This is a genomic window from Mesobacillus subterraneus (assembly GCF_023715485.1).
Classification (GTDB): Bacteria; Bacillota; Bacilli; order Bacillales; family Cytobacillaceae; genus Mesobacillus; species Mesobacillus subterraneus_B.
This window is the reverse complement of record NZ_JAMBOF010000005.1, coordinates 173015-288357: the sequence shown is the minus strand read 5'-3', so window position 1 is coordinate 288357 and position 115343 is coordinate 173015. Positions and strand designations below refer to the sequence as shown.

General features: G+C 45.1%; 109 protein-coding genes (1 of these 109 cut by a window edge). 13 read left to right on the top strand and 96 right to left on the bottom strand.

Annotated features, from left to right (window positions below; translation table 11 throughout):
* Nucleotides 1–526: 526 nt before the first annotated feature.
* From M3204_RS09715 to M3204_RS09705, 3 genes are all read right to left on the bottom strand, one after another.
* Complete coding sequence (locus tag M3204_RS09715) at nucleotides 527–838, bottom strand: hypothetical protein (protein ID WP_251481021.1); 312 nt, start codon at nucleotides 836–838, stop codon at nucleotides 527–529.
* Nucleotides 839–968: 130 nt separating this feature from the next.
* A complete protein-coding gene (locus M3204_RS09710) occupies nucleotides 969–2201 on the bottom strand; it encodes an efflux RND transporter periplasmic adaptor subunit (RefSeq protein ID WP_251481020.1) in 1233 nt (410 codons plus the stop codon).
* A 14-nt stretch (nucleotides 2202–2215) separates the two neighbouring features.
* Entirely contained in the window at nucleotides 2216–2878 is a 663-nt protein-coding gene (locus tag M3204_RS09705; RefSeq protein WP_251481019.1) for a hypothetical protein, read from the bottom strand.
* A 313-nt stretch (nucleotides 2879–3191) separates the two neighbouring features.
* Between M3204_RS09705 and M3204_RS09700 the strand changes: the two genes are divergently transcribed.
* From M3204_RS09700 to M3204_RS09690, 3 genes are all read left to right on the top strand, one after another.
* Nucleotides 3192–4820, top strand: a complete 1629-nt coding sequence (locus M3204_RS09700) for an SWIM zinc finger family protein (RefSeq protein ID WP_251481018.1) — start codon at nucleotides 3192–3194, stop codon at nucleotides 4818–4820.
* An 88-nt stretch (nucleotides 4821–4908) separates the two neighbouring features.
* On the top strand, nucleotides 4909–7737 hold the full coding sequence (locus M3204_RS09695; RefSeq protein WP_251481017.1) for a DEAD/DEAH box helicase: 2829 nt from the start codon (nucleotides 4909–4911) through the stop codon (nucleotides 7735–7737).
* Between the two features lie 61 nt (nucleotides 7738–7798).
* On the top strand, nucleotides 7799–8281 hold the full coding sequence (locus M3204_RS09690) for a hypothetical protein (protein ID WP_251481016.1): 483 nt from the start codon (nucleotides 7799–7801) through the stop codon (nucleotides 8279–8281).
* A 154-nt stretch (nucleotides 8282–8435) separates the two neighbouring features.
* Here M3204_RS09690 and M3204_RS09685 read toward each other — a convergent pair whose 3' ends face one another.
* On the bottom strand, nucleotides 8436–8642 hold the full coding sequence (locus M3204_RS09685; RefSeq protein WP_251481015.1) for a hypothetical protein: 207 nt from the start codon (nucleotides 8640–8642) through the stop codon (nucleotides 8436–8438).
* Nucleotides 8635–9024, bottom strand: a complete 390-nt coding sequence (gene ssb, locus M3204_RS09680; protein ID WP_251481014.1) for a single-stranded DNA-binding protein — start codon at nucleotides 9022–9024, stop codon at nucleotides 8635–8637. Before ssb ends, M3204_RS09685 begins: the two co-directional genes overlap by 8 nt.
* Before the next feature lie 259 nt (nucleotides 9025–9283).
* Here ssb and M3204_RS09675 point away from each other — a divergent pair, with 259 nt between their 5' ends.
* Nucleotides 9284–9718, top strand: a complete 435-nt coding sequence (locus tag M3204_RS09675; RefSeq protein ID WP_251481013.1) for a YwpF-like family protein — start codon at nucleotides 9284–9286, stop codon at nucleotides 9716–9718.
* 75 nt (nucleotides 9719–9793) lie between these two features.
* On the opposite strand, the gene M3204_RS09670 is transcribed toward M3204_RS09675, so the two are convergent.
* The 6 genes from M3204_RS09670 to M3204_RS09645 form a co-directional block, all read right to left on the bottom strand.
* A complete protein-coding gene (locus M3204_RS09670; protein ID WP_251481012.1) occupies nucleotides 9794–10102 on the bottom strand; it encodes a hypothetical protein in 309 nt (102 codons plus the stop codon).
* A 185-nt stretch (nucleotides 10103–10287) separates the two neighbouring features.
* Nucleotides 10288–10710 carry a 3-hydroxyacyl-ACP dehydratase FabZ gene (fabZ, locus tag M3204_RS09665; RefSeq protein ID WP_251481011.1) on the bottom strand — a complete coding sequence of 141 codons (423 nt, stop codon included), beginning with the start codon at nucleotides 10708–10710 and terminating at the stop codon, nucleotides 10288–10290.
* 93 nt (nucleotides 10711–10803) lie between these two features.
* The gene (locus M3204_RS09660) at nucleotides 10804–11064 is read right to left on the bottom strand and encodes a DNA-directed RNA polymerase subunit beta (RefSeq protein WP_251481010.1); all 261 of its coding nucleotides are present in this window, start codon (nucleotides 11062–11064) and stop codon (nucleotides 10804–10806) included.
* A gap of 18 nt (nucleotides 11065–11082) precedes the next feature.
* Entirely contained in the window at nucleotides 11083–11919 is an 837-nt protein-coding gene (locus M3204_RS09655; protein WP_251481009.1) for a flagellar hook-basal body protein, read from the bottom strand.
* A gap of 47 nt (nucleotides 11920–11966) precedes the next feature.
* Entirely contained in the window at nucleotides 11967–12785 is an 819-nt protein-coding gene (locus M3204_RS09650) for a flagellar hook-basal body protein (RefSeq protein ID WP_251481008.1), read from the bottom strand.
* Between the two features lie 201 nt (nucleotides 12786–12986).
* Entirely contained in the window at nucleotides 12987–13991 is a 1005-nt protein-coding gene (locus M3204_RS09645; protein ID WP_251481007.1) for a rod shape-determining protein, read from the bottom strand.
* Nucleotides 13992–14290: 299 nt separating this feature from the next.
* On the opposite strand from M3204_RS09645, the gene M3204_RS09640 reads away from it, so the two are divergent.
* Nucleotides 14291–14467 carry a hypothetical protein gene (locus M3204_RS09640; RefSeq protein WP_251481006.1) on the top strand — a complete coding sequence of 59 codons (177 nt, stop codon included), beginning with the start codon at nucleotides 14291–14293 and terminating at the stop codon, nucleotides 14465–14467.
* A gap of 231 nt (nucleotides 14468–14698) precedes the next feature.
* Here the strand turns inward: M3204_RS09640 and M3204_RS09635 are convergent, their stop codons facing one another.
* The 12 genes from M3204_RS09635 to essC form a co-directional block, all read right to left on the bottom strand.
* Nucleotides 14699–20125 (bottom strand): Ig-like domain-containing protein, encoded by a 5427-nt coding sequence (locus M3204_RS09635; protein WP_251481005.1) that lies wholly within the window; start codon nucleotides 20123–20125, stop codon nucleotides 14699–14701.
* Between the two features lie 93 nt (nucleotides 20126–20218).
* Nucleotides 20219–20887 (bottom strand): hypothetical protein, encoded by a 669-nt coding sequence (locus tag M3204_RS09630; protein WP_251481004.1) that lies wholly within the window; start codon nucleotides 20885–20887, stop codon nucleotides 20219–20221.
* 27 nt (nucleotides 20888–20914) lie between these two features.
* Nucleotides 20915–22855, bottom strand: coding sequence for a serine/threonine-protein kinase (locus M3204_RS09625; protein ID WP_251481003.1), 1941 nt, complete (start codon nucleotides 22853–22855; stop codon nucleotides 20915–20917).
* Between the two features lie 15 nt (nucleotides 22856–22870).
* Nucleotides 22871–23638, bottom strand: a complete 768-nt coding sequence (locus tag M3204_RS09620; RefSeq protein ID WP_251481002.1) for a PP2C family protein-serine/threonine phosphatase — start codon at nucleotides 23636–23638, stop codon at nucleotides 22871–22873.
* Between the two features lie 36 nt (nucleotides 23639–23674).
* Complete coding sequence (locus M3204_RS09615; RefSeq protein WP_251481001.1) at nucleotides 23675–25027, bottom strand: DUF6382 domain-containing protein; 1353 nt, start codon at nucleotides 25025–25027, stop codon at nucleotides 23675–23677.
* A 434-nt stretch (nucleotides 25028–25461) separates the two neighbouring features.
* Complete coding sequence (locus M3204_RS09610) at nucleotides 25462–25764, bottom strand: pore-forming ESAT-6 family protein (RefSeq protein WP_251481000.1); 303 nt, start codon at nucleotides 25762–25764, stop codon at nucleotides 25462–25464.
* A gap of 29 nt (nucleotides 25765–25793) precedes the next feature.
* Nucleotides 25794–26096 (bottom strand): WXG100 family type VII secretion target, encoded by a 303-nt coding sequence (locus M3204_RS09605; RefSeq protein WP_251480999.1) that lies wholly within the window; start codon nucleotides 26094–26096, stop codon nucleotides 25794–25796.
* 46 nt (nucleotides 26097–26142) lie between these two features.
* Nucleotides 26143–26334 (bottom strand): hypothetical protein, encoded by a 192-nt coding sequence (locus tag M3204_RS09600; RefSeq protein WP_251480998.1) that lies wholly within the window; start codon nucleotides 26332–26334, stop codon nucleotides 26143–26145.
* A 3-nt stretch (nucleotides 26335–26337) separates the two neighbouring features.
* Entirely contained in the window at nucleotides 26338–27825 is a 1488-nt protein-coding gene (locus M3204_RS09595) for an Mbeg1-like protein (RefSeq protein ID WP_251480997.1), read from the bottom strand.
* A 4-nt stretch (nucleotides 27826–27829) separates the two neighbouring features.
* Nucleotides 27830–28546, bottom strand: coding sequence for a hypothetical protein (locus tag M3204_RS09590; protein WP_251480996.1), 717 nt, complete (start codon nucleotides 28544–28546; stop codon nucleotides 27830–27832).
* A gap of 182 nt (nucleotides 28547–28728) precedes the next feature.
* Entirely contained in the window at nucleotides 28729–28980 is a 252-nt protein-coding gene (locus tag M3204_RS09585; protein WP_251480995.1) for a methyltransferase, read from the bottom strand.
* Complete coding sequence (gene essC, locus M3204_RS09580) at nucleotides 28973–33592, bottom strand: type VII secretion protein EssC (protein ID WP_251480994.1); 4620 nt, start codon at nucleotides 33590–33592, stop codon at nucleotides 28973–28975. The genes M3204_RS09585 and essC overlap by 8 nt, the downstream gene beginning before the upstream one ends.
* 438 nt (nucleotides 33593–34030) lie before the next feature.
* On the opposite strand from essC, the gene M3204_RS09575 reads away from it, so the two are divergent.
* Nucleotides 34031–34366: a hypothetical protein gene (locus tag M3204_RS09575; protein WP_251480993.1), complete on the top strand. Its 336-nt coding sequence runs from the start codon at nucleotides 34031–34033 to the stop codon at nucleotides 34364–34366.
* 250 nt (nucleotides 34367–34616) lie between these two features.
* Here M3204_RS09575 and spoIIID read toward each other — a convergent pair whose 3' ends face one another.
* A complete protein-coding gene (gene spoIIID, locus M3204_RS09570; protein WP_031307660.1) occupies nucleotides 34617–34889 on the bottom strand; it encodes a sporulation transcriptional regulator SpoIIID in 273 nt (90 codons plus the stop codon).
* 393 nt (nucleotides 34890–35282) lie between these two features.
* Between spoIIID and M3204_RS09565 the strand changes: the two genes are divergently transcribed.
* Nucleotides 35283–36071 carry a LysM peptidoglycan-binding domain-containing protein gene (locus tag M3204_RS09565; protein WP_251480992.1) on the top strand — a complete coding sequence of 263 codons (789 nt, stop codon included), beginning with the start codon at nucleotides 35283–35285 and terminating at the stop codon, nucleotides 36069–36071.
* A 435-nt stretch (nucleotides 36072–36506) separates the two neighbouring features.
* Here M3204_RS09565 and M3204_RS09560 read toward each other — a convergent pair whose 3' ends face one another.
* The 14 genes from M3204_RS09560 to M3204_RS09495 all read right to left on the bottom strand — a co-directional run bounded on the left by M3204_RS09560 (nucleotide 36507) and on the right by M3204_RS09495 (nucleotide 50817).
* The gene (locus M3204_RS09560) at nucleotides 36507–37139 is read right to left on the bottom strand and encodes a type 1 glutamine amidotransferase family protein (RefSeq protein WP_251480991.1); all 633 of its coding nucleotides are present in this window, start codon (nucleotides 37137–37139) and stop codon (nucleotides 36507–36509) included.
* Between the two features lie 75 nt (nucleotides 37140–37214).
* A complete protein-coding gene (locus tag M3204_RS09555; protein ID WP_251480990.1) occupies nucleotides 37215–38177 on the bottom strand; it encodes a helix-turn-helix transcriptional regulator in 963 nt (320 codons plus the stop codon).
* A gap of 151 nt (nucleotides 38178–38328) precedes the next feature.
* Nucleotides 38329–38625: a hypothetical protein gene (locus tag M3204_RS09550; protein WP_251480989.1), complete on the bottom strand. Its 297-nt coding sequence runs from the start codon at nucleotides 38623–38625 to the stop codon at nucleotides 38329–38331.
* A gap of 144 nt (nucleotides 38626–38769) precedes the next feature.
* Nucleotides 38770–39006: a hypothetical protein gene (locus M3204_RS09545; RefSeq protein ID WP_251480988.1), complete on the bottom strand. Its 237-nt coding sequence runs from the start codon at nucleotides 39004–39006 to the stop codon at nucleotides 38770–38772.
* 93 nt (nucleotides 39007–39099) lie between these two features.
* Nucleotides 39100–39606, bottom strand: coding sequence for a hypothetical protein (locus M3204_RS09540; protein ID WP_251480987.1), 507 nt, complete (start codon nucleotides 39604–39606; stop codon nucleotides 39100–39102).
* 125 nt (nucleotides 39607–39731) lie between these two features.
* Nucleotides 39732–40217, bottom strand: a complete 486-nt coding sequence (locus M3204_RS09535) for a GNAT family N-acetyltransferase (RefSeq protein ID WP_251480986.1) — start codon at nucleotides 40215–40217, stop codon at nucleotides 39732–39734.
* Between the two features lie 376 nt (nucleotides 40218–40593).
* Nucleotides 40594–41259: a 3'-5' exonuclease gene (locus M3204_RS09530; protein ID WP_251480985.1), complete on the bottom strand. Its 666-nt coding sequence runs from the start codon at nucleotides 41257–41259 to the stop codon at nucleotides 40594–40596.
* A 205-nt stretch (nucleotides 41260–41464) separates the two neighbouring features.
* Entirely contained in the window at nucleotides 41465–43351 is a 1887-nt protein-coding gene (locus M3204_RS09525) for a DUF294 nucleotidyltransferase-like domain-containing protein (protein WP_251480984.1), read from the bottom strand.
* The gene (locus tag M3204_RS09520; RefSeq protein WP_251480983.1) at nucleotides 43332–45002 is read right to left on the bottom strand and encodes a sodium:solute symporter family protein; all 1671 of its coding nucleotides are present in this window, start codon (nucleotides 45000–45002) and stop codon (nucleotides 43332–43334) included. The genes M3204_RS09525 and M3204_RS09520 overlap by 20 nt, the downstream gene beginning before the upstream one ends.
* Nucleotides 45003–45045: 43 nt before the next feature.
* The gene (locus M3204_RS09515; protein WP_251480982.1) at nucleotides 45046–45348 is read right to left on the bottom strand and encodes a DUF4212 domain-containing protein; all 303 of its coding nucleotides are present in this window, start codon (nucleotides 45346–45348) and stop codon (nucleotides 45046–45048) included.
* Nucleotides 45349–45521: 173 nt separating this feature from the next.
* Entirely contained in the window at nucleotides 45522–45704 is a 183-nt protein-coding gene (locus tag M3204_RS09510) for a hypothetical protein (RefSeq protein ID WP_251480981.1), read from the bottom strand.
* 337 nt (nucleotides 45705–46041) lie between these two features.
* A complete protein-coding gene (gene ggt, locus M3204_RS09505) occupies nucleotides 46042–47646 on the bottom strand; it encodes a gamma-glutamyltransferase (RefSeq protein WP_251480980.1) in 1605 nt (534 codons plus the stop codon).
* 111 nt (nucleotides 47647–47757) lie between these two features.
* Nucleotides 47758–49758 carry a penicillin-binding transpeptidase domain-containing protein gene (locus M3204_RS09500; RefSeq protein WP_251480979.1) on the bottom strand — a complete coding sequence of 667 codons (2001 nt, stop codon included), beginning with the start codon at nucleotides 49756–49758 and terminating at the stop codon, nucleotides 47758–47760.
* A 126-nt stretch (nucleotides 49759–49884) separates the two neighbouring features.
* Nucleotides 49885–50817 carry a M23 family metallopeptidase gene (locus M3204_RS09495; protein WP_251480978.1) on the bottom strand — a complete coding sequence of 311 codons (933 nt, stop codon included), beginning with the start codon at nucleotides 50815–50817 and terminating at the stop codon, nucleotides 49885–49887.
* 348 nt (nucleotides 50818–51165) lie between these two features.
* Between M3204_RS09495 and M3204_RS09490 the strand changes: the two genes are divergently transcribed.
* Nucleotides 51166–51603 (top strand): VanZ family protein, encoded by a 438-nt coding sequence (locus tag M3204_RS09490; RefSeq protein ID WP_251480977.1) that lies wholly within the window; start codon nucleotides 51166–51168, stop codon nucleotides 51601–51603.
* 372 nt (nucleotides 51604–51975) lie between these two features.
* Complete coding sequence (locus tag M3204_RS09485; protein ID WP_251480976.1) at nucleotides 51976–52911, top strand: nuclease-related domain-containing protein; 936 nt, start codon at nucleotides 51976–51978, stop codon at nucleotides 52909–52911.
* A gap of 147 nt (nucleotides 52912–53058) precedes the next feature.
* Here M3204_RS09485 and spoIID read toward each other — a convergent pair whose 3' ends face one another.
* From spoIID to M3204_RS09325, 32 genes are all read right to left on the bottom strand, one after another.
* Nucleotides 53059–54087, bottom strand: coding sequence for a stage II sporulation protein D (spoIID, locus tag M3204_RS09480; RefSeq protein WP_251480975.1), 1029 nt, complete (start codon nucleotides 54085–54087; stop codon nucleotides 53059–53061).
* Between the two features lie 307 nt (nucleotides 54088–54394).
* Nucleotides 54395–55702: a UDP-N-acetylglucosamine 1-carboxyvinyltransferase gene (murA, locus tag M3204_RS09475; protein ID WP_251480974.1), complete on the bottom strand. Its 1308-nt coding sequence runs from the start codon at nucleotides 55700–55702 to the stop codon at nucleotides 54395–54397.
* 32 nt (nucleotides 55703–55734) lie between these two features.
* Nucleotides 55735–56466 (bottom strand): YwmB family TATA-box binding protein, encoded by a 732-nt coding sequence (locus M3204_RS09470; RefSeq protein ID WP_251480973.1) that lies wholly within the window; start codon nucleotides 56464–56466, stop codon nucleotides 55735–55737.
* A gap of 272 nt (nucleotides 56467–56738) precedes the next feature.
* The gene (locus M3204_RS09465) at nucleotides 56739–56975 is read right to left on the bottom strand and encodes a DUF1146 family protein (RefSeq protein ID WP_251480972.1); all 237 of its coding nucleotides are present in this window, start codon (nucleotides 56973–56975) and stop codon (nucleotides 56739–56741) included.
* A gap of 714 nt (nucleotides 56976–57689) precedes the next feature.
* Complete coding sequence (gene nuoN / locus M3204_RS09460) at nucleotides 57690–59210, bottom strand: NADH-quinone oxidoreductase subunit NuoN (RefSeq protein WP_251480971.1); 1521 nt, start codon at nucleotides 59208–59210, stop codon at nucleotides 57690–57692.
* A 6-nt stretch (nucleotides 59211–59216) separates the two neighbouring features.
* A complete protein-coding gene (locus M3204_RS09455) occupies nucleotides 59217–60737 on the bottom strand; it encodes an NADH-quinone oxidoreductase subunit M (protein WP_251480970.1) in 1521 nt (506 codons plus the stop codon).
* Complete coding sequence (gene nuoL, locus M3204_RS09450) at nucleotides 60737–62599, bottom strand: NADH-quinone oxidoreductase subunit L (RefSeq protein ID WP_251480969.1); 1863 nt, start codon at nucleotides 62597–62599, stop codon at nucleotides 60737–60739. The genes M3204_RS09455 and nuoL overlap by 1 nt, the downstream gene beginning before the upstream one ends.
* 150 nt (nucleotides 62600–62749) lie before the next feature.
* Nucleotides 62750–63064 (bottom strand): NADH-quinone oxidoreductase subunit NuoK, encoded by a 315-nt coding sequence (gene nuoK, locus M3204_RS09445; RefSeq protein ID WP_251480968.1) that lies wholly within the window; start codon nucleotides 63062–63064, stop codon nucleotides 62750–62752.
* A complete protein-coding gene (locus M3204_RS09440) occupies nucleotides 63061–63585 on the bottom strand; it encodes an NADH-quinone oxidoreductase subunit J (protein WP_251480967.1) in 525 nt (174 codons plus the stop codon). Before M3204_RS09440 ends, nuoK begins: the two co-directional genes overlap by 4 nt.
* Nucleotides 63582–64001, bottom strand: a complete 420-nt coding sequence (nuoI, locus tag M3204_RS09435; RefSeq protein WP_251480966.1) for an NADH-quinone oxidoreductase subunit NuoI — start codon at nucleotides 63999–64001, stop codon at nucleotides 63582–63584. The genes M3204_RS09440 and nuoI overlap by 4 nt, the downstream gene beginning before the upstream one ends.
* A 42-nt stretch (nucleotides 64002–64043) precedes the next feature.
* Nucleotides 64044–65051, bottom strand: a complete 1008-nt coding sequence (gene nuoH, locus M3204_RS09430; RefSeq protein ID WP_251480965.1) for an NADH-quinone oxidoreductase subunit NuoH — start codon at nucleotides 65049–65051, stop codon at nucleotides 64044–64046.
* The gene (locus M3204_RS09425) at nucleotides 65051–66151 is read right to left on the bottom strand and encodes an NADH-quinone oxidoreductase subunit D (protein ID WP_251480964.1); all 1101 of its coding nucleotides are present in this window, start codon (nucleotides 66149–66151) and stop codon (nucleotides 65051–65053) included. The genes nuoH and M3204_RS09425 overlap by 1 nt, the downstream gene beginning before the upstream one ends.
* A 3-nt stretch (nucleotides 66152–66154) precedes the next feature.
* Entirely contained in the window at nucleotides 66155–67429 is a 1275-nt protein-coding gene (locus M3204_RS09420) for an NADH-quinone oxidoreductase subunit C (protein ID WP_251480963.1), read from the bottom strand.
* A 3-nt stretch (nucleotides 67430–67432) separates the two neighbouring features.
* A complete protein-coding gene (locus M3204_RS09415) occupies nucleotides 67433–67945 on the bottom strand; it encodes a NuoB/complex I 20 kDa subunit family protein (RefSeq protein WP_251480962.1) in 513 nt (170 codons plus the stop codon).
* Complete coding sequence (locus M3204_RS09410) at nucleotides 67936–68313, bottom strand: NADH-quinone oxidoreductase subunit A (RefSeq protein ID WP_251480961.1); 378 nt, start codon at nucleotides 68311–68313, stop codon at nucleotides 67936–67938. The genes M3204_RS09415 and M3204_RS09410 overlap by 10 nt, the downstream gene beginning before the upstream one ends.
* Before the next feature lie 808 nt (nucleotides 68314–69121).
* On the bottom strand, nucleotides 69122–69529 hold the full coding sequence (locus tag M3204_RS09405; RefSeq protein ID WP_251480960.1) for a F0F1 ATP synthase subunit epsilon: 408 nt from the start codon (nucleotides 69527–69529) through the stop codon (nucleotides 69122–69124).
* A gap of 22 nt (nucleotides 69530–69551) precedes the next feature.
* Nucleotides 69552–70964, bottom strand: a complete 1413-nt coding sequence (atpD, locus tag M3204_RS09400; protein WP_251480959.1) for a F0F1 ATP synthase subunit beta — start codon at nucleotides 70962–70964, stop codon at nucleotides 69552–69554.
* Nucleotides 70965–71082: 118 nt separating this feature from the next.
* Entirely contained in the window at nucleotides 71083–71940 is an 858-nt protein-coding gene (locus tag M3204_RS09395; protein WP_251480958.1) for a F0F1 ATP synthase subunit gamma, read from the bottom strand.
* 118 nt (nucleotides 71941–72058) lie between these two features.
* Nucleotides 72059–73567, bottom strand: a complete 1509-nt coding sequence (atpA, locus tag M3204_RS09390) for a F0F1 ATP synthase subunit alpha (protein WP_251480957.1) — start codon at nucleotides 73565–73567, stop codon at nucleotides 72059–72061.
* Nucleotides 73568–73591: 24 nt separating this feature from the next.
* Nucleotides 73592–74128, bottom strand: coding sequence for a F0F1 ATP synthase subunit delta (locus M3204_RS09385; protein WP_251480956.1), 537 nt, complete (start codon nucleotides 74126–74128; stop codon nucleotides 73592–73594).
* Nucleotides 74125–74652 carry a F0F1 ATP synthase subunit B gene (locus tag M3204_RS09380; protein WP_251480955.1) on the bottom strand — a complete coding sequence of 176 codons (528 nt, stop codon included), beginning with the start codon at nucleotides 74650–74652 and terminating at the stop codon, nucleotides 74125–74127. The genes M3204_RS09385 and M3204_RS09380 overlap by 4 nt, the downstream gene beginning before the upstream one ends.
* Nucleotides 74653–74848: 196 nt before the next feature.
* Complete coding sequence (gene atpE / locus M3204_RS09375) at nucleotides 74849–75064, bottom strand: F0F1 ATP synthase subunit C (RefSeq protein WP_079506318.1); 216 nt, start codon at nucleotides 75062–75064, stop codon at nucleotides 74849–74851.
* Nucleotides 75065–75138: 74 nt separating this feature from the next.
* Nucleotides 75139–75849: a F0F1 ATP synthase subunit A gene (atpB, locus tag M3204_RS09370; RefSeq protein ID WP_251480954.1), complete on the bottom strand. Its 711-nt coding sequence runs from the start codon at nucleotides 75847–75849 to the stop codon at nucleotides 75139–75141.
* A gap of 22 nt (nucleotides 75850–75871) precedes the next feature.
* Nucleotides 75872–76243, bottom strand: a complete 372-nt coding sequence (locus M3204_RS09365) for an ATP synthase subunit I (RefSeq protein ID WP_251480953.1) — start codon at nucleotides 76241–76243, stop codon at nucleotides 75872–75874.
* 7 nt (nucleotides 76244–76250) lie between these two features.
* The gene (locus tag M3204_RS09360; RefSeq protein WP_125480125.1) at nucleotides 76251–76472 is read right to left on the bottom strand and encodes an AtpZ/AtpI family protein; all 222 of its coding nucleotides are present in this window, start codon (nucleotides 76470–76472) and stop codon (nucleotides 76251–76253) included.
* Between the two features lie 256 nt (nucleotides 76473–76728).
* Nucleotides 76729–79038 (bottom strand): S8 family serine peptidase, encoded by a 2310-nt coding sequence (locus M3204_RS09355; protein WP_251480952.1) that lies wholly within the window; start codon nucleotides 79036–79038, stop codon nucleotides 76729–76731.
* Nucleotides 79039–79330: 292 nt separating this feature from the next.
* A complete protein-coding gene (gene upp, locus M3204_RS09350; RefSeq protein WP_207501354.1) occupies nucleotides 79331–79960 on the bottom strand; it encodes a uracil phosphoribosyltransferase in 630 nt (209 codons plus the stop codon).
* Nucleotides 79961–80158: 198 nt separating this feature from the next.
* Complete coding sequence (glyA, locus tag M3204_RS09345; protein WP_251480951.1) at nucleotides 80159–81400, bottom strand: serine hydroxymethyltransferase; 1242 nt, start codon at nucleotides 81398–81400, stop codon at nucleotides 80159–80161.
* 192 nt (nucleotides 81401–81592) lie between these two features.
* Complete coding sequence (locus M3204_RS09340) at nucleotides 81593–82165, bottom strand: TIGR01440 family protein (RefSeq protein ID WP_251480950.1); 573 nt, start codon at nucleotides 82163–82165, stop codon at nucleotides 81593–81595.
* Between the two features lie 120 nt (nucleotides 82166–82285).
* Nucleotides 82286–82726: a ribose 5-phosphate isomerase B gene (gene rpiB / locus M3204_RS09335; RefSeq protein ID WP_251480949.1), complete on the bottom strand. Its 441-nt coding sequence runs from the start codon at nucleotides 82724–82726 to the stop codon at nucleotides 82286–82288.
* A gap of 339 nt (nucleotides 82727–83065) precedes the next feature.
* Nucleotides 83066–84361: a methyl-accepting chemotaxis protein gene (locus tag M3204_RS09330; protein ID WP_251480948.1), complete on the bottom strand. Its 1296-nt coding sequence runs from the start codon at nucleotides 84359–84361 to the stop codon at nucleotides 83066–83068.
* A gap of 186 nt (nucleotides 84362–84547) precedes the next feature.
* The gene (locus M3204_RS09325; protein WP_251480947.1) at nucleotides 84548–84985 is read right to left on the bottom strand and encodes a low molecular weight protein arginine phosphatase; all 438 of its coding nucleotides are present in this window, start codon (nucleotides 84983–84985) and stop codon (nucleotides 84548–84550) included.
* Nucleotides 84986–85116: 131 nt separating this feature from the next.
* Between M3204_RS09325 and M3204_RS09320 the strand changes: the two genes are divergently transcribed.
* Nucleotides 85117–85257 carry a hypothetical protein gene (locus M3204_RS09320; RefSeq protein ID WP_251480946.1) on the top strand — a complete coding sequence of 47 codons (141 nt, stop codon included), beginning with the start codon at nucleotides 85117–85119 and terminating at the stop codon, nucleotides 85255–85257.
* Between the two features lie 60 nt (nucleotides 85258–85317).
* Here the strand turns inward: M3204_RS09320 and M3204_RS09315 are convergent, their stop codons facing one another.
* The 4 genes from M3204_RS09315 to M3204_RS09300 all read right to left on the bottom strand — a co-directional run bounded on the left by M3204_RS09315 (nucleotide 85318) and on the right by M3204_RS09300 (nucleotide 88309).
* Nucleotides 85318–85872, bottom strand: coding sequence for a manganese efflux pump MntP (locus M3204_RS09315; RefSeq protein WP_251480945.1), 555 nt, complete (start codon nucleotides 85870–85872; stop codon nucleotides 85318–85320).
* Nucleotides 85873–86064: 192 nt separating this feature from the next.
* Nucleotides 86065–87108: an L-threonylcarbamoyladenylate synthase gene (locus M3204_RS09310; RefSeq protein ID WP_251480944.1), complete on the bottom strand. Its 1044-nt coding sequence runs from the start codon at nucleotides 87106–87108 to the stop codon at nucleotides 86065–86067.
* Nucleotides 87109–87285: 177 nt separating this feature from the next.
* Nucleotides 87286–87729 (bottom strand): GNAT family N-acetyltransferase, encoded by a 444-nt coding sequence (locus tag M3204_RS09305; protein WP_251480943.1) that lies wholly within the window; start codon nucleotides 87727–87729, stop codon nucleotides 87286–87288.
* 175 nt (nucleotides 87730–87904) lie between these two features.
* Nucleotides 87905–88309, bottom strand: a complete 405-nt coding sequence (locus M3204_RS09300; RefSeq protein ID WP_251480942.1) for a KGG domain-containing protein — start codon at nucleotides 88307–88309, stop codon at nucleotides 87905–87907.
* 304 nt (nucleotides 88310–88613) lie between these two features.
* Between M3204_RS09300 and M3204_RS09295 the strand changes: the two genes are divergently transcribed.
* Both M3204_RS09295 and M3204_RS09290 read left to right on the top strand, forming a co-directional pair.
* On the top strand, nucleotides 88614–88994 hold the full coding sequence (locus M3204_RS09295) for a globin (RefSeq protein ID WP_251480941.1): 381 nt from the start codon (nucleotides 88614–88616) through the stop codon (nucleotides 88992–88994).
* A gap of 25 nt (nucleotides 88995–89019) precedes the next feature.
* Complete coding sequence (locus M3204_RS09290; protein WP_251480940.1) at nucleotides 89020–89361, top strand: cupin domain-containing protein; 342 nt, start codon at nucleotides 89020–89022, stop codon at nucleotides 89359–89361.
* 182 nt (nucleotides 89362–89543) lie between these two features.
* Here the strand turns inward: M3204_RS09290 and spoIIR are convergent, their stop codons facing one another.
* From spoIIR to M3204_RS09230, 12 genes are all read right to left on the bottom strand, one after another.
* Complete coding sequence (gene spoIIR / locus M3204_RS09285; protein WP_251481048.1) at nucleotides 89544–90266, bottom strand: stage II sporulation protein R; 723 nt, start codon at nucleotides 90264–90266, stop codon at nucleotides 89544–89546.
* 103 nt (nucleotides 90267–90369) lie between these two features.
* The gene (prmC, locus tag M3204_RS09280) at nucleotides 90370–91233 is read right to left on the bottom strand and encodes a peptide chain release factor N(5)-glutamine methyltransferase (RefSeq protein ID WP_251480939.1); all 864 of its coding nucleotides are present in this window, start codon (nucleotides 91231–91233) and stop codon (nucleotides 90370–90372) included.
* Nucleotides 91226–92299: a peptide chain release factor 1 gene (gene prfA, locus M3204_RS09275; RefSeq protein WP_251480938.1), complete on the bottom strand. Its 1074-nt coding sequence runs from the start codon at nucleotides 92297–92299 to the stop codon at nucleotides 91226–91228. Before prfA ends, prmC begins: the two co-directional genes overlap by 8 nt.
* Before the next feature lie 213 nt (nucleotides 92300–92512).
* Nucleotides 92513–92962, bottom strand: a complete 450-nt coding sequence (locus tag M3204_RS09270; RefSeq protein WP_251480937.1) for a hypothetical protein — start codon at nucleotides 92960–92962, stop codon at nucleotides 92513–92515.
* 152 nt (nucleotides 92963–93114) lie between these two features.
* Complete coding sequence (locus M3204_RS09265; protein WP_251480936.1) at nucleotides 93115–93735, bottom strand: thymidine kinase; 621 nt, start codon at nucleotides 93733–93735, stop codon at nucleotides 93115–93117.
* Nucleotides 93736–94180: 445 nt separating this feature from the next.
* Nucleotides 94181–94399, bottom strand: a complete 219-nt coding sequence (rpmE, locus tag M3204_RS09260) for a 50S ribosomal protein L31 (protein WP_251480935.1) — start codon at nucleotides 94397–94399, stop codon at nucleotides 94181–94183.
* Between the two features lie 154 nt (nucleotides 94400–94553).
* Complete coding sequence (rho, locus tag M3204_RS09255; protein ID WP_251480934.1) at nucleotides 94554–95825, bottom strand: transcription termination factor Rho; 1272 nt, start codon at nucleotides 95823–95825, stop codon at nucleotides 94554–94556.
* A gap of 285 nt (nucleotides 95826–96110) precedes the next feature.
* On the bottom strand, nucleotides 96111–97073 hold the full coding sequence (glpX, locus tag M3204_RS09250) for a class II fructose-bisphosphatase (protein WP_251480933.1): 963 nt from the start codon (nucleotides 97071–97073) through the stop codon (nucleotides 96111–96113).
* 252 nt (nucleotides 97074–97325) lie between these two features.
* Nucleotides 97326–98612, bottom strand: coding sequence for a UDP-N-acetylglucosamine 1-carboxyvinyltransferase (locus M3204_RS09245; protein ID WP_251480932.1), 1287 nt, complete (start codon nucleotides 98610–98612; stop codon nucleotides 97326–97328).
* A 377-nt stretch (nucleotides 98613–98989) separates the two neighbouring features.
* Nucleotides 98990–99637: a fructose-6-phosphate aldolase gene (fsa, locus tag M3204_RS09240; RefSeq protein WP_251480931.1), complete on the bottom strand. Its 648-nt coding sequence runs from the start codon at nucleotides 99635–99637 to the stop codon at nucleotides 98990–98992.
* A 99-nt stretch (nucleotides 99638–99736) separates the two neighbouring features.
* Entirely contained in the window at nucleotides 99737–100594 is an 858-nt protein-coding gene (locus M3204_RS09235; protein ID WP_251480930.1) for a class II fructose-bisphosphate aldolase, read from the bottom strand.
* A gap of 376 nt (nucleotides 100595–100970) precedes the next feature.
* Entirely contained in the window at nucleotides 100971–101339 is a 369-nt protein-coding gene (locus M3204_RS09230; RefSeq protein WP_251480929.1) for a response regulator, read from the bottom strand.
* 200 nt (nucleotides 101340–101539) lie between these two features.
* Between M3204_RS09230 and M3204_RS09225 the strand changes: the two genes are divergently transcribed.
* A complete protein-coding gene (locus M3204_RS09225; protein ID WP_251480928.1) occupies nucleotides 101540–102061 on the top strand; it encodes a DUF2529 family protein in 522 nt (173 codons plus the stop codon).
* A 232-nt stretch (nucleotides 102062–102293) separates the two neighbouring features.
* Here the strand turns inward: M3204_RS09225 and M3204_RS09220 are convergent, their stop codons facing one another.
* The 10 genes from M3204_RS09220 to M3204_RS09175 all read right to left on the bottom strand — a co-directional run.
* Nucleotides 102294–103895, bottom strand: coding sequence for a CTP synthase (locus M3204_RS09220; RefSeq protein ID WP_251480927.1), 1602 nt, complete (start codon nucleotides 103893–103895; stop codon nucleotides 102294–102296).
* Between the two features lie 275 nt (nucleotides 103896–104170).
* Nucleotides 104171–104749 (bottom strand): DNA-directed RNA polymerase subunit delta, encoded by a 579-nt coding sequence (rpoE, locus tag M3204_RS09215; RefSeq protein ID WP_353057606.1) that lies wholly within the window; start codon nucleotides 104747–104749, stop codon nucleotides 104171–104173.
* A 108-nt stretch (nucleotides 104750–104857) separates the two neighbouring features.
* The gene (locus tag M3204_RS09210) at nucleotides 104858–105055 is read right to left on the bottom strand and encodes a hypothetical protein (protein WP_251481047.1); all 198 of its coding nucleotides are present in this window, start codon (nucleotides 105053–105055) and stop codon (nucleotides 104858–104860) included.
* Nucleotides 105056–105386: 331 nt separating this feature from the next.
* Entirely contained in the window at nucleotides 105387–108647 is a 3261-nt protein-coding gene (icmF, locus tag M3204_RS09205) for a fused isobutyryl-CoA mutase/GTPase IcmF (protein WP_251481046.1), read from the bottom strand.
* Nucleotides 108648–108649: 2 nt separating this feature from the next.
* Nucleotides 108650–109303 (bottom strand): TetR/AcrR family transcriptional regulator, encoded by a 654-nt coding sequence (locus tag M3204_RS09200; protein WP_251480925.1) that lies wholly within the window; start codon nucleotides 109301–109303, stop codon nucleotides 108650–108652.
* 33 nt (nucleotides 109304–109336) lie between these two features.
* Nucleotides 109337–110476 (bottom strand): acyl-CoA dehydrogenase, encoded by a 1140-nt coding sequence (locus M3204_RS09195; RefSeq protein ID WP_251480924.1) that lies wholly within the window; start codon nucleotides 110474–110476, stop codon nucleotides 109337–109339.
* A gap of 399 nt (nucleotides 110477–110875) precedes the next feature.
* Nucleotides 110876–112006 (bottom strand): acyl-CoA dehydrogenase, encoded by a 1131-nt coding sequence (locus tag M3204_RS09190; RefSeq protein ID WP_251480923.1) that lies wholly within the window; start codon nucleotides 112004–112006, stop codon nucleotides 110876–110878.
* A gap of 74 nt (nucleotides 112007–112080) precedes the next feature.
* A complete protein-coding gene (locus tag M3204_RS09185) occupies nucleotides 112081–112932 on the bottom strand; it encodes a 3-hydroxybutyryl-CoA dehydrogenase (RefSeq protein WP_251480922.1) in 852 nt (283 codons plus the stop codon).
* A gap of 121 nt (nucleotides 112933–113053) precedes the next feature.
* A complete protein-coding gene (locus tag M3204_RS09180; RefSeq protein ID WP_251480921.1) occupies nucleotides 113054–114241 on the bottom strand; it encodes an acetyl-CoA C-acetyltransferase in 1188 nt (395 codons plus the stop codon).
* A 295-nt stretch (nucleotides 114242–114536) separates the two neighbouring features.
* A protein-coding gene (locus M3204_RS09175; protein ID WP_251480920.1) for a heterodisulfide reductase-related iron-sulfur binding cluster crosses the window boundary here: on the bottom strand, nucleotides 114537–115343 show its final stretch. 1305 nt of this gene lie beyond the right edge of the window; the window shows 807 of its 2112 coding nt (coding positions 1306–2112); its start codon lies off the right edge, out of view — the gene reads right to left on this strand; the stop codon is at nucleotides 114537–114539.

Below are 115343 nucleotides of genomic sequence, written 5' to 3'. Positions count from 1 at the left end.
AGTATTATTGCGACGCCACTTAAAAAGTAACAGCTGCTTATATAGTCTTGGATAGCCGGAAAATAATCATCACGTATTGGTAAACTGAAAGAACAGATTAACACAGCAACGGACAATGATAATAGAAGCCAACCCCAAAAAATAAACCTTTTCATCCAACACCTAATCTGCCTATGGCCATTCTATACAACTTCATCAGCCTCGATTCAAAAATATAAAAAACCTCTTATTAAGGCTTCCTTGTTATCTCATCAATACTGAGTTGTACTTATGATTGCCAGTAAAGCCACCACAAAAATACCTATGCCAACGAAAAATCGCTTTGCAACTCCCGTCATTTCCTTAGCCCCCGTGTCTTATTTAACTAACTGCACATAATTAGTCGGAGGCTGCTTAGCTTTCGTTTCGCCCATTTTGTCGAGAAAGTATGGCGCTGGGCTAAGTCCACAAGTGACCTTCACAAACAGAAAACCAATTTAAAGGAGCAATCTATTTTTTTGACAAAACTCTGTGGTGACAGTGGCATTTAAACGATTCCCGAGTCGCGTTTAACTTTGCTTAATATTGAGTCCCAAATCTTAGTGATGATTCCTAAAATAATCAGCATCCATACTATTTGAAATGTGAATTTAAGTGCTCCGTTATTTATAAAGCCTCCTATCCAATTTCCTGCGTAATAGATTGCCAATGCAGAAAATAATAGAAGGGCTGCCAATGCCCCGACTACAATCAGCCTATTTCTTATGTTTACTTTCTTGATCTCTTCCTTGTTTTTAACTAATAAATAGATCACTACAGCAATAAACAAAAACACAGCAAACGCAATCGCTCCATCCATCCTGACCCCACTCCAATTTTGGATAATTTTACAATATACTATTCTTTGTGCATCGCTTAAATTCCTTCTAAGGGTAAAGTGAATTCCAAATAAAAAGGACCAAATGAACTGAACTTGGTCCCCCTTAACGTTATTTAAAAAATCCAACCATTATATGCTTAAAAATAGTACGATTGCCTTCTTCGCTGAATGTCTTTTTCTTTAACGAGTCTATGTTTAGCCTACTGAAGAATGGGCTGTTTTCTTGCTGGACTTTTTCTGGTTTACGGACTAAGAGTTCGCCTGGTTTGGCGCCCTTTGTGACTTCGACTTTCCCGTTAAGGTCCATGCCCTTTTTGATTTTGCGTTTCTCGACTACTCCCGCTTCATTCAATATATATATGTAGCTGTTCTTCTTGCCTTTTTCCACTGATTTCCCAGGAACGGTTGAAGCGTTGAGTACCTGATTTGTGACGATGCTAACTTCCACATGCGTACCTTTGATGATGTTTTCCAGATCTTGTTCAAGTTCAATTTCAAATGGGTAGTGGCTTTCCTTTTTCACAGACGGGTCTGTTTCCGGATAGTCGGCGATTTTCGTCAGTGTCCCGCCAACAGTCCCTTTGAATAAGTCTGATCTTACGTAGACTTCCATGCCTTCTTCGACATTTTTCAAGTCTCTTTCTGTAAACGTGCCTTCTACCTTAGGTGTGTCGGAAATGATCGTGACTATTGGATTCTTCAGTTCATAATTGATTTTTTTCACCGTGCCGTCGACTTCACTGGTCCTGCCAATTTGATCGCTGCCATCATAGGAATCAATCATATCATCATACTTGTCGATTTCGGACTTTACACGGCTTTTCTCTAGCTGCTTGTCGTAGATTTCTTTTTCAATCGACACTTGCACGAGGTCATTCGAGGAACTATTGCCGGTTGAGCCATCACCTAAAACCGGTGTGCTGTTATCCGATGCCGATGCGGATACAGACTGGAGATAAAGCAGCTGCTGAATTTGTTCATCAATCAGCGTCGCCTCCCTTACCAGCTGGTTTTTTTCCCTCTCAAGCTCAGCCAGATCCTCATCTATATTGTCGGAGGAATATTCGTAAAGTGAAGTACCGCTGTCGACTCGATCCCCTTCTTTTACAAGAAAGCTCTTAAATACTCCGGGCTTATCATTATAGTAAATGTGATGCTCTTCCTCAGGGGTGACAACACCTGACGCTTGCAATGTCTGCGTCAAACTCTCCTTCCCCACTTCTGTCCAATTATTGATATAGGAGGAGCGCACCGCTTTGCTGTCATCCTTCAATGCCAAATACAGGTTTGCTGAAACAAATAGTATGCCTGCAGACAGCAGGATTGTCGTCTTCTTTTTCATATGGTGCACCTCCCTTATAGGATCTTCTCAAATTGGATGAACGAAAAGAGTGCTGTAAACAGCCAGAAAACAAGATTTATGCCGATGACCATCAAAAGGACGATTCTGGGATTCTTTCCGGTCAGCATTTTCAAATACTTGTATTCTATGAAAATAGCCCACACTTTGAATATGGATATAGACGCGAGGAAATAGATGATAAAATCATTTCCTGTTATGTACTGGGCGATGATACCTAGCGAGAACGGTGAAGATACTTTTGTCAGTCCAAGAGCGATTGCCAGCGGGATGATGATCGCTTTTTCCAGCAGAAGGATCGGCATGACGAAAAATTGGACAGTCAGCAGTTTCTTCAACTCAATGTCGGACAGCGTCCAGAAAAACAACGCCGGCAAAAAAATCATCGTCGCTCCGAAAAACAATCCAAGTATTGTCTGGCCAGCCATGTACAGAATTTTATGCATTTCATACTCTTCCCTGGAAATGCTGGTCAACTTTTTCGAAAGATATTCGGAACCTATTCCAAAATAGGCACTTATTCCAAAAATCAAGCCGCTGAGCAATATCAGCAGAGCGGTATTTTTCCAAACGCCGGGAACATGCTCTGAATCCCTCAGCTTATATGTATAATAATTATAGTTAAAAAGTCCTCGAAGCACTTCTACTCGGTTATTCATCGTTTGTCCCCCAGGTTATGGTTATATCTATCTTTATTTTATATGAAAAAATTCCAATATTAAAATAATAACTTAATTATTTTTCGGATGTTTCTTTTCTCTTTTTTTGAAATCGCATATTCCCCTCCTCGAATAGCTCATTTTTGGGTATAATAGAAGAATATGTTTTTTTCCGTATTTTAAAAATTTATCTTATATAAGATTTTAACATTGCTTCTCCTATCGTCTTGTCGAAATATGGCTAAATTAATTAAAAACATGAATTTCACTTGGTGAATGAACGAGAGTTGCTGTGGGAACGGGAGGAATGGTTGTGGCTGTCATACCTGAGAATCAGGCTCCGATTTTAAAAGAAGCCGCCGCAAAACTGAATACGATGCTCAAGGCCGAGGTCGAAGAGGATGCGCGCCTTGTCCAGAAGGGTCTGATGCTGTATCGCCAGGGAACGGTCCACCACCTGAAGTATATGGTGAAGTCAATTTGGGCGACGGTCCAGGATGTGACACCGGTTCGTGTGTACATAAATGTGACCAACCTTCTTGAAAGTAGCTGCACCTGCCCTGCTGATTCATTTTGCCGGCATCGCCTGGCTGCGTTTTTTCAAGCCTATGGTGATGTGGCGAGCGTTTCCGACTGGGTTGAAGCCTGGCGCAAGCCTGCCAGGGAGCAGATCGACGCGGAAAAATGGGGACTGCAGAGGGCGAAGGATCTGGTTAAGAAGGACAGTCGCTCGGGCCATGATTATGAGCAGTGGATTGCTTCCTTTAAGGAAGGCTTCGATGAGATCATGAAGGGTCAGGGTGAGCCGAAGCCTTATGTTGTTCCAGGATTATTTCGGACTTATATCCGCCGTGTTGAAGTTTCTGCCCCGCTCGAGACGGTTTGGAAAAACCTCTATATGATAGCGGGTGCGGTTTATTCGTTTAATTTGCTTTCCGAAATGGCGCGAGAGCTCGGTCATGACGAGGACGTTACGATGGACCGGTACTACCGGCCGTTGTTTGAGGACCTTTTCAATGATGCCGAGGAATACGTTGACCGGCTTGCTTTTAACACGATGCCGTTTTCGTTCGACGCTTTTTTAGAGAAAATCAAGAATGAGTCGATTGGTTTGACTGTTCCGGTTTCTGCCGCTGGCTATGAGCGGATTGATTTATATCGTTTGTTATGGGAAAAGCTTTTTAAAAATGGCGGATGGCGTGATGAGGAACGGGGGCGTCTTGAAAGGTTCGGGGATGAAAAACGGGATATTATTGAAGAAATCGCGCTGATCCACCAGCTGATTTTAGCCAAGCAGGATGGCGAAGCGTTGAAGCGGTTTGCTGCTCTGTCAGTTGATTCGCTTCCTTATATGTTCTACTGGCTTGATGGCTTTAGGGCGCAGCGTGAATGGAGCAGGATGGGGCCGTTCATCGACTACCTTGTCCAGCAGCTGCGCAATTACCTGAAACATCTCGGTGAATACTACACCTGCAAAAAGTTCACCCGATATGCATTGAAGCTGATTGGCGCCTATACCCGGGAAATCGGCCGCGGCGAGCTGTATGACCGCGCGCTCGCACAGGCAATGCCTTACAGCTTTTACGAATATGAAGATTCCTTATTTGAAAAAGGCCAATACGAACAGTGGGGCGAATTGCAGTCGTATTTTGGGTTTGAATACAATTCAATCTCAAACGATCGTCTTAAAGTGTTACAAAAGGAAGCGCCGGAGGTTTTGATTCCGTTGTATCACCAGATGATCGGCGACCTCGTTGATATGAAGAACCGCAGCAGCTACAAGCAGGCCGCGCGAGTGCTGAAAAAACTGCGCACCGTCTATAAAAAGCTAAAGAGAACGCCCGAGTGGGAAGCCTTTTTTGACAAGCTGCTGGTGCGGACGAAGCGACTGCGCGCTTTCCATGAGGAATGCACGCGGAGCAAGTTGATTGAGGTTGAGTGATGAAGTGGTGTTGACGGTTATACGGCACCATCAAAACTGATAGAGGCAATACTGAAAATAAAACCCTCGACTAAAGGAGGTGCATTCGATGCTTGAGATTAAGCAGATCAGAATAAATGTAATGCCGATTGCTGGCGGGCGTTATTTTTTGAGTGCTGAGGATTTTAACGGCTTTGGCCTTAATATAGCTGAGTGGAAGAAGCTGCTTTTCTTCCGCCATAAGGAAAGTTATTACGGTACGATGATTGATAGTGACAAATGGGGCAGCACTGAGGGTGTGACGTTGAGTGCTTGGCAGCTTGTCACCCTCTTTGGCGAGGAGAGCTTCAACCGTCTTGTTGAGTGGGAATGGGATGAGCTTGGCGACATTTGCCTTTCTACGGCCCATTCTGTCTATGATGCGATTTTGGCGAAGGAATGGCATCCCGATTTTTCGCAGCTTGACGGCGAGGATTTTCGCTGGAAGCTTCCTGTGAGTGTGCTTGATGAGTTCCATGAGCCTTTTTGGGATGAAAAAATTAACGGTAAGGATGAAGATGTGGAGGTTCGTGAGTTTGTTGCGGATCTATTCCACAATGCTTTGGAATCCTACTTCCATGAAAATGAGACGATGAAGTATTTGCTTGGCGATAAGCTTGACGTGCTGCGCAATAAGCAGCTCTCAGGTTCGCAGCTGGCTGGGTATTTTGATGAGGACCGCTGGCTTGAGTGGATCGGCTTGAAGGAGAATCCGGCGCCGTTTTCGATTGGGATGCGCCTGGAGGAGCCGATTGATGATCTTGGCGATTGGAAGCTGGGGTTATTTTTGCGCGGGAAAGATGAGCCGATGATGATCGAGGCGCGGGATTACGAAAGTTACCCGGCTGGCTGGGATGATTTTAGCGAGAAGGTTGAAGATGAAGAAAAACGGCTCGCCAACATTTTTCCATGGATTGAGGAAGACGGGCGCCTGAAATCCACTCTTACTGAAGATGAAGCGTGGATGTTTTTAACGGAAGCGAGCGAGACATTGATTGCGCTTGGTATCGAGATTCTCCTCCCTTCCTGGTGGGAAGCGGTCAAAAATGCGAGCCTCAAGGTGAAGGCTCGCCTGAAGGGTCAGACTGGTTACCGCCGCTCGTTTGTCGGCTTGAATGCGATGCTCGATTATGACTGGCGTTTTTCTATGAATGGCGTTGACCTGAGCGAGGACGAGTTCCAGCGCCTTGTGAATGAAAAGCGACGACTTGTCTATTTGAAGGGTCGCTGGATCAAGCTTGATCACGGATTCATCCGCCAGATCCAGGATTTGATGAAGAAAGCGGATAAGGAAGGCTTGCACATTCGCGACCTTTTGCAGCAGGAGCTGTCTGAGGAGGATGGCGAGGCTGGAGACGGACTCGATGATCCGCGAGCATTCGCGAAAATCCAGATTGAACTGAACCGCCACTGGAAGCAGATGATGAAGCAGTTGTCTGAAACGAAGGAAATTCCGGATACGCCAGTGCCTGCGGGATTGCACGGCGAATTGCGGCCTTACCAGAAACTCGGGATGAACTGGCTATTATTCCTGCGTAAGTATGGCTTTGGCGCTTTGCTTGCTGATGACATGGGACTTGGGAAAACGATCCAGCTGATTTCGTATTTGCTGTCAGTGAAGGAGCAGGAAAACGACGGCCATCCGGCGTTGATCATCTGCCCTACTTCCGTGCTCGGCAACTGGCAAAAGGAAGTGGAGCGGTTTGCTCCGGATTTGCGAGTCCACCTCCATTACGGGCCGAATCGCCTGAAGGGCGCTCTTTTTAACGAAGAAGCGATGGAATCGGATATTGTCCTGACATCTTATGGCCTGACGCATCTGGACTTCGAGGAACTTGAAGGCGTCGAATGGAGCAGCATTGCGATTGACGAGGCGCAGAATATCAAGAATGCCGATACGAAGCAGTCGCGTGCAGTTAGGAAGCTTAAGGGCAAGCATCACATCGCCCTGACCGGTACGCCAATGGAGAACCGTTTGTCAGAGTTATGGTCGATCTTCGACTTCACGAATCGCAGCTATCTCGGCAGCGCTGGGCAGTTCCAGAAGCAATTCATTTTGCCAATTGAAAAGGAAGACAAGAAGGAAAAAATCACTCAGCTACAGTCATTGATCAAGCCGTTTTTGCTGAGACGGACGAAGAAGGATGAAGATGTAGCGTTGAATCTGCCAGACAAGGTCGAGCAGAAGGAATACTGCCCGCTGTCCGCTGAACAGGCTTCATTATATGAGCAGCTGGTTAAGGATACTTTTGCGCAAATCGAACAGTTATCAAGCTTCGAGCGCAAGGGGTTGATCTTACAGCTATTGAGCAGGCTGAAGCAGCTGTGCAACCACCCTGCCCTTTATTTGAAAGAGGAAAATCCGAAGCAGCTGATTGACCGTTCCGCGAAAATGGAGAAGATGATCGAGCTTATCCGTGCCGTGCTTGATCAGGAAGAAAGCTGCATCATTTTTACCCAGTACATCGGAATGGGCGAAATGATCCAGTCTGCTTTGAAGAAGGAATTCGGCATCGAGGTACCGTTCCTGAACGGCAGCCTTCCTAAGGCGAAGCGCGATGAGCTGATTACCAGGTTCCAGAACCGCGAGTTCCCTGTATTCCTGCTTTCATTGAAGGCTGGCGGTACCGGACTCAACCTGACAGCAGCAAATCACGTTGTCCACTACGACCGCTGGTGGAATCCGGCTGTTGAGAACCAGGCAACGGACCGCGCTTACCGTATCGGTCAGAACCGCTTCGTCCACGTGCACAAGCTGATCAGCACCGGAACACTCGAGGAAAAAATCGACGCCATGCTCGAGAAAAAGCAGTCCTTGAACGACCAGATCATCCAGAGCGACAGCTGGATCACCGAGCTATCGACCGATGAACTGCATGATTTGGTGTTTTTGTCATAGATCAAGAAAACCAGTACCTTGAATGGGTACTGGTTCTTGTATGAACTAACAAGATACTGGGGTGATCAAAATTTTATCAAGGAAAATTATTTCGGCATCTGTTTCCGGGTCTCTATTTGCAATTTTGTTGGGGCTAATCCTGCCAAATCCATTTGGCGAAACGATTACTTCAATACCAAATTATTTATTTTATATGGTAACAGTTACGCCTATTTATATGATGTATAGTTTTCCAGTTATTTTAATTTATGGGGTTTTCACCTCTATTATTAGTGATAAAGTCAGTGAATTTATTTCAACTAAAATAAAAAATGAAAAATCCGAAATAATGATCTCTGGTCTTTTGCACTTAGTTTTTGGCCTAGTATTTCACTTGTACAGTTTAGGTGCCTCTATATTGTTTTTTATTACAGATAGATTTTTACAAAAGAATAATAAAAATTATAATTGGTTGCAAGCTATTAAAAGTTTGGCCATGCCATTAACAGTATGGCTTGTTTTTATGGGTATTGTTTGGATAGAGGATCTTTTAAACGACAGTTAAGATTTCAGCCACACTAAGGTTTTTGATATAAAAATAAAAAAACCGGCTAACAAAAAGCCGGCATAAAAATGGAGGGTATATTGGAGATTGGTTATTGAATTTCTCTCTTGCAGATTTTTTTTGTGCAGTTTTTTCGAGGAAAATGTCTTCGTGCCTACTGTCTTGCGTATTCTTTCTTGCTTGAGTTTGGTCGTGGAGGTTCGGCTATGAAGGAGTAGACGCGGTTGATTTGCTGTTCTTTGGAGGCCATTTCGAGCTGGCGGACGCGCTTAGAAAGTTCGTCGATCTTCTCATTTGATTTTCCAACCATTTTAATCAGGCTGACCAGCAGCTTTTCGAGTGATTCATTTTCGCTATGCAAATGGAAGCTCCTCTCTTTGCAACGGTGGCGCAATGTTTTGCTCGCTTTCCCGTGTGGAATTTTGTTTTGAACTTAAGAATCTTACTCCTTCAGCAACGACTTCCGTTACATAGACTCGTTTGCCTTCCTGGTTCTCGTAATGGCGGGTCTGGATCCGGCCCGTCACTCCTATTACCGAGCCCTTCCTGCAGAATTGGGATGTATTCTCCGCCGTTTTGCCCCAGAGCGTGCAGTGGACAAAATCAGCTTCAATTTCCCCGTTCGCATTTTTGTAATGCCTGTTCACCGCAAGCGTTACGTTGGAAACGCCCTTTCCGTCTGTAGTCCACTTGAGCTCGGGATCCTTGACAAGCCTTCCGACTAGCGTTACTTGATTAATCACCTTTTCATCTCCTTTCTCCGTTATAGCACAATCATATTCCTATTTTTTTTCGGAGTAAAATGTCGAAAACCGTCATTTGTCCTGGTAAAAGGCCTGCCAATGAACCATAGTTCAGCTTATTTCTCATTTTTCACAGCAAGCAATGCGGGCAAAAATGAATTTTACTTATTCGGAAAATTTTCTTTCGACAAATGGCTTCTTTTCGCTTTCTGGTCACACTGTGATATAATTTGGACAAGTATTACGGGAGGTGGTTGACATGAAGACGTTTAAGTTGATTTCAATGCAGCTTGCTGATGATGATGCTTTAGTGGATATCGATATGGAGGACGGCCTTATTATCAACAAAGAGGATGATAAGGGTACTTGGCTCGTCGAGGCTTTTACCGACCATAAATACATTCCGTATTTCCAGGATGCGTGTGACAATGACAAAGAAATCATCGTCCATGTCGTCATTACCAAACGAGAAAATGACCCGGCTGCTTTTGCCACAAAAGTATGCTGCGTGAAAAAGCTTAGGAACCATGCCAGCATACTGCTGACCGGAAAGCTGACAAAACCAAAAACCGATTATCCGGAAAAGCTTTTGGAGTATCTGATGGATAAGGGTTTATCAGGCGAAGAGCTCCTTGCTGAATTCAGGGAAAAAATCATTTCCCGGCCAAAAATTCTGCAGCCTAAAAAAGTATAATATGGCTCCTGCTCTCTGGCTGGAGTTTTTTTATTGCAAAAAAAATAGGCAGGAAATCATTCCTGCCTATTCTCCTTACTCATCCTTATTGTCTTTGTCGTTCATATCCTTTTGGTCTTCAATAACATCTTCACCAGGCTCATTGTTATCTTCCATCATGTCGCCATCTGTATCAGTGTTAGTATCGCCATTGCCGTTGTTGTCATCGATCATGCCATCATCATCGACGTTACCATTATTGTCGTTCATGTCTCCGTTGTTGTCTGCTGGATTTTCGACATCCACATCATCATCCGGAGGAGGATCCTGGTCATTCGCGCAGCCAGCAAGGAACATAGCCGATAGCAATGAGCCACCGATTAGCATTAATAGCTTTTTCTTCATGAGTAAAAGCCCCTTTCATTAGTAGGTTTTTTAAGACCTGTTGCACGGGTCTGCTGTTATATTGCCCACCAATGAAAAAAACTTGCATGATTTTGAGGATTTTTTTGTTAAATTATGTCGTTTAAGTCTTTTGGCAACGCAAAAAGAACCCATACATACTAACGATGGGTTCCTGCAAAAAAGTTTTATTTAATCGCAAACGTAATTTCAGCTTCACACGCTAGCTCGCCATCAACGGTAGCGACGGCTTTGCCTTTTCCAATCGGTCCGCGCAGCTTGATCATTTCTACTTCCAGGCGAAGCTGGTCCCCCGGCTTTACTTGTCTTTTAAAACGGCAGTTATCAATTCCGGCGAAGAAACCGATTTTACCGCGGTTTTCTTCGAGCTTAAGAACGGCTACTGCTCCCACCTGCGCGAGAGCTTCTACAATCAGAACTCCAGGCATTACTGGATAATCAGGAAAGTGACCGTTGAAAAATTCTTCATTGGCAGTTACATTTTTGATGCCTACCGCTCTTTTTCCCTCTTCAATTTCAATGATTTTATCAACGAGCAAAAATGGATAGCGGTGTGGAATGATTTCTTTGATTTGTGTGATATCAAGCATATTTTAGTACCTCCTATTAATATTAGGTGCTTACAATCCATTGTACTAAAAAAAACAAATAAAAAGGAAGGGGAACTTCCCTTCCTTTGAAAATTATTCTTTATTAACCAAGTCCGTAATATGAGTCCAGGTTGATTTTTCAAAAATGTCTTTCGCTTCGCCGCCACCCATGACAGCATAGCCAAACATTGCTCCGAGCACGATGCTCGCAGCTAAAAGGATTACGACAACAATAATCCGAAGCCAGATCGGAATAAGGCGAACCCGGATTCTTTTCCTTTTTTCGCGTGTTTTCTTTTCTTGTTTAACTTGTTCACGCGTTGCCGCTTCTGAATTATTCTTGTTCAAAGCCATTTGATTGTTCTTCCCCTCTTAACGGATTCCGTTTACCAGCCCAAGCATTTGGTCCGCCATGGTAACCGTCTTGGCATGGAACTGGTAACTGCGCTGCACATTGATCAGATCCGTCATTTCTTTACTCATATCTACGTTCGATTGCTCGAGTACACCCTGCTGGATCGACACCTGATTCCTCAAGGCACCGTTCAGATTGGTAAGGATCTCGGCCTCTTCCATGATTAGCTCGCCCTTTTCGTTCCTGGGCAAGGCAAAAAGATTGCCGCCCGCCTGCTCCAAAAACTGTGGTTTTTTCACAAGCGAAACGCCAAGATTGAAGTCCTGGCTTGTTCCATCATATTTTTCAGCAGAAAATTGCCCTGTTTCGTTCACCCTGAAATTTTTCACGTTTCCGACAATCGTGATTGGCCGGTCATTTTCATCAAGTATAGCATGACCATCACTGTTTACAAGCAAAGTCTCATTATCTGACAGCGGCGACAGATAAAAGGCGCCGTTTCTCGTAAATCGGACTTCGCCATCCGCCATCACCCGGTAAAATTGGCCTTCAGCTGTAAAGGCGGTATCAAGGGAGCGATCCGTCGTTTTCAGGCCCCCCTGCGCTAAATGCATTTGTACCTGGCCAAGCTTTGCACCTGTACCCTGGCGGATATCGAAAGATGTCATCCGGTCCTGTGGCTCAAGACGATCATTAGGCTGGTTCCTGAATTCCTGCACAAGCAGGTCAGTGAACTTCGCTTCACGGCGCTTGTAGCCGGCCGTATCGATATTGGCCATGTTATGGCCGATGATGTCCATTTGCTTTTGCAGCTGCGATAGCGTATTTGTCGCGGTAATCATCGTTCTGTTCATATACATACCCCATACGGATGCTTTTATTTTTTTACCTAAGGCCTTACTTAAAGCCTGCCAATCTCATTCGCTGCCTTCTCCATACTGCGATCGTAAGCCTGAAGGATCTTCTGGTTCGCTTCAAATGCACGGTAGGCTGTCATCATATCGGTCATTGTTTTACTGATGTCGACGTTCGATTGTTCGAGGAATCCTTGCTGCAGCTTGAATTGCACCCCTTGTTGGTTAAAAGCGTTCGGAAGCGCGGCGTTGTTTTCAGACTGGAACAATCCGTCTCCCAGCTTGGTCATTCGGTTTGGATTATCCGAAAAGCCAATTCCAAGAACTGCACTCTCACCGTTCTCGCCTGTGAGGACGCCATTTTCACCAATGGTAAAACGGTCGCTGGATAGCTGGATTTTTTGTCCCTCTGCGTCAAGCACATAGTACCCGCTTCCAGTCGTCAAAAAGCCCTCCCCGTCAAGGGTGAAGTTCCCATTGCGAGTATAGCGGACAGGACCGCCATCCTCACTGACCGTAAAAAAGACCGAGCCATTGTTGGGCATATTTACATCAAGCAGTGCCACATCCGTATTCCTCCCAGTGTCGCGCAGATCACCCTGGATGAAATTCGGTACAGCCTCCTGCATGTATACACCAGTATTGATTGTACCGATTTTTTTGCTGAACGGCAGATCCAACCCATGCTCTGTCGGAATCTCTGCCTTGTCAAAGCGCTGGAGTTCCATATCTGGGAAGGCTCTCAACGCGGCCAAATCAGCTTTGAAACCAGGTGTATTGGCATTGGACATATTATTTGTCAGCATCTCCGTCTTGCGCTGCTGCGCAAACATTCCGGACGCTACTGTGTAAAAGCCTTTGAACATGATTCCCACCTCGATTGGAAAACACCTATGGAATAGGAAATTTTCTCACTACTTTCTATTATAAGAAATATATCGGCAAGAAACATTAAAAATTTGCAGGAAAATGTAGGATTTTGGGTTTTATTCCAGAAAAGTTGGGTAAAAAGCAAAAAAATCTGGAATTCCGAGGCCATTTAACCTTAGAAAATCCAGATTTTTTGTTTAAACTATTCTGCGGCGACCGGCTATGCGGTCGATATTATCAAGCATGATGCCAGTTCCAATCGCAACACAATCCATTGGGTTGTCTGCAATTAAAACAGGTACCTTCAATTCTTCCATCAGCAGCTGGTCAATGCCGTGAAGCAATGCGCCGCCACCTGTTAAAATGACGCCGCGGTCAATGATATCTGCGGATAATTCAGGCGGAGTCTTCTCCAGTACAGTTTTTGCAGCCTGTACTATTACGGCAACTGACTCCCTAAGTGCTTTTTCAACTTCTTCCGAACGAACAGTAATTGTCCTTGGAAGGCCGGAAACCATGTCGCGTCCGCGGATTTCCATTTCCTCGCTGCGTCCGCCAGGGAACACTGTACCAATCTGGATTTTGATATTTTCAGCTGTACGCTCACCGATCAACAGCTTATATTCACGTTTGATATAACTTAAAATTTCTGCGTCAAACTTGTCGCCAGCCATTTTTATCGAAGAAGAAGTGACGATATCTCCCATTGAAAGAACAGCAACATCCGTTGTTCCGCCTCCGATGTCGACGACCATATTCCCGCTTGGCTGGAAAATGTCCATGCCTGCGCCAATTGCCGCAACCTTAGGCTCTTCTTCAAGATAAATTTTCTTGCCGCCGCTTTTTTCAGCAGCTTCCTTGATTGCCTTTTGCTCAACGCTTGTGATATTCGTTGGGCAGCAAATCAAGATGCGCGGCTTGGACAAGAATCCTTTTACGTTCAATTTATTGATAAAATGCTTCAGCATGGATTCCGTTACATCGAAATCCGCGATGACTCCATCCTTCAAAGGACGAATCGCTACGATATTGCCAGGTGTACGCCCAACCATTTTGCGCGCCTCTTCCCCGACAGCCAAAACCTTATTCGTGTTCTTATCAATCGCCACTACAGACGGTTCATTCAATACAATTCCTCGGCCTTTTACATGAATTAACACATTGGCAGTACCAAGGTCAATCCCGATATCCCTAGCAAACATTCTGATTTTCCTCCTTGATAAATGGCTGGGCTGGTCGCGGCTGATTAAGCCTCGTTTTCTCCGATGATTCATTGACTTATCTATGTAACTAGATCACGTTGTCCGAGAATGCACAGACGCTGCCGCAATCTGCGAACCATATTCTACCCTAATTGTTTATTTTATCACAATAATAGGAAATAAGTAACTGTATGATGAAAAAATTGAAACAATTTGTTGAACTTTGTCTAATACACTGAAATCCGTGAAACTTTCCTGTAAAATTGGAAATATAGAGAAATTTGTTCGGAGGTAAGAAAATGGAATTCTTAATTGTTGTAGCAGTAATTATCCTCTTCGCTGCATATATGATTATCAAAAATGCCCGCGGCTCTGCCCACAGAAGCGATGGACCAGATATCAGCGACCCATCATCAGCACCTGACAGCATTGGAGATAAAGGCAACGATTCCGGTGACGGAGACAGTGGAGATTAAAGAAGGAGAGTGACCAGTGACTCTTCTTCTTTTTTCGTTTCGGATAAGGCAACTGCTATGCGTTTACCTTTTTGCCTGACTCTACTTCATTTCGGGGAATGCAGCACGCCTGCTCTACCATTTTCCCTCTTCCCACTACATTTTGGGCAATGCAACAGCTTCAAGACCCAAAAACAAACAAAAATAGGACCCGGGCTTCCCGGGTCCATCAACAAAACCTCATCCTTAATCCTATTCTTCTTCAACCTTCAACTTACGTCTGCGGACGAAAACAGTTGCTGCTGCTGCGAGCAGACCAAACGCTCCTGCAAGTGTTCCGCCCAACAGCGGCTTGTTTTCATAGAACTTTACGAGCGCTCCCTTTTTGACGATTTCGAATGGGAGGACTGCTACTTTTTCGTTGCCGGCATCGTCAATGGCTGTTACTTCGATTTTGTAAGACTTGATTTCTGCCAGCGTTGTCTTGATGACTTGGATGCCATTTTCTTCGATGACATCCCCTTCGAACAACTCTCCATTGATCAGCACTGATTTCAGGTCGTCGTTCGGGTTGTCGAGTCGGATGGAGATTTCGACTGGATCGTAGTATTTCTCCTTTTCTTTTACCCCTTCGAAAATGACTTTTGGCGCAGTCTTATCGATGATGAATTCGACGCTGAGCTGCTGGATGTTGCCTGCCTTATCTTTTACCTCGAAGAACATGACGTGCTTTCCTTCTTCCTTGATCGGATCGCCGGCTTCATATGGCTTTCCGTCAAGCATCATCGCGATGATGTCGTAGGCGCTCATGTCCTCGATCAGCAGCTGGGGCAGCAGGTCGGTGTTGAAGTACTGATTCGAGATTGGCTCCTTGAACTTGATGACAGGGGACGTTTTATCGATCGTAAACACGATTGTCCTTGTTGAAACGTTTTTCGCCAGGTCGGTTACGACAGCTTTTAAAATATAATCCTGTTCGTATTCAAGCTTTGTGCCGTTTTTAAATGGCTTTCCGTTAAGTGTTACCGATGTTTTGCTGCGATCAAGGTGGACATCCGAGTAAGTTACTTTTGGCGCGATGTCCTTATTGAAAAAGCCATCAAGCACTCCGGAAATGTTCAGCAGCGGCTTGGTTGTATCAAGCGTGAAGCTGATTTCAAGAGTAGATTCATTTCCCGCTTTATCACGTGCCAGTACTTTGTAGGTGTACGACATTTCCCTTGCTGCTACAGGGATGTTATTTCCCAGGTTCCCTCCATTGTTCAATGTCGCCGAAACGATCATGTCCTCTCGTTCATCCAAAGCAAACTCCGGTGTGAATACCTCATTAATGTATTCACCATTTTTAATCACACGGTTCTGGCCTTTGAATTTCGGCGTGATGACCGGCTTTGTCTTATCAATCGTGAATTTCATCGTCGAGCTAAAGCTGTTACCTGCCTTGTCGATTGCTTCAACCAGAATTGAATAGTCGCCTTCCTTGCTGAAATTATGGCTTAAGGACGCCACGCCATTTTTAACAGAGAAGCCGCCAATACCATACGCAGCACCGCTCCTTGTTACACTAACCCTGTTGATATCAAGGTTCACGTCCCTGATGGCAATGCTTACAGGCTTATCTACTTTGTAGTAGGCGTTATTCTCGACACCTTTAATCTCAATCGCAGGCTTTACTTTGTCGACTGTGAATGTCATCTTTTGCGAGATCGGACCGTTTCCGGCCTTATCCTTTGCGGTTGCAAGAATGGTATATAAGCCATCCTTGTTGAAATTATATCCAAGCTTAGAAAGCTTGCTGCCATTATTCCACTTGCCAATGTTGAAGTCGGCTCCGTCTTTTGTCGCTGAGATGTCAACATTGTTTGTTGTGAAATTCAGTTCGTCAACGGAGATGATGACACTTTTAGCAGCAGGGTTGAATGAATTGTTTTCCACTCCGTCGATTTTCACCACTGGATTTGTTTTATCAATGATGAACGCAATGGTGTCATGTACTTTCTTGTTCCCTGCCTTATCGACCGTGTTCAGATCGATTTTGAAGCTGCCCTCTTCAGAGAATGTAAAGCTCTTGCCAGCAGCTGTCTTGCTTGTTAGCGCCGGTTCGCCAATGCTATATACCTTGCCGTTTTTCTCTACCTTCAATTCGGTTCTTGAAAGGTCGATGTTGCGGTCAGTAATTTTTACGGTGACCGGTTTGTCTGTGCGGTAATTGTTGTTATCCTCGACACCAGTTATGCTCAGTTCAGGATCGATTTTATCCACGGTAAAATGGATCGTTTCTGTGTCGCCTTGATTGCCTGCTGCATCCTTTGCATTTACGGTAATTTCGTATTCGCCGTCTTGATCAAATTCATGGCTCAAGTCTGATACCTGATCAACATTCTTCCATTCGCCAATCGGGAAGCTGACCTTTTTTCCATCCACTTCAATCATTCGGGTGACGGCAATATTTACGTTGTTGTTCTTGAAGTTTCGTTCTTCTACCGCGATTTTTACGTTAGTGCCCTTATTGTAATAAGCATCTTCCAATGGACCGGAAATTTTAATCACCGGTTTTTTATTATCCACGGTAAAAGTAAGCTTCTTTGCTGCTCCGTTGTTTGCTGCTTTATCTTTAGCTTCAACAAGAATTTCGTAATCCCCATCCTCATCGAAGGTATAGCTTAATATTGATTCCTCAGCAGTATTTTTCCATACACCAATGTTATACTGCTTTTTCGGCCCCTCGAGTTCTTCCTTTCTTGAAACAGAAATTTTTACATCATTTTGTTCAAAATTGTGTTCCTTCACTTTAATCGTGACAGATTTACCTTTTTGTACAAATGCACCCTCGTCAATTCCGCTAATGTCAATAAGAGGGTTTATGCTGTCGATGGTGAATTTTACAGGGCCAATCTTATTTTCGTTGCCAACCCGGTCTGAGTTTATCAGGCTGATTTCATAATCTCCATCCTCAGTAAAGCTCAGCTTGCGAATCGCCTTTTTATATCCACCTTTTAATGGTGACTCATCCCATTTGCCTTCGCCTACTTCGAAAGGTTTGCCATCCTTGAGCACCTCGATCGCTGTCTTGTTCAGCAGGAATGTGAGATCTTCTATCGATAATTCAAGGTTTTCCAGCTTTTGATAATGCTCTCCATCCTCTACTCCAGAAATCTTCAATTCTGGTTTTGTATTATCGACTGTAAAAGTGATAGGCCCGAGGACGCTTCTATTTCCGGCTTTATCAGTCGCTTCCATTTCGATTGTATAAATGCCGTCTTCAGTGAAATCTTTCGGTTCAAACACTTTTTCTCCATTTTCCTTGAGATATTCATGGCCGTTTCTAGTGACATTCAAGTAGGTATTAGCCCAGTCAACATTTTTATCCACCAGGGTAGCCGTCACCTCGAGAGCCTCTTTCACTTCCTGGCCATTGGATATGTTTTTGATTTCCAGTACAGGTGCTGAATTATCAATCGTAAATTTGACAGGACCTAGCTTATTTTCATTCCCGAACAAGTCTGTTGTTTTCAAGCTGATTTCATAATTTCCATCTTCATAGAAACTCAGCTTTCGGAACGCCTTTTTCAGTCCGCCGTTGGACATTATTTCATCCCATTTGCCTTCTCCAAGATCGTATGGCTGGCCGTCCTTCAGCACTTCTATCGTCGTTTTGTTCAGCAAGAACGTTAAATCCTCAATTGATAGCTCAAGATTTTCTAGCTTTTGATAATACTCTCCATCTGTCACTCCATCAATCTTCAATTCAGGCTGTGTATTATCGATCGTGAAATTGATCGGATCATGGATGGTTTTGTTGCCCGCTTTATCTGCAGCTTCCAGTTCGATCTTATAATTTCCGTCATCCTGGAAAGAATGCGTTTTCGAAACTTCCTCACCAGTGATACCGGCGAGTTTTATTCCATTTTTTGTTACTGTTAAACTTGTATTCTTCCAATCGATATTCTTGTCGCTAATTGCCACAATTACATCTTTTACCTTCTTAGATTCATTTTCTTTCTCCACTACTTCACCCTTGATCACAGGTGGAGTTTTATCAATTGTAAAAATGACAGGCTCAATTGTATTTGAACGATTTTTGCCATCCTTTGAACTTAAGTTGATTTCATATGTTCCCTCTTCGGTAAAATTGTGCCTTACCTCTGCTTTGAACAGATTAAGCAATAGAGTGCCGATATTGTAAGTCTCTGCCCCTTTTTTCACCTCAAGAACTGTCTTGGCAAGGTCTAATGTAATGTCTTCAACTGCAATTGTCAGTTCCTTGTCTTCTTTAAAGTGCTTCCCGTTTACATCCTCTGAAATAGAAAGGACCGGTTTCTCTTTATCGATTTTAAAAGTGACTGTCTGGGGTTCTGCCTTATTGCCGGCATTGTCCTCAGCTGCCAATATTACTGTATATTGGCCTTCTCCTGCGGTTGTATATTTTGCCTGGCCGTCTTTTACCGCCACAGATACTGGCGTTGTTTTGCCAGTGATGTCTGTCTTCGTTACATTAAATTCTGCTGTACCGTAGTGTAGATCTTCCACTGTTACCTTAACTTCCTGATCCGATTCGTACGTTTCACCTTCAGCAACGCCATTGACTGCTAATTTCGGCGGCGTCTGGTCTGCAGTAAATTGGAATGGTTCAAGGTTGTATTCCTGGCCATTTTTATGGCTTTCCTTCGCCCATACGCGGAATTCATATTCTCCGTCTCCGCTGACCGGATATTTCAGGCTCGCTTCCCAGCCTGAAACCGTCATGTCCTGCGTTTCCACTTGTTTTCCGTCTTTAAAAATCGTTACCGTCGCGGTTCCAAGTGAAATTCCGCTTGTTACTTTAAGGTCAAGCTCTTTCGAGTTGGTCACTCCTGCCCTGGAAAGCTCTGTTCCATTGCCGGAAATGCTTAAAACCGGACCTTTTGTCCTGATGGAAAATGCTATTGTTTTTTCAGGGCTTGAGTTGCCGACCTCATCCTTAGCATTTACCGTTAGCGTGTATTCACCTTCCTGGGTGAAGGAATATGGATTTTTCGAAGTTTCGGCTGTATTTTTCCAGGCTGGCAAACTGGTATAACTCTTGCCGTTCCTGGTTGCGGTGACAGTTACCGTATTGCTGGCGAAATGCTTTTCGATTACTTCAACATCGACCGTGACGCCTAAAGTTGACAATGCTCCGTCCGTGATTCCAGTCAGATTGACTTCGGGGGCAGTCGCGTCCCTTGTGATACTGAAGGCATGCGTGCTTGCCTTTATGCTCCATGCATCGTTTTCGAGCATTTCGACTGTGAGGTCTAAACGGCCGTCTTCATTGAAAGGGACGTTTACAGTATATTTGCCGGCAAATTGGTCGCCACCCACTTCCTGGTATGTAACACCGCCAACCTGGTTCCGCTCATGGGCAGCGATCACGTTGAATGGCCTTACCGCCGGAGGAGTCAGCGCCGCGTTCTCAAAATCATCGGTAAGATCGACTGTAAAAGTGATGACATCGCTATTAGTCTTCCAATCTTTATTGAATGACCCCGAAAGCATATCCCACGCCTGGCCATTGAACTCGATATTCCTGCTGACGCCCCAAAGGTTTGACAGCACCCGTCCGTTGAACACCAGAATGGATGAAATCAATACAAGGACGACTGGAATGGCGATGGCCCACTTCATACTCGTTTTTTTCTTGCGTCTCGATTCAATCATTTTTGCTCTCCTTTTTATTAGTGATGTTTTCGTACAGATTGTTGCTTTTCGATTAAGCCAAATAGCCAGTTGCAGCAAAATTTACGATAGAGGCTAAATAATGGTATTGGAGTGGACAATCATGATATCCACCTGTTTCCTGAAGCGCGGTTCCTCCTCAGTCAGCAAGGTCGTTTCGTCCATGTCGTCCAGCAGCGTTGTTTCATCTGGGTCGGCTGTCAGGACGGTCGTTTCCTCCCAATCTGATAGAATCGTAGTTTCGGTTGGGGCATCAGCCAACAGGGTCGTGTCGGAACGCCCGGAGGCGGAGAGCAGCGCGGCAGCCGCTCCACCTGCTTTTTGCTGGGCGCCCGTGGCCAACAATGCGGTTGGCTCGAAGCTCTCGCGGTGGAGGAGGTCTGTCTGTTCCACTTTGCCATCCTGATTCAGGAGCGCAGTCTGTTCCAAGCCCTTCTGATTGAGCAATGCGGTCGGGTCGACTGAGGCGGTCGCCATATTCTCGGTAGGTTCCACATACTCGCCTGCCGCCACTTCCTTCTCAACATTCTTGCGGACATTGATTTCTTTGGTAATCGGCTTTGTGCTCGTGTTGGTATTTTCCTTGGATTTTTCCCGCGCCTTCCTGCCCGCCCCCGGGAAATTTCGTCCCGTCAGGTCCGTGATCACCTGAGCAATATTGAGTTTTACATAGACAAGGATGGCAATCACCAGCGCTACCGCTGCGCCCGCCATACCCCCGTAGAACATAATTTGGTATGCCAATCTTTTCACTGCCTTCCTGGAACGTCCTTAAAGAATATTTAGGTTTTCCATGCGTCTGGTGAGTTTTTTGAATGCTTCATCTTCTTTGGCACCTTGTAGGGTACTGGCTTTTTCGTAGGTTTTTTTCGCCTCTGTGTAGTTTCTTTTTCCTTCCTCTTTGTTCTGTTCGATGTCGAGGAGAAGGTTGCCTAGTTTTACGTGAGCAGAGATGCTGTCTGGGAATTTTTTCAGTGTTGTCTGGAAGTGCTCAGCGGATCTTGAGAACTCTCCCATTTCCTGATAGATGACGCCGATTTTGACGAAAATGTCCTCCTGGTCTGGCGCATTGAGAACGAGTAAGTTGTTATAGTGCTCAATCGCCAGTTCAAAATCGCTGCGGGCACTCGCTTTGTCCTCGGAATTCACGCCGCGGCTGTAGTAGGCTTGAGCAAGCTTCTGTTCAAATTCCATTTCGTATTTGAATTGCAGCTGCTCGTTCTCAAGCTTCGCCAGAAGGTTCTTCGCCTTCTGGACAATCTCGATTGCCTGGGTGTTCGCGTCAGGAATCTGGCTCTTATAGGAAATATAAATATTTGCAAGAGAGTTGTAGTTATCGATTTTCTTGCTGTCGTTTGCCAGGCCGTCATTGTATTGTTGAAACTCCTGAAGATCACCGGCGAATTTGTTGTAATCGATGTTCAGGCTGCTCAGCGTCGTCGCCAGCGCCTTGTAATACTGAGCGTCCGGCAGTTCTTTTTCATCGATCTGCTGGAAGTATTTCAACGCATTATTGTAGTCTCTTTTGACATCGAAATAGGTCATCCCCATCTTGAAAAGAACTTCATTATTCTCATGGACCGCCCCGTATTTATCCTGTATGTATGATTCCATCTTGGCGAGCCCTTCATCTGTCTGGTTTCTATTAATATATAAATCAAGCAGATTGATGTATGCTTCAGGGCGCTCCTTGTCAACCCGTGTGGCACTCTCAAGCAGCTTGATTGCTTCGGTTTGTTCGCCGTCCATCAAAGCAATGCTCGCCTGGTTTACAAGGTTCATATAGTCCTGGAACTGCTCGTTCTTCATGCCTTTGTAGCCGAGTGCTGAAGTCGTTGAGAACGCCAGGAAAAGTACAGCTGGGATTAGGAACATGGACAGCTTTTTGATCAGCATGTTCTTGTAGCCCTTTGTCAGCCGATTGATATGTTCGAGATCGTAGCTGAGCTCCTCGCAGTTCTGATAACGGTTGGCCGGTTCGGCCTGGGTGCATTTTTTGATGATATGCTCAAGGCCTTCCGGCAGCGACGGGTCCCATTCACGGATCGGCCTGATTTCAAACGGCGGCTCGCTCAGGCTCTTTCCGGTGACGAGGTGGTAAAGCGTGATACCCAGGCTATAGATATCGGTTTTCGCATCCGTCTGCCGGCCAGAAATCTGCTCGGGAGCGGCGTACCCTTTCGTTCCAAGATTCGTAGTATCAGAGAGATTCTCAGTTTTGAACTCACGGGCGATCCCGAAGTCAATCAGCTTTATTTTACCTTCAGGCGTGAGCATGACGTTATCAGGTTTCATGTCGCGGTAGATGATCGGATATGGCTTCCTTGAATGCAGATAGCCAAGAACTTCACTCAGCTGCTTCGCCCATTCAATCACCTCTCTGGCCGGGATTTTCCCGTCCCGCTTAAGCCGTTCCTTGAGTGACTCGCCTTCGATGTAGTCCATCACCACGTAAATGTCGCCTTCGGATTCGATGATGTCGTAGATTTTCGGCAGTGAACCGTGGTCAAGCTTTTTCAGCATGTTCGCTTCGACCACTAGGCTGTTGATCAGGAGCTCATTGTTGCCGTAACTGCGCTTGCGGATATCCTTGACCACGAGCGACTTGTTAAGCCGATTGTCCATCGCCAGGTAGACAACGCTCATTCCGCCGCGCCCGATCTCCTTCAATATTTCGTATCTGTCATCAATAATCGTGCCAATTTGTATCAAGGTAATTCCCCCAAGTTAAATCACTTTCGTCAGCAGGACCGAGATATTGTCCGTTTCCTGGCGTTCCTTCGCAAGCTCGACCAGCTCTACAATTTTGTCTTTCATTTTCGCTTCCTCGGTAAAATTCAATGGGTTAAGATTGGTAAGCATCTCGCTATCATTGATTTCATGGTAAAATCCGTCCGTGCACAGCATAAACATCGTGCCTTGTTTTACTTCACCAGAGGTAATCACGACGTTTATGTCCTTTGTTGCGCCAACGCACTGGAGCAGCACATTCCGTCGTGGGTCGATCCTCGCCTGTTCCGCGGTAATGTTCCCACGCTGCAGTTCGCGTTCAACAAGTGTCTGGTCTTCGGTCAATTTTAAAAGCTGGTCATCGATGCTGTACGCCCTGCTGTCACCGATCTGGATGATAAAGTATTGCGAGTAGAGGATGAAGAGCGCAGTGATTGTCGTCCCAAGCTTGATGCTTGAAGCTTCCCCGTATTCAAGGATTTTTGCATTCAGCTCGCGAACGCGCTTCTCAAGCATGACCGGGATTTCTTTTTCCATCATCGCCGACTCCAGCAGTTCAGGCAGATCATGATCGAACCAGTCGGACATTCCCCTGATCACCGTTGCGCTCGCCAGCTCCCCGTGGGAAAGTCCCCCCATGCCGTCACAGATGACAAACAGGCCGACTTCGCCCTGGGGAGTTTTCGCCGTCTTTAATAACAGGCCATCCTGATTCGTTTTCTTCTTGATTCCAATGTCGGTATGGTATGCCACTTGAAATGCCATCTTTGTTACCCCCAATTGATCAGGCTGAATTGATTTTTAATAAAGCCTGAAGATGAACTCCTCGTTCGCGAGCTTTATTTTATCTTCATGTTTGATTTTTACTTTTTCCTTGGGCGACACCTTCACGCCGTTAACGTAACTGCCATTGGTCGAGTGATTGTCCTCGAAGAAATATTCGCCGTTTGCGCTGATCACATGTGCATGCACACGCCCAATCACCTTATTATCTGCAGCAAAATCAGCCCTCATCGGATCGCGGCCGATTTTGAAATAGTCTTTCGCAATCGTGATTTTTTCGTTTTTGGACACCGCCAGTAAGAATGGCCTGCGAGTTGCGTGCCCGAGCGTCGTCGTACCTTCATCTTCCTCATCTGCAACGACCCCCAGCACGGTGGTTCCTTCGTATTCCGGCTCAAGGTTCGCCAGCGCCGGCTGGATGTTGATTGAGGTCCCGCCGCCGAGTGCGGTTGCTTCTTTTAACAGGGAGTTGTTCTCCCCGAGCTCGGCCCTGGTAATCCGCTTGTAATTGACTTCTTCCTCGATCTCCAGCTTACGGCCAGTTTTTACATCCCTCTTCTGGCTCGTGTACTCAGAGGTCAGCACGCCATTATCGACGCTAGTTTTTACCGTGTGGACCTCGCTGCCCGGGCTGTAAAAGTTAGGATTGAATGACGGGGTTTCGAGTTCAGGTGATTCTGGCTCGCTTTTCTCGGTTGTTGTTGCTGTTGCTGCTGTTGTTGTTGCTGTTGCTGGTGCTGGCGCTGGTGCTTTAACTTCATGCTGTAATTTTTCCGGCATCTGATAAGGCTTGCGCTCGATCGTTTCGTCTCCCGCCAGCTCATTCATTTTTTCTAGAAGGTTTTCCGGCGTGACGTTCTCTGTCTCAATCAAATAGTTATGGAGTTTTATGAAAAAAGCTGCATCTTCATTTTCATCGTAAGGAGCCGAAAGCATCAATTCACGGAGAAATTCTTTAAGTGATACCTTTTCAAAAATATTATTTTTTACAGGCATATAGATAAAAACTAATCTGTTTGAAAAATTATCAATAAAGATGTCGCGCTGGCTGAAGACGATGTTCTCGATATCCAGGCCGCTTTGCTGCGCATCCACCAGCGTTTCCGCAACATTAAGGAAGCTGTTGTACAGCTGCTCCTTCGTGGCTGGCATCGAATTCAGCATTTCAAGTGTATTATCCGAGATCATGTCATAGCGAAGGAAGCAATTGTCGCCCTCTAAAATCGCTGAGCACGGCAGGATTCCCGGAATACGGCTTGTTTTTAATAGTTCGACCTGCCCGCCATCGATGTCCGCCTTGCTGCCCGCATGAAAATACAGGAATTTTGAGATTCCGTAGCATTCTAATTTAAACTCCACATGTTTGATCATCGCATTTCGACTCCAATTTTGAATTTATGTATGATTTTAATCTCATAAAGCTCGTATATGAGGGTCAAATTTGTTCAATTTACTATTTAGGATTTTTTATGTACGGTTAGGACCATTTTTTATACGGTTGAAGAACTTTTATCTACGGTTGGGACCATTTTTTATACGGTTGAAGAACTTTTTTCAACGGTTGGCCTCATTTCACTCCCGGTTACCCGCATTGTTGAGGCAATACTGCCAGCAGGAGCATGGTTATTCCCCGTTGGAGGGCTTTTAATCCCCGTTGAACCACGGATAATCCCCGTTGGGTGCGAGATAATCCCCGTTGACTGCTGAATAATCCCCGTAGCGGCATTTCCTCGGCTGCAAGGAGTAAATTTTACAGAAGGGCAAACTGCACCAGCGGCTTGCCCCTTACCCTCTGTTAAAAGTGATTACTTAAAAGAGCTTGCGTTGTTGTTGATTGCTGTTTCTGCGGTGTTGTAGTTTGTGACAGTGTTATCCAAGAATTTGGCATAGCTGTCGACGACCTGGCGATATTCTTCAAATCGTGGTGCCAGTGAGTTGAAGTTGCCGCGGATTGTGTTGGAAGCGTCAGAGTTCCATGTTGACGCAAGTGCGTTCATGTCCTTCTTGATTTCTTCTAATCTAGTGGATAATTGCTGGTTCAGGGTGCGGATTTGGCCCGCCGTTTTGCTAACCTCGCCAAGCGAGATTTTGATTCCATCTCCTGCCAATGTATTTCACCTCCTGCTTATGTTAAGGATTAGTTGCTTAATCTCTTAGCCTGGTTAATGACTTCAGATTGAGTGTCGCGGTATGTCTTCGCGCTCATTTTCAAGAACTCAGAGTACTGTCTCATTAACTGAGTCATCTTCTGGAAGTCATCCATGAAGCCTTTGATTTGAGCCGTGTATGCCTGGTTGTCAGCACCCTGCCATGCAGCGGCCATTCCTTCAACCTCGCTGAAAAGAGCTTTATAGTTTCTTTCGTAATCAGCTGCCTGCTGTTCAATCTTGTTTGCAGTCGCATCAAGCTTAGCTGGTTCAACTGTGATTGATCTCGCCATTATTTTCACCTCCTTTAACGTCATGATTATATGAACTCTGATAGAGTCATATTCTTCTTAACTTGGAGCTTACATAGCGGTACTTTTCCGCGGAGCGGCGCAAGCCTGAAGCCGCCTTTGTAGAGCCGATTCCCTTGAATTCATGGCTGAGGCCATTCGAGATCTCCTCAAGCTCGCGGGCAATCGCAGTCGCTTCAGCTGCAATTCTGTTAATCTTGCTTCTCACTTTCGGATCCATAGTCTACCCCCTGATTGAACCGGCTTTTCCGGCAAGATACCTTTCACTCTGCTGTAAAAGTTCCGCCGTGCGGTTCAGGTAATTGATGCTTTCTGGAATACGGATATCGAAAGATGAGGCGATATCCGCAGCAAGAACATTATCAAGTCCCATGACACCCGCTTCCCAGTACAGATCGTCGATCATGTCGTTAAGCTGGGCGACACGCCTCTGTATTGCCTGGAGCCTGTTGGCGTAATAAAACAGCCTTGGGATGTCGACTTTGATAAAAGGCTCGACAGGGAAGCTGCCTCCTGAGAAAAAATCCATCGCTTTCGAGAAAAGGCTCCTGGCCCTGTTCGCGACTGTATCCAAAAACCTGCCAACATTCGAGGCCAGCTGCCGGCCGATATTAGCGAATCTCGAAACGAAGCGGACTGCTTGCTCCCTTACATAATTGGCGGCGTCAACCATCCCTTTCCAGGTCGTGTAGACGATGCCGACCGCTGCCGAGGCAGTCGCCATCGCCAATTCCCTGGCCTGCTGCATAGCCGCTGCCGCTGCTTCCCTGACCTCGCCGACTACTGCTGAAGCGGTTTCCCGTACTTTGTCAACCGCCCCATCCACCAGACTGACCGCCGCGCTTCCAAAGGAGTAGTAAAGGTCACGGGCAACATCCCTGATCATCCATTTATCCGGGTCGCGGGCATCAGCCAGGCTGCCATCCTCGTTAAAATTGACACTCGTTTCATAATGCGGGTAAAAAGGATCCCCATACGTTCCATGCTCTTTATTCAAGGCAACAATTTTATCCACATAAGGGCCATATCCAAGATGGGACACGAAGTCGCCTTCATATGTGATAAAAGTGAACCGGTCCCCTTTCAATGCTGCTTTTTGGTCGTCACTAAGATTGAACCACCATAATGGCGCGCCATTGACGATATAGGCGTTCACATTGTCCCTCAGGTCGTTCACATACACATGCGAGCCAAGGTTGCCGCCTTTTGAGTGGCCATAAATCGTGATGCCGCCTTCCATCATTGCGACATTTTTTTCATAAAACTCCAGTGCTTCTCTATGCTGCTGGGTTTCAATGCTGACACCCGCTTCTACATTGCCCTTCCAATCTGTCCTTAGATGGTCCCAATTCCCAAGGCTTTCACTGCCGCGGAATAATACCGCTCCATTGCCGTCCCCGTCCTTGATGGCATAGCCGACAAAACCGGATTCCGAGGTCCCGTTTGTGTTATTCGCCTCATTCGGGTTGTGGTTCTGGTAGCCAGTCAGGCGGACACTGTTGAGGGGAGAATTCTGGTGATTCTCCAAATAACTTTGAAGATTGGCGAGCCGGTCCTCATCAACAGGCGTGTTATTTTGTTCAATCTTGGTGATGATTTCCTGTAATGTGTAGGTGTTCTTATCATCAATTTTCAAGTTTGCCGGAAGGTCGATATACGATAATTGCAACAGAAGATTCTTTTCTTTATCGGTCAGTTGATCAAGAGCCATCTTCTCACTCCCCAAGTGGTTCGTAATGCTCTACAACAGTCTCTGGACTTTCCAAAATGAGTGAAGGGTCAACTCCCCCGCTAGGATTCTCAGGGTCATGGCGTTCATCGATCGTGACATTTCCATAGACCTTCGCATCGAGGTTCGACCAGGAAATATTGTTGATAAAAGATGTCCTGACATAATCCGAGATATCCTCTGATTCATCCACAAAGCCAATGGTCACTGAATAACCCGTTGTACCAAGCCCTTTCATCAGCTGATAAAGGTTATAGATATTTTCTTTATACTTCTCCACCTGAGGCTCGCCCGCTGTCTTAATGCCAGCAAGCAAAACGACCGAGACATTCTGGTTCACATTCTTCAAATAATCCTCGACAGGCATATCCAGCATCGATTTTTCAATATCATTGTTGGATACAAAAAGCTGAATTTTGTATGGAGTCCCTTCTGGCAGTTCCTTTTCGATGTCTGCAGAAAGCTGCTGCTTCAGCTCCTCCGCCCATTTCGCCTGGATAAAATTATCCTTGAAATCTCCTTCTGCCGCCTTCACTTCCTGGGCAAGGAAGACGAGTTCTTTGTTCCCTTCAGGATGCACAGTCAGCCGATCCTTCCCGTACATTTGGGCAAAAGCCTTGCTGCCTTCCTTGACGCCCTCTATTGAGAACTTTTGGTTATACTTTTCTTCTAATTTAGCTAGGACCTTACTCTCCGAACTCATACATCCCGCTCCTCCTATAACCACGAATAAAACTACCGCAGCCAGCATGATCCATTTCTTCAATTTCTCCACACCTTCCGTTTTAAAAACAGGGACGGCCCGGTTTTGATAACCGCCCCATGATCTTATGTTCAAATCCTGCGAGACACGAGAACCGTCCCTGCGCGCCGCTGTGTCGCGCTCTAAATCAACATCAACTTCGCACCGTTCAGCAACCCGATTTCTTCAACGGTCTGGTTGATGTTGAGAATGGTGCCGGTTTTGCGGTCACAGAGGATGGTGTCGTGTGTTGCTGAGAAGTATCCTTGTGACAGTTCGGTCATGGTTCCGGCTAGCAGGTAGACGACTTCGTGCAGTTTGCTTTCGAGCGGCAGGAAGACGTCGTATGATTTTTCAGAGGCGGGGATGAAGACCTCTACGAGCACCTTATCCATGGTACGCTACCTCCTCTTGCTTGCTTTCGACTGAGGATAACAGCTTCACGAGCGTTGGTTTTCCTTTCGTCACGACATAGCCGAAGCCTGGCGGGATTTCCTGGTACATATCGTTTGTCACCTTGCCGAGCTTCATGACGTACTGGTCGGTGATGCCGTTGCCTGCCCAGATGAAATCGCTTAGCGATACATGCTGCTTGAACCAGCTTTCGAATGAGACCGAGCTCAGTTTGTCGGCACTGTCGGCGATGATCAGGTTGACGTTGAGGCCATTGCCTTTTTCAAGAAAGACCTTGAGCTTATCCTGGCCATCTGGCGACAGATACATCATCAAATCGGTGAAGGAGTCGATGATGCAGGTGATGTTGCCGAACACCGGCGGCTGTTCTCCTGTTTCGATCGCGTCCTTCGTCGTATTGTTTCGGTGAACGAGAGTGTTGAACAGGTAGACAATGGCGTCTTCAAGTCCAGACGACTCGCAAATATACTTATAATCCTGCGTGCGGCCCGCCGCAAAGTGCTCGTTGGGATCGATGACAATCAGCTCCCTGCCTTCTGATGCGGTGAATATTTCAGTGACACCCTGCAAAAAGCCTGAGCACTGGTCATTCTGGAGCGCAGTAACCACGTTTACATAGTTGCCAAGGAAATCGAAGTGTGCGGTCTTCAGCGAGTTTTTCTCAATGCCGACCGGCACTCTATTGCTGTTCATATTTCTTGCTTCATCACGCAGATAGTTCAGATCGACTTTTTCAGGAAGAATCGGTACCCGCATTGCGGCCGGCTGCGTCCATGATTCACGCAGGTCCTTGCAATACTCGGTGATGAAGCTGTACATATTGTCTATATCGCTTGTGATATGGGCCGTCTGGAATTCATATGTTGTATCGCTCTTGAAAATGCCGCGGCCCTTTGATTTGGACGGATACACTCCGTCGGTATTGCCAAGCACTCCAGAGTATTCAGATTGGTCATTCAGCTGAAGCACATACATCTGCTTGAAGTTCTGCAGCAGCCTGTAGCGTATCGCTCCCGTATTGATTGCGGTGACGATGAAGTATATACCATACTTCAAGCCCTCGCGCGTCAGGAATGAAACACCTTCCTCCAGCTCCTCGAACATCTCGGAGAACGCTGCGTAATTGTGGATTGCCACCATGATTGACGGCAGGCTTTCACCGGACATCTGGTTATATGTGATAAAATCGCCGCCGTAATTCGAAAGCAGCTTCTTTCTCCGTTCAATCTCACTTGTGAGCATCTTGAACAGGTTATGGATCTTCTCGCTTTCGTGAGACAGCATGACATCGCCGACATGCGGCGCACCGCGGAACCAGGTCAGCGTCTCTGAGCCGAAGTCAAGCAGGTAAAAATTCACCTCGTTCGGCGTGTGCTCCTCCATCAACGAGTAAAGCATCGTCGTCAGGAATGTCGTTTTACCGCTGCCGGCGATTCCGTAAATGACCGCATTGCCATCATGGCTGATCGGCATCCGCATCACCATCTGCCTCTGGTTTGCCGGATCGTCGTATTCGCCGATGATCGGGTTCAGCTCGAATCCTTGCTGGCCGACACCGTATTTCTTCTTCAGCTTATCAACGTAAATGAGCTCAGGAATCGGCTCAAGCCACAGCTGGCGGACCTTGATGTTTTCCTGCTGCGCCATTTTCGAAAGGTATTCCGTGATTTCATCGATTTGCTTCGGCGGATTTTTCACCATCGACTTGCGCTTGTCGATGCGGGCATTCTTGATGACGCGGCCAAGATCATCGATGACCACTACGCTATCATCTTTGTGTTTTTCAACCCTGTCTGACGGATAGTATGGTGCGCCAGCCCATGCCGACTGCCCCAGCTCGAACAATTCGTTGAAGCCGACCTGGAGATAGAATCGTCCCGTCTGCTTCAGCTCCGCCGCATCAGGGCGTTTGATGACCTCCATACTGTCCGCTTTTTCCTGCACCTTCAAGCTGATGCGGAATTTACTGTTGCTCCAAATCTGGTCATCCACGACACCGGACGGCTTTTGCGTCGCCAGGATCAAGTGGACGCCAAGGCTTCGGCCGATACGGGCGGCACTGACAAGCTGATCCATGAATTCAGGCTGCTGTGCCTTCAGCTCGGCAAACTCATCGGAAATGATGAACAGATGCTGCAGCGGCTCTGTTACCAGGCCTTCGCGGTATAGTTTCTGATATTTATAGATATCGATATTGCTCTGGTCAACGACTCTACTCGTTTCGCTAAAAATAGCCTGACGGCGCTTCAATTCACTCTGGATTGAAATCAAAGATCGGTTGACGGCAGCTCCGTCAAGGTTCGTGATCGTCCCGGCAAGGTGCGGCAGGTCTTCGAAAGCATTCGCCATGCCGCCGCCCTTGTAGTCGATCAGGATGAATGCAACCTCATCAGGATGGTAATTGACCGCCAGCGACAGAATGAACGTCATGATGAATTCACTTTTACCAGAACCGGTCATCCCGGCAATCAAGCCGTGCGGCCCGTGGTATTTTTCATGCAAGTCAATCATGAAAGACTCACCCGTCGTATCGACGCCGATTTGCGTCTCGATTGAATGGACAGGATTGTTTTCCTTCCATCTTGTCAAGGCATTAAGGTGCTCGATTTTGCCGACGCCAAACATTTCCAGGAATGTCAGCATATCTGGCAGGGTATAAGCCTTCTGTGAGGTATTCAGCTGAATATTGGCCAATTTCACCGCCAGTTCCTCAGCATCCTCCTCTAGATAACTGTCCGCATTGAATCCTACATACTTGCCTGAAATATCATCCTTGTCATAAATCTTTGAAAAACTCTTGTCGAGCTCAATGACATTCGTACATTCCTTCGGCAGGTTTTTCAGCTCATCATAGAGGGCAATCAAACTGAACTTGATATGCTTCTTTTCTTTTAAAAGGAGATTCATCATCTCTGCCTTCTCTGCAAGACCCTTGTTCATCGAGAAGACGATATAATGCTGGGTGATTTCAGCAAGGTCTTCCTCAGCCAGCGCCTGGCGCGCGCTGATTTCTTTTTCAAAATAAGCGGAAAGCTCCTTGATCTCATTCGCATCCGTAGCAACGAAGCGGATTGTCTTGCCGTCATCCCAAACATGGGGCAGCCATTTCACGAAATTCCATGTATCATGCTCATGCTCATCGTAAATGAACACCAGCTTTAACTCGTCATAACTATGTAAAGCTGTAAGCTGAAAAATCAGCCCCTGAACGAAGCTCTTCACTTCATCCCTTCTGCCGATGATCCCGCTAATTCGTTCCTCCGTCAGGTCAACCGTGACAGGAACTTCCTTCAGGATCTGCGGCTTATCAACAATCTGGTAAAGCTCATCCTGAAGGTTATCGTCCTCGAGCATGAAGCGTTTTTCAGGATACTTGATTTCTGCGTTTAACGGCAGGTCACCGATTCCAAGACGCACTTTCAGAAAATCATTCTGTCCAATCCCGCGTTCCCACAGGTTCCGCTGGCGGCGCTTGATTCTCGTCAGGCAGTTTTCCAGCGTGACATGGTTTTCAAACAGAATTTCACTCTGGTGCTTGCACTCGTCCGCAATTACCTGCTGCATCTCAACAAGGTATTTCGAATATTTCTCCTGGCGGATGCCTTCGAGTTTGATGCGGCGCTTCTTTTCGTATTTTTTGGTCAGGATCGGCCAAAGCACAGTTCCGATCATCATGCTGAGCGACATGACCAGTGTTGGCATCGCCATCATGATGTCTCCGTCGGTACGCATGACGTTCTGCAAAGTCAGGAGTCCAGTGAACAGCGAAGCCATTCCCATCGTGATCGACGGTCCAAGAAGCAGCATCAGCGGTGTTTCATCCAAATTCGGCTGCTGCGGCGGCGGGTCAATTTTAATCGTTGTATTTTCGATATCCCGCTTGAAGCGCGGCGAGCGGTAAAAGAGCTGGTCGTTTTCTTCTTCAATATGTATTTCATCGAGGTTGAGTTCTTTCTCCACCACCGGTTTTTCAGCAATGAAGGAGTTGAAGGCATTCCGGTCCAGGAACACGGATTTATGCGGATTGTTAAGCGACAGCAGGCGGCCGTTAAAAATGATTTTAAGGCCCATGATGAAAATGACATCACCGACTGCCAGCACCCTTTCCTTGATTCTTTCTCCATTTACGTATGTACCATTTGAACTGTTGAAGTCCTTGATCATCGCATCGCCATTTTTGTCATACTCGATGACGCAGTGCGAACCAGATACCAATTTGTTCGAAAAACAAATCTGGCTGTCCTGGGAGCGTCCTATTTTAATAACATTTGTGTTTGCGATATGTTTTGTGAATTCATTTCGGTCGGCAGTTTGCGGCTCAACATACAGTAGCGCGGATTGATTGTCATTTCGATGGATCGTGTAGGTTTTGAATGGTTCTATGAGGACCTTTGATTCTATTTTGTTAGCAGAATTTTTTAGAAATGCATGTTTGTTAGACTTTAAGTACCAGTGTCCGTCATCACCCTCAACGGCCAGCATATCCGTCGGATTCTGGTCTTTATCTTCCGTGTTCAGTATGTATCTTCCAGTGACACGTTCAGGCAGCACGAGATCAAATGCCCGATTCCGGTCAAAAAGTGTGAGAATCAATTCGATAACCCCCAACCCTCAATATTTATATTCCAATAGTATGTATAGTGGTAATTACATATTTTTTACCATTTTAATTCAAAAAGTGTAATTTTACATCAATCCTTTGTTGCATTTCGAAGTATATAAATATCTTACAATATTAGTCAGTTTATTCAACTAATTACCCCCAATATTGGTAAAATAGGGATATTAGTCCCATTTCGAATTTGATTAATTATGGGTAAACTGGTTTATAAGTTTAAATCCCCTGTTAAAAAACCAGAAATCTAGTTCCATTTACCCTATTCAAAAGTAAAGTAAACCCAAATTTATCTAAAAGGTTATTTTTCTTCCAATTTATTCGTTTACATTTTTTTAATTTTAACAGGTTTTTGTTGGAAATAATTTCAATAAGCTTTTATAATCAAAGAATCAAAAAAAGAGCAGGTGATCCAAATGAAGATTAATGTCGGCCAGGCATATTCACAGGCTAATAGAATCAGTGATTACGCACAGGATTTGAACGATATTAAAAGCAGGCTGCAGGACTTCAAGGGGAATTTAAACAGCGGGTGGAAGGCTGAGGAAATGTCGTATGTCAACAATGCGATTGACAGCATCAGCAGGGAAATTTCCGAGCTGCAGACACTGCTTTTCACAATTGGGCCCGATATTGTTTCGGCAGCAAACGAAATCAAACGTGAGGAAGAAGCACGTGAAGCAGCTGAGCGGGCTGCGGCGGAAAAGGCGGCCGAAAGAGCAGCAAAAATGAAAGAAGCCGGCATGAAATAAAGATCTGCTATGTAAATTGCAGCATGAACTAAAATAGCGCGGACGGGGCCACCAAATGCCTTGTCCAATTTTCCGCATGATAAAAAGGCGGCAGCCTCCGCTTTTGTATTGAGCAGAATCATACACGCCTTTTGTGGCGATGCCCGGCTCTTCTGATCTAAGCTGGGCATTTTTCATTGTTATGTCGGCTATTATTACACAGCTGAATTACATTCCCTCCAATCTGCTGGTTTCATATTTCCGATTTTTTTCATTTTACCGGCTCTTCTTCCCTTTCCTCTTTGCGGTACTTCATTTTCGTGGCTTCTCCGCCTCTAAGATGGCGAATTGATTTATGATAATCGAGAATCTCTTTTACTTCATTGGCAAGGTCAGGGTTGATCTCAGGCAATCTTTCCGTCAGGTCTTTATGGACTGTACTTTTGGATACGCCAAACTCCTTCGCTATGACACGAACTGTTTTTCTCGTCTCCACGATATACTTTCCAATCTTGATTGTTCTCTCTTTGATGTAATCGTGCACACCACTCGCCCTCCCTAAATTGGATGTGAGAAGTGTGAAATGAGACTCGCTTTTATCGGCTGCTACTGCTTTCCGCAAAAAAATTCTATTGCGGCAGAAGGATATTCCTTCTGAATATTACTAAGATTAATCATGTCCCCGGCTGAATCCACATATGGTTCTAACGATTCCTCACCTCAAACACTCTCTTTGTCAGGTTTGTAACATTTTATTAGCTTGGTTGAGGATATATGCACGAAAAAAGCAATAGGGACAAGGTATTGTTAAGTTTTTTGAAAAATTCAACAATTTTATGAAAAAAACTTTCCTGTATACCCAGTTTTAAGTACATAAAAACCTATATCGTTGCGAATTTTTGTTAAGGAGTTTATTTTTTCATTGGGGGAGAAAACCTTGGTTACATACAGACAAACAAGAAACCAAAGGATCAGAGAACAAAAACGCAAGGTCGCACTGAAGAGAAGAAGGAAAGTAATCGGCGCAGCAGTCGCCGGTTCAGTTGCAACAGCATTGCTGCTCGGAGTCGGACAAAAGAAAACAGATGCATGCGGAGCGTTATATACCGTAAAGAAAGGCGACACGCTTTTCAGCCTGGCTAGACAGTTCGATACGTCCGTTGAACTGCTGCAGGAGGGAAATGCGCTGTCTTCCGATGTCATCAAAGCAGGACAGCAGCTTGAAGTGCCACCTGTAAACGAAGCCGGTGTATATTTTGTAAAAAAAGGCGACACACTGTTCTCTTTAGCTAAAAAATATGGTGTAACCATAAAGGAATTGATGAAGGAAAATAAATTGGCTGCTGAATCCATTTATATTGGACAAGCCCTTTCTGTTCCGACTCACGTTTATGATTTACATGAAGGAATGTATGTTGTAAACCCAGGTGATACACTATTCAATATCTCACAGCGCTTTGATGTAAGCCTGAAGGAATTGAAAGAAGCCAACGGTTTGAAGCAGGATATGGTGCTGATTGGCCAGAAGCTGATGATTCCGGGAGAAATAGAGTTTATGGAGGCAACTGTAGTTGGGGCAGCAGATAATTTCACCGTTGAGTTCGATATTGATGGAAAAGCGATTCCACTGAAAGTTTCTTATGGGACAGCACAGAAATATCAGCAGTTGTCTGGAAATCCATTGTTTGTTTCTTATAAGAATGGCGCTTTGATTAATATACAGTAATGATAAAGAACCCGTGAATTTCTTAACGGGTTCAGTTACCTGTCACAAATTTAATTATGTAAAGCAAATAGACCATCAATTTGTAATTGAAAATGATGGTCTATTTTTATTGATATACAGGCATTTATACTAATAAATTTTATTTTTTTGTTATAGAATTTGTATATCGATTTGAAGACTAAAAGACATTTTTTCATTCCGTATATTTATTTTTGTTAGCAAAATTTCCGGTTAAAATACACAAACTTCTATCAGGAATCTTACACGTATCTTCAATAAGGGGTAGCGTCAGGAAAATGCGGATTTACAACGATATGGAAATTCCAAATTAAAAAGTTCAACTTCTCTGCAAAACAAAATAGAGAAAGTGAGCTTTTCAGTTACTTCATTATTTTTATTTGAACTAATATAAAACAGCTAATTTGATTTTTTAGCTCAGCTATTTATTGAATTCATTAACTGAAAGTAGTATTCAGATTTAGGAGTCTTATTTAGGTTATACCAGGAATGTAATGTATCTGGTGCAAATACATCTAATTTTTTGAGTACTTCCATCGCAAATTCCAGAGGAGCTATTCCTGATGCAGTAACTAAATTCGTATCAGATACCGCAGATCCCACCTCATAGAACTTTTCTCCTTTATAGTTAGGACATACCATTTTAGTGTATTCTAAATTATTACTTGTATGCTTTCTAGTATCTAAGTATCCCATATTCGCAAGGGCCTCAGTTGCACCACAAATTGCAGCAACAACAGTGCCAAGCTTTAAAGCTTGGCCTATTCTTTCCAAGATAGGTTGATGAATTTCTTCACTCCAAGTAGTCCCTCCTGGTAAGATTAAAAGATCTTTACTCTCAAGAGTACATTCATCAAGGGAAATATCTGGTTTTATGCTCAGTCCTCCCATAGTAGTAATCATTTCCTTATTAGCTCCTACTGTAAGTACTTTTAAAGGTGCTAAATCTCTTTTGAAATATCTTCCTGAGTTTAGTTCAGCAATTAAATATCCATATTCCCAGTCCGACATTGTATTAAATACATATAGAAAAGCTTTTTTTGTTTGCATCCAATAACACTCCAATCACCAATTGATATAGCTAGTATAATAAAACTTCCCTGACAGTTAACGTCAGGGAAGTTATTATATTTGATGAAATTTTATTAATTCCGACAGAACTTCAATAAGTCTTTTCTTAAGACTTATTGGCTCAATAACTTTAATAGATTTATTGTACGGTAAAAGTAAATAAGGTACATATGTATGTATCATATCTTTTTCAAGAAGAAAAACTGCTTGATTTGAAGTCCGTTCTTGTAAATAATGTCCTAAAAACCAATGTTGGCAAATATCAGCCAATACACTTTTATCCCCATTAATAACCAAAGAAATAATCCCTTTCTTATCTTCCATTGTTGGAAGAAGACTTTTTATAAAAAAGTCACGTGCTGAAAAATCTTCTGGCCGGATAAACTTATATTCGGTTAGCATTAGACTTTCAATTCGATCTACTCTAAAACTACGTATATCATTCCTAAGTTGACAAAATCCAATCACATACCACTTATTATTCCAATAGATAATTCTGTACGGATCGACCAATCTATAATTTAATTGCTTTTCGCCACTTTTATGGTAGAGAATTTTTACTGAGTACCCGTCAGCAACGGCCTGCGACAACTCCTTCAAAAAAGGTTCCATAGAGAGTGAACTTAATCGACTTATTACTTCAAGACTAGTTAAATGTTGGTTTATCTTTGTTTCCTGCTCTTGATTTGAGTATTTACTTAGTTTTGAAATGGCCCTATTTAGTGCTTCACCTCCATAATATCCGGCTTCTTCTGCAAAAACAGCAGCGTGAAATAGTGAAGTTTGCTCCTCAAAATCAAAAAAAAGAGGAGCCTCAATAAAATTGTTCAATAAAGTGTATCCACCATTATGTCCTGGTTCTGAAATTATAGGTACGCCACTTGTTGAAATTGTATCAATATAACGATACACAGTCCTTATATTCATCTCTAACTTTTCTGAAATTTGTTTTGCAGTAATTTTTTCACCTGAACGAAGCATCCATAGAATTGCTAACATATTGTCAATCTTAGGCATATAATTCCACCTCAATGGTGCTGTATTCTATTCTTTCCAGCGTTTTTTTCATTTTTCTTTTTAAACCCCGCACCTTTTTAGTCCGCATAGTTTCTCTTTTTAAAGTATTATTTTTGTTCAACCTGCTTCGTTTGTTTAATAAGACTCTTGTTTATTCAAGAAAAATGCCAATTAGGAATAAAAAATATACAGTTGAAATTAATATTGCAAATAAAATTAAAGCACTTCTTTTAACTTTAGAAAGTTCCTTAAATCTTAAAGAAGTGTCATAAATCAAAAACAAATAAACTAGTTGAATCAAAATAGCCATAATTACTCTGTAAACATCCATAGAATCTAAAGCACTGAAGGGTTTATCGAAAACTTTACTTTCTCTGGCAAAAGTATTTGTTAAATCGAATAATCCAAACAATACAAAGAAGTATAAGAACGCTTTTATACTTTTCATTTAAATCCCCACTCATCGTTAATATGTCTTTGGTTATTCAATTTCTTATTAAGCTAAACTGCATCTAGTTAGCTTAATAAGAACTTCAACAAAGGGTGCATTAATCCTTTCTGGAATCAATTCACCCTTTGTTGGAGAGAAAATTTAAATAAATAATATAAAAATAGCTACAGCTTCAATACCTAATCCTAACAAGAATAAGAATATTCTTCTTACTAAAGAAGGAAATAGCTTATAAATTATCAGAAGGAAAAACTCAATTAAATCCGTTGGTAAACCTGGACCAAACTCCTTAAAGTCTTTCTTACTACTGAAAATTGCCATCCACATACAAAATATACCCAGTACAAATAATAAAACTGAAAATAAAACTATTCCCATTTTCTAATCCTCTAATTAAATTTAATTTTTAACTTTATTATCGTCTGTAAAATATCCTTCTTGAACTAAAATGCTCCGTTAGTGGGATAAGCACTATCCACTATGGATTTCAAAACAAAAATAACCAAAAGGTAAATGCTCTTCCTTCAAGTCCATTTCTGATTTTGCAATATCCATCATTTTAAGTAAAAGTTCATTTAAAATATCTTTATATTTTTGAAGGGCATTTTTAAAAGCATCTACATCTTCGTTTTTGCATAAAGGATAAAGGGCCGCCCCTATTCTCAAGTCGCTAAGTGCTCTAGGAGTATCAATAGGATCAACACATTCTAAGATATGCATTTCTTGAATCTTTTCGTCAAACCAATCTCTGCATTCTATAAAAAACATATATTCCTCAAACTCGATTTGTCTATCCAAAACTTCATTTATATAAAATGGTGTGATTCTAATGTATTCAGTCGTTGAGTTAGATTCTATAATTTCGTCTACTATAACCTTTAACCCTGTAATAGTCGGATAGTGTCTATAGTTTCCGTTGTAGTAAGCAGTGTTATTGTAAACTATTTCATTAATTTTTCCTCTATTTTTCTTTAACATGTTACTCACCTGCTTGCTTTTCTGACATTTCCAGTCTTTGTTCAACTGCTCCGTTAGCTCAATAAGGATTTCAACAAAAAAGGCGGTTAATCCTTCCTGGAACAACGCACTTGTTAGCTGAATAATTATACTTTTTTTACCATTCGTACTTGTTTTAAGATATGCCCATCGAACTCTAAATCAGACTCTTTAACTATTTCGAACCCTTTAGCTTCATAAAAGTTAATGCCAATCTTATTATTTTTTTCGACGTTTATATAAATTTCTTTTATACCTTTTAATTCTTTAACCGCTTGTTGTATCAAAGCAGTACCTATCCCTTTACCTTGGAATTCTGGATAAAGATAAATAGCCGCCAATTCGACCTTTCCACCATCCCTTACTGTGGAATAGTTTGCAAAACCGACAACTTTCTCCTCTACTTCTGTAACATAAACAATAGAACGTTCTCTACGTTGTATCATACTTTCATCACTGTAATTTGATTTTAAGAAGTTATTTTGTACTTCTAAGGGAATTATGCCTTCATATGTTGCATTCCAAGTTGTTTTCGCTATGCTTTGAACTTGTTTTGTATCTTCGTAGAGCATCTTACGAATGGTAAAATTCATATAAAGCCCTCCTTTTTAATACGTCTGTTTAAAATAATTAGACTAAAAAGTATAAATTCCTTTTTCAACTCTACTGCTTCTTTAGTTTAATAAGAAATTCAACGAAAGGAGGCTTAAATACTTCAAAGTAAAATGGTTTATAAATGTACACAAAAGAAAAGGACCAATCGCCGGTATAGCAATTTGGTCCACAATACCAATAACATTTTTACATTCAACAAACATTACTTTTCACATTGCAAATTAATTTTTTATGATAGGTATCCGAACCCGTTATGAATTTCTCCGGGTTCTTTTTTCGGATTAAAAAAAATTCTGGAATATAGCAATTCATGTCCGAATTAAACTTTCCGAAATATATCCCCAGCTATCGATATCAAAACTGAATCGAGCGCATCTGGCTGTCCGTTGCCTTTATAAGTTCGCCCCAGGTGGAATGTCCTCTGTCTTTAAATTGCTGGAGAAGTTCGGTAAACAAATAGGCGGTAGTCAGGGCATCGCCAATGGCGCTGTGGCGGTCATAGATCCGTGTGCCGAATGCCATTGCGTATCTTTCCAGGTCGCGCATATCGTATGACGGAGCGATAAAGCCAATCAAGTCGAGCGTATCAATGGTGAACAGCTTTTTCAGCGCGATTTTTTCCCTTTTCAGCTCACTTTTCAAGACGAGTGTATCGAAGCTGACATAGTGTCCTACCAGGCAGACTGCTTCGTGTGATTCAACATAGTCAAAGAAATCGGCGATGGCATCCGTGGCGAGTGGAGCATTTGCTGCCTGTTCATTTGTGATCGATGTAAGCTCAATTATTTCCCGAGAAATTTGTCGCTGTGGATTCACATATGTTTGAAAGTGGTCATTTTCAGTCACCTTCAGTCCCTTTACCGGAACTGCGCCGATTTCAATGAGCCTGTCAGTGGTCGCAATCTGAAATCCTGTCGCTTCCGTGTCGAAAATGATAAACGTTAAGTCATCGATTGGAGTCGATAAAGGAATAATCTCGTACTTAAGCGAGCAGGAAATATTCTTACGTTGAAAGAACATGCCAGCCTCCTTTCCATTCCATTCCGCCGCATTGTATGTGCAAGCTGGAACAAATACATTTGCAGCGCCTGTTTACTGCCACGATTTTGTCGGATGCTAGATTTAAATAATCTTTGCCCTAGTGCCTGTCACAACCTGATTATGTCGGATGCTAAGTTAAAAAATCCTTGCCCCCGTGCCTGTCACAACTCGGTAATGTCAAATACTAGATTGAGAATCTCGTGAATACCATTCCTTGAAGTTCCCGGAGTGTTCGCAGGCTTAGAATCAGCTCATCTTTTTGCCTGGTTGACATGGCGGCAAAGGACAGGACGGAACCCCCGCCTTTATTGCTCCATCTTTGCCTGATATATAGGCTGAGGACATGGCTGAAGGCTTCTTTTAAGTCATGAGTGAACTCCTCTGTGAAGATGCCCTTTTCCTTTAAGGCAGCGATTTTCTCCAGTGGTGTCCCCGGAATTCCTCCATAATATAGTGATAGAATTTGCAGGCTGTGATGGAAAGGAAATAAAATCTCCTTTTTCATGTCGATGCTTTTACGGCCAATTTTAAAGAGTGCCCTGATCGGTTCATCGAGCGTTGGGATTTCCTGCTCCCTTTCTGCCTGGGCCATTCGGTAGAGGAAGATTTTTGACCGGTCAAGCAATTCGGCAAGATTAGCCTCGAATTCCCTGTTGAGCTCATCACTCCCCACGGCAAATCGATAGGAGAAAAAGTTCTGTGCCAGCAAGAGATTCTCATTATTGGACTGCAGCATCCATTTCCTGACCCTGTCCTGCCATTGCAGTAACGTACCTCTCCATTGGGATTCACTCGACATCATCAAGCCTTTGCACCTGGCATACCCTGATTTCTCAAGCATGCTGGTGATTTCTTCTCCAAGCATTTTAAAATAAGCATGATCGCTCGTTTCACGATAGACAAGGAAATGATCCTGGTCGGTCAGCATGAATTGTTCCCCCCGGCCGCTTGATCCCATTAGATAAAACGCAAACGGAACAGGGGGCTCGTGTCCCTTCTTACCGAGCGCTTCGAGCGCTAATTCAACTGCCCGGGAAATCAAGCGGTCATAAAGTTTCGTGACGATATCAAGCAATGACAAAGCTGGAACGCGGTCTCTGAGCAGCGTCTCGGTTATTTCATAGATCGTTGCTTTTATCTCAGGCAAGGTCGCTTCATCCGCCTGCTCGATTTTCTTGATTGTCTTCATCACACTATCATTCTTTTTCCGCAGTAAATCAGTAAGCGTGACGACGCCTGTTATTTCACCTTGATCAACAACTGGCAAATGCTTGATTCCTTTTAAGAGAATCTCAGAAAAGGCATCATAGTAATAGGCAAACCTTGAGATGGTCACCGGATTCCCAGTCATGACCGCACTGGAAGGCTCGCTAAAAGAAAGGCCATTCGCCACAACTCTTCCGACAATGTCACGTTCTGTAATGATTCCCTTCAGCTCTTTCCCTTCGACTATGAGCACGGAACTCGTTCGGTTCTCTGCCATTTTTTGTGCCGCTTCCTGAATGCATGTATCCGGAGAAACAGACACAATATTTTCCGACATGAGGTCCTGCACCCTCGCTAGTATCGTTTCACCCTCACCGATTCCCTTGGCCATTTTCACCTGTTCTGCAAGCGATCCGTATACATCCTTAAGCCGGACGGCCACCTGGCTCAGCAAATAGTCATGGACATCCTGGTCGTCCCACCTTTTTGCAAGTACCGTAAAAGGGATGAGCAGTGCCTTGACTTCCTCTACTGCCCTTACCTCTACTGTTGGCTGCGTTTTCTCTGGTTTGGCAAAGCCAAGGAATTCTGCAAGACTGGAAAAACCGACGATTTCACCTGTTTGAATGACTTCCAGAACCTCTTCCTGTCCTGCGCCGTTTTTCACGAACACTTCGGCAATTCCTTGTAAAATCAGCAAAAGCCCCTGGCGAGGTGTATCTGCCTGGAGCATCATTTCTTTTTTTGCATAGGTTAACGCTTCACATTCCTCGACAAGGGAAAGGGCCGTGCCCTCGTCCACCCCCTGGAATAAAGGGTGGAACTGCACAGCCGTCAATATGTCCTTATAAAGCTTTTGTTCCATCGTCATTCATCCAAACTTCACCGTTCTTATATACCATCTGTTCAGGATAGCGAAGGTCGAGTACTTCCTCCTGAATTTTTTGCGTTGGTGCCGGTGTCGCAAGTGAAACAACAATGTTCGCAATGATCGCAGCAGAAGCTCCAAATACTCCCGCACCTGTGTCGATGATGCCGAGAATCGTGAAGCCGCCGTATTTAGCTGCAAAGATGTAAGCCAGTGTAACACCGAGACCAACGAGCATACCAGCGATTACACCTTGAGCATTCGAACGCTTCCACCATACACCGAGGATCAGCGCAGGGAAGAACGTACCGCTAGCAAGCGCGAATGCCCAGGCCACGATTTGCGTGATCGCTCCAGGAGGGTCAAGGGCAATCAGACCAGCGAACAATGTAGCAACAACGATTGAAATACGCGCCACATTCAAGCGAGTTTTTTCCGTAGCGTTAGGCTTCATGACACGGTAGTAGATATCGTGTGCAAAAGCAGAAGAAATCGCGATCATCAAGCCGCCGGCTGTGGAAAGGGCAGCGGCCATAGCGCCTGCCGCTACAAGGCCGATGACGAATACACCAAGGTTTGCGATTTCAGGCGTGGCCATAACGACGATATCGTTGGAGATGATCAATTCCTTCCATTGAAGGACGCCATCCCCGTTTCCGTCTGCAAGCTGAAGCTTGCCAGTATCCACCCATGTTTTTGTCCAGGCAGGCAGCTCTGTGATCTTGCTGCCAGCAACCTTCGTCATTAAAATGAAGCGTGAGAACGCTGCATAGGCAGGTGCAGAAAGGTAAAGCAAGCCGATGAAAAGAAGTGCCCAGGCGCCTGACCAGCGTGCAGCCTTCATCGTAGAAACCGTATAGAAGCGGACGATAACGTGCGGAAGGCCCGCCGTACCGGCCATCAATGTAAACATAAGGGCAAGGAACTGCCATTTCGTGCCGTTCGTGAATGGAGCGAAGTATTCAGAAATTCCAAGCTCACGGTCGAGCTCACCCATTTTCCCGACAAGCTCCCCGTATGAAAGCCATGGCAGCGGGCTGCTCGTGATTTGCAAGGACATGAAAATGACCGGAATCAAATACGCAATGATCAAAATGATATACTGAGCAACCTGTGTCCAGGTAATCCCCTTCATTCCTCCGAAAGCAGCGTATGTGGCAATCAGCACAACCCCAATCATCGTCCCAAGCTTCGCATCGATTTCGAACAGTCGCCCGATGACCACACCAGAACCGGAAAGCTGGCCGATCGAATACGTAAAGCTGATGATGATTGTCGTAATGGCTGCGATTACACGAGCAGTATGGCTGTTGAAACGGTCACCGATGAATTCAGGAACAGTATAACGTCCGTACTTCCTCAGCTGCGGAGCAAGCAGGAATGTAAGCAGCAAATAGCCGCCCGTCCAGCCCATGATATAGGCAAGGCCGTCATAGCCAAGAAGCATGATCGTACCGGCCATCCCGATGAAGGAAGCAGCACTCATCCAGTCAGCGCCGATTGCCATCCCGTTGAAGATTGGCGGTACGCCGCGTCCAGCAACGTAGAAATCAGATGTCTGCTTCGCAGTATTGAAAACCGCAATCCCAATGTACAAACCAAATGTGGCTAAAATAATAGATAATGAGACCAAGAATTGTGTATCCAAAGTTCTCCCCCTTTTTCATGTACTCTTTTTTATTTCACCAAACTTAGTGGTCCAGGCTCTTTCCCTCGCTCAGGCGAACATTCTTCTCTTCATCAATTCCATACTTCTTATCGATGCCATCGCTGACTTTCGCGTTAACGAACAGCAGGATGATGAAAGTCAAGACAGCTCCCTGTGCTCCCATGAAATAGTGGAACGGGAATCCGCCAATGGAAATCTCGCTTAATGGCTCGGCGATCATGACTGCACCAAACGAAACGAGGAACCAGATTGCGAAATAAATGATCATGTTACGGTTTTTTTCACGGAAATACGCGTCAGCAACTGACTTATCAATTTTCTTCACATTTACACCCCTTTGTGTTTGCTAATCCCCTTTGTAAAATCCTTAAAGAATAACGACAGAGACTTTCGAGAAAATCACGTACGGAAGCTCTCCACTCCTTTATTATGAATTTGGGTTATATGAACTTTGCGCCAGGCAAAGCCGATACCAGTATTCGTTAATCTTTGATGGATTTAGCTGAGGCTGAAGATGAATTTTAACGTTTCAAAAAATGGAGCTGGGACCATGATGATTTGGATGAGGAAATAGAGAAATATACTAAGGAATGGAACGGCAAGGAAAATCACCTTGTTTTTCTTTAAACCCAGGAACAGGCTGATACCGGTAATCACCAGCAGGCCAATTAATATAACCAAGTTAATTCCTCCATTTATACAATTTAACTAAATCTTTAGAAAATTTAATTTAATTATCCATATAATGTCCAGGCAGGTCAAGATACTATTTTTATAAAATGTAATCGCTTACTATGTCGATATTTTAACGGTCGTGGCAATTTCGTCAGTAGTAGTAAGGGTTGCAAGCAATATGATAGGGGAGAGATTGTCGAAAAAATTTTTTCAAGCTGGAAGTAAAAGACTTCCATAGATTTGGCGTGTCTGTAACGATTTTACAGAATAGTAAAAAGGAACACTCCATTATGAGTGTCCCTTCAATTTAAATATAATTTGTGAGCCATCCCACGTAATTAATTTACCAGCAGGCAATTGCTCCGTCTGTTCTCATTTCCGTTCCGCCGGTCAAAACGCCTGTTTCGGGATTGCGGACGATGACCTGGCCGCGTCCGAAGCCGCCGCCATCATATGCCACCTTCATCTGATGCCCTCTGGCAGCAAGCTCTTTGACGATATAGTTCGGGAAGCTGTGTTCAACTTCGATTTGTTTGCCTTCGATCCACTGCCAGCGTGGCGCGTCTAATGCTGACTGCGGGTTCAAACCGAAATCGATCATGTTCATCGCCACCTGGACATGGCCCTGTGGCTGCATATAGCCGCCCATCACGCCGAATGGACCAAATGCCTGGCCGTCTTTTGTGATGAACCCTGGGATGATGGTATGGTATGTTCTCTTGCCCGGAGCAAGTGCGTTCGCGTGGTTAGGGTCAAGCGAGAAGTCGTGTCCGCGGTTTTGCAGGCCGATGCCTGTTCCAGGAACGACAACGCCTGAACCAAAGCCCATATAGTTGCTCTGGATAAAAGAAACCATATTCCCTTCGCCATCAGCAGTCGCCAGATAGACAGTCCCGCCTTTTGGCAGTGATCCCGGTTCTGGCATTCTAGCTTCTTCATTGATTTTGGCACGCGCATCCTCACCGTACTGTTCTGAGAGAAGATCCGCTACTTTCGCTTTCATCGCTGCTGGGTCGGTTACGTATTCCTTGCCATCTGTGAAAGCCTGCTTCATCGCTTCAAGCTGAAGATGGACACCCTCTACATCTTCACGATGAGTAAACTCATAGCCTTTTAAAATATTTAATGCCATCAAGGCCACAATTCCTTGCCCGTTCGGAGGAATCTCCCAGACTTCATGTCCGCGGTACGACACAGAAATCGGCTCTACCCATTCAGGATGATAGTTTTCAAGATCAGACTTCTTGAGGAAGCTCCCCGCTTTTTCAGATGCTTCTGCAATTTTATCTGCGAGAGCACCTCGGTAAAAACTCTCTCCATTCGTTTCCGCTATTTCTTGAAGCGTATTCGCGTGATCTTCCGATTTCCACATCTCACCGACTTCAGGAGCCTTGCCATTCGGAGCGAAAACACGGAACCACTCATCGTATTCTTCACCCTGGAATCGATTCTGGTAAGCTTTGAAAGCACCCTTCCAATATTTTGCGAGAGTCGGAGTCAGCGGGTAACCATTGCGTGCATAGTCGATTGCTGGCTGCAGCACTTCGGTAAGCGGCAGGCGCCCAAATTTTGCGGACAGCTCTGCCCAGGCGGAAGGAGCACCAGGAACGGTAACAGGAATCCAGCCATGCGAAGGCATTTTATCATGTCCCAGCTCTTTCACCTTTTCAATTGAAATCGATTGCGGCGCAGGACCGCTCGCATTCAGGCCATACAGCTTGTCTTTTACCCATACAAGCGCAAACGCGTCGCCGCCAATCCCGTTTGAAGTCGGCTCTACCACTGTAAGGCATGCCGCTGTCGCAATAGCTGCATCAATCGCGTTTCCGCCCTTTTTTAAAATATCAAGCCCAGCCTGGGCAGCAAGCGGCTGAGAAGTAGCAACCATCCCATTGCGCGCAACAGTTGCCATGCGCTGAGAAGGATAAGGATATGTATGCAAAGACATTTCTGATTCCTCCTAATATTTTTCGTCTTACGAAATATTATATCAAAATAGCTGAAAATTCGAAATAGAAAACCACAAGTAAAAAGCCCGGCCTGTTTCGGCCGGACTTCGCTACATTCCACTCTGCAATCTTAACTCATAAAACTCTTTCAGCCTTGTGACGACATCCTTTGACCCCGAATCCTCGATCATCATCGCGACGATCATGTCGGCGGACTGCGGATTGTAGGCGACGAACCATCCTAGCTCTCGGCCTTTCCCGCCTTGCTTCTCCTTAATTTCCGCGGTACCTGTTTTACCGGCGAGCGGATTGTTTGCGATCAGGCCATTATGTGCTGTTCCTTTTGGATCGGTGATGACCTTTGTCAGCATGCCATTAAGAGCCGCAGCATTGTCTGGACTGACCAGACCTTCCTTCCACACCTGTCCCTGCTCATCCTTCATATTCAAAATCGGCTTAATCAGGTTGCCCTTATTTACGACTGGTGAATAAGTGGCTGCTAGATGAAGGATGTTCATTTCAATCTGTCCTTGGCCATAAGCTGAGTCCGCCAGGCTGAGTTCGCTGTCAATCTTGCCAATCTGCGACGGCTCGATTGGATAGAGATATTCCGGCTGATCCTCAAAGCCGAATTTCTTCAGGCCTTCTGTAAAATTATCCTGACCCATTCCCAGCGCTGCCTGTGCGAAGTAAATGTTATCCGAATAGATCAGCGCCTTTTCAAGGTTGATGCTGCCTACTACATTGGAATATCTAGTCACTTTGTAGCCGCCCCATGACGCATCCTTGCTCCACTGTTTCTCGGTTATTTCATAAGCAGTATCCAGCTGGAGTTTGCCGCTCTCAAGGCCAATTGCCGCTGTGATTGGCTTGATTACGGATCCAGGCACATAGGTCCGCTTGAATCTATTAAGGGTTGGCTTGAGCGGATCATCTTCTAGTATTTTGAGTTTGTTCTGCGAGATTCCGAGCGTCATTTCATTCGGATCGAATCCTGGAGCACTGACGAGTGCCAGAGTCTCACCTGTCGCCGGATTGATTGCCGATGCGGTGCCAGCTTTTCCTTTTAGCTGATCGTATAACTGCTGCTGGGCCACGACATCAATTGTCAGCTGGACATCTTCTCCGTTTTTGACAGGCTTTTCAGCAAGAGTCTTGACCGTGCCGTCTTCTTTCACAATTGAAATCTTGATCCCGTTTGTTCCTTTCAATTGTTCTTCGAGAACCTGTTCAAGGCCGCGGCGGCCGATGAGTTCGGTTGCGGTGTAGCCTTTTCCCTCCAGCTTTTCAAGGTCATCGGCATAAATCGGGCCGACATAGCCGATTAAGTGGGACAATGCCTCTCCGTATGGATATTCCCTCGCACCGACCATCTGGCTTTTGACACCATTCATCACAAAAATTTTTTCATGAAGACCTTTATCCGTCTTCGAAATTTTTTTGAGCGGCACGAACAGGTCAGGTTTTACCCAGCCTGCGTCCATTGCCTTGTTGATTTGCTCTTCTGATATATCGAGCAGTTCCGCCAGCTTCGTAATTGTCTGCTCTTTTTGCTCGCCCAGCAAACCAGGGACTACTCCGACCTGGGCAGCTGTCCCGTTGACCGCTAGTCCATTTCCCGAGCGGTCAAGGATGCTGCCTCGTTCAGCCTGGACATTTTTGAAGCTGATTTTATCCCCATCCCCAAGCTCAGGGAAAATATAGGTCGTATTCCAATCAATATACCAATTGGCTTTGTCTTCACGTTCTTCTTTTACTAAGGTGGCTGTGTTATCGAACTCGATCGGTCCTGCAGCGCTTTCCATTTTTGCTGAAAAAGGAAGGTCTGCCTTTTCTTCATATTCTCTTTCTTCCTTAGGCTTGTTATAGCTGACCTTCAGCTGGTCAATCTCTAAATCTTTGTAAATTTTATTATAGCGATTGACGAATTCCTCTTTCGTGATGGAACCCTTCGCTTTCTCTGATAAAAAATCATACATTTCTTCAAACTTCTGTTCGTTCCAAAGCTTTACATACTGTGAAAACCGTTCTTCCGGAGTAGGCTCCTTGCTGCACCCAGAAATGATTGCCGCAATTAAGACCGACATGATCATGAATATTGCTCGTTTCATATGTATCCCTCCTTCTGTCTGATTTTACCATAGATTTACTTTTTAATTAAACTAGAAGGATTTCGTACTATTCCAATAAAAAAACCCGCCTTTAAAGGTAGGCGGGTTCCGGAAATTTTAGATTTATTAAGAGTTGCTAGAAGTGTCAGAGTCGGTTGAAGAGTCTTTGTCTTCGCCTGCGTCCTTATCTTCCCCAGCTTTTTTATCCTGGCCGGCGTCTTTTTTATCTGAGCCGTCTTCAGCAGGCTTGTCTTCTGCTGGAGTTGTTCCGTCAACACCATCTTCTGATGGAGACGTTCCTTCAGCATCTTCTTCTGAAGCTTCTTCAGACTTTCCTGCATCTGCATCAGATGAAGCTTTTTCATCCGTAATCTGTGCTTCCTGCAATGCGCTTAGAGGCTTGTTGAAGTACTCATGCGGATTGACAGGGACATTGTCCTTACGGATTTCAAAGTGTACGTGGTTGCCAGCCTTTTCATTGATCAGGCTTGAACCGGATGTAGCAATGACTTGTCCTTGCTCAACTTGGTCGCCAACCTTAACTTGGTAGTCTTTAACCGACTGATATTGTGTTACAATACCTTTGTCATGCTCGATTTCGATGACATTTCCAAGTAAACTATCTTCCATGACTTTAGTGACAGTACCACTTAGTGACGCGATTACATCGAATTCCTTGCCGTCTTTTGAAGCAATGTCTAATCCAGTGTTCGGATGGTACGTATTATCATAGAACACTAGAGCTGCTTCTTGCTCGGCCGCATCGCTGTCATTATCATAGAATCCCATTTGAACGACAGCATCGTCTTCATTCACCACTGGCATTACGAAGTTCTCCATCGCGCGGTTTACTTCAACTGCTGGCTGTTCATTCATCTTTTTGCCAGGCATGTCAGTCGCTTTGTACTCGGACTGATCAAGTTGGTCGCCTGCGCTGTTTTGATACCATAGGACTCCAGTTAGAATGATTGCGGCACTAGCAATATAAACTGTTGGATACACCCACCGCTTCTTGAAAAAGCTGTTCTTTTTGTCTTGAGAAGATCTTTCCTCTCTCATTTTCATCACCTCAGCAATCAGTCTGAACAGAAGCGAAAAAATATATACATAGAGTTGAAAAAAATTTTACTGCTTATTTTTCGACAAAGATGATTATTTTATGCAAAAAAGTTTTTCGGGGTGGATTTGGGACTCTTTCAGGGTTGTTACTCGGGGATGCGTTTAGCATTCTGTTTCGGTTATTGGTTGGAGATGCGTTGCCATTCTGTTTCGGTTATTGGTTGGAGATGCGTTTGCCATTCTGTTTCAGTTATTGGTTGGAGATGCGTTTGCCATTCTGTTTCGGTTATTTCCTGGGGATGCGTTTGCTACCCTGTTTGAGTTATTACTATAAAGTGAGGTATTAGAATGAAAAAGTTACTTGTATGGTTTTTACGAATTCTTCCGCTCGCCTATATGGCAGCGATTTGGATCATGTCCAGCAATCCGTCTGATGCATTGGTCGAGCTCCCAAACCAGGGCGTGGACCGCTTCCTGAAAGAATCGCTCCATTTGGTTGAGTTCGGGATATTGTATGTGCTGCTCGTTCTGGCCGCATTGACGACCACGCGCTTCACACCTGTGCTGAGCTTTGCATTCATGGGTGTGGCCATCCTTTACGGCCTGCTCGATGAGATTCATCAGAGCTATGTCCCGTACCGATCCGCAACCATCATTGATTTTATAAAAGACGTAATTGGGGTTTTGGCTGCCTCGCATTTCATCCATCACGCGTACTTCAGCGGGAAATTTGTACGATTGGGAAGGGTTTTGCTCGGGATTGAGGAGAGAGTTCGGGGATTATAGCTGGATTTATTTTTAAGATAGTAATTAGTTACGGTTTTTGAGGGGCTGGCCTTGTGATTGAGGCTGGCTTTTTGAATTTAGTAGTGACTTTGGGCACTCATTTAGTCCAACCGTTAAAAAAAGTACTGTAACCGTTAAATTTTTTGTCTCAACCGTTTAATTATTGGCTCTAACCGTTTAATTATTGCTGCCAACCGTGGAATTATAATTCAACTGGTTAATTGGGACACAGAACTTTCATAATAAAACTGGTTTATCGGTAGGTACTTTCAGTGAAAACAAAGAATTTATATAAAAACTAATAAGGAAGTGACCATTTTGATTGAAAAGGAAAGGACATATCCAATTCGCCTACTCATGTATGAGGCACTAATGGAAAGAATCATACCAAATCATCCCAAACTCTCATTTATTAAACAAGATTACAAAGCCTGGCGTGCTGGTTACAAAGGTGAGCTGCAAACGGATTACCGATTAAGTTTTTTACCCGAAAAAGGGTTCCATGTCTTTCGGGATTTACGCCTTCAAGATGAAAAATGGCATTTCCAGATTGATACCCTCATTTTAACTCTTCGTTATATCCTTCTAATTGAAACAAAAGCCTATTCCGGAACCCTTTTCTTCGACAAACATTCCGAACAAATGATTCAAACAAAGGATGGTCAAGAAAAATCATATGATAATCCCATTAACCAGGTTCGTATGCAAGCCTGGCATTTGAAAAGATGGTTGAAGAACCATAGGTTCAGTGTTCCGCCCATATACCAAATAGTTGCTATCAGCAATGCTTCTACTATTATCAAGGTAAGTGACCGATCCCTGAATAACTTGATCGTAAAAGGAGATGTATTACTAAATCGCGTTCTTCAGATCGACGATTCCACTCCAAATCCAAGTTTTACAGACAAAGAAGTAAAAAAGTTATCAAAGTCACTTGTAAAGAATCATTCTCCACACCACCCTGACATTCTGAAACAATATTCCCTCACTCCAGACGACCTTCAAAAAGGAGTCCAATGTCCGTCTTGTTCAGCATATGGCATGTATCGCGAAAAATGGATATGGTGCTGTCCCGTGTGCGGACATAAGTCCAAAACAGCTCACCACAAGACTATAAAAGAGCTTTTCCTCCTAATTAGTCCAACGATTAAGAATCAGATGTTCAGAGAATTTTGCAGCGGTATTTCATCAAAAACAGCAAGTGATCTTTTAATTTCATTGAATCTCCCCTTCACTGGCACCACTAATGGCCGCATCTACCACATGCCACCTGACATCGAGACATTCTTCGACCCCGCGAAAAAATAAAAGTACACATGCCATACTGAACCCGTGAAGAAATAAAAAGTCAACTGCCGCACCGAATCGCGCTAAAAAGCCAGGGCGCTGTTTGCCCTGGCCTTGTCATTATTCTTTTCGTATACAGCCTCATCGAGTGACTGTGCCCTTAACCGGTTACTTCTTCGCCGTCACCTTATTAAGCATACTATCCGCATCACTGATCTCGACGCCTTTGTAATAGTGCTGGACGATGTCTTTGTAGGTCTTCCCTTCGGTGGCCATGCCGTTGGCTCCGTATTGGCTCATGCCGACGCCGTGGCCGAAGCCTTCGGTGGTGATGACGACGCTGCTGCCTTTAAGCTCCCAGGAGAAGTCGCTTGATCGGAGTCCGAGTTTTTCGCGGACTTCTTTCCCAGTGAGAACTTTTCCGCTGATGTCGATTTTCGCGACGCGGTTTCCGGCTGTCCGGGAGATGACTTTGCCGATGGTCGGGGATTTAGGCAGCTTGATGCCAAGCTTAGACTCTACCTGAGCAACCGTCATCACCGTTTGGCTGCGGAACTTGGGCGATTCCAAATCCCATGGACTTTCGACGCTGCGCAGGTACGGCAGCGAATTCGACCAGTATTCCTCTGAATTCTCTGTGAAGCCATTAGAAGTTGAAAAGAATGTTGCATCAATCGGGGCTCCGTCATAGGTGAGCACCTGGCCATCAGTTGCTTTAACAGCCTCCGCGATTTTCTTGATCTTCCATTTGTAGTCGACGCCCCATTGCTTTTTCAATTCTTCCTTATTTTTAAAAACCTGGTGAATCTCGGTATCATTCAGCTGAGCTCCCTCGGGAACGCCTACTTTATTCGGGAGCAGCATTTGTCTTACATAATAGGTCCTTGCAGACAGTGCCTGAGCCTTCAATGCCTCAAGCTCGAATTCAGCAGGCATCTCGGCGGCAACGACGCCAATTAAGTATTCATCAAGCGGAAGCTTCTCTGTCGCCGACAAAGCTGTCCGGTATACAGCCACTTCGACAGCCGAGTCTTCAGTCGGTGCTGCAGCGACATCCTTCGCTTCCCTTTGCAGCTCTTCGCCCAGTTTCCCGCCTGCCTTTTCTTCCATAAAAGGGAGGACGAGAATAGTTGGTATGAGGAGTGTGACAGCGAATAGGATTGCAGCTAGTAGGATGAGTGGTTTGATTTTTAACATAGAAAAAGCCTCCATTATGAAATTATTGCGGTTAATACCGTCTCATTTCATTCTTATGGAGGCGGACAAGCATTTATGACACAATTTGAAAAAGCTCTGGAAAATCCATTCGTATATTCTCGCAGTCAAAACTAATACTAAGAAACTGATTGCATCGTACCAAAACAATTTAAAACACGAAATTGGACAAGATTTTTTTAAAAAACAGTCATAGAACGTATTCCACACGGATAGAGCCTGTAAAAAATCAAAAAACCGCAGAACTATACGTTAAAGCACAATTCTCCGGTTTATTGAGTAAGATTATTTATGCGTTCATGTCTGAGACTAATTTTTCAGTTACTGGCTGCTCTTCGATTTCGCTGACGCGTTCGATGTCTGCACCAAGTCCAGCAAGCTTCAGATGGAAATCAACGTATCCACGGTCAAGGTGGTACAATTCTGTTACTCGAGTCATTCCATCGGCTACCAGGCCAGTCAGGATCAGTGATGCTGCGGCGCGCAGGTCAGTTGCTGCCACTTCTGCTCCCTGAAGGTCAGATGGTCCGTTCATGATGACAGAACGTCCGTCAATCTTGATGTTTGCGTTCATGCGGCGGAATTCTTCCACGTGCATGAAGCGGTTCTCGAATACAGTTTCCGTAATCATGCTTGTTCCCTGAGCACGCAATAGCAGTGCCATCATCTGGGATTGCATATCAGTAGGGAAACCAGGGTGGGGCATCGTCTTGATATCGACTGCTTTAAGCTTTTCAGGTCCGATGACACGAAGGCCTTCTGCTTCTTCAATAATGGTAACGCCCATTTCTTCCATCTTGGCGATTAATGAAGATAAGTGTTCTGGCACAGCGCCTTGTACAAGGACGTCTCCGCCTGTGATTGCAGATGCAACCATGAATGTTCCTGCTTCGATACGGTCTGGAATGATGTTGTGGTCTGCGCCAAACAACACTTCAACACCTTCGATACGAATTGTGCCCGTACCGGCACCAACTACCTTTGCTCCCATTTTGTTCAGGAAGTTTGCAAGGTCGACGATCTCAGGTTCTTTTGCAACGTTTTCCATAATGGTTGTGCCTTTTGCAAGGACTGCAGCCATCATAATGTTTTCCGTAGCGCCAACACTAGGGAAATCAAGATATATTTTAGCTCCATGCAAACCATTGACTGCTTCGGCTTCGATAAAACCGTTGCCTACCTTAACACTCGCACCCATTGCTTCAAAACCTTTAAGGTGCTGGTCGATAGGACGGGAACCGATTGCACAGCCGCCTGGCAACGCTACGCGAGCACGGCCGTTCCTGGCAAGCAGGGATCCCATTACTAATACAGAAGCACGCATTTTACGCACATACTCAAAAGGTGCTTCTATTTTTAACTCTCTGGATGCATCTACTGTAATCGTGTTATTTTCAAACTCCACTACGGCGTTTAAAGAACGTAATACTTCGTTGATGGTATATACATCGGAGAGAGTTGGCACATCACGAATTACGCTTTTTCCGTCACTTGCTAATAATGTTGCAGCGATAACAGGCAAGACGGCATTCTTAGCTCCTTCAACTTTTACAGAACCGCTTAGCCTTTGTCCGCCGCGGACGATGATTTTTTCCAAGTGTATTCCCCTCCGCGTCCAATTTCTCTATATTAATATTCAATCGTTATGATGGGTGTGCCAACTACGATGGTAGTCTTAGCGCCCAATCGTTCAGTTTTCCGTAATCCAAGCTGCATATTCATGTCATGTTCACTGCTCAATGAGTTGTCGAATAAAGGCGAAGAAGCTGAGACAGAAATAAATGAGTCCTCTTCTAACCCTTCTACTTCTTTAGCATTGAATGCCTTTAGCAGTTTACTTTTATAAACAGGTAAAGCCGATTTTATCTTATCATTGATTTCGCCTTCGATACAAGAGAAAGTTGTGGCATTTCCTCGAAAAATGTCAAATATTATGCTTGGTAAATTTTTACTTAAAAAGGCTTCTGTATTTTTATTCCAGAACTGACCTCTGACCTCATACATGACATACGTATGTATCTGGCCGTTTGTGTCGGTCGAAACAATTTTAATTTTCTCCTGAAGCCCTGGGGACTTTGATTCAGCAATGATTTCTCCATGGTTAGATCCATTGCCGCCTGTCCATGTCCAATCCGGAAGCTTAGCTTTCAGATCTTTTACCAGACCATTCACATCGTCTTTTTCCAGTGTTTCCCTTGCATATAAAGACCACCCAGTGATCAAAATATTTTCGTCCTGCAATACTGAGGCCAGAGTTTTGATTTCATGATTCGCGTCAGCTACAGTCGTTTTATTCCCAGCTTGGAGCACAATAAAACCAATAATGCCAAAAATTGATAAAATAAACGATATTTTCTTCATATCCGATTCACTCTCCCCTTACTACCATTCTTACCAGGAGAGCAAAACACATACTTGGGAATTCTCGTCACTTTTTGACACGATTCTGCTAATCAACTTAGCCGGGTGTCCAATGTTTGTGAAAAAATAAACATGTTTGTTCGCAAAAACAAACACAATGCCAATTTTACTTAAAAACTCTCGTTTTGAAAACATGTATGAAGACCTAATTTTTTACCAATTGACTTTAGTCCGATTTTTATGCATAAGCTAATAAAGCCCATGTCCTATAATCAGCTGAAAATCATCGGCAGCTGCTGTGACCATTGGAGATAATCAAGGAAGAAATTGCTTACTGTGGAGCCTAAGGCTATGGAAGCTAAAATATATAAGACACGGGCTTGAACCACATGGTTTGCCCTTAGCAGTTTCTCGAATTGGAATGCCTGTAACGCCCACCAGGAAAGCGCGATGAAAACGAGATGTGTTAGTATGCTGATCAGCGCGAATGGGCCAAAACCAGAAATCATTTGTTGTTCCCCCTTTTCCTCCATTCATTTTAACATAAAGGAGTTGCATACCTGTAATTTAGACGTTTCAGGTTACGGAAAGTTTCAACGTTTTTACTGGAAAAGTCTAATTTACCAGACAACTACACACCTACAACAATTTGCGTTGAAAACTGTTTTTCTAGCGGCAATTTATTTTTTATCCTGCGCATAAACCATTTTATATTGACCGTATCTTGATTCCCTCGCCACCTCGGTAGCATAATCCATTTTATGTGACCGGTATTTTGATTCCCTCGCCACTCCGGGAACATAAACTCCTTTTATGTGACCGGTTTCTCGATTTACTTGCCACTTCGGGAACATAAACCCTTTTTATGTGACCGGTTTCTCGATTTACTCGCCACTTCGGGAACATAAACCCTTTTTATGTGACCGGTTTCTCGATTTCTTCGCTTCTTCGGGAACATAAACCCTTTTTATGTGACCGGTTTCTCGATTTCTTCGCTTCTTCGGGAACATAAACCCTTTTTATGTGACCGGTTTCTCGATTTCTTCGCTTCTTCGGGAACATAAACCCCTTTTATGTGACCATAATCTTGATTCCCACGCCAATCCGATCACATAAACTCGCAACAAATCAAAAAAACTGGCCTGCAATTTTTCGCAGGCCAGTCTTATTTTACCCCTTTGTTTTCGAATAGATTTTCCCCAAAACCTGATTCAATCCGTAAATTACCTCATGAAATCGACGAACTGGTTAAAGTTCGTGTGCAGGAAGTCCAACGCCACGTTTGGCATAATTCCGAACAGGATTGTTGCGATCGCAGTAAATAGGATGACTGCGGTCGTTCCTGCCGGGAGTGAGATTTTCGCTTCGTCAGCTGCCGGACGGAAGAACATCTGCGTCATGATTCCAAAGTAATAGAAATATGAGACTACCGTTGTGGCAATCATGATCGATACAAGAACGTAATGTGCCTGGTCGACCATCAATGCTCCCATGAAGATGTTCAGCTTGCCGATGAAGCCTGCTGTACCAGGGATTCCTGCGAGTGACAGGATGAAGATTCCCATTGCGACTGCTAGAAGCGGCGCGCGGCGGTATAGGCCGGCAAAATGGCTGATGTCTTCTGAGCCTGTTTTCATTGTGATCAATTGAATGATGGCGAAAGCGCCAAGATTCATTAATGCGTATGCCAGCAGATAGAACCAGATCGCATCGAATGTTACGAATGACATTGCTGTCAGCGCAACAAGGATGTAACCTGCGTGCGCGATACTTGAGTATGCGAACAGGCGCTTGATATTGTGCTGTCTTAAGGCAATGACGTTACCGATGATCATTGTTGCTCCCGCAAGGAAAGCAATATAATCCTGGATAGCGAACAGAAGCGGAATTTGCTGTCCATCCTCTTGTGTAACAGGAATATATCCGAATACAGATAAAAGGATACGGAGGATGATCACAAATCCGGCTGTTTTTGAGACAACGCTCAAGAATGCAGTGACTGGAGTTGGAGCTCCTTCGTATACATCCGGCGCCCACATATGGAATGGAGCGGATGCAAGCTTGAATGATAGCCCGACAAAGATCATGAAGAATGCCAGTCCAAGAATGTAAATATGCTGAGCATCGGAAATGCCTCCGAAGACTGTTGCGATTCCCTTCAAGTTCGTTGTGCCAGCGATTCCATAAACATAGCTCATGCCGAACAATGTGATTGCCGATGAAATACCGCCGTTGATGACGTATTTCATCGCTGATTCGTTAGATTTAAGGTTTCTCTTTCTCATACCGGCCAGGATGTAAGAAGGAATTGAAAGCAATTCAAGACCGACGAACAAGGTAATCAAGTCGCCGCTTGATGCCATCATCATTGCACCCAGCAATGCAGCCAGGAACAGATAGAAGAATTCGCCTTTATACAGCTCGAGACCTTCGTTATGATTGAAGTCAATCGCTAAAAGCAATACAAGTGCTCCTCCGACGAGGAGGATCAGCTTGAATGCGATCGCGAATGAATCGAGCCTGAAGGTATCGAATAAAATTGATGTTGTTTCATGTCCAATCAAGGACACGAGTGAAACGAGCGCCAGGATGACACCGACAAAGCCAATCCAGCCAAGAATTTTCCGGTCGACATGCTTTGGCAGGAACAAATCAAGCACTGATAATAATGTCAGGATACCAAGGATGATGAATTCCGGAGTCATCGTCCCCCATTCAAATGATAGAAGTGTATCTAAATCCATCCTTCATCACCCCCCTATTCCCATCAAGATAGTCTCTAATGTTGCCTGTAGCGGTTCACTAAGAACGTTTGGATATACCCCAATTAATACAATCAAGCCTACAAGCACCAAGATCGGCGCCCATTCAAATGAGCGGACATCGGAAATCCCGACGAATTCGCGTTCAGCTTTGCCATATGTGATGGCAAGCACAGCGCGCAACAGGTAAACGGCAGTCATGATGATGCCAAGCGTACCAACCGCTGCAAGGACTGGCATTTCTTTGAATAGACCAAAGAACGCCATGAATTCGCTGACGAATCCGGACATGCCTGGCAAGCCGAGTGAAGCCATTGCGCCGGCAAGCAAGAAGCCTGATGCAATCGGCATGCCCTTCGCAAGGCCGCCAAGGTTCGCAAGTGTCGTTGTATGAGTACGCTCATACATTACACCAACAAGGAAGAACAATAATGCTGAAATCAAGCCGTGAGATACAACCTGGAAAATAGCCCCTTGAATTCCCGCTTCATTATTTGCCCCAAGTCCGATTAATACGATACCCATATGGGAAATAGAAGAGTAAGCAAGGACCATCTTGAAATCTGTCTGTATAAAAGCAAGGAATGCTCCGTATAGCAGATTGATGACCCCAAGTACTGCCAGCAGGACGGTCAAATCGGCAAATTGTTCAGGGAAGATTCCCATCCCGAAGCGGATCAAACCGAAAGCACCGATTTTCAACAGGATCCCTGAGTGGATCATGACGATTGAAGGCGGCGCCTCAACGTGTACGCGCAGCATCCAGCTGTGGAGCGGGAAGATTGGCAGCTTGACGCCAAAGGCAACAAGCAAGGCAATCAATAATCCCATCTTCAGTGACTCTGAAACCGGCGCTACTAAAGGCGCATTTTCAGTGTTTAAAATCATTCTTAGCATTTCAATGTTTGAAGTGCCTGTTCTTGAAAATAACACCATGATGACGATCAACAGGATGGCTGAGCCAAGACCGTTATAGATCAAGAAGCTGTAAGCAGCCTTTTCTTTTTCGTAATAGCCCCATTTCCCAATCAGGAAGAACATTGGAATCAGCGTGATTTCGAAGAAAAGGAAGAACAAAATCAAGTTTTGTGATGTGAATACGCCAAGCATCCCGATTTCAAGAAGCAGGAAAAGCATGTAGTAGCCTTTCCACTCTTTTTTGATATGGAAGGATGCAAGTGCCGCAAGCGTAGCGATCACTGCAGTGAGTACCACCATGACAAGGCCGAATCCGTCGATGCCAAGTTCATAATTGACACTGAACATGCCGGATTGTTCGGCACCCTGGCCGCCGAATTGGATCCAGCGGAATTTTTCCGAAAAATTAGCAAGGTCATTTCCGCCGCGATACGAAAAATATGCAATCAACGCAAGAATCAATGACGGAAGTGTTGCCAATACACCAAGCATTTTAATGCCTGACTCATTTGCTTTTGGCATGAATGCCAGCAGCAGGATACCTAGTAAAGGGGAGAATACCAGCAAGGTAAGAAAATAATTGAAATCCATTACAAATACCCCCCTGTTAACGCAAAGATGACCATCAATACTGCCAGGCCGACAAAGGCGATTGTGCCATATGTCTGTACTTGGCCGCTATGAATTTTCGCACCAGTCTTGCCGAGCGCCTGGACGGCAGCAGTTGTCAGCTTGACGATTCCTTCAACAAGGAAGATCTCGATGAAGCGAAGGAACAAGCTGATCGCTTTCGCACCAAACACGACGGTCTGGTTGTAAATTTCATCAATATAGTACTTATTCTTGACAATGCCATATACAATTGGCGCTCTGCTTGAAAGCCAGTCGCGTGAAATGGATTTCTTGCTGTACATCATCCATGCAAGCAGGATGCCAAGCAAGGAAACAGCTGTTGCAACAATCATGATCCAGCCAGGACCTGCGATATGTCCGTGTCCAAGCGCTTCATTGCCCTCTACAAGCCAGTCGCCAAGGAATGAGCCGAACCACGGTGTATTCACATAACCAGCTACAACAGCCAGTACAGCGAGGACAACCATCGGCAATGTCATCACTGACGGTGATTCATGGACATTCTTCATTTCGCTGCGTGCCTCACCAGAGAACACCATGAAGAACAGGCGGAACATATAGAATGCTGTGAAGAACGCCGCGATCACTGCGAGCCAGAACAGGCCGTAATTGCCATGTGCCCATGCAGCAATCAAAATTTCATCTTTACTGAAAAAGCCTGAGAATAACGGGACACCACTGATCGCCAGTGTTCCTATCAGGAACAAAGGTCCAGTGAAGGTAAGCTTTTTCCAAAGCCCGCCCATTTTTTCAATATCCTGAGTATGTACAGCATGGATGACGCTGCCTGCTGCAAGGAACAATAACGCTTTGAAGAAAGCGTGAGTCATCAAGTGGAATACTCCGGCAACATAACCGGCAGAGCCTAATGCAAGCATCATATAGCCAAGCTGGCTGACCGTCGAGAACGCGAGAACGCGCTTGATGTCAGTCTGCACAAGGCCGATTGTTGCCGCAAAGATCGCTGTGAAGGCACCAATGATCGCCACAGTCAACATAGCTGTCTCACTCGCATTGAACAGCGGGAACATCGATGCGACCAAGTAGACACCGGCCGCAACCATCGTCGCTGCGTGGATTAACGCAGAAACAGGTGTCGGGCCTTCCATGGCGTCAGGAAGCCATGTATGAAGCGGGAACTGACCTGATTTACCAACTGCCCCGATAAAAATCAAGATTGCAGTCAATGTAATCATTGTTCCGGAAACAGCGCCTTCTTCCACTGCGGCAAAAATTTCATCATATTCAAAGCTGCCAGTTTGCCAGAATAATAAGATCATTCCGATCAGCAGCCCGACATCCCCGATACGGGTCATGATGAAAGCTTTTTTCGCCGCCGCTTTGGCGCTTTCTTTGTAAAAATAGAATCCGATCAACAGGAATGAACCTACACCGACCAATTCCCAGAAAATATAGGTCTGCAAAAGATTCGGCGAGATTACGAGACCAAGCATTGCAAAAGTAAATAATCCTAGATAAGCATAGAAAACCGGAATCCGCTCATCACCATGCATATATCCTTTTGAATAGGTATGTACAAGGAAACTGACAAGAGATACGATCACCAGCATCAATGCGTTTAATTGGTTTACTTCAAAGCCCGCAGTCAGTTGTAAGTCCCCTATTGTCAGCCATACGGTTTCAGCTTTGTAGGTCGGCTCCGATAAGCGCTCGAGCAGCACAAGGATGGAGTAAACCAATGAGGCAAGCGTCGCCAGTATTCCAACGAAAGCACTCGCTTCTTTAAGCTTTTTACCGAACAGAAGAAGCAATAGAAAGGATACAAGCGGGAACAGCGGAATGAGCCAAGCATTCTCCATTAATATCACAATCCCCTTTTTTGAACGCGCGTTGTCTATCATGTATACGCCCGTCAGATTGAGGCCCGTCTTACACGGGGCAGTCCAGCTACAAGAAATCTTCTATACGTTTGTCAGCGGGTGCCAAGGCACCGCTGTCTTATGAATCAATTAATTTTTCAGCTGATTCATTTCATCAATATTGACCGTTCTGCGGTTGCGGTAAAGAGCGATCAGAATCGCCAGTCCCACTGCAGCCTCTGCGGCAGCGACCGCGATCGCGAACAACGCGAAAACCTGGCCTGTGATGGATGGGTTCACCCCGTATTTGCTGAATGTTACTAGATTGATATTGACGGCATTGAGCATTAACTCAATCGAAATCAGCACAATCACGGTGTTCCGTTTAGTCAAAGCACCGTACAATCCGATGCAAAAAAGAATAAGTGCAAGTGCGAGAAAGGCTGAAACTGGAACAGAACTCATTCCTTGTCACCCTCCTTTTCGTCATCCTTGCGCGCCAGCACAATTGCTCCAACCAGTGCGACAAGCAGGATCACGGATGTAAGTTCAAACGGGATGATATATTGCGAGTAAAGCGAAATCCCGATTTGTTCTGTGTTGTTTTCATGCAGCGTATTTGGCACTGCTTCGAAATTCAAGTCATAGATTCCTAAGTAGACAGCAGCCCCAAAGCCCAGGACTCCAAGGAACAACAGCAGCTTGCGCAACCCTCCGCCTTTAGGCTCCGCTTCTTCACCGTGATGACGGGTAAGCATGATTCCAAAAAGCATGATGATTGTGATCGCGCCGGAGTAAATCATTACTTGGACAACCGCTACGAATTCAGCGGACAGCAAAACATAAATCCCTGCAATACTGACGAATGTAAAGACGAGCGCTACGACCATGTGGATGACCTTTGTAAGGTTCAATAAAAGCACGCCGCCGATTACCGCCACTAAAGCAAGTGACATAAACGCAAAAAATTCGCCTGTTAACGTCATGCTTTATTCACCTTCCGTATGTTCTCATCATTTTCGTCAAGCCATTCCAGGTTCTTAAATAAATCATCCCGACTGTATTCAGCAAGCTCAAAGTTGTTCGTCATGATGATCGCTTCAGTCGGGCAAACTTCTGTGCATAGGTCACAGAGGATGCAAAGTTCGAAGTTGATATCATACGTATCGATGATCTTCCCTTTTTTCGTTGGATCAGGATGCTTCTTACCAGTCAAGTTAATGCATTCTGTCGGGCAAATATTGGCACACTGGTTGCAGACAATGCATTTTTCGGGATAAAACTTCTGAATTCCGCGGAATCGGTCCGGGAGCGGAATCGGTTGATTTGGATAATCATAAGTAAGCTTTTCGCGAGTCAATTGTTTAAGGGTATAAGCTAATCCTTTAGTCCATCCTAGCACGTTATTCACCCCTTTAATGCAGGAAGCGGCATGCTCCCTTTCCTATTTTAGAAAAATTTCTTTTATCAAAGCAGTCAGGAAGATGTTTCCCAATGCTACCGGCAACAGCACTTTCCAGGCAAACTCCATCAATTGGTCAGCCCGGATACGCGGGAACGTAGCACGGAACCAAATGAGAATGTATACCACAACGCTGAATTTAAGTGCGAACCATACTGCTCCTGGAATGAAGCCCATGAATGGAAGCGGCAGCCAGCCACCCAGGAAAATGACCGTGATCAAGGCAGACATTGCGAACATATACACATATTCAGCAAGCATGAACATTGCCCAGCGGAAGCCAGAGTACTCGGTATGGAAACCGGCAACAAGCTCATTTTCCGCTTCAGCAAGGTCAAATGGCACCCTGTTCAATTCAGCGGTAGCCGCAATGAAGAAAACAATGAAAGCGATAGGCTGCCATAAGATGAACCAGCCGCTTTCCCGCTGTGTTTCAACGATATCATTCAAGCTGAGGCTGCCTGAAAGCAGGATGACCCCAAGCACGCTCATGACAAGCGGGATTTCATAAGAAATCATCTGTGCAGCGGCTCGCATACCGCCTAGCAAAGAATACTTATTGTTTGAAGCCCAGCCAGCCATCAACATTCCGACAATCGTCAATCCTGAAACGGCGACATAATATAGGACACCGACATTCAAGTCCGCAAATTGCAATTTATCGGTCAGCGGAATCGTCGCCATTACCATGAAGGATGGAGCGAACGCGATGACCGGTGCGATAATGAACAGCGGTCTATCCGCTGCTTTTGGAATCAAATCTTCTTTTACAAGAAGCTTTACTACGTCGGCTACAGATTGCAAAAGACCCCATTTACCGCCGACATGTGACGGACCGTAACGGCCCTGCATAAACCCAAGCACTTTTCTCTCTGCCAATATCGCCATCGTAACGAAACCTAGGATTACGAACAGCAGAATGACAGCCAAAATGAAGAAGATTCCAAAGTTGAAAAGGCCTGCGCTTGATTCGAGAAGATCCTGAACCATTAACCGTCTACCTCCCCAAGAACGATATCAACCGCTCCTAAAATTGCAATCAGATTCGAGATACTTTCACCTTCTAGTAGTTTAGGAAGGATTTGCAGATTGTAGAAGGACGGTCTTCTGAACTTAAGACGGTATGGCTCTTTTTTGCCATCGCTGGAAATGTAGCAGCCGATTTCGCCTCTGGATCCTTCGATGCGGACAAACGCTTCCCCTTTTGGAGCCTTGATGATTTTCGGAACCTTGGCCATGATTTCTCCCTCTTTCGGGAATTGTTCCAAAGCCTGTTCAATGATTTTTAGTGATTCTTCGATTTCACCCAGCCTGCAATAGTAGCGGGCAAGTGCGTCACCTTCTTCGCGTGTGACAACGTCGAAGTCGAAACGGTCGTAGATCGAATACGGCTCATCCTTGCGCAAATCCCATTTCACGCCGGTTGAGCGAAGGTTCGCGCCGCTCAATGAGTAATTGATGGCATCTTCTTTTGTATATTTGCCGATGCCTTTTGTACGGTTAAGGAAGATTTCGTTACCAGATACAAGCTGGTGGTATCCTTTCAGCTGCCCTCTTAGGTAAGGAACGAATTCAGCAACCTTTTCAAGCCAGCCTTCCGGAGCATCCCATTTAACGCCGCCTACACGCATGTAGTTAAATGTCAGGCGCGCACCTGAAAGTTCATTCAGGAGGTTCAGGATCATTTCACGGTCACGGAATGCATAGAGCAATGGGCTCGTCGCCCCGAAGTCGAGGATGAAGGTTCCCCACCACAGCAAGTGACTGGCAACCCTGTTCAATTCCATTGCGAGAACCCTTAAGTACTCGGCGCGTTCTGGCACCTGGATGCCCATCATTGTTTCAACTGCATGGACGATTACGTAGTTATTCGTCATTGCTGATACATAGTCCATCCGGTCTGTATAAGGAATGATCTGTGTATACTGCAGATCTTCTGCAAGTTTTTCAGTCCCGCGATGCAAATAACCGATGACCGGTTTTGCTTCAACAATGATCTCACCGTCAATTTTAAGAACGAGGCGGAATACACCGTGTGTACTAGGGTGCTGCGGGCCCACGTTCAAGAGCATTTCTTCTGTGCGTATCACGGGCTACACCTCCACATCATACGGTTCATAGTCTTTTCTTAATGGGTGGCCGACCCAGTCTTCACCAAGCATGATGCGATGGAGGTTAGGATGGCCTTCGAATTTGATGCCAAGCAAGTCGTATGCCTCACACTCAGGCCAATCCGCTCCTGCCCATAGAGGCTGTACCGACTGGGTAACTGGGTCATTGCGGTCAAGCTTGACCTTCAGTGCGACAGACTGCCTGTTTTTGTATGAGTATAAGTGAACATACACTTCCATATGTGTCTGGAAATCAGTGCCGTGAAGCTCTGATAGATAATCGAATCCTAGCAATTCATTGTATTTCAGGAATTCAGCCAGTCGATAATATGATTCTCTCTTGGCGACAAGCGTAGGCACATCCTTTGAAAGAGGATTAATATACGAATCTTCCAAAATGTCAGCACCAAGATTGTCTGTGATTGTTTTTACATATTTATCTAAGTAAGGCTGGTTTGGAGAAGGCTTCTTCTCTTCAACAGGTTCCTCTGCTCCGGCTTTTGCACCGGCTGCTGATTTTGCTTTCGCTGCTGCTGCGGCTTTCGCCTTTGCTGCGGCAATCGCTTTCGCTTTTTCATCGTCAGCGGATCCGCCGCCAGATGCTGCGGCTTTTGCTTTAGCGGCCGCTGCTGCCTTCGCTTTCGCTACAGCTGCTGCTTTCTTCTTCGCAAGATCGTCATCGTCTCCTGATGAAGCGTCTGCTCCTTCGCCTGCCTCGGCCTTTGCTTTCAATTTCGCTTCCGCTGCTGCCTTCGCCTTTGCTACTGCTGCGGCTTTCTTCTTGGCTAGGTCATCGTCATCTGCTGCGTCAGTTGCTGCTTGTGCTTCTGACTCGGCGTTTGCTTCAATCTGGCCGGTTGCTTTCATTTTTGCAAGTGCTGCTGCTTTTGCTTTCGCTGCTGCGGCGGCTTTTTTCTTGGCTAGATCAGCATCTTGTCCTTCGACCGGAGCAGAAACCTCAGCTTTGGCTTCTGATGCCGCTGGAGCTTCTCCCGCCTGCGCATTCGCTTTCATTTTCGCCATTGCGGCTGCTTTCGCTTTCGCTGCTGCGGCGGCCTTCTTCTTCGCCAGATCCGCATCATCAGTTGCTGCTGCTGCCACGCTTTCTTTCACTACAGGTTCAGCGATTTGATCGGCAACCTGTTTCGGGTCGTTTCCTTCTCCCGCTTGTTTCGCGGCTAGGCGCTGTTTTGCCAGCTCCTTTGCTTTTTCAGCTGCTTCTCTCTTTATCTGCTCTAAATCCTTTTCCCCGCTCATCGGTTAGATCACCTTCTTCCCGGTTTTCGCCTCGTAACGGATTTTCTCTTTTAATTTATTAATCCCGTAAATTAAAGCTGCTGGATTTGGCGGACATCCCGGTATGTAAACATCGACTGGTACGATCTGGTCGACACCTTTTACAACTGAGTATGATTTTACATATGGACCGCCTGCTGTAGCGCATGAGCCCATCGCGATTACCCATTTAGGTTCTGCTAATTGGTCATACAGCCTGCGCACTGTCGGTGCCATTTTTTTCGTCACTGTACCGGACACGATCATGACATCGGATTGTCGCGGAGAGTTACGGTAAAAAGTTCCGAAACGATCCAGGTCATAGTGAGCCGAACTGGATGCCATCATTTCAATCGCGCAGCATGCAAGACCGAATGTCATAGGCCACATCGAGTTGCTGCGTGCCCAGCCTTTTACCTGTTCAAGTGTTGTCACAAATACGTTTCTTTGGAGTTCTGCCATTTCTTCAGGTGAAATATCATCCAATCTTAAATCCATTTTAGCACCTTCTTTTTCCATGCATAGATGAGTCCGATAAGAAGCATTACGACGAAGATCAACATTTCGATCAGCGCAAAGATTCCAAGTTTCTCATAGGCGACTGCCCATGGATACAAAAACACTGTTTCTACATCAAAAATAACGAACATAAGGGCAAACACATAATAACGGACGTTAAACTGAACGCGTGCATCGCTGAACGGTTCTATTCCGCTCTCGTAGGTGGTATATTTCCGCTCGTCCTGCTTGTACTTTGGCCGCAGAAGCTTAGCTGCGAACAATGCAACAACAGGAAGCAATACCCCGAGACATAGGAACACAAAGACTATCAAATAGTTATTTTGATATAGATTAAACTGTTCCATGCCCATCCCTCCAATGTTGTAAAATTTTCAAACTTTTTAATCTTGTAACCGATAACAATTATACCATTGTTGCAATAGTGTGTCGACAAGGCTTTGAACAATCTGGCAACCTTCTTCCAAGCCTTTTTGATAGAAAAATAATTTCATTTCAAAGGCAAGGATGGACTGCCTGGAGAGTCGTCCCCTCTCATACATAGTTCTTCAGAAGTCAATTTATTCACATTCTTTTTATCAGGCATTTTGTTGATATTGCAGCGCCGGGTTTTGGAGTGTGCAGCCTCCTTGTTTTGGCTTTGCGCTGCTCCTAAAACAAGACAATCGGTTACATTCTATATTTAACCCATTTGGATTTAGTTGTCAGTGATGTTTGTCAACATTTTTAAGTTCTGTTGCAGCAAAGGATATGGTGAAATTGTGGACTTTTTGATTAGCGAGATTTTTTGGGGATCATTATTAGAGAAAAGAAGGAGCAATCAATCTCTAAACAACCGTTTTTTGATAAAACTGTTGTAACTTGAGGAACAGATGCGACTAAACATGATTTATCAGCATGATTCAATGTCTTAAACACATCCGTTTTTTTAGAAGAAAATGTTTTATAGCGAAAATAAAATTTTTATAGCGAATTTCGATTTTTTATAGCGAAAAAATGATTTTTATAGCGATAATTCATTTTTAATAGCGAAATTTTAGTTTTTATAGCGAAACGGAAGCTGCTCCCAGATATGTAAATCTATTAGGCGGGAGATTTTCCACTCTTGATAATAAAAAACACCCTCCGGCGTCCCGGAGGGTGTTTGTCAAAACATTAGATTTTGCGTTCAGCCACTGAAATACGGTTGATTGCGCGCTGAAGGGCAAGTTCTGCGCGTCTGAAGTCAACGTTTTCCTGCTTTCTTTCATGCAGGCGCTGTTCAGCGCGTTCTTTTGCTCTAAGGGCACGTTCAAGATCGATTTCAGATGATTGTTCAGCGGACTGGGCAAGGATGGTTACCTGCTCAGGACGGACTTCGAGGAAGCCGCCGCTGACCGCAACGAACTCAGTATTGCTGCCATTTTTCAAACGGACAGCGCCAATTTGTAGCGGTGCAACCATTGGGATGTGGCCTGGCAGGATTCCAAGTTCGCCTGTGCGAGCTTTAGTGCTTACCATTTCTACATCCGACTCATACACCGGCCCATCGGGAGTAACAACACTGACTTTAATCGTCTTCATTTTTTACCCTCCTGGTCCGTTATTAGACCTCTACACCCATACGTTTTGCATTCTCGATAACTTCTTCGATACGGCCAACTAGGCGGAATGCATCTTCTGGAAGGTGGTCATATTTGCCGTCAAGGATTTCTGCGAATCCTTTAACTGTTTCTTTAACTGGCACGTAAGAACCTTTCTGACCAGTAAACTGCTCAGCTACGTGGAAGTTTTGAGATAGATAGAACTGGACACGGCGAGCGCGGTGTACGACTAGCTTATCTTCATCAGAAAGTTCGTCCATACCAAGGATCGCGATGATGTCCTGAAGTTCTCTGTAACGCTGTAATGTTTGCTGTACGCGGCGAGCAATTGAATAGTGCTCTTCGCCAACGATTTCAGGTGTCAATGCACGTGAAGTCGAAGCAAGTGGATCCACCGCAGGGTAGATACCCATTTCAGAAAGCTTACGCTCAAGGTTTGTTGTTGCATCCAAGTGAGCGAAAGTTGTAGCCGGAGCCGGGTCAGTATAGTCATCGGCTGGTACATAGATCGCCTGGATTGAAGTAACAGAACCTACGTTAGTAGATGTGATACGTTCCTGTAATTTACCCATTTCTGTTGCAAGAGTCGGCTGGTAACCTACCGCTGATGGCATACGGCCAAGTAGGGCAGAAACCTCAGAACCTGCTTGCGTGAAACGGAAGATGTTATCCATGAAGAAAAGAACGTCCTGGCCTTGCTCGTCACGGAAATATTCAGCCATTGTCAAACCTGTCAGGGCAACACGCATACGTGCTCCTGGCGGCTCGTTCATCTGTCCGAATACCATCGCAGTTTGCTTGATAACGCCAGAATCCGTCATTTCGTGGTAAAGGTCGTTACCTTCACGTGTACGCTCACCAACACCTGCGAATACGGAGATACCGCTATGCTCTTGAGCGATGTTGTTAATCAATTCCTGGATTAATACAGTTTTACCTACACCGGCACCACCGAATAATCCGATTTTTCCACCCTTGATATATGGAGCAAGCAGGTCAACTACCTTAATTCCTGTTTCAAGGATTTCAACCTCAGTAGAAAGCTGCTCAAAAGTTGGAGCTTCCCTGTGGATTGAATCACGGCGTGCATCAGCCGGCAGTGGAGCGTCAAGATCGATTGACTCACCCAAAACGTTGAATACACGGCCAAGTGTTACATCCCCAACTGGTACAGAGATGGCAGCACCTGTATCTGTTACTTCCACTCCACGCTTAAGACCGTCTGTGGAAGACATCGCGATTGTACGAACTGTATCATCACCTAAGTGAAGGGCTACTTCAAGAGTTAGTTCGATGTTAACATCCGCATCGCTACTTACAATTTTCAAAGCGTTATAGATCTCAGGAAGATTGCCGCTATCAAACTTTACGTCAACAACCGGACCCATAACCTGGAGAACGCGTCCTTTGTTCATCTTGTTCCCTCCTAACGTACTTGTTGAAATATATACATCATGATGGGATGTGGACATCATGCCACATCCCCGATAGTTTTAAAAAATATCAACTGGCTGCAAAAGCCAATGATTCCATCTATTCGAGCGCTGCAGCTCCACCGACGATCTCGGTGATTTCCTGGGTAATGGCAGCCTGACGCGCACGGTTATAGCTCAAGCTGAGGGAATTGATCAGCTCTTTCGCGTTATCCGTTGCGTTTCTCATAGCTGTCATACGAGCAGCGTGTTCACTTGCTTTACTGTCAAGCAGTGCACCGTAAATCAAGCTTTCTGCATATTGCGGCAAGAGAACTTCCAGGATCTCCTCAGCGTTTGGTTCGAATTCATAAGAAGTCAGTTTTGTTGAAGCTGTAATGTTCGTTAACGGAAGCAGCTTCTTCTCCTCCACTTCCTGTGAAATCGCGCTGATGTAATGGCTGTAGTAAATATATAGTTCATCAAATGTTCCATCTGAGAACATGCCAACTGTATTGCTGGCGATATCCTGGATCTCAGAGAAGGACGGCTGGTCTGCAATGCCGATGATATCAAGGACAACGTTCATGCCACGGCTTTGGAAAAAGTCCCGGCCAACACGTCCGATCGCGATGATTGCAAACTCATCATTTGATTTATGGCGATTTTTGATCGTCTGGTAGACCTGGCGAAGGACGTTACTGTTGTATGCCCCTGCGAGTCCACGGTCTGATGTTATCACTAGATATCCCGTCTTCTTGATTGGACGGCTTGTCAGCATCGGATGGTTTGCATCCTTGCTGCCCATTGCGATGGAAGCAGTCACTTCCTGGATTTTTTCCATGTATGGTACGAATGCTTTCGCGTTCATTACCCCACGGTTCCATTTAGCTGCTGATACCATTTCCATTGCCTTGGTAATTTGGCTCGTCTTTTTAGTCGAAGTAATACGGGATTTTATATCACGTAAAGATGCCATTTCGGTTCTCACCACCCTTTTTCAAAGATTGTTCCTGTACAAAGTAAAGCCTGGCCGGCATGTCCTCACTCTTTCCATTCAGAATCAGATATGGGCAGTCCGGCTATTGCTTTAAATTTTATTCAGATACTGCAAACGTCTTTTTGAAGTCGTTGATTGCAGCAGACATATCGTCGTCAGAAGGAAGTTCCTTCGTAGTGCGGATATGGTCTAACACTTCTTTGCGGTTGTGGTCTAACCATGTATGGAACTCAGATTCGAAGCGGCGGATATCCTGCAATGGAATTTCGTCAAGGAAGCCGCGAGTAAGTGCATAAAGGATCGCTACTTGCTTTTCAACAGATAGCGGCTTGTTTAGGTCTTGCTTAAGAACTTCTACCGTACGGGCACCGCGGTTCAGCTTCGCTTGAGTTGCTTTATCAAGGTCAGAACCGAACTGTGCGAATGCTTCCAATTCACGGTATGAAGCAAGGTCAAGACGCAGTGTACCAGATACCTTCTTCATCGCCTTGATTTGAGCGGATCCACCTACACGGGATACAGAAAGACCTGCGTTGATCGCTGGACGTACGCCAGAGAAGAATAGGTCAGACTGCAAGAAGATCTGTCCGTCTGTGATTGAGATAACGTTCGTTGGAATGTAAGCAGAAACGTCGCCTGCCTGTGTTTCAATGAACGGAAGTGCTGTGATTGAACCTGCGCCTTTAGCGTCGCTCAGCTTAGCAGCACGCTCCAGTAAGCGGGAGTGCAAGTAGAATACATCCCCTGGATATGCTTCACGGCCCGGAGGACGGCGAAGTAGCAAGGAAAGTTCACGGTATGCAGCCGCTTGTTTAGAAAGGTCATCATATACTACAAGCACGTGCTTGCCTTCGTACATGAATTCTTCCGCCATTGTTACACCAGCGTAAGGAGCAAGGTATAAAAGCGGCGCCGGCTGTGAAGCAGATGCTGTAACAACGATAGAATATTCTAACGCGCCGTGCTTACGGAGAGTTTCAACCGCGTTACGTACAGTTGATTCTTTCTGTCCGATTGCAACGTAGATACAGATCATGTCCTGGCCCTTTTGGTTAAGGATTGTATCGATCGCAACAGATGTTTTACCAGTCTGGCGGTCACCGATGATCAATTCACGCTGTCCGCGTCCGATTGGAACAAGAGCGTCAATCGCTTTGATACCAGTCTGCAATGGCTCATGAACTGATTTACGGTCCATAACGCCTGGTGCATTGTATTCGATCGGACGAGTTTTAGTTGTGCTGATTGGACCCATGCCATCAACTGGCTGTCCAAGAGGGTTTACTACGCGGCCGATAAGCTGTTCCCCAACAGGAACCTCCATGATGCGGCCCGTACGGCGTACCTCGTCACCTTCGCGGATGTCCGTGAAAGGTCCAAGAATGATGATACCGACGTTATTTTCTTCAAGGTTTTGTGCCATACCCATAACGCCGTTTGAAAATTCAACAAGTTCTCCAGCCATGACATTGTCGAGGCCATGAGCACGGGCGATACCGTCACCAACACTGATAACTGTACCCACATCACTCACTTGAATTTCCGACTGATAATTTTCGATTTGCGATTTTATCAGCGCACTGATTTCTTCAGCTTTGATGCTCATGAGTTTCACCCCTATCTACGAATCTTAGCCTAGCAATTTACGTTCTAAACGGTCTAGCTTGCCGCGCAAGCTGCCGTCAAAAATGCGGTTCCCAATGCGAAGCTTTACGCCTCCAAGCAAATTGGAATCTACAATGTTTTCGATTTGAAGTGTCTGTTTGCCAACCTGCGGCGCGAACGCAGCTGAAATAGCTTCAGCCTGTTCTGCAGTAAGCGGCTGGACACTGTAAACTAGCGCTTCAGCCACGCCTTTTGCATCATTTGCAAGGGCGATGAACTGGTCAGCGACTTCTGCGATCTGGTCTTCGCGGTGGCGGTCAACCAGAATCATCAAAGTATTAAGGACATATGTGCTTGCTGATCCAAATGCCTGATTTAAAACCTCTTTCTTTTTCTCATTGGAAAGTTTCGGAGACTTTAAAAAAGCAGTCAGTTCAGGATTGTTTGAAACAACTTCTTTTACAGTGCGAAGCTCTTCCTCAACTTGAGCAAGAACCTGCTTTTCAGAAGCAATTTGAAAAAGAGCCAGGGCATAGCGTTTTGCTACAGTCGAGTTGCTCATCGGGCATTACCCGCCTCTTGAATGTACTCATTGATGAGCTTTTCCTGGTCAGCTGCAGAAATTTCCTTCTCGATTACTTTAGAAGCAATCAATACAGATAGTGAAGCAACTTGTTCGCGGATTGCAGCGACAGCCTGCTCTTTCTGCTGTTCAATTTCAAGCTTTGCAGCTTCTTTGATTCTGTCAGATTCAGTGCGTGCAAGCGCAATGATTTCGTCGCGCTGTACATCGCCTTGTTTCTTTGCGTTTTCAATAAGGCCCTGTGCTTCTGTGCGTGCCTGCTTAAGCATTTCACGCTGTTCTTCCACAAGTTTATGCGCTTCGGTACGGCTCTTTTCAGCCGCTCCGATTTCGCCAGCAATGTGCTCTTCACGTTCCTTCATGATGCCCATCAATGGACCCCAAGCGAACTTTTTAAGCAATGCTAACAAAACGAGGAACATAACCAGCTGGAATAAAATATCTCCTGTGTTCAAGCCACCGTGTGCTCCTTCAGTAGCTGCTCCCAATACTAAAAAATTCATTGTTAACACCCTCGATTCACTCCCTTCAAGAGTTGTTCCGTGATAAAAAGGTCCAACATCGAGACGCTTGCTGCGTCCGGGCTGCCTGTCCCAAGAACAGATCTTGCCCTGCTTTATTTCAACGAAAATTCATTGCCTACATAATAGAATGGCGAAGGTTCGCGCGGAATGATCTTCGCCATTTCAATTTAGTTAATTATTCTGCACCGATAACCATGAACGCGATAACTACAGCGATGATAGGAATCGCTTCAACCAACGCAACCCCGATGAACATTGTAGTTTGAAGCATACCGCGAGCTTCTGGCTGACGAGCGATACCTTCTACTGTACGTGACACGATTAAACCGTTACCAATACCTGCACCAAGTGCTGCTAAACCGATTGCGATTGCTGCTGCTAAAAGACCCATTATAAAGTTCCTCCTTTAATGTATGAAAAAATATAGTTTTAAAAAGTTTTGTCCATTAAATGAACAGGTATATATTAATGGTCATGGCTCACTTTATGAGAGAGATAAACCATTGTTAACATTGTGAAGATAAACGCCTGGATTGCTCCAACGAATAAGGAGAAACCTTGCCATGCAAGCATCGGAACGATTGCGGCCAAGTGTCCGCCCACTCCTGTTGCTAGTCCGGCTGCCAGCAGGGAAAGTAGAATTTCACCCGCGTAGATGTTTCCGTAAAGACGCAGACCAAGAGTAAGCGTGTTTGCGAACTCTTCAATTAGTTTGATCGGGAACATAAACCAGAATGGTTTAAAGAATTCCTTGCCGTATTCAGCAGTCCCTTTAAGCTTGACGCCATAATAATGGGATAGCCCTACGACCATGACTGCAAGAGTCATCGTTACAACAGGGTCGGCTGTAGGTGATTTCCACCAGAGTACTCCGTCATAAGTGACCGAGAATGGAAGACCGAGCATGTTGGCAACAAAGACATACATCATCAAAGTGATGCCAAGCACGTGGAATCTTCCCCCGTCCTTCCAGTCCATCGTACTGTTGATGATCCCTTTTACGAAATCCATAACCCATTCCATGAAGTTCTGCATTCCAGATGGTTTCATCGCAAGCTTACGAGTGGAAAGAACTGCAATGATGAAAACGATAGCAGATGCTATTGTGATCATCAGCATATTTGCTTTGTTAAAAGTTAGCCCAAAAATATCAATTAATGGGGCTCCATGTGCCATAAAAATTCACCTCTCTTCCCCGCTATTTACGTTTCTGAAAAGACTGGACAAAAAAATCTATCATAATGACAATATAGGATGTCATTAATCCCAAAACCGTAAAGATCAGATTGATGCGATCAGGATATTCCATCGCAATGATCACAGCAAGCGCTCCGGTTGCGAGCCTCGATAGCGAACCGAGCGAACGCACCTTCTTCCCCTGCAACACCGAGTCCCCGAAGTTATTCATTTTCCTTGCAAGCAGCCACAAATTAAAAAGGCTTAGGCTTGTACCAATGATCAACCCGGCAAAAACAGATTGATAGCTTGTAAAGCCGTACCCAATTACATAGAGGGACAACAAGGTAAATATGTATTTACGCTGGCGGATGAACATGTCCTTGATTTCCATTGATGGCTTAGTCTCCCGAAAAGAAGTGTTGAACAAGGCGGAGCATGGCATACACACCTGCCGCCAATCCGATCAGCAATCCGAATATTAAGAAAAGTGGCTCTGTACCAAGGGTGCGGTCCAGCCATCTTCCGGAAAATATGCCAATTAAAATGGAGCCTACCAATTGAGATAGTATAGCGGACATGAGTGCCATCGCTTGAAATGGGTGGCGGTTGTTTCGGCGCATAAAAAACGCATCCTCACGTTTGAGAATGGATCATTCAGGGGGTGAAAAATATTTTTTGAAAAAACAATATTTTCACTTAAAAAAGCTTGCAAATCAACATTGAAAACCTTATCATTTTATGCCCTTTGTAAGCATACAATAGGCAATTGTCAATGTCAATCCATTGGGGTGAAAAAATTCACAAAGTTTTCACTGAAAAATTATACCAGTAACCCTATTGTAGAATTATAATTAAAGAACTGGGCCGGGAAGAATTTCACCTTCTTCCAGCCCTGTTTTCTGCTTGTTTTCTATTAATTGTAATAACCGCCTCTATTGTACTTTCTCGCCCAGCTTTCTTCGCAAAAACCTTCGCCAGATAAACACCCTCTTCTGGCAATTCTTCGACAGGAATTTCTTTGCCTGCCATCCCTTTTTTCAGCTTTCTACCCCAATCAAGGAAACCGACAAATCGGTACTGATCCGGATCAAAGAGGGCAATGCCAAACTCATCCGCTCCGCCAGGCAAATAGACTTCATAACGGTAGGCCTCCCCATTGTCAGCAGGCGCGAAGTCGAACCCCATGACGCGAGGGTAATCTGGTTCCTCAAGGACATATAAGTAAGGGATGCGAATTTTATTTCTTCCATCATCTAAAATCAGGCTGCCATCATGGAGTTTCTTTTTTAAAAACTCCGGGCTGACCTTCATCGCGATTTCAACTTTTCTCGTTTCCTCCGGTTCGAGTGCGAATGTCAATGGCAGCTCCCACTCTAAGCCGGGTTCCCTTTTAGGTATCGAGAATGAATAGTTTTTCCGGCTGGTGCTTGTGTTTTTGACTTCGAGCTTTGCGCTGTGACGGTGCATATTATCACTGAGCTGGAACTTTCCAAATTGGAGCGACCCTGGCATGACAATACTTTCTGTTTTGATCGCTGCTTCAGTCTGGATTCTTCCCGCACCTTGTTCAAACGCTTTATAAGCTTTTCCGTCTCTGTCGGCAATCTGTATTGCTGTGTTCATGATCGCCGCCTTGATTTCTTGAGGGCTCCAATCCGGATGCGCCTGTTTAATAAGGGCGGCAGCACCAGCGACATGAGGTGAGGCCATACTCGTTCCCTGTAAGCTAAGGTAGCCTCCTGGAATCGTGCTGTTGATCGCCACTCCCGGCGCGACGATATCCGGCTTGATTTCCCACGTGACCGTCACCGGACCGCGAGAGCTGAAATCCGCAAGTATATCTTTTTCTTCTATTAAATCTATCCTTAGTAGTGATTGTCCACTTTCAATCTGTTTTTTGAGGGCCAGCCCTTCTTCTTTGCTGATCGCCGCAACCGGAATCGGCATGCTTTCTTCAAGATTTCCGAAAAACGTTCCTTTCGTATTGTTATGGATGATGACGCCGATCGATCCCGCTTCAAGGGCATTCTTTGCTTTTTCGGTAAAAGTAAGCTTCCCCCGCTCCACCAAAACGAGCTTATCTCTCACGTTTTTCATTTCTTCCTTTGTGCCAAGACCCGCGAAAACAATCTTCTCGCTCTGGGTAATATTCCACTTGTCTGAACCCTGCAGGAGTTCAAGCCTGATTTTTTTTGCCTGCCCTGAGCCGATCGCATAGGGAACCTGCATAGGCGGTGTCGACGCACCAACGGAAATAGCCTTCGAGGCTGTTCCAGGTGATCCAACTGTCCATCGGTTCGGACCAGAGTTTCCTGAAGAAGTCACAGCTACGATTCCATTGTCCACCGCTTTATTCAACGCCAGGCTGATAGGCAGGTCCGGGCCATTGACATCATTTCCAAGCGAAAGATTCAGGATATCCACCTTATCTTTTATCGCTTCCTCAATAGCGGCAATTACCTGCTCGGTCGTCCCGCTCCCACCAGGACCAAGTGCTCTGTAAGCAATGATTTTCGCCTCAGGAGCCATCCCTCTCATTCTTCCGTTAGCAGCAATTACACCTGCCACATGGGTACCATGAAGCGTACTCCTTAAACCAACACCTTTCGTTTCCATCGGATCATCATCACCATCAACCAAATCATGCCCGCCGGCAAAATTCCTGCGCAAATCCGGATGCTCGTAATCTATCCCTGTATCGATAACTCCAATGGTTACCCCCTTGCCAGTCAGGCGATCCCCATTTTGATCAAAAATACCGCGGACTGCTTCAGAACCTATTAATTCGAAATTGTCGATAAAGCTGGAGCTTGAACGGTAGCGGGTGGGCTGGTGAGAATTAGCTCTCGGTTGTAAAAGCGACGAATTCTCTACCTTGTACGTTTTCACCTCAGAAACAAGTTTTATCTCGTTCGCCACTTCAAGCTGTCTTAGTTCAGAAATCGGTCCCTGAACGGAATAGCCTTCGATTGCATGCCTGAAGATGCGGCGTAATTTAGTGTTTTGCAGTTTTTGAAGCTGCCGGCTGATTTCTTTTTCTGTTACGGGGTGCTCAGTCAGGACAATCGCGATTTTTTCCTCGTGAGGATCTTCAGCTGGAAGCGGCGGATGCTGAAGTTTTGCCGGTTTGAAGGCCGCTAGCAGGAAAAATGATAGGAAAATGATGAGAAAAATACGCTTTTTCATTATGATAGGCCTCCCTTTTATTGCTTAGCGTTTCAAATTTGCTGAATTAGTATGCAAGCAAGGAATATTAGGAGGATCATACTGATGCTTCTGTAAAGCTCATTCACTATAGAATAAGCATGTTTATTTTTACATTCGTTAATGCGGTTTTTTCTTAAAGTTACTGCACTTATTCCTAAAAATCACGAGATTTCCCTATATCATCTCTCTAGAAATCTGTAGTTTTATCTTCATGAACATGGACAGAAAAAAGCACCCCAAAAATGAGGTGCTCCAAATTTGTATAATTCTCTTATTTCGTCCCGAATAAACGGTCCCCTGCATCTCCCAAACCTGGTACGATGTAGCCGTGGTCGTTCAGCTTCTCATCAAGTGCTGCAATATAAATATCAACGTCAGGGTGCGCTTCTTTTACTGCGTCTACCCCTTCTGGAGCTGCAATCAAACACATGAATTTGATGTGCTTGCCGCCGCGCTTTTTAAGTGAGTTGATTGCTTCAATCGCAGATCCGCCTGTTGCGAGCATTGGATCGACAACGATGAAGTCACGCTCCTCGACATCGCTAGGAAGCTTTACATAGTATTCAACCGGCATTAGTGTTTCCGGATCACGGTAAAGTCCGATATGGCCAACCTTTGCAGCCGGAATCAATTTTAGGATGCCGTCGACCATGCCGATTCCTGCACGAAGAATTGGAATGATACCAAGCTTTTTGCCTGAAAGCACTTTGGATTTCGTCTTGTTGACTGGTGTTTCAATTTCAATTTCCTCAAGCGGCATGTCACGCGTGATCTCGAACGCCATCAGCGTTGCGACTTCATCTACAAGCTCGCGGAATTCCTTCGTGCCTGTGCTTTTATCGCGGATATAAGTAAGTTTATGCTGGATCAATGGATGGTCAAATACGTATACTTTTGCCATGTGTATCGCTCCTTTTCAGGTAAATGAGTTGTGAACACCTGTCTGTTATATGTAAGATCTGCTGAATCACACTTCGTCTAATTTTACAGAAAAACCTTCTCACAAGCAACCGGTGCAGCCTAGTGATTTTTCCCAGAAAAAGCGGCCCTCATTCAATGAGGACCGCTGTGGCATTTCTTTGATGAAAAAAACCTGCTCTTAACGCTCTGGATACAATTCGAATTTGCTTGTCAATTCCTCGACACGCTTTCTTGCTTCTTCAAGTTTTTCTTCATCTTCATGATTTTTCAAAGTGAAGGCGATTAATGAAGCTATTTCATCCATTTCTTCATCACCGAAGCCGCGGCTTGTCACTGCTGCAGTACCGATGCGGATACCGCTTGTCACGAACGGGCTTTCAGGGTCGAAAGGAATTGTATTCTTATTTACTGTGATGCCGATATCATCAAGCACCTTTTCGGCTACTTTCCCTGTCAAACCGAGTGAGCGCAGGTCGATCAGCAGAAGATGGTTATCTGTTCCGCCAGAAACAAGGTCGATGCCTTCTTTCTTTAAGCCCTCTGCCAGGCGGTTTGCGTTTGAAATAATATGTTTCGCATATTCTTTAAAAGAATCCTGCAAGGCTTCGCCAAAAGCAACAGCCTTCGCAGCGATCACATGCATAAGCGGGCCGCCCTGGATGCCAGGGAAGATTGACTTATCGATTTTCTTCGCGAATTCTTCTTTGCAAAGGATCATCCCGCCGCGTGGTCCGCGAAGCGTTTTATGAGTAGTGGTTGTGACAAAGTCCGCATATGGAACTGGATTCTGGTGAAGGCCTGCTGCTACTAAACCAGCAATGTGGGCCATATCCACCATCAAATATGCTCCGACTTCATCCGCGATTTCACGGAAACGCTTGAAATCGATCGCTCTTGGATATGCACTCGCACCTGCAACGATCAGCTTTGGCTTGTGCTCGCGCGCTTTCTCAAGAACAACATCGTAGTTGATGACCTGTGTTTCTTCGTCAACACCATACTCAACGAAATTATACTGGATGCCGCTGAAGTTGACCGGGCTTCCGTGTGTCAGGTGTCCGCCGTGCGATAAATTCATTCCCAGGACAGTGTCGCCCTGCTCAAGGATCGTGAAATAAACGGCCATATTCGCCTGGGCACCAGAATGCGGCTGGACGTTAACATGCTCTGCTCCGAAAATTTCCTTCGCGCGGTCGCGGGCGATATTTTCGGCAACATCCACGTGTTCACATCCGCCATAATAGCGGCGGCCTGGATAGCCTTCTGCGTACTTATTCGTAAGCACAGAACCCTGTGCCTCCATCACGGCCTCGCTGACAAAGTTCTCCGATGCAATCAATTCGATTTTCGTGCGCTGGCGCTTCAATTCATCCTGCATTGCTGCAAATAGCTGGCTGTCCTGCTGTGACAAGTGCTTCACTTAAGTTCCCCCTCTTATATGTATTGCGTTGTTCCGTTATTAGAAAATTCATTCTTATTTTAGCCGATATTATAATGAAAGGAAAGGATGAACCGACCGAACTTCTCGTCCATGATTTATTTCTAACTCGGGAATTGGGAATTGTCCTGCATTATCAATCTTCCTAATTTATCTCCAAAAAATCAGCTTGCATCAGCAGGATTCATTTTCCTTCGTCCGCTCATAAACCGCACGCGCTCCACCAATCAGTTTAGGCCTCGTTTTAGCCATAGTAACATGTGCATGCCCTATGCTTTTTTGCGGAACGCGCACTGGCACGGCAACATGTTTCATATGCATGCCGATCAGAGTGTCACCGATATCGATGCCGGCATCGGCTTTTATGAATTCAACGACAACTGCATCCTCCAGGTTTTGATAGGCATGAGCAGCCATTGCGCCGCCAGCGGTCCTTACAGGGATGACCGTTACTTCATCTAAATCCCTCTGTACCGCAGTTGTCCGTTCGACTACAATTGCACGATTTAAATGCTCACAGCATTGGAAGGCGAGCTGGATCCCTGTTTTCACCTGAAAATCGCGGAGCTGCCTGAATACCATTGCCGCTACCTCTTCTGTCCCAGCGGTGCCAATCCGTTGCCCGATGATTTCACTCGTGCTGCAGCCAACAACTAGTACCTGGCCTTTTTTCAGCTGGACCTGATCATTAAAATCAGTGATGATTGAATTCAATTCTGCTTCCCATTGTTCGATTGCCAGTGCCATCGCCCCCATTTGTAGTTTTTAAAGCAGCGGACTGGACAGGAAACAGGAGTTCAAGCCAGCCTTTGCAGTGATCACAGAAACTCGAGGCGTATTCTCCACGCCTGCCGGGTAAATCAACTTTTATTTGTTTTCATAGTCCTTTATTTTGCCTACGCGGTTTTCGTGACGGCCACCTTCGAATTCAGTAGACAGCCATGCTGCCGCAATTTCCCGGGCAAGTCCTGGCCCGATGACACGCTCACCCATCGCGAGGACGTTGCTATCATTGTGCTGGCGTGTGGCCTTTGCACTGAACACATCATGCACCAAAGCGCAGCGGATTCCTTTTACCTTGTTCGCGGCAATGCTCATGCCGATCCCTGTCCCGCAGATCAATATACCTTTATTGAACTCGCCGTTTGCCACTTTTTCAGCAACCGGAAGCGCATAGTCTGGATAATCAACAGATGTACCGCATTCACAGCCAAAATCTTCGTATTGAATGTTCATTTCGTCCATCAAGCTTTTGATTTCCTCGCGGATATTCACTCCGCCATGGTCTGAAGCAATTGCAACTTTCATTGTAAAATCCTCCTATGTATTCCCTGCTTGCGGGGCGATCAATTCTACCGTTATTTTCTCATATTCGCTCGAATTTATAAAGAAATCGGGTCAGAGCGCCAACAAAGCTGGTTAAACCTGAAAACTTCCTGGTAAAATCCAGCTCTTTTCATTGGGTCAAAAATTTTAATAGCGAAATCGACGATTTTATAGCGATAATCAGGATTTAATAGCGAAAAAATCCTTTTTATAGCGAAAAACAATTTTTAATAGCGAAATTCTCGTTTTTATAGCGAACTGGAAATTCCACAGGATTTTTTCCAATTACAAAAAAGCCACAGCATCAGCTGCGGCTTCGTCTTATAAAGAAAACTTCGTAATCGTACCTTTTAATTTTTCCGCCTGGGTCTTCAGTTCGACGGCTAGCTCCTCTACATTTCCCATCACTTCTGCCTGCTGCTCTGCTGCTGAAGCTACACTCAAGGCTCCTGCCGATGTTTCTTCTGCGATCGCAGCCATTTCCTGTGATTGTGTTGAAGTATGCTGGATCGTTTCCATTTGCGTATCAACAAGTCCGGTGATGGTGTGGATGACCTCGGCCATCTCATTGATCGTTTTCGTCATTTCATCAATGACCTGATTTGTTTTTTCACCTTTTTTCGCTTCGCTATTTGCGGTTTCAACCTGTCGGCTGATCTGGCCGACAACACTATGAACCTCAGTTTGAATGTTCTGGATCAATTGAGATATGCCCTGAACGGCGTCCGCACTTTGATCAGCCAGCTTTCTTACTTCCTCGGCCACGACAGCAAAACCCTTGCCATGCTCGCCTGCCCTCGCTGCTTCAATTGAAGCATTCAGCGCAAGCAAGTTTGTCTGGGCTGCGATATCGCCTACGAGCTGGATGATTTGCTCTACTTTTGTCGCGTTATCTTCTAATCTTTTAACAGTACCCAGTGATTCGCGGTTATCGTTTGCAAGTCTTTCGATCCCGGAAATCAAAGAATGGATCGCATTTTTCGATTCCTGCAGGTCTTTTACCATTTCTACGGAAATCGATTCAGATGCCTTTGCTTTTTCCTGGACGTCTTCAGCAATCCTGATGACTTCATCAACTGATTCCGCTGTACTTTGGGTTGATAAAGCTGAAGAGTCAGCGCCTGCTGCAATCTCTTTAATCGTTGTCGAGATAATGGATGCCTGCTGTGAAGCAGCCGCTGACTGGCCGGAAATCCGAATGACTTTTTCATTTGTTTCTTTAAAATTCGTATCAATCTGGGTGACCATTTCCCGCAGGTTTGCCAGCATATTATTGAAGGCTAGTCCAAGCGAACGGATTTCGTCATCCGATTTAGAGACCTCGGCATCCTCGCCAATCTCACCCTGAGCGGCCATCAGCGCTGACTGCTCAAGCTTTTGCAGCGGCTTAATGATCAGTCCCGCTGCCATGTAAGCAAGGAAACCGGACCAAAAGATCCCCATTCCGAGAACCGCCCCCGTATAGACAACAGAATTAATCTCAATAAATTTTTGAACGTAAGGATAAAGAACATAAATAAAGAATGCGCTAGTTGAATAAGTAATGATTGCCAACACGGTTGTCAGCCAGACCATTTTCTTTCTTAGACCGAATTTGTAGCTGCGTTTAGACCCCACTGATAATCCCCCTGAAAAAGTAATAAAATACTGTTTTCGCACAGATTGTTGCTTTCGAACCAAGTATTAATCCCGTGTACTTCTTATAGAGAGGACTTCATACCCGTAAAAATCCAGGTGCCCTCATTTGGTTATAAAGCAACAAAAAATTCACGAAAAGAGCCTAATAGAATCTCCTCAAGGTTATTATCGGATTTTATCTATGATTCTTTCGATACTTTCTTGAATTTCTTTAAAAGCTTCGCGATAAATTTGTTCGTTCCCGCCAAAAGGGTCGGCCACATCAAGGTTGTGCTTCTCTTCAGCAAATTCTTTTAATGTAAAAGTTTTTTCGGAAGCGTGTGGATAATGGCTCAAGATCAGTCCCTTATGGCTTTGCGTCATGGTCAGAATCAATGTAGCCCAATCAAGTTCGCCCTTTGTTAAAGTCGTGGAGCGATGATCATGGCTGATGTCATTTTCCTCGAGTACTATTTTTGCGTTAATTGAAGCTTCTGCTCCATTTGCCGCATAAACTCCCGCTGACTTCACTTCAACCCCTGGAAGCTGCTTGCTTTTTAATATCGCTTCCGCCATCGGGCTTCGGCATGTGTTTCCGGTGCAGACAAATAATATGCGCGCCATGTTCTTCCCTCCTGTAACAGTTCTATTATTCTTTATTATAAAATATTTTTTCACATATATCATTTTCGGCCTGGCTAAAAGAAAAGCGCAAGCGCCTTGGTCAGCCCCGAAAAGCGCTGGAGAGCCGACCGGTGAAGTCGTTCTTTGACTCCACTCGAGCGAACCGAAGCGACTCGAGCTGCTCAAAGCTAACGCTTCTCGCAAGATACTCGAAGAAGCATGTCAGAGATGAAAACTGGCTAGGCGCTGGAGCTGGACATTTCTCAAAGTGAAATTTATACTTTCTTTTCTTATAAAAAAATACACCTGAAAATCAGGTGTAAGTTCCAAACCTATAATGGCAGAAGCAATTTGATCCCAAAAGCGAGTAAAATGCTGCCGCCAAGCGCTTCACTATATGTACCAAGCCATCCCTGCACTCTCCGCCCCACCAATAGTCCAGCCCAAGTGAGGACCATTGCTGCCACGCCGAAGCACACAAGCACAAGCAGCGTTCTTGCTCCGTAAATTCCCAGTGTAAGGCCGACGGAAAAGCTATCGAGGCTGACGCTCAATGCAAAAATAAATAAGCCTTTGCCCACCGGTGTAATGAGACTTGTCTCATCTTCTTTAAAACTTGCCCAGATCATCTGGACTCCAAGCAAAATCAGCAGCCCCCCGCCGATATAGCCAGCAATCGCTCCGAACTGCTCGGATAAGAACCTGCCTGCCGCCATTCCAAGCAACGGCATCCACACATGGAACAAACCGATGGTGACGCCGATTTTAAATATATGCCTTTTCGTCAGCCTGAACATGCCCATTCCGAGACCTACGGAAAATGCATCCATTCCTAACGCGAATGCCATCAAGATTAATGTGAGTAATTCGCCGGCTACTGCTGCCATGTCTTTCTCCCCCTCGGACTTGCTAATTCAGCATATGCACGTCCAAAAGGATTTAGAAGCATGTATTTAAGAGCCTTTTTTGTAACTATTTTTCACTTTGCTTCATAGTGACCGTAACCTGGATTTCCACTCTGCTTCGGTCACACAAATATAAAAGCGCCTCGAAATAATCGAAGCGCTCCAACTGATTGTTTATTTTTCAATAATCGGCAGTCCTGATGCCTTTGTTAATCTGTTCATGATGGCCTGGCCAACGCCTTGCTCAGGGAAAACTTCGCCAAAAATGATATCGAGGTTCTCCTGATTGAAAGCGCGCAGGGTATCATAAAGTGATTCAGCAACGGTTTCAAGCTTTTCTCGTTCCCCAGTGGCGATGACTACATCAGCGTCATAGAAATTCTTATTTTCTTTCGTTGTCATTACTCCCACTTTTAATCGTCCATTACGTTTTTCATTCACCATCTGCTGAATTTGTTCTTTTGTACCTTTTACAAGATAAAAAGGAGCATTCGGCGCATAGTGGCGATATTTCATTCCCGGTGATTTCGGAGTCTGATCCGAATCTTTAAGCGCGGGATCGACGCTTACCTCGCCGACTACTTCTTCGAGCTGTTCCTTCGTTACCCCGCCTGGCCGTAAAATGACCGGAATTTCAACGGTGCAATCCACTACGGTAGATTCGAGGCCTACACCTGTCGCGCCGCCATCGACAATGCCGGCAATCCTTCCCGTTAAATCTTCGGCAACATGCGCAGCTGTCGTCGGGCTGGGCTTCCCTGAAAGGTTTGCGCTTGGGGCAGCCAATGGCAATCCTGACGCTTCAATCAGGGCCAATGCCACCGGATGGTCAGGCATACGCACACCAACTGTCGACAGTCCTGCTGTTGCTTTTTCTGACAGCACACCAGATTTATTCTCCAGAATGATTGTCAAAGGTCCAGGCCAAAAAGCGTCCATCAATAAAATCGCTTTTTCAGGAATTGCTTTTACAAACGATTGAATTTGCTTTCGGTCGGAAATATGAATTATTAACGGGTTATCCCCAGGTCTTCCTTTTGCTTCAAATATTTTTAACACAGCTTCGTCACTTTTAGCGTTGCCGCCTAGGCCATAAACTGTTTCTGTCGGAAAAGCGATCACTTCATTTTTTTTGAGATTTTGTGCAGCTTCTTTGATTTGTGGATATGTTTTTAAATTATCCACATTCTTATCCACTGCCCACATTGTTGTTTCCATGTACATCCACCTTTTACTTCTGGGTCTTCTTTCCCTTATACTAGTTCATTAATCCTTGCTGGATAACAATATTTCTATGAAAGTATAAAAGAAGAAACAGGCGAACACAAGTTTTTATCCACAAATTGTGTATAATTTTAATGAATCGGTGGATAACTTTGTGGATTAATCCACAATTCACAGAATAATTTTCATAATTGCAGAGTTATCCACAGTTAAAACTTGTTTTAAATGATTTTTTTCCAAAAGGGATGGAGGAAGGTCTGATGGGTTCACCATCTCGAAACCCAGGCTGCCGAAAAAGGATACTGCACTCATTTTATTGGTAACAAGGTAGAGCGCTTCTAGTTCTTGATTTTTCGCCGTTAGGAATGCTCTTTTAAATAACAGCATCAAATCAGGCTGTGCGATTTGTGGAGAAACAACAAACGCTCGCAGTAAACCAGCGTTTTCCACAGGCTCGACTCCCAGGCATGCTTTCAATTCACCATCGTTGTTTTCCATAAGCGAGAAGTTTTCGATTGACTCGCTCAGTCCTTCAGGGCTAACCCCCGCTTCTGTCAAAAATGCCTCCAACTTTGGCAGGTCTTCTTTATTTGCACTTCTGATTTTCCATGTCATATCCTTCACCTCAAAAAATAGATTCTACTTAATTGTTATGAGAGATTTAAAAAAGTAGAACCAGGAAGGATAAGGTACATAGAAATGAATAGCTAAAATAAAAACACGGCAGCTCTCACATGGAATGAAAGCTGCCGTGCCTCTTCTTCGGGTCTTGGCCTTTTATGCCTGAATGTTAGTCGTTGTTATTGCCCCGGTTATTGCGGGCATTTCCGCCTTTTTCACCGATTTCTTCATAGAAGCTTCGGTCATGATTTTCAGAAGTCGCTTCGCCGCCTTTGCGGCCGATCTCCTGATAGAAGTCCTTATCGTGGCTTTCAGAAGTTGCTTCGCCACCTTTTTTTCCGATTTCCTGGTAGAATTCGCTGTCATGGCTTTCAGCAGTAGCTTCGCCGCCTTTGCGGCCAATTTCCTGATAGAAGTCTTTGTCGTGATTATTGGAAGTCGCTTCGCCGCCTTTACGGCCGATTTCCTGATAGAATTCGCTGCCGCGGTTCTGGCTTGTAGCTTCGCCGCCCAAGCGTCCTCGTTCTTCACGTGACATCTTACCATTATTATTGTTGTTATTGTTTTTAGCCATTTTACTCATCCTCCTCTGAAATCTTAGTTTTGATGTTACACTCCTTTGAATATCCGGGAACCGCGACTCTAAAACTAGATTCGGAGTAATGTAATGTGCTTGTACAAAAAATGTAATATTATTGGTAATTTAGACTGGGATTTTCCCTCAATTTCCAACTATTTCTTAAGAGAAGCCAACAAAAGATTCCTAGCTTTTCATAGTGAAAAATTCACAAGTGAGTGATTTATGTCACTACACCCTTTTACCAGATGGTTATAATAAAATTAAGTAAATGAAAACCTTTCTCAAAAGGGGGAACGGCATGGAGATTAAAACAATTTATGAGCGTATTGGCGGCGACGAAGCAGTCCGTAAAATCGTTGATACTTTTTATCCTAAGGTTTATGAGAACGAAGAGCTTAGCCCTTTGTTCGAAGGCGATATAAATGAAATCAAGAGGAAGCAATGGATGTTCCTCACTCAATTGACAGGTGGCGGCGCTTTATACAGCGATGAGTTCGGCCCGCCAAATATGAGAGCAAGGCATATGCCGTTTGAGATTACCCCGGTCCGGGCACAGGCATGGTTAAAGCTCATGCACGAAACACTGACCGAAACGGGCCTGATTGAAACAGAGGGCGGCAAAGCCTTATTTGAGCGATTGAGCCAGATTGCCCCGATCATGATTAATCGTCAATTTTAAAATAAATACACTGGAGGTCACAGAAATGGAAAAACTCTCATTAAAAGACTATCAGGAATTCAGCGAAGAACGCTTCACAAAGAGGATTGTTTTCAAAAAGGGTGAAAGCACCGTGTTTCTTTTAAACTTCATGCCAGGCCAGGAATTGCCTAAGCACACACATCCCGGTACTGAAGTCTATATTTTAACGATGCAGGGCGAAGGTACCTTTACAATTGACGGAACAGAAGTGCCAGCATCAGCTACTGAAACTGTCCATGTGACAGGAACGGAAGAGCTATCCTACAAAAATACCGGATCCGAGGCAGTTACACTTTATGTGATGCTCAACAAGATTCCGGATGAGAGATTCGCGCAGAACATATAGGCGGATGGCCTGGAGATGAATTCTCCAGGCCTTTTTACGACGAAAAAAGTGCTAATGGTTAAAAAGTGATCGATATATTTAAAATTAATTTTGGCCGATTCAAATTTTTCAGCAGGATAATTTCAAATAACCCGCTTCAATTACATAAAAAAATCACCCTGCAGCCATCGCAGGGTGAGCTTTTATCCAAATATCCTATTCCATATCTCAACCAGGAAGAAGGCTACCTCAACTTCTTCTTCCTCTCCATCTTCGTAAACTGGCTTCTTGCTTTCTTTCGTATCCTTCTTTGACTTTGTTCCCTCTTTTTTCTTTTCGTCCAGCTTTGCGTCTCCAGCTTGATCCTCGCTGTCTACTTTTACATCGCCTTTGTCATCATTCCCATCGAAGCCTTCGCTTGTTGCTTCTCCGTTTGAAAAATCAAGGAAGCATAATGGCGGATATAGGACGCACCACCAGTTCGCGCCTTCTCCTTCACCTAATGTAATAAGGATTGCTTCGTACTCACCAGCCGGATAAAGGAACTGTCCGTATAATTTAGTAGGAAACTGCACCTTATCAAACTCTGTTTTTACTGTTTGTGCTGAACCTTGCGATGCCACTACTTTTTCAGCGATTGTCTGGATTTCCGGAAGCTTTGACTTGATTACGTTCCTTGCATCGTCAATCGAAGTCAGATCCTGGACCCACTTTGTAATTTCTTTGTTCACTTCATCGCGGACGAGCCGCTTGATTTCCTGGTCTTTTTCCAAATCGCTCTCAGCCAGGATCCTCAGCCTGATGGCCTCGTTTGGAATGACCATTGCTTCCTTTGCTGTCACTTCATTTTTCGGTGTATATAAACTTAAAATTGTACCTGCACATAATAAGAGTATGTAAACAATAGCTGCTGATTTTTTCATCATCATTTCTCGCACCGTCCCTTCACTAGTCACAGTGTGGACAGATTGATAGATTCTTAAACTAGTAAGTTTGAAAAAAAATGGACCCTGCCTCCAGGGTCCATCTTTAAATGATTTCCGCAAACACCATCCGGTCCTTGCCGTTTATATCAAAAACGATTTCAACATTCGCCTTTGGGAACGTATTTTTCAACAATGCCGCAACTGCTTCTCCCTGGCCAGCGCCAATTTCGAAGCCAACCAGCGCCTTGTCTTTTAAAACCAGAGGCAGCTCATCCATGAACCGGCGGTATAGGTCGAGGCCATCTTCACCTGCAAACAAAGCCATATGCGGCTCATGATCGGTCACGATGTCTGACATCCACTCCTGATCTGCAATTGGGATATAGGGAGGATTCGAGATGACGACATCTGCTTTTTTCCCTTGTAAAATGAGCGGCTGCAGCAGGTCTCCATGGATAAACTCGACTTCTGCTCCAAGCTGGCTGGCATTTTCCCGCGCCACCTCGAGGGCATCTTCAGATAGGTCGATAGCCGTCACCTGCAAACCGGGCTTTTCAAGCTTCAACGTGATCGAAATCGCCCCGCTGCCGGTCCCGACATCCACAAGTTCAACTTGATCAACCGCTGGAAAAAGCTTATCGAGCCGCTTAAGCGTGCCATAAACAAGCTCCTCTGTCTCAGGACGCGGGATCAGCACATGCTTATTCACTTCAAACCTGCGGCCGTAAAACTCTTCCGACCCGATGATATATTGAATGGGTTCTCCAGCAGCATGCTTTTGTACCGCAGCCTGGAACTGGGCCCAGACTTCCCCGGCTAGTTCATCGCGCATCATCGCCAGCATCGAAGTCCGGGAGAGTCCGGATAAATGCCTGAGCAAAAGTTCCCCGGCAAACTCCTCGCGATTATGTTCTTTTAAAAAAGAAGAAGCCCAATTGAGGGCTTCATATATCTTTACATTACTCATTGTTTGCACTCTCAAGTCTTTGAGACTGGTCTTCCATAATAAGAGCTTCAATGATTTCATCTAGCTTGCCCTGGAGAATCTGGTCAAGCTTCTGGATTGTCAGGCCGATGCGGTGATCGGTCACACGGTTTTGCGGGAAGTTGTACGTCCGGATCCGTTCAGAACGGTCGCCTGTACCAACGGCAGATTTACGAACCTGGTCGTATTCAGCCTGTGCTTCCTGCTGGAATTTGTCATAGACACGGGCACGAAGTACCTTCATCGCCTTGTCTTTATTTTTGTGCTGTGATTTTTCATCCTGGCACGATACAACGATTCCTGTTGGAATGTGCGTCAGACGTACAGCTGACATTGTCGTGTTAACAGATTGTCCGCCGGCACCACTTGATGCAAATGCGTCAAAGCGGATGTCTTTATCATGCAGCTCGATTTCCACTTCTTCAGCTTCAGGAAGACATGCAACCGTAGCTGTTGAAGTATGGATGCGGCCGCCTGACTCCGTTTCCGGTACACGCTGAACACGGTGTGCGCCGTTTTCGAACTTCATTTTAGAATAAGCGCCGGTTCCGTTGATCATGAAGATGATTTCCTTGAAGCCGCCAACGCCAGTCGTGCTTGCGTCGATGACTTCCGTTTTCCAGCCCTGGGATTCAGCAAAGCGGCTGTACATCCTGTACAGGTCGCCGGCAAAAAGAGCCGCTTCATCGCCACCCGCTGCGCCGCGGATTTCCATAATAACGTTCTTGTCATCATTAGGGTCTTTAGGTATAAGCAGGATCTTGATGCGCTCTTCCAGCTCCTGAACGCGCGGTTCAAGCTCAGAGATTTCTTCTTTGACCATTTCACGCATTTCAGCATCAAGCTTTTCTTCGAGCATTGCTTTAGCATCTGTCAATTGTTCTTTGACTTCCTTATATTCACGGTAAGCCATGACAGTATCCTGGATGTCAGACTGCTCCTTTGAAAACTCGCGGAGCTTCTTCGTATCATTGACAATTTCCGGGTCACTTAATAGCTCATTCAATCTTTCATAACGATCCTCAACTGCTTGAAGACGATCAAACACGGACACTCACCTCTATTTTCATATCCATTACGGACCAATCGAATTTTTATCCTTAAATGCTTTTTATACTATCTTTAAAATGGCTTAAAAAAAGCTCATAACATTTTAATTATAGTATAGGTGATACACTCAGTCAAAGCCAATCTAAGGGAGAATAGTCAATCGGAAGAAGCATGCCCCTTTTTGGGCATGCTTCAGTCATGAAAAATATTTTCACTCAAAATCCACATTGATGTCATAGCGCGGCAATGCTCTTGTCAGCTTGTTCCTTAAAGCCTTCAACGCTGCATCGCGTTCCTTTTTTGTCATGCGTCCCTGCGCTTCGGCTGTCACATTCATTTCTCCGCCGTTAATCCAGATACTGCCGGGGTCGTAGCCTGCGTCAGCAATAACTTCTTTTGCTTTCTGGACATCCTGGGAAAAATTATTGCGATTCTCGTTATCTGTATTTAACAGATTCGGGTTTTGGTCGGTCATCGTCATGCCGTCGTCCTGGTCTCTTGCAAAGTTAGGGCCATCCCCGTGACGGACGCCATCATGGGCCGTATTAAGGTCCTGTCCTGCCCGATCTTGATTTTTTTCATAAGTGGACTCGGCATTGTCCTGAGCACAACCCGACACTATAATCACAGCCAAAATAAACAACAAGATTAATTTTTTCAAATTATGGCACCTCCCGTTGTTAGAATGCCCAGATATAGCAAGTCAATGCATGAGTCAGGGGAGGGAAAAATTTTTACTAACCGAAAATCATTTCCATTTCACCTTTTTCCTCATAGAAAAAATCCACCCGATCACTCGGGTGGACTCATCATTTATGTTAAGCTTTCAGTCGTTTTCTCGATCTTAAGCTCGTTTGGTGATTTTGGTACTTCGTGATGGTGCCTGCAGCGTGGTTCGTATGCTTCCGATGCACCAACGAGAATGATGGGATCGTCATAAGAGGCTGGCTTGTCGTTAATCAAACGCTGTGTACGGCTTGCTGGCGACCCGCAAACGGCACAAACTGCCTGCAATTTAGTGATTAATTCCGCAATGGCCATCAATGCTGGCATTTGGCCAAATGGCTCGCCGCGGAAATCCTGATCAAGGCCGGCTACAATCACTCGATATCCGCTGTCTGCAAGATGCTGGACAACCTGGACGATTTCCTGGTCGAAGAACTGGATTTCGTCGATGGCAATGACATCGATATCTGGGTTGATATGCTGGAAAATATCTGTAGAGTTGGCTATAGGCTTTGCAGTTACTGCAGTTCCGTTGTGTGATACAACTGATTCTTCGCTGTAGCGGTTATCAATTTGCGGCTTGAAAACGGCAATTTTTTGCTTGGCAAATTGAGTTCTGCGTACGCGGCGGATTAATTCCTCCGACTTGCCGGAGAACATACTACCGCAGATCAATTCGATCCAACCGCTTTGTTTCATAACGTACATGGTCGGCCTCTCCTTCCTCGCTGGACATAATTATTAGTAAGATTTGTGTGAGATAGCTGCATAGGTAAAGAAAAGAGCTATTCGACTTTTTTCAGCTTTTTCCATTATAACAAAAAAAGACGCTGAATCCAGACTGAAAAATGATGTTTTAAAAATTAGGTTCTGTTAAAGCTTCATGTTGTTAATTAACCCTGTTGATTGGAGTGGAAGGCGCGCAGACTCCTGCGGGATCAGCTGGACAGGTGAGACCCCGCAGGAGCTTGCGACGAGGAGGCTCACCGCCAGCCCCGCGGAAAGCGAAGCGCATGGAACGGAAATCAACAGTCTAATTTAACAGCACGAAAAATTAAGATTTATATATATGTACCCCAAAGTACAACTATTTATAGACAATAAAAAAACAGGCAAGTCACAAAGCTTCTTGCCTGTTTTTTGAATTCTGCTATTACTGTTGTTCTTGTTCGTTCTTAAGGCCGTATTTTTTGTTGAAGCGGTCAACACGTCCGCCAGCTTCAGCAAACTTTTGACGTCCAGTATAGAAAGGATGGCACTCAGAGCAAGTTTCAACGCGAATCTCGTTCTTTACAGAACCAGTTTCAAATTCGTTTCCGCATGCGCAAGTCACCTTAACTGTTTTGTAGTTTGGATGAATTCCTGATTTCATTCTTTTCATCTCCTTCCGCCCTGAATCATATCCGAAACAGAGTTATAATCAACGGCGAATCTAGTTCATACCGTTTTTGTAAAAACACACTGTACATAGTATAACAAGGACTTTTATATTTTTCAAGCTTGTTTTATATTCCACAATAAGGAAGTTAAGAACGCTTGGTGTTGCCTTTCATTTCCTCGCCAAGGACGGCAAAGAAGTCCTCATTCGATTTTGACTGCCTTAACTTGCGAAGGAATTTTTCCGAGAAGTCCGGTGAATCCGACATCGATTTGCGGATTGCCCAGAGCTTATCAAGGTGGTCCTTTGGAATAAGCAGTTCTTCCTTACGAGTTCCGGATCTGCGGATGTCGATTGCCGGGAAGATCCTTCTTTCGGCAAGTGCACGGTCAAGGTGAAGCTCCATGTTTCCTGTTCCCTTGAATTCCTCATAGATGACATCATCCATACGTGAACCTGTATCAACAAGTGCAGTCGCAAGGATCGTCAAGCTGCCGCCTTCCTCGATGTTACGCGCAGCACCAAAGAAACGCTTCGGACGGTGGAACGCTGCCGGGTCAATACCGCCGGAAAGTGTCCGACCGCTTGGCGGGATGACCAGGTTGTACGCTCGCGCAAGGCGAGTGATGCTGTCCATCAAGATGATGACATCGCGTTTATGTTCAACGAGACGCATTGCCCTTTCAAGCACAAGCTCCGCGACCTTGATGTGGTTTTCCGGCACTTCATCGAATGTTGAGCTGACAACATCGCCTGCTACAGAACGTTCGATATCGGTTACCTCTTCCGGACGCTCATCGATCAGCAGCACGATCAGTTCTGCCTCGGGATGGTTTGTCGTGATGCTGTTGGCGATTTCTTTGATTAGCATCGTTTTACCAGCCTTTGGCGGAGCAACGATCAAGCCGCGCTGTCCAAAGCCTACAGGTGCGAGGACATCCATGATTCTTGTCGAAACCTTACTATGGGTTGTCTCCAATTTCATCTGGCGGTCAGGATATAAAGGAGTTAATCCAGGGAAGTGCACCCTTTCCTTTGCAGATTCTGGGTCGTCGCCATTGACTGCCTCTACCTGAAGCAGGCCGAAATAACGCTCATTTTCCTTTGGCGGACGTACCTTACCGGATACTTTATCACCATTTCGTAAGTCAAAGCGGCGAATCTGTGAGGCTGAGATATAAATGTCCTCAGAGCTAGGCGAATAATTGATTGGACGCAAGAAACCAAAGCCTTCCGATTGGATGATTTCCAGGACACCTTCCATGAAAAAATAACCCTGTTGTTCCGCACGAGCTTTAAGAATGGCAAAAATCAGTTCTTTTTTCGATAATTTGCTGTAGTAAGAGACTTTATATTCCTTTGCCAGCTCATAAAGCTCTTTTAATTTCATATTTTCTAAGCTTGAAATATTTACTTCCATAATGTCACCACGCCTTAAGATATTTCGATTTCCTCCATAAAAAATGTATTAGAATTTTTAAGCGTATGGATGGAAAAAGAAGAAATGAGTTTCCTTTGAAGGATGTAAGAAGGATTTAATGAAGGTTTCATGAGTTTCTCTTTGTAATAATATTTTAAAACAATTTTCATTTTACCCTTAAACAGGAAAAATAATCAATATATTTTTAAATCAGCTCCCTCTATCTACAGAATGCGATAAAGGGAGCTTGTTTGTAAGGGTTTGCAGTTGACTTATAAAAAAATATTATTTCATTACTAAGTGCGGCTTTTTCTTCAAGCTGTGCTGGCCTTCGATAAAGCGGACTGTGCCTGATTTCGCACGCATAACAACTGAATGAGTCGAACCGTAAGAGCCTTTGAACTGAACGCCTTTAAGCAGCTCACCATCGGTTACGCCAGTTGCTGCGAAAATTGCGTCGTCACCACGGACGAAGTCTTCCATAAGGAGGACTTTATTGACATCGATGCCCATCTTTATGCAACGCTCGAGCTCTGCCTCATTTTGCGGAAGCAATTTACCCTGGATTTCGCCGCCGAGGCTTTTCAAAGCTACCGCTGCGATTACACCCTCCGGTGCTCCGCCTGAACCAAACAGGATATCAACGCCTGTAGTATCGAACGCCGTGTTGATTGCGCCTGCAACATCTCCATCGTTGATCAGTTTGATCCTTGCACCTGCTTCACGAAGCTGGGCAATGATGTGCTCATGGCGCGGACGGTTCAAAACTGTTGCAACGACATCTTCAATATCCTTGTTCTTCGCTTTTGCGACTGCTCTAAGGTTATCAAGAACGGAAGCATTGATATCGACCATTCCTACCGCTTCGGGTCCTACCGCAAGTTTATCCATGTACATATCGGGCGCATGCAGCAAATTGCCGTTGTCTGCCACTGCAAGAACCGCAAGCGCATTCCAGCCGCCAGAAGCAACGATGTTCGTTCCTTCCAAAGGATCGACAGCAACATCAAGACGCGGGCCATAGCCTGTCCCAAGCTTTTCACCGATATACAGCATCGGCGCTTCGTCCATTTCCCCTTCGCCGATAACGACCGTGCCTTTCATCGGAATCGTGTCAAAAACATCTCTCATTGCCGAAGTTGCAGCATCATCAGCTTCGTCTTTTTTTCCGCGTCCCATCCAGCGCGCCGAAGCAAGCGCAGCTGCTTCTGTTACCCGGACAAGCTCCATCGTTAAGCTACGTTCCATATGATCATCCCCTAATCATGAAAGGGGCTAATGCTAACCGAAAAGGTATACCATCCATCGCTTCCTATTCAGTCCTTTCCATAAGTCAGCATTCTCCTCGTTGCCGATTATGTCTCTGTAACTGCTTAGGAAGCAAAAATTTGATGCAGCCGCAAATAACGGCTCGATAGTCAAATAGGTTATACTATATTACCATTCGGATAAGCATTAGCTCCACTATTTGTATTGTACAGCTCTATTGTACTATACTTTTTATGATTTTTTTACCTCTTCTTGCTCTTCAGATGTCATATCTTCACGCCAAATTGTGGCACCAAGGCCATTCAGCTTATCAACGATATGGCTGTAGCCGCGGTCGATATGGTCAACACCGGTAATCTCGGTAACGCCTTCCGCCATCAAACCGGCGATGACAAGAGCCGCTCCGGCACGGAGGTCGCTGGCCTTCACCTTAGCTCCCTGTAATTTGACCGGACCACTGATGATTGCCGACCTGCCCTCTACCTTGATATTGGCATTCATTCTTCTTAGCTCGTCGATATGCTTGAAGCGCGCACCGTAAATTGTATCCGTTACAACGCTCGAGCCCTCTGCCCGTGTCAGCAGCGATGTGAATGGCTGCTGCAGGTCGGTAGGAAACCCTGGATAAACCAGAGTTTTAATATCAACGGCCTTATATTTATCCGCCGGACCGACGAAGATTTGTTCATCGCTGGCTTCAATATGAACTCCCATTTCCTTCAGCTTGGCCACAAGTGACTCAATGTGCTGAGGAATGACATTGTCGATCGTTACACCTTCCCCGATCGCAGCACCAAGAATCAAATATGTTCCTGCCTCAATCCGGTCAGGAATGATTGTGTGGCGGCAGCCGTGAAGCTCGTCTACCCCATCGATCCTGATTACGTCAGTACCAGCACCTTTGATTTTCGCTCCCATATTTGTGAGCAATGTAGCGACATCAATGATTTCCGGTTCTTTCGCAGCATTTTCAATGACAGTACGGCCTTTGGCACGAACAGCGGCGAGCATGATATTGATCGTTGCTCCGACACTGACGACATCTAAATAAATACGCGCTCCGCGAAGCTCCTCCGCGCGCAGGTAAATCGCTCCCTGCTCATTCGTCACGCTTGCACCAAGTGCTTCGAACCCTTTTATATGCTGGTCAATTGGCCTTGGCCCTAAGTGGCAGCCGCCAGGAAGTCCGATGACAGCCTTTTTGAAACGTCCAAGCATTGCCCCCATCAGATAGTATGAAGCTCGCAGCTTTTTCACTTTTCCATTCGGCAAAGGCATGGAAATCATGGAAGACGGATCAACCGTCATTTCATTGTTCGAAAATTCAACAGAACCGCCGATTTCCTCCATTAAATCCTTTAGCATGTGAACGTCGGAAATATCTGGCAAACCTTCAATGGTTACAGGCGATTCAGCTAGAATCGTTGCGGGGATCAAGGCAACCGCGCTATTTTTGGCGCCACTGACCCGAACTGTTCCTTTTAATGGATAACCGCCTGCAATCTTAAGCTTTTCCATTTATGACTCCCTTCTAAGCCGTGATGTCTCAAGGTCAAGCTGGAGATGCAAACAATGTATCAGCTAAGACCGGTATAGGCTCTTCTTTGATTAGAATTTAGATTGAATTTCTTCGGAATTTAATAGGAATATTTTTCCATACCATTAAGTCAGATTCCGACAGTTTTCTATTCCTCTAGTTTACACGATATTCCCAATTTCATGTAATAAAATGCAAAAAAGTTGAAATTGGGTAAAAGTTCCTAAACAAAAAGCGGAGGCGACTGTTCAACTCCGACAAGCGCTGGAGGGCCTGACAGTGAAGTCGTTCTTTGACTTCATTGGCAGGACCGAAGCGTCTCGAGGAGTTAGGAGCCACAGCTGGACAATTTTAATAATTACTGCCCGCGAGATTCCCAGTCTTTCAAGAATGCTTCGATTCCTTTGTCTGTCAGCGGGTGGCTGAACATTTGCTGGATGACTTTGTAAGGAACGGTTGCGATGTGAGCACCTCTTAATGCGGAATCTGTCACGTGCTGCGGATGGCGGATGGAAGCTGCGATGATTTCAGTTTCGATGCCATGGATTGTGAAGATATCAGCGATTGTGGAAATCAAATCTAAACCATTGTGACCGATGTCATCCAACCTTCCAAGGAATGGAGAAACGTATGTAGCTCCGGCTCTTGCAGCAAGCAATGCCTGATTTGCACTGAACACAAGTGTTACGTTTGTCTTGATTCCCTCTTTTGAAAAGACAGAAACTGCCTTTAGGCCATCTGGAGTCATTGGAACTTTGATCGTGATATTAGGAGCGATCGCCGCAAGTTCCTTGCCTTCCCTGATCATCCCTTCTGCATCAAGTGCGATGACTTCCGCGCTGACGGATCCAGGAACTAATTCAGTGATTTCCTTCAAGCGGTCTTCAAACTTAACATCCTTTTCTTTTGCTACAAGGGAAGGATTCGTTGTCACCCCTGATAAAATTCCCAGTGCATAGGCTTCGCGAATTTCTTCCATATTGGCAGTATCGATAAAAAACTTCATTTGTAAACGCCTCCAGTCGACAAAATTTTCAATCATATATAAATCGATAAAAACCGCCTTGGTTAAGGCGGTTTTAATTATAACAAAATTTTATTGCTTTTACGCTTTATTAGAAGAACCGAATTCGCGCATTTTGCCAGCTACAGTTTCTCTGATAGCATCACGAGCAGGTCCTAGGTATTTACGTGGATCGTACTCTTCCGGCTTAGCAGCTAGAGTTTCACGAACTGCTTTAGCAGAAGCGATTTGGTTTTCAGTGTTAACATTGATCTTAGCCGTACCGAAAGAGATGGACTTCTGGATATCTTTTGTTGGGATACCAGTTCCGCCATGCAATACTAGTGGTACGCCTGCAGTTTTGTTGATTTCTTCCATTTCCTTGAAACCAAGGTTTGGTTCGCCTTTGTAAGGACCGTGAACAGATCCAAGTGCAGGAGCCAGGCAGTCGATGCCAGTGCGCTGAACAAGTTCTTCACACTCTTTAGGGTCAGCATAGATCACGCCATCAGCAATGACATCATCTTCCTGTCCGCCGACTACTCCCAATTCAGCTTCAACAGAAACACCTTTTGAATGAGCGTATTCTACCACTTTTGAAGTGATTTCAACGTTCTCTTCGAAAGGACCGTGTGAAGCATCGATCATAACAGATGTGAAACCTGCATCGATTGCTTCTTTACACTTATCGAAGCTTGAACCATGGTCAAGGTGGATTGCGACAGGAACTGTAGTTTTATAGTCCTCCATCAAACCTTCTACCATTTTGACAACAGTCTTGAAGCCGCCCATGTAGCGTGCAGCACCTTCAGAAACACCAAGGATTACTGGTGATTTCTCAGCTTCTGCAGCCTGAAGGATTGCTTGAGTGAACTCAAGGTTATTTAGGTTAAATTGCCCAACAGCGTAGCCTTCTGCATTCGCTTTTTTCAGCATTTCAGTCATTGAAACTAAAGGCATTGTTTTTCCTCCTTCGTTATGATCAATATTCTTTTTGACTATGCTACCATTTTAAAGGTTTTCCTTCTCTGCTTTTGATTATGTACCCGAGATGGCAATCATCAAAACGAACTGATCCTGTGGAATTCATAAGTATCATACCAAAAGAAAATTAGAATTGCCATTGTTCAGGCCTTGTTTTTGCAAGTGTCATAAAAATGCTATAAAGCAAGCGCTATCAATAATTTTACTAGTCTGCAAACTCGATGATTCGACGTTTCAAAACCATTGAACGCGGAAAATCCAGACCTCTTTCACAGGAAAAATCCCCCTCAAAAGACTTGAGAGGGAGTAGCTATGTATTTGATTTTTATCGGTCTGCTTTCTGGAAAAATCTTTACGAGACAGGTTGCGAATATTTTTTTACAGCTGCACGTATATCGTCGATATCGAACGGCTTGGCAAAATGAGTGAGTGCTCCCAAATCCATCGCTTCCTGGATCATATCAAGCTCCCCATAAGCAGTCATGATGATGACACGGATATCAGGATCGATGACCTTCATCCTTTTTAAAATTTCAATTCCATCCATACCCGGGATTTTCATGTCCAAAAGAACGAGATCTGGTGGATGCTTCTTCACGATATCCAGGGCCTGGACGCCATTCGCAGCTTGATACGTTTGATAACCTTCTTTTTGCAGCACTTCGTTAAGTAGAATTCTGATGCCAAACTGGTCGTCAACAATTAGTATTTTTTCTTTCATGCCGCCTTTTCCCCCTAAGTAAGTAGTGTCATTTTAAATGTTTTTTGTCCAGGAAACGATCTTCGTTTAATCCCCACTTACATATTTCGTGAAATTCCTTAAAATTCCTGCCATATTTTTAAAGTTATTTTTCGACAGGACCATTTTACCTTCTCATTGTAGTCCTTTATAATCAATATTGGCAAAGACGGAGGTGCTTTATGTTAAAAATGTTTTCGACACAGTTAACTGGATTGTTTAATAGACTTCAGGAAAAAGAAGAATTCTCGATGGAAGACGCGGCCCGGCTGCTGGCTCAGGCTGCTGCTGGAGAGGGTACGATCTATTTTTTCGGAACAAAAGAAATGCAGGCGATTGGCCTTGAAGCAGTTTATGGTGAGGAACCATTGCAAGCTTCCGCTGTATTGACAGATGAAGCCGAGCTGGAGGCTGCAGACCGGGTAATGATTATAAGCCGCTATACAGATGATGAAGAAGCTGTTCATATTGCCCGCAAACTGCAGGAAAAAGGAATACCGTTCGTGGCAATTTCCACAATCCGCGGTGAAAACGATGGAGAAGGATTGCATAATCTGGCAGACGTCCACATCGATTTGCGGATTAAAAAAGGACTTTTGCCGGATGAATCAGGCAACAGAGTCGGCTTCCCTACTTCGATCGCCGCGCTGTATGTCTACTTCGGCTTGAAGTTCACGATTGAGGAAATTTTAGAGGAATACTAGTTTTCAACTACTGGTTAAAACTTCAATTTAGCTTGTGAAACCCTGTCGATTATTTTAAATAAGGCTGTGTGTAGGTTCCTGTTGATTTTAAGCTCTGTTGATTGAGTGGAAAGCGAAGCTGCTGGAAGGGAAATCAACAGTCTAGTTATTAATAGCCACCCCTTATAATAATGCAAAAAAAGCCGGTACATTTTTAAGAAATGTATCGGCTTTTTGCATATTTTCCCGCAAATTACTTGCGTGACTTGATTGATGCTTCAATGAAGTCTCTGAATAATGGCTGCGGACGTGTTGGTCTTGATGTGAATTCCGGGTGGAACTGGGATGCCAGGAACCACGGGTGATCTTTTAATTCGATGATTTCTACCAGGCGGCCGTCTGGGCTTGTTCCTGAGAATAGGAAGCCTTCTTTTTCCATTGCCTGGCGGTATTCATTGTTGAACTCGTATCGATGACGGTGGCGTTCATAAATCAAATCGTCGTTGTAAGCAGCGAATGCTTTTGTGTCTTCAGTAAGCTTACATGGGTACAGGCCAAGGCGTAGCGTTCCGCCAAGGTCTTCGATATCCTTCTGTTCTGGCAGAAGGTCGATGATTGGATAAGGCGTACTTGGCATGATTTCTGCTGAGTGAGCATCCTTAAGCCCAAGAACGTTGCGGGCAAATTCTACTGATGCAAGCTGCATGCCAAGGCAGATTCCGAAGAATGGTACTTTGTTCTCGCGAGCGTATTGAGTAGCAAGGATTTTACCTTCAATTCCACGGTCGCCAAAACCGCCAGGAACAAGGATTCCGTCAGCGTCATCCAGCAATTCAACGACGTTTTCTGTTGTTACTTCCTCAGAGTTTACCCATTTGATTTCGATGTCGCTGTCGAATGCATAGCCAGCGTGCTTCAATGATTCAACAACAGAGATGTACGCGTCTTGAAGCTCTACGTATTTCCCTACAAGAGCGATTCTTGTTTTGCCAGAAAGGTGAGTAACCTTTTCTACAAGCGCATTCCACTCAGTCATATCCGCTTGGCCGCAATCCAGCTTGAAGTGATCGCATACTAACTGGTCCATTTTCTGTTCCTGAAGTGCCAAAGGAATGGAATAAAGTGTATCTGCATCTGCAGCTTCAATTACCGCATCCTTGTCAATGTCACAGAACAGGGCAATCTTGTCCTTCATGTCCTGTGAAATCGGCATTTCTGTACGAAGCACGATGATGTTTGGCTGGATGCCAAGGCTGCGAAGTTCTTTTACACTGTGCTGAGTTGGCTTCGTCTTCATTTCTCCAGCTGCTTTGATATAAGGAACCAATGTACAGTGAACGTACATGACATTGTCGCGGCCGACATCGTTCTTAATCTGGCGGATTGCTTCAAGGAATGGCAGGGATTCGATGTCCCCTACTGTACCGCCGATTTCCGTAATGACAACATCTGCACCAGTTTCTTTTCCGGCACGGAATACACGGTCTTTGATTTCATTCGTGATGTGCGGGATGACCTGCACTGTTCCGCCAAGATAGTCGCCGCGGCGTTCTTTTTTCAAAACTGTTGAGTAAATTTTACCTGTTGTAACGTTAGAGTATTTGTTCAGGTTAATATCAATGAAACGCTCGTAGTGGCCAAGGTCCAAATCCGTTTCAGCACCGTCATCTGTAACGAATACTTCACCATGCTGATATGGGCTCATCGTCCCAGGATCCACGTTGATATAAGGATCGAATTTCTGGATTGTTACGTTCATCCCCCTGTTTTTCAGCAGTCTGCCAAGGGATGCTGCTGTGATTCCTTTTCCTAGTGACGAAACTACGCCGCCAGTAACAAAAATATACTTTGCCATAATGTAATCCCCCTCATCAAACAGTTTGTACAATATGTACCTGTTTAATTGATTTATTAATAAAATTTTTCACTTTTCCATGCGGCCCAATAAGGTAGTTCGGCTTTATATTTGGACCGAGTGCCGGGGGTTAAATTTGTTTTTTTGAAAAAACAAAAAAAACGCCCCACATACAGTGTATGGGGAGCGTTTTGTCGCTGTTTTAAATAATCGTCCTTTTTTAAGGAGCCCAAAAAGTATTCTACATTCGGGCTTATTAAAAGTCAAGCCGTGAATTAAAGATCTTCGTCTTCGTCCAATTCTTCGTCCTCGAGAGGAAGATCTTCTTCTTCTTCTTCCTCATCCAGGAGCTCATCGTCATCGTCGAAGTCTTCAGTGTCTTCGATTTCTTCGTCCTCATCGAGAAGATCCTCATCGTCATCGTCCTCATCGAGAAGATCATCGTCGTCATCTTCATCGAATTCGTCGATATCGTCGTAGTCGAGTTCGTCCTCATCGATTTCATCGAAGTCGATATCGTCCTCATCAACGGCCTTCTTAGATTTCTTCTTCTTAGGCTTGACTGTAGTGACGTTGTCTTCTTCCATTTGGTCAACCGGGTACCAAACGCGAAGCCCCCAGCGTGATTCACTCTGGGACATGAAACGTCCATCTATGTTTAAATCTGTATAGAACTGAACCATTTTTTCAGTTAGATCGGCTTTGTTCAGTCCAAGAATCTTCGTGATTTCATCCGTCAGTTCCTTGAATGTAACTGCCTGCTTCTTTTCTTTTAATAATTCGAATGCAACTTCAATAAATGACATTTCTTGAAGCTCTTCTTTTGAGTAATGTTTTAAACTCAATCTTCGCACTTCCTTTCTCTATTCCAGGCCTTACCCGGCCTTGCGTCCGATAACAAGGAAAATATCCCAGAATGCATATTCTACATTATAAACAAATTCCAAACCTTTATGCTAGTTTTATCTGTCGTTTTCTCCTCTTTTTTCGCTTCTCTTGACTGCCGTCTGCCAGCCAGCCTTTTTCCCTTTCGAAAGCTGGGCATACGCAAGGTAAAAGAAGAAAATCGAAAGAATGAAAAAAGATATGGCACCGAGCTGACGCTGATATAGATAGTATAAGGCCCCAGACAAGGTAACAGCGCCCGCAATAAGCAACACCGATCTCAATATATTCACATCCTGAAGTAGGTCGTATGTAACAAACTCTAGTTGAGTTTACGATTATAGATAATTATATAAGATATTTTTGGAAATTTGTATTTAAAAATATACTATTTCCAAAATGATTTCAGATAAAAGGAAGATGGCTTATAGTTTCCTACAAGCCATCCTGCCGTTTTGCGAATAAAAGATTCAGTGCAAGGTTATCGGTTGCCACGTTCTACTTTTATACACAATCTTCTCTAGTTTTAAACTCAGTTAAACTTGACTGGTGATTTTTAAAATAAATAATCTTCTATAACAAAATCTAGTTTAGACAAATTCCATCTTACATATTCCTGCGGAACTGCCCGCCAACTTCATAGAGTGCCCTGGTGATTTGTCCGAGGCTTGCGTATTTTACAGTTTCCATCAGCTCTGCGAAAATATTGCCGCCGCTGACAGCTGCTTCTTTCAATCGTGTAAGCGCTTCTTCGGATTGCTCCTTATTCTTGCCCTTGAATGATTCAAGATTGCGGATCTGCGTTTCTTTTTCCTCAGTGGTCGCGCGGGCAAGCTCCATATTGTCAACGTCCTCTTCTGATGGAGGGTTCGGATTCAAGTATGTGTTCACGCCGATGATCGGCAGCTCTCCGGAATGCTTCTTCATTTCATAATGCATCGATTCGTCCTGGATTTTCCCGCGCTGGTACTGCGTTTCCATTGCACCAAGCACGCCGCCGCGGTCATTGATCCGTTCAAATTCCTGAAGCACTGCTTCTTCTACGAGGTCTGTAAGCTCTTCAATTATGAACGCACCCTGGAGAGGATTTTCGTTCTTCGTCAAACCATGCTCTTTTGTAATAATCATCTGGATCGCCATCGCGCGGCGGACAGATTCTTCCGTCGGCGTGGTGATGGCCTCGTCATATGCATTCGTATGAAGCGAATTACAGTTGTCATGCAGCGCCATCAAGGCCTGCAGCGTCGTACGGATATCGTTGAAGTCGATTTCCTGCGCATGCAGCGAACGGCCTGAAGTCTGGATATGATACTTCAGTTTCTGGCTTCGTTCGTTTGCACCATACTTATTTTTCATCACTGTTGCCCAGATGCGGCGGGCAACGCGGCCGATCACTGAATACTCAGGGTCAAGGCCGTTGGAGAAGAAGAAGCTCAAGTTTGGCGCAAAGTCATCAATCTTCATGCCTCTGCTCAAATAGTATTCTACATACGTGAAGCCATTCGAAAGTGTGAAGGCAAGCTGGGAAATCGGGTTAGCTCCCGCTTCGGCAATATGGTAGCCGGAAATCGATACTGAATAGTAGTTTCTAACCTTCTCATCGATAAAATACTGCTGGATATCGCCCATCATTCTTAGCGCGAATTCAGTTGAGAAGATACAAGTATTTTGTCCCTGGTCTTCTTTTAAAATATCGGCCTGGACAGTACCGCGGACTGTCTGCAGCGTCATTTCCTTGATTCCTGCAAATTCCTCTTCCGTCAGCTTGCGGCCAAGCTCTGCCTCTTTCTTTTCCAACTGCTGTTCAACTGCCGTGTTCATGAACATCGCCAGGATGATTGGAGCCGGTCCGTTGATCGTCATCGATACGGATGTTGATGGATGGCAAAGGTCAAATCCTGCATACAGCTTTTTCATATCATCAAGTGTACATACGCTTACACCGCTCTCGCCAACCTTACCGTAAATATCAGGCCGGTAATCAGGGTCTTCCCCGTATAGAGTGACGGAGTCGAACGCAGTGCTAAGACGTTTCGCGCTGTCGTCCTTGGACAGGTAATGGAAACGGCGGTTCGTCCGTTCCGGCGTACCTTCACCTGCGAACTGGCGCTTCGGATCCTCGCCTTCACGCTTGAACGGGAATACGCCCGCTGTGTAGGGGAAGCTGCCCGGTACGTTCTCAAGGTATACCCAGCGTAAAATCTCGCCATAATCCTTGTATCTCGGCAATGCTACCTTAGGAATCATCAAGCCAGACAAACTCTTCGTCTTCAATTCAGTAACGATTTCCTTATCACGGATTTTCGTTACAAACTTGTCGGCACTGTACTTTTCTTTTAATGCTTCCCAGTTTTCAAGAATGTATTTTGATTCAGGTGTCAGCTTTTTCTCAAGCTCTGCTTTTAGTACTTCAAGCGAAGAAACTATTTCGTCATTCGCTGTGCTTTCCTTTACAGATTGGATCGTCCCTTCGATCTGGAAAAATCTGCGGGCGAGCTCTGCCTGCTCTGCCGCATGCCTGTGGTATCCGCGAACCGTTTCAGAAATCTCACGCAGGTAATAACGGCGGTCATTTGGAATGATGACATTCTGCTTTTCAACCACAGCACTAGTAGCGAAGGATGTCGTCCAGGTTGTTCCTGCTTTTTCATTGATTTTATTCACGAGGGCAGCAAACAGCGCATTCGTGCCAGGGTCATTGAACTGGCTGGCAATCGTGCCGTACACAGGCATCTCGTCGAGTTCTTTGTCCCAAAGAAGATGGCTGCGCTGGTACTGTTTCTGCACCTGGCGTTTTGCGTCCTCAGAGCCTTTGCGCTCGAATTTATTGATGACGATCAAGTCAGCAAAATCAATCATGTCAATTTTTTCAAGCTGTGATGGCGCGCCAAATTCGCTTGTCATAATGTACATCGATACATCGCAGACATCGGTAATCTCAGCGTCACCCTGGCCGATTCCGCTTGTTTCCACGATTACGAGGTCAAAGCCTGCCGCTTTTACCACGTCAATGGCATCTTTAATCGCCAGTGAAAGCTCAGACTTTGATTTCCTTGTCGCAAGGCTGCGCATATAAACGCGCGGTGAGAAAATCGCATTCATGCGGATTCGGTCTCCAAGCAGCGCGCCGCCTGTTTTTTGCTTAGTAGGATCTACCGACAAAATAGCTACGCGTTTTTCCGGAATCTCATTGATGAATCTTCTGATCAATTCATCCGTCAGTGAACTTTTTCCCGCGCCGCCTGTACCGGTAATCCCGACTACAGGAACCTGCTTTGTCATTGTTTTGACTTTTTCCATCAATGTTTCCACAGCGGCTGCCGTTTCTTTTTCCGAACCTACATGTTGTTCAGCAAGAGTAATGAGCTTTGCAACGGCATTGGGATCACCAGACTCCAGCTTCTCGATTTCCTCCACGCCTTCTGCTGTCACTGTCGGGAAATCGCATTCCTTGATCATTTGCTCGATCATGCCGTCAAGGCCATATTTTCTTCCGTCTTCCGGTGAAAAAATTCGGGCAATCCCGTATTCATGAAGTTCCTTTATTTCCCGCGGAATGATAACACCGCCACCGCCGCCATAAATACGGATGTGAGAAGCACCTTTTTCCTTCAAAAGGTCGTACATATACTTAAAATATTCGACGTGTCCGCCCTGGTATGAAGAAATGGCGATCCCCTGCGCATCTTCCTGGATCGCGGCATTCACAACCTCTTCAACAGAGCGGTTATGGCCAAGGTGGATGACCTCAGCGCCCATTGATTGGAGAATCCTTCTCATAATGTTGATTGAGGCATCGTGGCCGTCAAATAAACTTGAAGCTGTCACAAAGCGAATATGGTTTTTTGGCTTATACGTTTCCGGCATACTCATTTTGTTCCCCCTGTTCTTAATTTCATTTCCGACCCCTTTATCCCCTTAAAAAGCAGTTCGGTCTGAAGCTCTGTATACTCTTCGAGAGTGTACAATTTTTGCAGCGCCCATCGGCGGAATCCCCACATCTGCCCCTGGACGAAAATATCATGGGCAATGATTTTGACGTGCTTCTCATCCAGGTCAAGCTCGCCATTTTCGACGCAGCGCTGGATCACATCCTCAAACATCCCCACCATCTCGATTTCTTTTTTCAGCACGTAAGGAAGAGCATCCTTCGTAAGCGATTTTACTTCCTGGTACATGACAAGTACCTCATCCTGAAGGTCGTCCATGACCTTGAAGTAATTGGCAATCCCAACCTTGAGGCTTTCAAGCGTTCCCTGGTTTGTATCAAGGTTCTCCTGGAGACGTTCGCGGACCTCGTCATAGATGCTGTCACAGACAAGGTATAGCACATCTTCCTTCGTGCGAATATATTCATAAAGGGTACCGATGCTAAAGCCTGAAGCCCGGGCAATCTCTCTGGTCGTCGTGCGGTGGAAGCCCTTCTGCTTGAAAAGGGTAACGGCCCCTTTGATCATCTGGTCGCGCCTTTTTTTCACAAGTCGCTCGTCTTTTACCGACGCCTGCACTTCTCGCTTTTTCATCAACATCTACCCTCCATTTGATTCCATCAGGCCTTATTTCGTCAGCATCCTTGAGATGACAAGGCGCTGGATTTCCTGAGTTCCTTCATAGATTTGGGTGATTTTCGCGTCGCGCATAAAGCGTTCAACTGGGTAATCCTTCGTGTATCCGTAGCCGCCGAACACCTGGACTGCTTCAGTTGTGACCTTCATTGCTGTGTCTCCTGCAAATAATTTGGACATTGCTGATTCCTTGCCATACGGAAGTCCTTCTGACTCTAGCCATGCAGCCTGGTACGTCAACAATCTTGACGCTTCAACTGATGTCGCCATGTCAGCAAGCTTGAAGCCGATTCCCTGATTCGCTGCAATTGGCTTGCCGAATTGCTGGCGTTCCTTTGCATAATCAACCGCTGCATCAAGCGCTCCCTGTGCAATACCTACTGCCTGTGCAGCGATGCCATTGCGGCCGCCATCAAGCGTCATCATTGCAATTTTAAAGCCATCGCCGACTTCACCGAGGATATTTTCCTTTGGAACGCGGCAATCTTCAAAGATGATTTCAGTTGTTGGAGATGAACGGATTCCCAGCTTTTTCTCCTTCTTGCCGACAGAGAATCCTGGGAAATTGCTTTCAACGATGAAAGCAGTCGTTCCTTTATGCTTGCTGGATGGATCTGTCAACGCGAACACCACATAAATGTCTGCAACGCCGCCATTTGTGATGAATATTTTTGAACCATTCAGCACGTAGTGGTCTCCGTCTTCCTTCGCAGTCGTCCTCATTGCGCCAGCATCAGATCCGCTTCCTGGCTCAGTAAGACCGTAAGCGCCGATACTTTTACCTTCAGCCATTGGCCTCAAGTATTTTTGTTTCTGCTCTTCGTTGCCGAATTTGTAGATCGGCCAGCCTGCAAGTGATGTGTGAGCGGACAGCATTACACCTGTGGATGCACAAACACGGGATAATTCTTCAACCGCGATGCAGTATGCTAGATAATCGCTGCCAATGCCGCCGTATTCTTCAGGCCATGGGATACCTGTCAGGCCAAGCTCAGCCATCTTGTCAAAAATCTCGCGGTCGAAACGCTCTTCTTCGTCACGCTCAGCAGCTGTCGGAGCCACTTCGTTCCTGGCAAAGTCACGGACCATTTTTCGGATCATTTCATGTTCTTCGGATAATCGAAAATTCATTTTTGTTTCCTCCGTTACTGTTTGTTTAGATTGGTAGTTTTCAGGATTCCCAGCACAAATGCATGCCAAATCGGAATCATTGATGACCTCTTTTTTTCCATTCAGCCGTTTCGGGAGCCAATACGGCTCGTTGGTGACCTCTTTTTCGCCAATCAACCTTTTTTTGGCGCCAATAACCTCTATTGGTGACCTCTTTTTCGCCGATCAACCTTTTTCGGGCGCCAATAACCTCTATTGGTGACCTCTTTTTTACCATCCAGCCGGTTTCGGGAGCCAATACGCCTCGTTGGTGACCTCTTTTTCGCCGATCAACCTTTTTTGGGCGCCAATAACCTCTATTGGTGACCTTTTTTCGACTGATCTGCGGACTTTGGGACTCAATCCCTATTGATGATGCCTTTATAGCTGCTTGCTAATAACGATCTTCTGAATCTCGCTCGTACCCTCGTAGATTTCGGTTACTTTAGCATCGCGGAAGTAGCGTTCAACTGGGTAATCTTTTGTATAGCCATAGCCGCCGAACACCTGGATTGCTTCTGTCGTCACTTCTACTGCCGTCCTTGAAGCGAAAAGTTTTGCCATTGATGCTTCGAGTCCGCACTTCTGGCCTTCTGACCGAAGCTGGGCAGCTCGATAGATTAATAGTTTTGCAGCTTCAACTGAGGTAGCCATATCGGCAAGCTTGAAGCCGACGCCTTGCTGGGCGGCGATAGGTTTGCCAAACTGTACTCGTTCTTTCGCATAATCTGTTGCTGCCTCTAAAGCCGCTTCCGCAATTCCGAGTGCCTGTGCGGCAATGCCGATCCTACCGGAGTCAAGATTGCTCATTGCGATTTTGAATCCTTCGCCTTCCTGGCCAAGCAGGTTTTCAGCAGGAACCTTCATATCTTCAAAAGTAAGCTGGACTGTCCTGGAACCATATAGGCCCATTTTGTGTTCATCTTTTCCGACGATGAAGCCCGGCGTGTCTTTTTCGACGATAAAAGCCGAAACTCCCTTAGGGCCTGCGTCTGGATTAGTTGACGCAAAGACAATGTATACATCCGCTTCGCCGCCGTTTGTAATGAACACTTTCGAGCCGTTCAATACATAATGGTCATCTTTCTTGACCGCACGCGTTTTCATGCTTGCGGCATCCGACCCTGCGCTAGGTTCCGTTAGGCAGAATGCCCCGAGGTATTCGCCTGCTGCCAGCTTCGGCACATATTTTTGCTTTTGCTCTTCCGTTCCGAAGTAAAGAATCGGATTTGTTCCAACCGAAGTATGAACAGATAGAATGACGCCTACAGTCGCGCTAACCTTCGATATTTCATGGATCGCGATGATATAGGAAATAAAGTCCATCTCAGAACCGCCGTACTCTTCCGGCACCGGAATTCCCATCAGTCCCAGCTCACCCATCTTCTTTAAAATTCCCCTGGGGAACTCGCCTTCCTCCATTTTCTCGACAAACGGCGCAATTTCACTTTGAGCAAAGTCACGGACCATCTTGCGCATCATTTCCTGCTCTTCCGTAAATCTTAGATTCATTTTTAACCCTCCCCGTGTCCATACATAAAGCCACAACTAAAAGGTTTCTATGTATGGACCAACTAAAAAAGTAATTACTCGTAAGTATAGAAGCCGCGGCCTGATTTTTTGCCGAGCCAGCCTGCTTTCACGTATTTCCTTAATAGCGGGCAAGGACGATACTTGTCGTCGCCGAACCCTTCATGCAGTGTTTCCATGATGTAGAGGCAAGTGTCGAGGCCGATAAAATCCGCAAGTGTCAGCGGTCCCATTGGATGGTTCATACCTAGCTTCATGACTTCGTCGATCGCTTCCTTTGTTGCGACCCCCTCGTACAATGTGTAGATCGCTTCATTGATCATCGGCATCAGGATGCGGTTTGAGACAAAGCCTGGAAAATCATTAACTTCAACCGGAACTTTTCCAAGCGTTTTAGTGATGTCCTCGATTGTTTGATACACCTCATCAGCAGTCGCAAGGCCGCGGATGATTTCCACAAGCTTCATCACTGGTACCGGGTTCATGAAGTGCATGCCAATCACTTTTTCCGGACGTTTTGTGGCTGCAGCAATCTCAGTAATCGGCAGAGATGAAGTATTAGAAGCAAGGATGGCGTGTGCTGGCGCAATTTCATCGAGCTGGGCAAAGATTTTCACTTTGATGTCCATATTTTCAACTGCTGCCTCGATGACGAGGTCAACCTTTGCAGCATCCTGCAAGTCACTTGAAGAAGTGATTCTGCCTACAACCTCATCCAGCTGTTCGGAAGTCATCCGCCCTTTGTCTACCTGGCGGTTAAGGTTCTTCCTGATCCCTGCCAGTCCGCGGTCAACGAATTCAGATTTAAGGTCATTCAAAAACACACTGTATCCAGCTTGCGCGCACACCTGGGCAATGCCTGAACCCATTTGTCCCGCACCAATTACCATAATTGTTTTAACACTCATCGTTTCTCCTCCTGTTAAGCTCTTTTTGTTACGCTTGACGTTTTACTTTCTCTAAAAAAATTATTTCATGACGATGGAGGACAACTTGCTGCTGCCCTCCAAAGGTAATTTCAAAAGTTGGTTATTGCTTCGGAACTTCGATCATCACTGCATCTCCCTGGCCGCCGCCTGAACAGATGGCCGCAATGCCGACCCCGCCGCCGCGGCGCTTCAGTTCATGCATAAGTGTCAGGATGATGCGTGCCCCGCTCGCACCAATCGGGTGTCCGAGGGCGACCGCACCACCGTTCACATTCACTTTCTCAGGATCTAGGTTTGCAATGCGTCCGCTTGTCAAAGCGACAGCCGCAAAAGCCTCGTTGATTTCAAAAAGGTCGATTTCCTCGAGTGTCTTGCCTGTTTTCTTTAATAGCTCATTAATTACCAATCCTGGTGTTTTCGGGAAGTCCTTTGCTTCAGTTGCGATTGCCGCATGTGACAGGATTACTGCCTGCGGTGTCCGGCCTTCACGCTGAGCACGTTCTTCGCTCATGAGTACGAGGGCTGCCGCGCCGTCATTGATGCCTGGTGCATTACCGGCAGTGATTGTGCCGTCTGAATTGAAAACGGAGCCCAGCTTCGCAAGCTTTTCAAGCGATGTATCTTTTCTTGGCGATTCGTCGTGCTCCACAAGAATTGGTTCTCCCTTTCGCTGCGGAACTTCTACAGGAACGATTTCTTCAGCAAGCTTTCCTGATTCGATCGCTTCGATGGCGCGCTGATGGCTGCGGTATGCCCAGTCGTCCTGCTCCTCGCGGCTGATTTCGAATTCTTTCGCTACTTCGTTTCCGTACGTGCCCATATGAACACCTTTAAAGCTGCATGTCAGACCGTCGTGGATCATTAAATCCTTCACCTGTCCATCGCCCATCCTCAAGCCCCAGCGAGCCTTCGGCAGCAGGTACGGTGCGTTGCTCATCGATTCCATGCCGCCGGCAACAATCACTTCCCCATCACCTGCACGGATAATCTGGTCGCCGAGCGTCAAGCTGCGCATGCCAGAAGCACACACCTTGTTGATTGTTTCGGTCTGCACTTCCCAAGGAAGGCCCGCTTCTCTCGCTGCCTGGCGAGAAGGTAGCTGCCCCTGGCCACCCTGGAGAACTGAGCCTAGAATGACTTCTCCTACTTCCTCTGGTTTAACCTCTGCACGTGCCAATGCTTCTTTAATTGCGATACCGCCAAGCTGGCTGGCAGTAAAACCGCTAAGCGCTCCGCCAAGCTTGCCAAAAGGTGTTCTTGCCCCTGCTAAAATGACCGTTTTACCCATGTGCCATCTCTCCCTTGTAATCTATTAAATTTGAAAAATAAAAAATAAATTGGCACCCAGTCGTCATTGATTGACTGAACGCTCGCTCGAAACTGATCCAAAAAAATATGCTTGTTGTTGATTCTGAGAGGTTCAAAGGTGGTTTCTTGATGAAGAAAAATGAAAGCGCTTTATCATACTATTCATTTTACTTTAAAAATAGTAGAAATTGAAACACTTTGCTAAAAATTCTGTCTTATGTCGAATTTTTATGGTGAGTCAATTTCTACTATTCAGGTTGGAGTATTATTTTATCTTATGAAACAAGCTGTTTGATTTCACCGAAAACGGATTTTTCAAGCAGTTCTGCAACATCCAGTGTATCGACGTTTTCTTCTACTTCCTTCGCCTTCGTTCCATCTGAAAGCATCGTCAGGCAGTACGGACATCCGGAACTGATGACGGATGGATTTACTGACAACGCCTGCTCTGTACGGGCAACGTTGATTCTGTGTCCTGTTTCTTCTTCCATCCACATCAAGCCGCCGCCGGCTCCGCAGCACATTGCTGTATCGCGGTTGCGTTCCATTTCCTTCAGGTCCACGCCTGGGATCGCCTTGAGGATGTCACGTGGTGCGTCATAAACCTCGTTGTATCTTCCAAGGTAGCAGGAATCATGGAAGGTAATTGTTTCGTTCACTGCATGCTTCGGTACAAGCTTGCCTTCTTTCACCAATTGCGCAAGAAGCTCAGTATGGTGGTAAACTTCACCTTCAAAGCCGAAGTCAGGGTACTCGTTTTTAAAGATATTGTATGCGTGAGGGTCGATCGTTACGATCTTCTTCACTTCATTTTTCTCGAATTCTTCAATATTTTTGGTCGCAAGCTCTTGGAACAAGAACTCGTTGCCAAGACGGCGCGGTGTATCACCGGAATTCTTTTCCTTGTTGCCAAGGATGGCGAACTTGACGCCTGCTTCGTTCAATAGCTTAGCGAACGAAAGGGCAATCTTCTGGCTGCGGTTGTCAAATGAACCCATCGCGCCAACCCAGAATAAGTATTCAAATTCTTCGTCTGCCTTTTTCATTTCTTTTACCGTAGGAATGACAACATCATCGCGAAG

What these genes read in the sequence shown, in the direction of transcription:
- M3204_RS09185 (WP_251480922.1), bottom strand. Translation starts at nt 112,932, where the DNA reads ATGAGTGTTAAAACAATTATGGTAATTGGTGCGGGACAAATGGGTTCA.
- M3204_RS09605 (WP_251480999.1), bottom strand. Translation starts at nt 26,096, where the DNA reads ATGGCGAGATCAATCACAGTTGAACCAGCTAAGCTTGATGCGACTGCA.
- M3204_RS09540 (WP_251480987.1), bottom strand. Translation starts at nt 39,606, where the DNA reads ATGTTAAAGAAAAATAGAGGAAAAATTAATGAAATAGTTTACAATAAC.
- M3204_RS09230 (WP_251480929.1), bottom strand. Translation starts at nt 101,339, where the DNA reads ATGAAAGAAAAAATACTAATTGTTGACGACCAGTTTGGCATCAGAATT.
- atpD (WP_251480959.1), bottom strand. Translation starts at nt 70,964, where the DNA reads ATGAACAAAGGACGCGTTCTCCAGGTTATGGGTCCGGTTGTTGACGTA.
- fsa (WP_251480931.1), bottom strand. Translation starts at nt 99,637, where the DNA reads ATGAAGTTTTTTATCGATACTGCCAATATGGAAGAAATTCGCGAAGCC.
- spoIIR (WP_251481048.1), bottom strand. Translation starts at nt 90,266, where the DNA reads ATGATGAAAAAATCAGCAGCTATTGTTTACATACTCTTATTATGTGCA.
- M3204_RS09220 (WP_251480927.1), bottom strand. Translation starts at nt 103,895, where the DNA reads ATGGCAAAGTATATTTTTGTTACTGGCGGCGTAGTTTCGTCACTAGGA.
- M3204_RS09545 (WP_251480988.1), bottom strand. Translation starts at nt 39,006, where the DNA reads ATGGGAATAGTTTTATTTTCAGTTTTATTATTTGTACTGGGTATATTT.
- prmC (WP_251480939.1), bottom strand. Translation starts at nt 91,233, where the DNA reads ATGAGTAATGTAAAGATATATGAAGCCCTCAATTGGGCTTCTTCTTTT.
- atpB (WP_251480954.1), bottom strand. Translation starts at nt 75,849, where the DNA reads ATGGCACATGGAGCCCCATTAATTGATATTTTTGGGCTAACTTTTAAC.
- nuoL (WP_251480969.1), bottom strand. Translation starts at nt 62,599, where the DNA reads ATGGAGAATGCTTGGCTCATTCCGCTGTTCCCGCTTGTATCCTTTCTA.
- M3204_RS09535 (WP_251480986.1), bottom strand. Translation starts at nt 40,217, where the DNA reads ATGAATTTTACCATTCGTAAGATGCTCTACGAAGATACAAAACAAGTT.
- M3204_RS09675 (WP_251481013.1), top strand. Translation starts at nt 9,284, where the DNA reads ATGAAGACGTTTAAGTTGATTTCAATGCAGCTTGCTGATGATGATGCT.
- M3204_RS09440 (WP_251480967.1), bottom strand. Translation starts at nt 63,585, where the DNA reads ATGACGTTAACAGGCGAATTTTTTGCGTTTATGTCACTTGCTTTAGTG.
- M3204_RS09670 (WP_251481012.1), bottom strand. Translation starts at nt 10,102, where the DNA reads ATGAAGAAAAAGCTATTAATGCTAATCGGTGGCTCATTGCTATCGGCT.
- M3204_RS09295 (WP_251480941.1), top strand. Translation starts at nt 88,614, where the DNA reads ATGGAGATTAAAACAATTTATGAGCGTATTGGCGGCGACGAAGCAGTC.
- M3204_RS09325 (WP_251480947.1), bottom strand. Translation starts at nt 84,985, where the DNA reads ATGGCGCGCATATTATTTGTCTGCACCGGAAACACATGCCGAAGCCCG.
- M3204_RS09405 (WP_251480960.1), bottom strand. Translation starts at nt 69,529, where the DNA reads ATGAAGACGATTAAAGTCAGTGTTGTTACTCCCGATGGGCCGGTGTAT.
- nuoK (WP_251480968.1), bottom strand. Translation starts at nt 63,064, where the DNA reads ATGAGTTCTGTTCCAGTTTCAGCCTTTCTCGCACTTGCACTTATTCTT.
- M3204_RS09655 (WP_251481009.1), bottom strand. Translation starts at nt 11,919, where the DNA reads ATGAACAGAACGATGATTACCGCGACAAATACGCTATCGCAGCTGCAA.
- M3204_RS09615 (WP_251481001.1), bottom strand. Translation starts at nt 25,027, where the DNA reads ATGATCAAACATGTGGAGTTTAAATTAGAATGCTACGGAATCTCAAAA.
- M3204_RS09715 (WP_251481021.1), bottom strand. Translation starts at nt 838, where the DNA reads ATGGATGGAGCGATTGCGTTTGCTGTGTTTTTGTTTATTGCTGTAGTG.
- atpA (WP_251480957.1), bottom strand. Translation starts at nt 73,567, where the DNA reads ATGAGCATCAAAGCTGAAGAAATCAGTGCGCTGATAAAATCGCAAATC.
- rho (WP_251480934.1), bottom strand. Translation starts at nt 95,825, where the DNA reads ATGGAAGTAAATATTTCAAGCTTAGAAAATATGAAATTAAAAGAGCTT.
- M3204_RS09180 (WP_251480921.1), bottom strand. Translation starts at nt 114,241, where the DNA reads ATGGGTAAAACGGTCATTTTAGCAGGGGCAAGAACACCTTTTGGCAAG.
- spoIID (WP_251480975.1), bottom strand. Translation starts at nt 54,087, where the DNA reads ATGTTAAAAATCAAACCACTCATCCTACTAGCTGCAATCCTATTCGCT.
- atpE (WP_079506318.1), bottom strand. Translation starts at nt 75,064, where the DNA reads ATGGGTCTTTTAGCAGCAGCAATCGCAATCGGTTTAGCAGCACTTGGT.
- M3204_RS09600 (WP_251480998.1), bottom strand. Translation starts at nt 26,334, where the DNA reads ATGGATCCGAAAGTGAGAAGCAAGATTAACAGAATTGCAGCTGAAGCG.
- M3204_RS09595 (WP_251480997.1), bottom strand. Translation starts at nt 27,825, where the DNA reads ATGGCTCTTGATCAACTGACCGATAAAGAAAAGAATCTTCTGTTGCAA.
- M3204_RS09245 (WP_251480932.1), bottom strand. Translation starts at nt 98,612, where the DNA reads ATGGAAAAGCTTAAGATTGCAGGCGGTTATCCATTAAAAGGAACAGTT.
- M3204_RS09235 (WP_251480930.1), bottom strand. Translation starts at nt 100,594, where the DNA reads ATGCCTTTAGTTTCAATGACTGAAATGCTGAAAAAAGCGAATGCAGAA.
- M3204_RS09455 (WP_251480970.1), bottom strand. Translation starts at nt 60,737, where the DNA reads ATGGATTTCAATTATTTTCTTACCTTGCTGGTATTCTCCCCTTTACTA.
- M3204_RS09705 (WP_251481019.1), bottom strand. Translation starts at nt 2,878, where the DNA reads ATGAATAACCGAGTAGAAGTGCTTCGAGGACTTTTTAACTATAATTAT.
- M3204_RS09650 (WP_251481008.1), bottom strand. Translation starts at nt 12,785, where the DNA reads ATGTTCAAAGGCTTTTACACAGTAGCGTCCGGAATGTTTGCGCAGCAG.
- M3204_RS09265 (WP_251480936.1), bottom strand. Translation starts at nt 93,735, where the DNA reads ATGTACGTTATGAAACAAAGCGGTTGGATCGAATTGATCTGCGGTAGT.
- M3204_RS09200 (WP_251480925.1), bottom strand. Translation starts at nt 109,303, where the DNA reads ATGAAAAAGCGAGAAGTGCAGGCGTCGGTAAAAGACGAGCGACTTGTG.
- fabZ (WP_251481011.1), bottom strand. Translation starts at nt 10,710, where the DNA reads ATGCTTGATATCACACAAATCAAAGAAATCATTCCACACCGCTATCCA.
- rpiB (WP_251480949.1), bottom strand. Translation starts at nt 82,726, where the DNA reads ATGAAAGTTGCAATTGCTTCAGACCATGGCGGAGTGAATATCCGCGAG.
- M3204_RS09555 (WP_251480990.1), bottom strand. Translation starts at nt 38,177, where the DNA reads ATGCCTAAGATTGACAATATGTTAGCAATTCTATGGATGCTTCGTTCA.
- M3204_RS09190 (WP_251480923.1), bottom strand. Translation starts at nt 112,006, where the DNA reads ATGAATCTAAGATTTACGGAAGAGCAGGAAATGATGCGCAAGATGGTC.
- icmF (WP_251481046.1), bottom strand. Translation starts at nt 108,647, where the DNA reads ATGCCGGAAACGTATAAGCCAAAAAACCATATTCGCTTTGTGACAGCT.
- M3204_RS09645 (WP_251481007.1), bottom strand. Translation starts at nt 13,991, where the DNA reads ATGTTTGCTAGGGATATCGGGATTGACCTTGGTACTGCCAATGTGTTA.
- M3204_RS09465 (WP_251480972.1), bottom strand. Translation starts at nt 56,975, where the DNA reads ATGATTTCTGGTTTTGGCCCATTCGCGCTGATCAGCATACTAACACAT.
- M3204_RS09305 (WP_251480943.1), bottom strand. Translation starts at nt 87,729, where the DNA reads ATGACATGGAAAATCAGAAGTGCAAATAAAGAAGACCTGCCAAAGTTG.
- M3204_RS09340 (WP_251480950.1), bottom strand. Translation starts at nt 82,165, where the DNA reads ATGGCACTGGCAATCGAACAATGGGAAGCAGAATTGAATTCAATCATC.
- M3204_RS09420 (WP_251480963.1), bottom strand. Translation starts at nt 67,429, where the DNA reads ATGAGCGGGGAAAAGGATTTAGAGCAGATAAAGAGAGAAGCAGCTGAA.
- M3204_RS09695 (WP_251481017.1), top strand. Translation starts at nt 4,909, where the DNA reads ATGCTTGAGATTAAGCAGATCAGAATAAATGTAATGCCGATTGCTGGC.
- M3204_RS09525 (WP_251480984.1), bottom strand. Translation starts at nt 43,351, where the DNA reads ATGGAACAAAAGCTTTATAAGGACATATTGACGGCTGTGCAGTTCCAC.
- M3204_RS09590 (WP_251480996.1), bottom strand. Translation starts at nt 28,546, where the DNA reads ATGAGTTCGGAGAGTAAGGTCCTAGCTAAATTAGAAGAAAAGTATAAC.
- M3204_RS09410 (WP_251480961.1), bottom strand. Translation starts at nt 68,313, where the DNA reads ATGGAACAGTTTAATCTATATCAAAATAACTATTTGATAGTCTTTGTG.
- M3204_RS09195 (WP_251480924.1), bottom strand. Translation starts at nt 110,476, where the DNA reads ATGAATTTTCGATTATCCGAAGAACATGAAATGATCCGAAAAATGGTC.
- M3204_RS09550 (WP_251480989.1), bottom strand. Translation starts at nt 38,625, where the DNA reads ATGAAAAGTATAAAAGCGTTCTTATACTTCTTTGTATTGTTTGGATTA.
- M3204_RS09530 (WP_251480985.1), bottom strand. Translation starts at nt 41,259, where the DNA reads ATGTTCTTTCAACGTAAGAATATTTCCTGCTCGCTTAAGTACGAGATT.
- rpmE (WP_251480935.1), bottom strand. Translation starts at nt 94,399, where the DNA reads ATGAAATCAGGAATTCATCCAAACTACAAAACAGTTAAGGTGACTTGC.
- M3204_RS09490 (WP_251480977.1), top strand. Translation starts at nt 51,166, where the DNA reads ATGAAAAAGTTACTTGTATGGTTTTTACGAATTCTTCCGCTCGCCTAT.
- M3204_RS09710 (WP_251481020.1), bottom strand. Translation starts at nt 2,201, where the DNA reads ATGAAAAAGAAGACGACAATCCTGCTGTCTGCAGGCATACTATTTGTT.
- M3204_RS09575 (WP_251480993.1), top strand. Translation starts at nt 34,031, where the DNA reads ATGAAGATTAATGTCGGCCAGGCATATTCACAGGCTAATAGAATCAGT.
- ggt (WP_251480980.1), bottom strand. Translation starts at nt 47,646, where the DNA reads ATGTCTTTGCATACATATCCTTATCCTTCTCAGCGCATGGCAACTGTT.
- M3204_RS09495 (WP_251480978.1), bottom strand. Translation starts at nt 50,817, where the DNA reads ATGAGAGAGGAAAGATCTTCTCAAGACAAAAAGAACAGCTTTTTCAAG.
- M3204_RS09470 (WP_251480973.1), bottom strand. Translation starts at nt 56,466, where the DNA reads ATGAAGAAAATATCGTTTATTTTATCAATTTTTGGCATTATTGGTTTT.
- M3204_RS09620 (WP_251481002.1), bottom strand. Translation starts at nt 23,638, where the DNA reads ATGGCATTTCAAGTGGCATACCATACCGACATTGGAATCAAGAAGAAA.
- upp (WP_207501354.1), bottom strand. Translation starts at nt 79,960, where the DNA reads ATGGCAAAAGTATACGTATTTGACCATCCATTGATCCAGCATAAACTT.
- M3204_RS09640 (WP_251481006.1), top strand. Translation starts at nt 14,291, where the DNA reads ATGGAATTCTTAATTGTTGTAGCAGTAATTATCCTCTTCGCTGCATAT.
- M3204_RS09360 (WP_125480125.1), bottom strand. Translation starts at nt 76,472, where the DNA reads ATGCGCCGAAACAACCGCCACCCATTTCAAGCGATGGCACTCATGTCC.
- M3204_RS09355 (WP_251480952.1), bottom strand. Translation starts at nt 79,038, where the DNA reads ATGAAAAAGCGTATTTTTCTCATCATTTTCCTATCATTTTTCCTGCTA.
- nuoN (WP_251480971.1), bottom strand. Translation starts at nt 59,210, where the DNA reads ATGGATTTAGATACACTTCTATCATTTGAATGGGGGACGATGACTCCG.
- M3204_RS09290 (WP_251480940.1), top strand. Translation starts at nt 89,020, where the DNA reads ATGGAAAAACTCTCATTAAAAGACTATCAGGAATTCAGCGAAGAACGC.
- M3204_RS09385 (WP_251480956.1), bottom strand. Translation starts at nt 74,128, where the DNA reads ATGAGCAACTCGACTGTAGCAAAACGCTATGCCCTGGCTCTTTTTCAA.
- M3204_RS09380 (WP_251480955.1), bottom strand. Translation starts at nt 74,652, where the DNA reads ATGAATTTTTTAGTATTGGGAGCAGCTACTGAAGGAGCACACGGTGGC.
- M3204_RS09315 (WP_251480945.1), bottom strand. Translation starts at nt 85,872, where the DNA reads ATGGCAGCAGTAGCCGGCGAATTACTCACATTAATCTTGATGGCATTC.
- M3204_RS09395 (WP_251480958.1), bottom strand. Translation starts at nt 71,940, where the DNA reads ATGGCATCTTTACGTGATATAAAATCCCGTATTACTTCGACTAAAAAG.
- M3204_RS09300 (WP_251480942.1), bottom strand. Translation starts at nt 88,309, where the DNA reads ATGGCTAAAAACAATAACAACAATAATAATGGTAAGATGTCACGTGAA.
- M3204_RS09415 (WP_251480962.1), bottom strand. Translation starts at nt 67,945, where the DNA reads ATGGATTTAAGATTGGATGATATTTCACCTGAAGAAATGGCAGAACTC.
- M3204_RS09365 (WP_251480953.1), bottom strand. Translation starts at nt 76,243, where the DNA reads ATGGAAATCAAGGACATGTTCATCCGCCAGCGTAAATACATATTTACC.
- M3204_RS09225 (WP_251480928.1), top strand. Translation starts at nt 101,540, where the DNA reads ATGTTAAAAATGTTTTCGACACAGTTAACTGGATTGTTTAATAGACTT.
- M3204_RS09310 (WP_251480944.1), bottom strand. Translation starts at nt 87,108, where the DNA reads ATGGAAACAACAATGTGGGCAGTGGATAAGAATGTGGATAATTTAAAA.
- M3204_RS09560 (WP_251480991.1), bottom strand. Translation starts at nt 37,139, where the DNA reads ATGCAAACAAAAAAAGCTTTTCTATATGTATTTAATACAATGTCGGAC.
- M3204_RS09485 (WP_251480976.1), top strand. Translation starts at nt 51,976, where the DNA reads ATGGAAAGAATCATACCAAATCATCCCAAACTCTCATTTATTAAACAA.
- glpX (WP_251480933.1), bottom strand. Translation starts at nt 97,073, where the DNA reads ATGGAACGTAGCTTAACGATGGAGCTTGTCCGGGTAACAGAAGCAGCT.
- M3204_RS09635 (WP_251481005.1), bottom strand. Translation starts at nt 20,125, where the DNA reads ATGATTGAATCGAGACGCAAGAAAAAAACGAGTATGAAGTGGGCCATC.
- M3204_RS09500 (WP_251480979.1), bottom strand. Translation starts at nt 49,758, where the DNA reads ATGAAACGAGCAATATTCATGATCATGTCGGTCTTAATTGCGGCAATC.
- M3204_RS09585 (WP_251480995.1), bottom strand. Translation starts at nt 28,980, where the DNA reads ATGGATAAGGTGCTCGTAGAGGTCTTCATCCCCGCCTCTGAAAAATCA.
- nuoH (WP_251480965.1), bottom strand. Translation starts at nt 65,051, where the DNA reads ATGGTTCAGGATCTTCTCGAATCAAGCGCAGGCCTTTTCAACTTTGGA.
- M3204_RS09660 (WP_251481010.1), bottom strand. Translation starts at nt 11,064, where the DNA reads ATGGCTTTGAACAAGAATAATTCAGAAGCGGCAACGCGTGAACAAGTT.